Genomic DNA, 83,563 nt, shown 5'->3' with positions numbered 1-83,563 from the left:
CCTCCGGCTGTCAACCGGGGCTAGCCTATGTCCACCAACAAGGGGTCAGGTCCGTTGAATGTCGTCGTTGCCATCACCCCGGTGAAGGCAAGCGTCACGCTGGCCTTCGCATCTGAGTGGCGAATCCACTCGTTCACCAAGGCGAGTGTCTTCCATGCGTGATCTGGGTTTGGCTCAGGCGAGCTGACAGGCGTGGTTGCGCTGAGCGGATGGCCCTCGGTAGCCCATCGTCCACCGCGCCAGGACGGCATTCGAAACATAGCTCTAGAGTACTAAGGTTGACATGAATGCTTCAGGACCGTCCGATAGGCGCGTGTCTCAAGTGGGGGCCACCAGCTGGCAGTCACGGGGTAGAGCTTGAAGGCGGTTTGTGCTCCTGCCCCCGCAGCTGCAGAGCGACCGCAGCGGACGCGCCACCTGTCGATCCAGAGGTTGCTCTGGACTGGAACGTGGTGGAGTTCAAGTTCAACGTGTAACGGCTGGTTGTGACCTTGCGCGCCAATTGTGTGCAACTTGTACAAGTTGTACGATGGTGTCATGACTTCCGTGACTTTGTCCCAGTTCCGTCGCCAGCAGAGCGACTACATTGCCGCAGCTCAGCGCGAACCCGTTGAGATCACGTCGCGTGGCGCGGGCCGCCGCGCGGTTGTCGTGTCGCCGGAATTCTACGACCGTGCGGTACGCGCACTGGAGGATCAGGCTGATATCTGCGCCGCTGCTGAAGCGCGCAACGAGAAGGGGCGCGTCTCGCACGAAGAACTCGTGCGCGAGCTCGGTCTTTGAACCTGCTAGATGTCGTACACAATCACTTATGTCCCTTCAGCAGCGAAGGCGATCCGGAAGCTCGACAGGTCGACGGCACGCCGCTTGCTGGATGCAATCGAGTCGCTCGCAAGCGATCCCTGTCCTCCTGGGAGCATCCAGCTGAAGGGAGGTAGCGGTGAGTTCCGAATTCGCGTCGGAGACTACCGAGTCGTGTACGACATCCACCACGAAGAACTGGTGGTACTCGTGCTCAGGGTCGGGCACCGCCGAGAGGTTTACCGCTGAAAAGGGCTCACACTTACAGGACGCATCCAACGACGAGGCAACGGCTAGCGCGGGTTCAAAAGACCACGGCGACGTGGTCGGTGCGGTCGGCGCGGTTGTTCAGTGCGATGACGTTGCGGCACCCCTCGGGCAGGCCCTGCTGGACGTCCTCGAAGACGCGGACGGTCGATTCCCAGTCGTTGGTGGCGAACATGGGCACCCAGAAAAGGTCCGGCTGGTGAGAGTCGGATATGCGGGTGACGCGGGTCGTGCCGGGGTCGGGGGCGGCAGAGAGCATGCCGCGGCAGGCTGTATCGGAGTCGATGCCCAGCAGCTCCGCGACAGCGAGCGCGATGGCAACGTTTTCCTCGAACTGCTGGTAGTCGAATTTGTTGATAAGCGCGCGCGAGGTTTCGGACTCTTCAGCGACGATCAGCGTCGCGCCGCGCGCCTGACACTTTTCGCGCAGGATGTCGACGACTTTGGGGTTGCGCTCTCCCGTGATGACGGTGCCGTCAACCGGCACGGTGGAGCACAGTGACGCCGCGATGTCCTCCACCGTGTCGCCCATGTCCTCCTGGTGGTCGAGGCGGACGTTGGTGATGATGCAGATCGGGGAGCGCAGGATCACGTCCTGGCACAAAGCTTGGTATTTCGGCTTGACGGCCATGCATTCAAACACCGCGGCGTTCGCGCCCTTGGCTAGCCATTGTTTGAGGATGTCGTACTGCTCGTTGATGTTGGGCGGGCCGACGCGCTTGATCGCGTGCTCGGTGCCTTCGTGGTCGTTGACGCAGGCGTAGGTTCCCGTGGGTTTGGCGATGGTGATGAATCCTTGTGAGCGCAATACTCCGCCGATCATGCGGGCCACGGTGGATTTGCCGCGGATCCCGTTGACGTGAATATTGACATCGAGAGTGTCCAGGGTTGCGGTATAGCGGATTCCGCGGCGACGAAAACCCTCCATGGCGAGGGCGGCAGAGACGCCGGTGGCGGCCAAAAAGGTCAGCATGAAGTGAGCTCCGGGGTAGTAGAAAATGACAACTGTTAAAGTGCCTTCGAGCACGTGATCGAGACGCCCCCCGCGCGGATTTACACGGAGAAAGTGCGGTCTATTCGGCGGAAGGTGCGGGGCCTTGGGCAACGTTATGGGTCAAAGCGGGCGCAAACAATGCACGAAATTAGACAGCTTCCAATTTCACCGCATGAACGTTTTTGCCAATCTAGTAAGGTAGACAAAATGGAAAACGAGTTCGATTGACCCCACTAAGTAGACCGAGCGGTTTACAAAATGGAACCAACTGGTCTATTCTTGCGGCATGTTGTTTGGACAGTTCCCAGAACGCGTCAACGAGTACGCCGCCCGCACAACCGCGATGCTCGTCGTGGCCCTCGCCCTGGCCACGATCGCCGCCTCCTTCATTGCGCCGAGCTCCATTACAGTGGCGCTGAGCGCGTTGCTGGCGGCCGGCTTCGCCCTGCGCGTCTACGCGGGTCCGAAGTACTCGCTGTTCGGGCAATTTTCCGTGCGCTACCTCGCCGACGCCGTCTTCGGCACAACGCACGTCGTCTCGGGCGCGCCGAAGCAGTTCGCCCAGTGCATTGGGCTCGCCTTCTCCCTGACGGCGCTGGTTTTCGCTCTCTTCGGGGCCTTCAGCGGCCTGCAGGTCACTCTCGCGCTGCTGGTCATCGCGGCCTCCGCAGAAGCCTTCCTCGGTTTTTGCGCGGGCTGCTGGGCTTATCGACGCCTCCAGCGCGCCGGTGTGATCGGCGCGGACGCCTGCGAAACCTGCGCCATCTAGTCCAACGGAACCAGAACCAGCGGCTCGGAGGGGGCCGCGGCGGCGCCGCCTGCTTCGGCAGTGATCATGAACTCCGAGGCGTCCCGGAAGCCTGCCACCTCGACCTGGGTGTGGTCGGTGACGTCAGTGGGGTCCATGGAGCCCAGTGAGCGGGCGACATCGGAGGTGTTAACCCACATCTGGTAAACGGTGCCCTCTGGGGGAGGCGGCACGTTGTCGAGTTCGAGGCGGGCGACGTCTCCGCCTGGTTCAAGCGAGATTGTTAGCGTCCCATCGGCCACGTCAGCGGCGTACACTTCGGCCTGCTCCTGGGTCGGGTTGAACGCAACCCACGCACCCGCGCCAACCACTATTGCCGCGGCCGCGGCTGCGCCGAAGAACCACGGCGCGCGCGTGCTGCGCGGCTCATGGGAGCGTTGGGCCACTTCGCGGAGAAGCCGCTTGCGCAACCCAGCGGGTGCTGGGATGGCCTCTGGCGCGGACACGGCGGCCAGGGTATTGCGGTGGATCGCGAGCCAGCGGTCGAACTGCGGCGACCTCGTCGCCTCGGGCCAGCGCGAACGCGCCTCATCCTCGCTAAGCGCCGAGGTTGCCACCAGCGCGGCGATTCCCTCGACATCCGCGGGTGCGGAGTTAGAACTGTTCATTGCCCAGACACCTCCTCAGGCCGGCGAGAGCTTTGCGGATCCTGGATTTGACGGCACTTGTCTCAATCCCCAGCGTAGAGGCGGTCTCAGCCTGGGTAAAACCCTCGAAGTACGCCAGTGACAGCGCCTCTTTCTGACGCTCCGAGATGGCCTCCATGCAGTCGCGCACGGTGCGTCGGGCCTCGTTCAACGCGGCGATGTCCTCGCCGCTGGGGTGCGATTGCGCCGGGGTGCGTTGGGCGTCGAGACGCTCGCGCGCGTGCCGCCTCGATGCGGCGCACCGTGTCGACGGCTCGACGATGTGCGACGGACATGACCCAGCCGGCCGCGGAACCGCGGGCCGGGTCGAAAGACGCGGCGCGGTCCCACACACTGAGCCACGCGTCGTGGGCGACATCATCCGCCAGCGCCGGATCCCTGACCACACGCAACGCGATGCCGTACACGCGCGCGGAATACAGGTCGTAGAGCTCGGCGAACGCGGCGCGGTCGCCAGCGGCGCAGCGCGTGAGCATCTCGTCGGCAACGTCACGCGTCACGTGCAGCGGTGCCTCTGTCAATTCAAATTCCTCCTGCTCATCGTTCGAGCAAGCATAAAACTCCCCATCACCGTGCTGGCCCCGCATGGGGGGAAACTGCAACGCTCGGGTATCCGTTCTAGCGTTGGCGCCGAACACACACTGCAAGGCTCCCGTGGCATCACTTCGGCTTCGGGGCGAGACACCACTTGACCACAAGGATTTCATCAATGAACATCACGTCCTTTGCACGACGCGCATCCATCTCCCTCGCCGTTGCTGCCGGCGCGGCAGCACTCGGCATCAGCAGCGCGGCGGCAGCCCCCGCACCCTCCCCGCTGCCGCAACCCACCCTGGGCAACGTCCAGTTCGCCGGTGCACTTCTGGAGCAGATTGCAGCTAACGGCAACGCGGCCGCTACAGCGGCCAACGCGATTGCGTTGGGTGTGTCTGTCGACGGCGGCCACGCGGTCGCCAACGCCACGAACTTCTCCGGCCCCGCGGCCATCGCCGTCGGCCCGGGCTCTCACGCCGAGGCGTGGGGCGTGAACCCGGGCTTGGCGCTGGCGGTTGCCGGCCCGAACAGCACCGTCAAGGTTTCTGGCACCGAGCCGACCCACTGCGCGGGCGAGTGGGGCCTCGCCGGTGATTTCCAGACTCTGACCGGCTGCGTGGTCTACATGACCCCGAACGGCGCGGTCAACGTCCCGCTGGATTCCCGCCCGCTGCTGAGCTCCTCGCGCTAAGACTGCCCGCCCAGCTCGTGGGTGAGCCGGGCGTGGAACGCGTTCGTGAACTCGTTCATGCCCGTGATCTCCACCGTCTTGCCGTAGCGCTCGTACTTCGCTTCAATCGCATCGAGCGCCGCGACGGTGGAGGCGTCCCAGATGTGGGAGCCGGCGCGATCGATGACCACGTGCTCCGGGTCCGAAGAGTAGTCGAACGCGGTGGTCAAGTCGTTGCTCGAGGCGAAGAGCAACTGCCCGTCGACGTAGTAGCGGGCGGTTTCAGCGTCGGATTCACGGCGGACTGAAAAGAGGTGGGACACCCGCCGGACGAACATCACGGATGCTGTGAGAACGCCGACGATCACGCCGATGGCGAGGTTGTGCGTTGCCACGACAACCGCCACGGTGACGATCATCACGGCCGTCTCGCTGCGCGGCATCCGGCGCAGCGTTGCGGGTGAGACCGAGTGCCAGTCGAACGTGCCCACGGACACCATGATCATCACGGCGACGAGAGCCGCCATCGGAATTGTCGCGACCACATCGCTGAGCGCAACGATGAGGATGAGCAGGAAGACACCCGCGAGCAACGTCGAGATCCGCGTGCGCGCCCCGGAGACCTTCACGTTGATCATGGTCTGGCCGATCATGGCGCAACCGCCCATGCCGCCAAACAGGCCGGAGGCGATGTTGGCCACGCCCTGCCCCCACGACTCGCGGGTCTTGTCGGAATGCGTGTCGGTGATGTCGTCGACAAGCTTGGCCGTCATCAGCGATTCCATGAGTCCGACGAGCGCGAGGCCGAGGGCGTAAGGGGCGATGATCCGCAGTGTCTCTAGTGTCAGTGGTAAGGACGGGATGAACAGCTCCGGCAAGCTGCGCGGGAGCTCCCCCTGGTCTCCGACGGCGGGCACGGCAATGGAAAACACCAGCACAATCGCCGTGACGACGGCGATGGACACCAGCGGCGCGGGAATGGCCGTGGTCACGCGCGGCAACAGCACGAGGATGGCCAAGCCAAGGGCGACGAGCGGGTAGACGGCGAGGGGGACGTCGATAAGCTGCGGCAGCTGGGCGCTGAAGATCAAAATCGCCAGCGAGTTGACGAATCCGACCATCACACTGCGCGGAATGAAACGCATCAACTTAGCCACACCCAGCGCGGCAAGCACGATTTGGAAAAGGCCACCGAGCAAAACGGTGGCGACCAAGTAATCCATGCCGTACTCGCGCGCCACCGGCGCGACGACGAGCGCAACCGCCCCGGTCGCCGCCGAAATCATCGCGGGCCGCCCGCCGACAACCGCGATGGTGATGGCCATGATCACCGACGAATACAGGCCAACCTTCGGGTCCACTCCGGCGATGATGGAAAAGGAGATCGCTTCGGGAATCAGCGCGAGCGCGACTACCAGCCCGGCAAGCGCCTCGCGCAGCAGCGTGCGCGGATTGCGCACAGCTTCGCGTATCGACGCCTGCCCGCGGTAGCGGACGCGGTCATCGGTGGTCACCGTAGTAAGCGGGGGATTCGTCATCGGATGTCCTGGATCGGTCTGGCGGCTGCGGACCAGCCAACTCTAACTGCGGCCTCGCTGGTTTCGACAAACGACGGCGCTCCACGCCCGTGCAGCCACCTTGGGCCCGACGGAGATCCGTGTCGGCGAACATCCTCGTCGCGCCCGAGCGCTAGCGTTACTGCACCTCGATGGCGAGCGGTTCCCTGGCTCGGGGCGGGCCGATGGGCAGCGATGGATCGGATTGCCACCACATCGTCTCCGGGTCAACGGTGAGGGTCACCCGCTTGCCCACGAGCGGTCCCCACTGTGCGGAGTCATCTTGGTACTTGCTGTGCTCTCCGAGGGAGAGCTGATCTTTCGTTCGAGTATCCGTGTCCCCGCCAGGTTGCATCGCGGTGATCGGGGTGGGCGCGTCCAGCTGCAGGACGTAGTAGATGTTCGAAGCCGACTCGCCGTTCGGAGCTGGCTCGCCGTTCATGACTTCTGCAGTAGAAAGCGCGAGCACCGTTCCCGCGAACTGGGTACCCGCCGGGGTCGCGGGGGACACCGCGGCAGCGGGCGGCTGCGCCGGCGCGACACCGAGCGAGGCGAGGCCGGAGCGGTCGGTGGAGTCGATCCACTGGATCTCGTACTGATCTTCCCCAAGGCCCCGGGTCGTTATCTCCCTGCCCGTGGGGACGAGTGTTTTGCCCTCCGGGGCGTAGAGCTTCGAGGTGCTCATCGGCTGCACGGATTGGCCGACAGTCTCCCACAGGCCCTGGCCACTGTTTGAGGCGGAGACCCAGGAACGGGACCCGCCCACACCGGCCGCGCCGTGCACGAGGTAGGAGGTGCCCAGCACGGGTGTCTCACCGGCCGGCGCGGTAGCAAGGTACACGCGGCTGAACTCGGGGGCGTTGACCTTGACCGCCATGTCCGGCTCGTTGTCGCCGCTAGCTTCCACGATGGCGTAGGAGTACGTCCCGTCGGGCGCGAAGCGGGAGCTGGGGTCCGCAGAGTACGGCCCGAGAGAATCCAAGATCCCGGATAATGCTGTCCTTCGAGCGCTGAGGTTTCCGTCTCCGATGGGTTCCGGGGCCGGCGCGGCTGCGTTCGACTCACCGTCGGCGAGATCGTCGGGGTGAGGCACATAGGTGGTTATGGTCACCGTCTCTCGCTGCGATGTCGCGCCAGCGCAGCCGGTGAGAACAACGCAGAAAGCGGTGATGGCGGCGGCTGCAGCGGTGCGCCTCATGAGCCCTACGACCTTTCGCTGACCCAGACCTCAATGTCTGCGGTGACGGCTGTCGTGCCCGCGTCATCGACAAGCGTACAAGCGACGGTGACCAACTGCCCGCCACTGTCGCGGGTGATTGTGGAGAAGTCGGGCCACTGTGCCGCAGCCGTGACGGTCAGGCCCCCGGTGGACTTCGCCGGGTAATCCGCGTGCATGCCGCGGGGGATCCAGCGGTGCGTCGGCGGCACGGTGGCCTCCGCCAATAGACCCATCGCGGCCTCGGCACCGTTGAGCGCGGCAATCGCATGGAACGTGCCGATGTGGTTATTCACGCCCCACCACTTCGGAATGCGGACCGTGCAGTGGCTGCCCGGGACGAGCTCCTGGATACGGGGCAGCACCGTCCGGAAGTACGGTGCCTTGAGTGCGTAGAAGGCCGAAAACAACCCGCGTTTGACGGGAGAAGCCGAGACCTTTTCCCACATTTCAGCAATCTGGTTCGGTGCGGCGGCGCGCGCGGTGAAAGTCATGGGGGACATGCTAGCAGCCGGAAACCATCGGCAACGAGGAAAACAGAAGCAGAATTGCCAGGAAGCCCACATTTTTTCGCGATACGTTGGTGATGTCGATATCCGAAAAAAGCGATCCCACCGAGGTGTCACGGGTGTCGTGGATGTCGCCAGGATTCAACGAAAGGAATGGAAAATGTTTTCCGGGAAATGTGCTGTGACGGCCGCCATCGCTTCTGCTGCCGTACTCGGGTATGCGGCGGTGAAAGGGAACCGCGAGAAGGAGCAAGAAGTGAAGCAGGCGCGCAAGGAGGCGTCGGTGCCGTGAAGTGCGGCCGCAGCCGAGCTCGTGATCGACGAAAGTGCTGTGGGAACGGTGCTAGATTCCGCGGTTCTCGAGACAGAGAAGATCATCTCCGCGCCGAACGGATCCAAGACACTGCTCGTCACCTACGGCGCCCGCAACGCGCACGGCAGCCCGATCAAGGTAACCGGACTCGTGACATTCCCCGAGGGGGAGGCGCCGGAAGGAGGCTGGCCCGTGCTGAGCTACGCCCACGGCACCACGGGCATCACCAAGGAGGCGGCGTCCTCGACTGCGATCGGCACCCACCCCGACCACGAGGCGTTTACCCTGGTCGTCGATTCCTACCTGCAGGCGTGGCTGGACAAGGGCTTCGCCGTGATCCAGCCGGATTATGAGGGCCTGGGCACCTCCGGCAAGGGCACCTACATGGACCGCCACTCGCTGGCCTCGTCGGTCAACGAGATGGTTCGTGCCACCCGCGCAGAGTACGGCTTCGCCGACTCCTGGTACAACACCGGGTGGAGCCAGGGAGGGTTTGCAGCCGTCGCCGCTGCCTCGGCGGACGATGTCGCCACGGGCTTGGAAAAGACGCTGGCGATCGCGCCGGGCGACACTTTTGTACCCTCGACCAAGGTTCCCGGGGTTGCGGCGAAGGCGATGGTTGCCACGATCGACGAGAAGAACCTCGCCTACGCGTCCTACGCGATCAAGGGGGCGATGAACTTCAACAAGGGAATCAAAGCCGATGATTTCCTGAGCAAGAAGGGCAAAGAGGTCATGGACTACGCCTCACGCGTCTGCCTGACCACCTTCAAGGAAGAAAACAAGGTCACCGGCAAGGGGATTTTGAACGACGAGCCGAAGCTCACGGCTTTGCTGGAGCACTTCGCGTCCAATTCCATGGCGAACATGCACCCGACCACCTCGATCTACATCTTCAGCAGTGAGGACGACGAGATCATCACCTTTAGCCAGATCAGCGCCGCGGCGAAGAAGCTCCAGGCCAATGAGGGCACCGACGTCACCTTCGAGGTGCGCACCGGTGAAGGCCACCGCGACATGGTGCGTCGCGCTCTGGAGGATCAGACGCCGTTCGTTCCCGAGCTGCAGTAGTCAAACGTGCAGTCCACCTCGCCCGAGAACATCCTGCTGCGCCTTGCCCGCGAGCACGAGCAGCAGGTTGTGCAGATCTACGCGGAGTTAGCTCACCGGGGTTTCCCGCTGCAGCATCAACGCCCGCACGTGACGGTGACGTTTGCGCACATTATGCAGACCAGGGTCGTCGGGGAGGCGGCGGTAGCGCTGCCGCCGCTGTTGCCCGCGCGTCTTGAGCGGGCGGGGACCGTCATTTTCGGGACGAAGAGAAAGCAGACGGTTGCCTGGCTCCTCGAGGCGCCCGATGCGCTTGACGACGCCGCTCGGCGCCTCAGCGCAATGAACCCCGACGGGCGTGGCCCGCGCTGGATCCCGCACCTGACGATGGGTCTGCGCCTGCCGAAAGCGATGGTGCCCGCCTACGTTGAGGCGCTCGCGGAGGTGACGAATCCGCACCTGCGCTCGCTGACCGTCGAGGTAGCGGCGTTTTATCAGCCGCGGCTCGGGGCGGAACTCGTGCTCTAAAATGGGCCGCGTGACTTCCCGCTATCGCTTCGACCTGCCAAACGACGACTGGTTTATCGGCGAAACCCCCGACGGATACGACTTCATCGTCGCCCGCCGCGGGGCGTTCGACACCTTTCGCCCCAACATCGGCGCCACGACGATTCCTGTCGCGGCGGGCACCGCGTTGTCCACCGTGATGGAGCAGTCGGCGCACGCGACGCGCGAGAAATCCCACAACTTTCGCGTCACCGACGGTCCTGATGACGCTGGGCGCCAGACCCTGAGCTTCAGCGTCGCCGCCTCTTTCGGGGAGCTTGAGCTTACCCAGCACCAGGCGTTCTACGCCGTCGCAGGCGACGAGGGTGAGGATCGCGTCTTGTGCGTGGTCATGTCCGCGGCCTCGCGCGACGCGGGGGAGCTCGTCGGCGATTTCAACGCTTTTTTGGGTTCCCTGCGCTTCGACGATGCGTAAAGGCGAAAACTTCGGGGAGGTGGCTACCACAGTCGCCGTCATCGGCGCCGGCCAGGCGGGCCTGTCCGCTACCTTTCACCTGGCCCGCCGCGGCATCGACCACGTCACGGTCGACGCCTCGCCCAGCCCCGGTGGCGCGTGGCTGCAGCGCTGGGACACGCTCACGGTGAGCAGGCTCAACGGCATCTTCGGCTTGCCGCTTTTCGACGCCCCCACCCTCGACCCGAAGGAGAAAGCCTCGACAGCGGTGCCCGCGTACTTCGCTGACTTCGAGCGCAGCATGGGCCTGAACATCGCGCGGCCGGTGCGCGTGCTCACCGTGCGAAAAAGCGGCCAGGAGTTCCTCGTGGACACCACCGCAGGGCGCATCCGCGCGCGCGGCGTGATTAACGCCACCGGTACCTGGGAGAACCCGCTGCGCGCTGATTACCCTGGTCAGGGCGAATTTCAGGGGCGCCAGATCCACACCCGAGACTATGCCGGTCCGGAGGAGTTCGCCTCGAAGCGCGTTGCCGTGGTCGGTGCGGGAATTTCCGCCCTGCAGCACCTCGAGGAAATCTCGCGGGTCGTCGAAACCAGGTGGTATACCCGGCGCCAGCCCCAGTTCACGCGAGGTTTCGACGGCCGCGTCGTGGAGGCGCGCGTGGCCGAAAGCGTCGCCCGCGGCGAGCCGGGGCACTCCGTGGTGTCGTACACCGGCATAGCTAAGGATGCCCCTTACGTCATCGCCGCTCGCGAGCGCGGTGTGCTCACGCGCCGGGAGATGTTTCGCAGTGTCGCGCCGGACGGTGTGATCGAGGCGGATGGGTCAAAAACCGCGTGTGACGCGATTGTCTGGGCAACCGGTTTCCGGCCGTCGCTAAGCCATCTCGCTGGGCTCGGCGTCGTCAACGAGCGAGGGGGAGTGGCGGTCGACGGCACGCAGGTCGCTGCTGAGCCGATGCTGCACCTGATAGGTTTCGGGCCGTCGCAGTCGACGGTCGGGGCGAACCGCGCGGGGCGGGTGGCGGTGGTGAAAATGAAGCGCGCGCTTGGCGAGAAGTAACCAGACAGTAACGTGCAGTACATGAAAAGGTTACTAATGCGTGCTGTTATTGGCAGGTAGATTTCCGCCGACTTGAAGGTTGTTGATGATGCGCAAGACCCTGACCGCTGCTGCTGTCGCGCTGAGCCTGACCGTGACCCCCGTTGCCAACGCCCAGATGAGCTCGAGCCCCTCGGGCTCCTCCATAGCCCCGGGCTCCTCCGCCCCCGACACCGGCGCCGTGTCCGGCCCGATCTTCCGCGCCGTCACCGGCATCGGCGCGGACGAGAAAAGCGTCAACTTCTCCTGGCGCTCCACCTACACCGGTGATGAGGTTGTGCGCATCCACCCGGTGTCCAACCCGGATGCGGTCATCGAGGTGGCAGGGCGCGAAGCCGATTACGGCGCCATCGCGTACCTGTCCCGCTTCGCCGAGGTGTCCGACCTGACCCCGGGGGAGACGTACTCCTACCAGATCGGTTCCGACGCCGGCGGCTTCAGTGCGCCGGAGAGCTTCACCATCGACGACGGCGACGATTCCTGGAAGTTCGTCGCCGTGACCGACGCCCAGATCGGTGTCAATCTCAAGGTCGCCGAGCAGGGCGCGATGTGGCGCACGACTGCGGGCAACGCAGCAGCGGCCAACCCCGATGCATCGCTGTTTGTCAGCCTGGGCGACCAGGTGGAGGGCTGGGGCGACCTGATCGGCCGCTACGGCCAGTACAACGAGTTCTTCTCGGCCCCGCAGCTGCGCAACTACCGCTTCGCGGCGATTGAGGGCAACCACGAGACGTACCCGAGCGGTGCTAGCACCCGGCACTTCAAGGAGCACTGGAACCTGCCGAACGAGCTTGGGGAGACCTCGAACTACTTCTTCGAGCAGAACAACGCCCTGTTCATCGCGCTGAACTCCAACCGCAAGGACGACGCGGGCCTGGCCGAGCAGGCACAGTTCGTGCGCGACACGGTCGCGGCCCACGGCGGCGACAAGGACTGGGTTATCGTGCTCAACCACTTCGCCTTCCACTCCCACGGCGGGCGCTACACGGATCCGGACATCGTGCGCATGCGCGAGACCCTCAGCCCGGTCTTCAGCGAGGTCGGCGTGGATCTTGTCCTCAACGGCCACGACCACATGTACAACCGCTCGCACCTAATGAACGGGCTCACCCCCCGCGTCCCGGAGGCACTGGCGGCACCGGGCGACGTGTTGCAGAAGGAAGACGGCGAGGTGCTCTACCTCACCTTCAGCACCGCCGGCGGCGGCAAGTTCTACGACTTCGAGGGCAACGACGGAAACGAGTACCCCGGGATGACCCTCGAGCAGTCCCGCGCGGCCGGGTTGAACCAGCCGACGATCGCCCTGTGGAACCAAGATTACACCCCCGACTACGCAGCGGTCGAGGTCGAGGGGGACACGCTCCGCGTGCGCAGCATCAACTCGTTTGACGGCACGGTTGTCGACGACGTCACATTGACGCCCGCGAACTAGTCCCGTCGGGCCGCACCACCACGGGCGATCTCACGGGCCCGCCTTTCGCCGGGCAGCTCGGTGTCCGCGCCGGCCACGACGATGTTGCCGTACGCGCGCCCATAGAGCATGTCCGGGGTGGACACCACCCCGACGTGCGCGAACACCTCGGACATCCCGGCGAGCTCCGCGCTCGAGTGCGGCAGCCCCGGCAGGTCTCCGAGGTTGGCGACATAGAGGCCGCCGGGAGCGAGGGCGGCCCGGGCCGCCCGAAAGAACTCCACCGTGGTCAGCGGGCGAGGGGTTGCCGGGCCGGAGAAGACGTCTCGAACGATGACGTCCTGCGAACCCGGGGCTAGCGCGTGGGTATAGGCGCGGGCCTCGGCGACGACAATCGTGGCGCGGGGTTCGAAAGCCCAGCGCACCAGCTTGGCCAGGGCTGCGTCGACCTCCACGGCGGTATGGCTGCCTCCCCAGCGCTGCTGGAAGTGCGAGGCCAGGACGCAGGCGGCACCGCCGAGGTGGGTGCTGGTAAACGGGGCGTCGTAACGCATCAGCCCCGCGATCCACTCCATGTAGTCGTACTCGAGCACCTCGGCTGCGCCGAGCACGACGTAGGAGGAAGGAACGTCATTGACCTCGAGCGTGTAGCCGCCGTCACGCAGCGGATCCTCGCTGATGCGCGCTGTGCCCGTGTCGATGCGGTAGGTGCCCGCGATGCGCTTCTTCGGCGCGCGCGGCTTACGTGCCACAGCTCGATAGGCGCAGGTGCCGCGCAATTGTCGTGGCATCAACGGGCGCAGTGATCCTCATTGTGGGACATCCGCCTTTCTGAGCTGGTTGGCGTGGGGGCCGGGATGGTGACCAGGCTAGTGCGCCCTGAAGCTTGCTTGTTGGATCGGCGCAGGGGATCAGGGAAAGGCGGTTCGCTTTCTGGGAAATTGTTGTCAGCGCGCGCACGGGTGGCCCCATTATGCAAAGATCATGTTCATGACCGCGACCTACCCTTACATTTCCTTCCACGGCAACGCCGCGGAGATGTTCGCCTACTATCACTCCATCTTCGGCGGTGAGCTCGAGGTTCTCACCTACGGCGAGCAGCTCGACAACGGCGCCGAATTTCCCTTTCCGGCCCCGCGCGAAGCTGTCGCACACGGCAAGCTCACCGGAACGTTCAACCTCACCGGAGGCGATGACCTCTCCGACAACTCCGGAAAGCTCAACCGCGGGGACTGCTCCTTCGTCTACGAAGCAGACAGCGTCGAGGATGGCACCCGCATCATTGAGGCGCTGACGGGCAACGGCGGCCGCGTGACCATGCCCTTCGAGCGCGCCCCGTGGGGCGACTACTACGGGCAGTGCGAGGACGCCTACGGCATGGTCTGGCACATCTCCGCTACCGCTTAGGGGCGCGGTTCCGGGCCCGACCACGACTCGGTGCGGGCGAACGCAGTGCCGATGACCGCGCCGAGGAGAATGACGGCCGCGGGCAGCAGCAAAGAGGTGCCCATCGCTGCGGATAGGGAATCGTGGCGAGCGACCTGGGCGCCCATGAGCGCGGCGACGGCGGCAGACCCGATCACGGCCCCCACCTGGCGCATTGTGTTGTAGACCGAGGAACCGGCACCAGCGAGCTGCGGGTCAAGGTTGCGCGTTGCAATCATCGACAGCGGCCCCCACATCATCGCGTTGCCCAGGCCCGTCACTACCGAGATGGCGAGCATCCAACGCGGGTCGGTCTCTGTGGTGGTGAGCAGCGCCATGAGCACCACAGAAATTCCGATCAGGGCCATCCCGGATATGGCGAACGGCTTCGGCGGCAGCGTGTTGGTGAGCTTGCCGACGTACGGCGATAGCGCGCCGGAGATCACCCCTGCGGGCAGCACCAGGAGCGCGGCCTGGGTTGGGCTGTATCCGACACCCTGCTGGACGTGGATCATCCACGGGATGGCGTAGGTGGCCACGGTAGCGCCGACGGCAAAGATCGCGAGGATCGAAATCGCGTAGTTGCGGTCGTTGAAGAGCACCGGCGGGACGAGGGGGTCGCTTTTCGTGCGCTTTTGCCAGGCGGCGAAGCCTACAAGGAGGGCGAGCCCGACCGCGATGAGGAGCCACGACCAGGAGATGCGCTGGATTTCCTGAATGCCGAAGATGAGGCAGAACATGCCCACGGCGCTAATGATTACCCCGGTCCAGTCGAGGCTGCGGGCCGTGTTCTCGAGCACCGGGACAAAGCGCCACGCTAGGGCGAGTCCGACCACGCCCACGGGGACGTTGACGAAGAAGATCCACGGCCAACCGGCGGCGTCGACAAGCAAGCCGCCCACGAGCGGGCCGGTGATCGTGGCAACGCCGGCGGTCGCGCCCCACACGCCCATCGCGCCGCCGCGCTCGCGGGGGGAGAACGTGCGGATCATCACACTCATCGTCTGGGGGGTGGCGATAGCCCCACCGAGTCCCTGGAAAGCGCGCGCGACGATGAGCGCTTCAATGCTGCCCGCTAGGGCGCAGGCGAAGGATGAGATCGTGAATAGGGCGAGGCCCCCGATGTAGAGCCTGCGGGGGCCGAAACGATCACCGAGGCGGCCTGTGATCAACAGCGGTACCGCATACGCGAGAAGGTAGGCGCTGTTGACCCAGATGACCTGGTTGTAACCGGCGCCGAACGCGTCGGTGATCGCTGGGATCGCGACCGAGACGATGGTGGAGTCGACCAGGATCATGAAGAACCCGATCATCATGGTCCACAGCGCCGGCCAGGGAGAAGTCTTGTTGGGCACGGCGCTTACTCTACGCCCGGTGGATTACTGGGCCCTAGATCTGCAGCCCAGGCACTGCGTTGCGCAGCAGATCGAGGATCTGCGGCAGGAAGCCACCGACAACCGCCGCGATTCCGGCGATAATGGCGACAAACACGGCCAGCGCGCCGAAGGAGGAACCACCGTTTTGGGTCTCCGCAGCGGCCCCTTCAACGGTAACGGGCACAGTGACGTCAGTGCCGGCGTCGGTGGTGATGCGCAGGCTGTAATTGCCGGCAAATTCCTTCGGGATGCCGAAGGTCAGGCTCGCCTTACCGGCCTCGTTATAGTTGGCGGGGCCGAAGTCGTAGTCGATATCGGAGGTGTACTTCAGGTCCCCGAGCTCGATGGTGACCGTCTTGGCTGTCTCGCCCAAGGTGTAGACCAAAGAGGTCAGGTCGATCGTTGCGGCTTCGCCGGCGACAAGCGGAGCGTCGATGTGGACGCCGACGTTCGACTGACCGGTACGCGGGGCGGGTGCGTCGCCGTCACCGAGGTAGGAGTCCAAGTACTCAGTGAACGCCTGGATGTCCAAGTAGCCGAGCTGCGCCAACGGGGTTCCCTGGGCGAGTGCGGTGAAACCGTCACCGCCGGTGAGCAAGAAGGTGGAGCCTGCGACGACGTAATCCTTGTCGGGGTCGAGCGGCTGGCCATCGATAAGCACGCTCGTGATGCGCTCGCCCTGAGCACGGGTCGGGTCGTAGGTGTAGGAGACGTTGTCGGACACACCCAGGGAAAGCATGGGGCGGGATCCTTCAGCGGCCTCTTTCCACTGCTGCTCCAGGGCGGCCTTGAAATCTGCGCCCTTGAGGGTGGTGTAGGTGATCTCGTTGCCGAAGGGCTGGACAGCGAAGGCATCGGCGTAGGTCACCTCGCCGGCCTCGAGGTCGGCGCGCACGCCGCCTGCGTTCATCACAGCGATGTCGGGATTGACTTCGCTGTTGTTGGCGACTCCCCACTTGGCCACGTTGGCGAGCAGGTTGTTGAGCTGGGATTCGACGCCGCGGTTGGAACCGGAATCGGCTCCGGCGTTCGCACCGCGGTACAGGGGGCTATTCAGGGTGCCGATGACCTCGGCTCCTGCGGCATCGGCCGCGGCCTTCGCGGCGTCGATCACGGCCTGGATCTCTGCGTTCGGGGTGTCGCAGGCCACGATGTCCGCCGGACGCAGCAGCTCGGCCTTTTCCACCGTGAGGGTGTCGGTAGAGGGATCGTAGGTGAAGTTCACGTTAGCCAGGCCCTGGGAGTACTGCGCGGCCTGAATGATGAGGGGGGAATCGCCGGTCGGATCGACGTACTGGTGGGTGTGGCCCATGAACACAGCGTCGACGTTGTCCGACCACGCGCTGGGATCGATGTTGCCCTCGTGCGGCAGGGCGATGACGACATCGGCCTCGCCTGAGTCAGTCAGCGCCTTTGCGCGCATGTTGATGGCGCTGACCGGGTTCTCCCAGGTGATGCCTGCGATGCCGGCCGGGCTGACCAGGTTGGGCATGTCGTCGGTAACGGAGCCGATGAAGGCGACCTTGACGCCGTCGAGGTCCATGATCTCGTAGTCCTTCACGCCCGTCGACCGGTCGAGGCCGTCGGCGCCGGCGGCGAGGTAGGTCCAGTTAGCCTCAGGGACGACGCGCGTTGTAAAATCCTTCGCGCCCTTGTCGAACTCGTGGTTGCCCACTGCCGAGACGTCGAGACCCATGAGGTTCATGATGTCGATCGTCGGCTGGTCGTCCAAAATCATTGAGGCAAACGGGGAAGCACCGATGAGGTCGCCCGAGGACGTGAACGCGTGCGCGCGGCCCGCAGCAGCCTCGTCGACGGCGCACTTGAGCGCCACGGCGCCAGGGATCGACTTGTTCGGGTCCTTCGCGTCGAGCTTTTGCTCCCAGCGGCCGTGGAAGTCGGTGATATTGGAGACGGTGAACTCGCTGACGGTCTGTGCCGAGGCGAGCGGCAGGCCGGCCAGCGCGAGGGCGCTGACCGACACTGCGGCGAGGGAAGTGGTTACGGAGCGAAACCGCATGGGGACAGGTCCTTTCACAAAGCACATGCAGGAAGTTATGCGATGATCACCATAGGGTTCCAAGGTGGACCGCAGGTGCAGGCTTGTTGAACAATTGGTTAAGCTTCCCGCATCCGCATGCGGGTATCTTGGCAACCATGAGCTACCTTGATTCCGATTACCTCCGGGGCCTGTCGTCACTGACCGGAAGCGCGCCCGCTTTCGACACCGCCAACCTGCCCGACGACCCCTTCGAGCTTTTTGCCCAATGGTTCGAAGCAGCAGTCGTCGCGGGCTGTGACGACGTGCGCGCCGCGACGGTGGCGACGGTTGACGAAAACGGCGTGCCCGACGCGCGCGTGATGAACCTCATGGAGCTCAGCGACAACGGTTTCTGCTTCGGCACCGGCGCGGACTCCACGAAAGTGGAGCAACTTAGCGACAGCCCCGTCGCGGCGCTGAACTTCTGGTGGCAGCCGATGAACCGCGCGGTGCGCGTCCGCGGAGCCGCGCGTCTCGACGGCGCATCCGACGAGCACGTCAACATCCTGCGCGTCGAACCGGTGCGCTTGGAATTCTTCCAGGCAGTCGACGCTCGCAACGCCACCCGCGTCGAGTACAGCTACGAGGCCAGCGGGTGGGTCGCCACGGTGCTCGACCACTAAGTGCGGGTTGGCGTTGGTGGGGGCGTCGATAAGCGGCTAGTTCGTGGCTTGCTCGAGCAGAGCATCCTCGAGGACCTGCTCCTCGACGGCCGCGGCCGGCTGCTCCTCGACGCTCACGACCTCAGGGGCCTGAATCGCGGGCTTATCGACGCCAAAATACGTGTCCAGGCCCTTGACGTTGAACTGGGTGGAGTTGTAGCGGCTGTTGTTGAACGTGTTCCACTGCGAGATCACGATGTCCATGTTTGCCAGGGTTGAGCCCGGCACGATGTAGGCGCCATAGGGCTGGGAGAAGTTGAGCGGTGTTTGCTCGTTGGTCCAGCTGCCGTGGCGCGCGACCACCGCCACGGGCACCGAGTTCCAATTCTGGGCAAGCGTGTCGGAGACGCGGACCTCGATCTGCAGCGTCTGCTCGTTGAACATTGCCAGCACCCAGTGGCCGTCGATGAAGCGCAGGTTCATCTCACCGGCCTGGACCCCGCTCAAGATCGGCGCGCCGCTTGTCGACCACGAGCCCGTTGCGGGGTTGAATACCTCCCACGCCGAGCGGTCGGCGATGTTGTCGAGCATGAAACGCGACAGGTAGACGGGGTGGTCGCGCTTGAATGACGACGACACCACGTAGATGTAGCCGTCCTGGCCGCGCTCCCAGGAAATCAAGTCACCCATGCCGCTGAGGTAGGTCGTCGGCGTTGTGCCGAGGCTCGCCCACGTGCGCCCGTTGTCCGTTGACTTCCAAATTTCCGTGTGCAGCACGTTGCCGATGCCGCGGTTCCACATGCCCTGCATGTACAGCGTTCCGTCGATGTTAATCATGTCGGAGGGAATGAGCGTGAGGCCGTCGACGTGCGGGTAGTCCAGCAACTGCTCGACTTTATCGCCGGCGTTGAGCGGGCGGATGATCTCGATGATCCCGTTGACTAGCTGCGCGACCACACCCACCGGGCTCATCCACTCGCCGCGCAGGCCGGTCTCGCGGAAGGAATCGCCGAAGATGAGCGCGAAGGTGCCGTTGTCTAGCGGGGCCATGATGCCGAGGTCGCCGGAGCGGAATCCCACCAGGTCAGAGATGCCGGGCCAAGAATGTCACCCATGATCTGCACGATGAACTCTCCGGGCATGACCACAGGGGTGCCCGGCTCGGTGTGGTTGAGATCAGGCGCGGTCGGGCGCGTGCCACTTGAGCTCAGCGAACTTTGTGCAGTCGCCGGGAATGACGCGAGATTGAAAAGCGTCGTTGCGCTGAGAGCAGCGGTGGTGACGAGGGCTAGGGTGCGGGAGGTGATGCGCATGGGACTTCGGGGACTCGCTTCGGTAATTCGGTTCGGGAACGCTGGGGACTATACCGGTCTGGGGGGTGCGCTGGGGAGCTTGTTGGTGGTGCGGGTTTTCTTGAGGTCTAGCACCTATACCTCAGCGCGCCCGAACAAAACCCGAACTACCGACGGTGCCGCCCACCCTTGGAAGCGTCTTGCTGCTCGCGGCGGATGCGCATCTTCTCCACCTCCGTGAGGTAGGCGGCCGACGACGCCCGAAAGCTCGTCGTAGGCGTGAAGTCAATCGAAGCCGGACCCGCCACGGGGCGAGATCGACGAGCCGGCGCAGCGATATCTTCCGGGTCGATCGCAGCGTCACGTTCCACAACCACCGACCACGTTCCGTCGGGGAACGTGACCAAGTTCCAGTCGCGCTCGGGTTCCGGCGCCGGCACAGTTAACGCTGGTACGGGGGCCGGCTCCGTGGCCGGTTCGGAAACGTCGAGGCCAACCATCGCGTCGATGATGTGGGCGCGGGCGTAGGAGGTGGGGGCGTCGATAAGCGACGCTAATGCGGCGTTGTCGGCATCAGAGACGGTGCCCAGTACGCGCCCGTCGAGGGTGATCACGACGGCGTCGCCGACAATCGACAGACCAACCAGCCATTGGCCGGGGGAGCGCGCAGCCAGCTCGGCGGCGCTGAACTCGCCAGTCGCTGTGTTGACGACGACCATGTCACCGGGATCGAGCACGACGGCACCCGCGGGGGAGTTGTTTCGCGGAACGGACACCTCTGGCGGGGGCAGGTACACCTGCACATCGCACCGGCCTCGCTCAGAGTCAAAGCGGGCTCCTGCGATGGTTCTCGGCACGAAGCCAGACGCGTGGATGCGTTCGATGGCGGGGAAGCGGCTGCGCACAGCCGCAGCGATAGCACCGATCACGTGCTCGCCCGCGCGCACTCGCCAGCCGCGGGTCATCGGGTCCGGCTCAAGCTGAACCTCGAGGTAGGTCGTGCCGACCGTTCTCGCAATGTCGCTAAACAGCAACGCCTGGACGAGATGGTCGACGTCAATTTCGTCTGCGGCCCCCCACGCCGACGGCGCGAGGGGGTAGACAGTCGGGCCGCTCACGTAATTAGTGCTCAGCCGCGTCCGCGTCCGCCTTGGTGGCATGGAAGGTGCCCGGCTTGTGCTCCGGAGCCGCGTAAATAGAGTACAGCTTCGCGGGCTCGTCGCCCTCGTTGACGAAGTTGTGCCACTTGCCGGCCGGCACGAAGATGGCGAAGTCGTCGTGGACAACTTCATCGAGCTCAAGCTCGGCCTCGCTGGTGCCGATCATGGCGCGCAGGGAGCCAGCTTCGAGACGGAGAAACTGATCGTGGTCGTCGTGGATCTCGGCGCCGATCTCGCCACCCGCAGGAATGGTCATAACGGTGAGCTGCAGGTGCTCGCCGGTCCAGAGGGTGTCACGGAAGGCGTCGTTGTCCACCGTGGCCTTCTCAATGTCTACTGCGTAGGGCTTCGGGCCGTGATCTCCAGTGCCGTGAGACATACTAATCTCTCCTTACATACCGAGTACGTTTACACCTTCGACGATACCCCTTATTCGGCCTCGGATTTGGCTAGCTTGAGAACCTTCGCAGGTACACCCCGGTAAGCGAGTCGGGGTTCGCGGCGACAGCGCTCGGGGTGCCGTGGGCGACGATGCGGCCGCCAGCGGAGCCCGCGCCCGGGCCGAGGTCAATGATGTAGTCGGCGCGCGCAATCACGGCGGGGTTGTGCTCGATGACGATGACGGTCGCGCCGGCGTCGACAAGCCGGTCGAAGAGGTCAACCAGCGCGGCCGAGTCGGCGACGTGCAGCCCTGTGGTCGGCTCGTCGAGAACGAACATCGTCGCCTTGTCCGACAGATGGCTCGCGAGTTTCAGGCGCTGGCGCTCGCCGCCGGACAGGGTGGTCAGCGGCTGGCCGAGCGTGAGGTAGCCCAGGCCCACGTCGACGAGGTGGCCGGCGATGCGCGCGGCTGCCGGGACCTTGTTCTCGGTGAAGAACTCCGCGGCACGCACGGCGGGCATGTCCAGCACCTCGGCGATGTTGAGCCCGCCGAAGGTGTGCACGAGCACGGCGTCGTCGAAGCGCTTGCCCTCGCACACGTCGCACGTGATGTCGACGCCCTGCATCATGCCCAGGTCGACGTAGACGACGCCGGCCCCCTTGCAGTTGGAGCAGGCGCCTTCGGAATTCGGCGAAAATAGGGCGGGTTTCACCCCGTTGTGCTTGGCAAACGCCTTGCGGATCGGGTCCAGCGCGCCGGTGTAGGTCGCGGGATTCGATCGGCGCGAGCCGCTAATCGAAGCCTGGTCCACCCACACGGCGGAATCATCAAGCGGGATCGCGCGCACGAGCGAAGACTTCCCGGAGCCCGCCACGCCGGTGATCACGGTCAGCGCCCCGCGCGGGATGTTGGTGTCCACACCCACCAGGTTGTTCTCGCTCGCGCCGCGGATCTCGAGTGTGCCGTCGCCCGCCCGGCACTCCGCGTCCGGCTTGAGCCGGTAGCGCTTGTGCAGGTGGCGACCGGTGATGGTGTCAGAGCGCTTGAGCGTATCGACGCCCCCCTCAAACACCACCTCTCCACCCGCGGCACCCGCCCCGGGGCCCAGCTCGACGACGTGGTCGGCGATCTCGATAGTTTGCGGCTTGTGATCAACCACGAGCACTGTGTTGCCCTTGTCGCGCAGCTGCAGAAGCAAGGTGTTCATCCGCTCGATGTCGTCGGGGTGCAGCCCGGCGGTGGGCTCGTCGAAGACGTAGGTCACATCCGTTAGCGCGGAGCCGAGGTGGCGGATCATTTTTATGCGCTGCGCCTCGCCGCCGGACAGCGTCGGCGTCGGGCGGTCGAGGGTGATGTAGCCGAGCCCGATGGTGACGAAGTGGGCCAGCGTTTCGCGTATCGCGAAGGTAAGCGGAGCCGCGGAGGCGTCGTCAAGCTGAGCGAACCATGCGGCGAGGTCGGCGACTTCCATCGCGCACAGCTCGGCGATGTTCTTGCCGCGGATGCGCGACTCAAGTGCGTGGTCGGCAAGACGCGTGCCACCGCAGGCGGGGCACGGCGCGGTGGTGACGGCGCGCTCGACGAACTCGCGCATCGCCTTTTGCATTCCCTCCATTTCCTTGGTCAGCAGGGACTTGCTCAGCTTCGGTATCAACCCCTCGTAGGTGGTGTTGATGCCCAGGAAGTCCACCTTGCGCGGCTCGGCGTACAACAAAGTGTGCAGCTGCTCGTCGGTGAACTCGCCGACGGGCCGGTCGGTGGGGAAGAAGCCGGAGTCCGAGTAGTGACGCAGCTGCCACGACCCGGGCTTGTACCCGGGCACCGTCACCGCGCCCTCATCGAGCGATTTCTGCTTGTCGACGACCTCGTCAACGTCCAGGACCGAAGCACGCCCCGTGCCTTCGCAGTCGGGGCACATTCCGCCGGTGCGCTTGTAATCTTTGAGGACCTTTTTGTTGCCGCGGGCGTCGGTAAGCACGCCCCCGGCGCTGACGGAGGGGACGTTGAAGGAGTAGGCGCCGGGGCCGCCCGCGTTGGGTTGCGCGATGCGGGAGAACAGCACGCGCAGCATGGCGGTCGCGTCGGTCGCGGTTCCGACGGTGGAGCGCGCGTTCGTACCGAGCTGGTTTTGATCTACGATGATCGCCGTGGTCAGACCCTCGAGGCGGTCGACGTCGGGGCGCGCCATCGACGGCATGAAGCCTTGGATAAATGTGGAGTAGGTCTCGTTGATCAGCCGGCGCGATTCGGCGGCGATGGTGTCGAAGACCAGCGAGGACTTGCCGGAGCCGGATACGCCCGCGAACACGGTCAGGCGCCGTTTCGGAATGTCGAGGGAGACGTTTTTGAGGTTATTCTCGTACGCCCCGACGACGCGGATGAACTCGTAGTAGTCCGCCGCGCGCGTGTCACTCATCGGCTCGGCTTGGCAGGCAGCATCTTCTTCACCAGCGTGACGACGCCGACGACGAGAAGACCCGTGATCAGTCCGACGATGAGGGAGACGCCTGTGTCAACGAACCAGCCTGCGACGCCGCCACCGACGGCTTCCTGGCCGGAGACGATGATGTCGTGCAGCCAGTGCAGGCCGAACACCTCGTCGAGACCGCGGATAATGAGGTGGCCGCCGACCCACAGCATGGCGATCGTGCCGATTATGCCGATCGCGCTGAGCACGTACGGCATGGCCTTAACCAGCGCGCGGCCGAAGCCCACAGCATTGCCGCGGCGGATCATGCCGAGGCCGATGTCGTCGATCTTGACCAGCAGGGCCACCGCGCCGTAGACCGCGAGGGTAATAAAGATGCCCACTGAGGCGAGGACCGCCGCCTCCATCCAGATCGGCTCGTCCTTGACCTCGTCGAGGGCGATAATCATGATCTCGGCCGAGAGGATCAGGTCCGTGCGGATTGCACCCGAGACCAGGGCGTCTTCGTCCTTTTCGTCCTTCTCGGTGCCCTGGGCGTTCTCGTGGGTGTCGTGTGAGGAGAAGAACTTGTGCAGGATCTTCTCCGCGCCCTCGAAGCAGAGGTAGGCGCCGCCGATCATGAGGATCGGCACCAGCGCCCACGGGGCGATGGCGTTGAGCAGCAGTGCGATCGGGAGGATAAAGAGCAGCTTGTTGCGGAAGGAGCCCTTTGCAATGCGCCAGATCATCGGCAGCTCGCGCGCCGGGGTGACGTCGCGCACGTACTGCGGGGTCACTGCGGCGTCGTCGATCACCACTCCGGCGGCCTTGGCGGAGGTCTTGGCGGTCATTGCGGCGACATCGTCGGCGGATGAGGCGGCGGTGCGGGCGATCAGTGCGACGTCGTCAAGCAGCGCGAGTAGGCCACCGGCCATGGTGTGCCCCTTTCAGGTAAGGGTGAGAGCGTTAGACATGGAAATCTTAGTGCACCGCATAGCGCCGTGCGGTGGGTAAGGTGTGGTCATGTCTGATCTAGTGACAACCACGGCGCGTGTCGCCACGGAAAGGCCCGCACGCTACGCGAAACAACTGGCCAGCCACCTCGGCCGGAAAATCGAGACTGCCTTCGACCCGGATACCGGCCGCGGCCAGCTCATTTTCCCACCGCGCGACGGTGTCCCGGTGGGCACCTGCGACATGTTGTGCGGGGACAACGTGCTGGTGCTCGCCATGGAGGCGCCGTCTGAGAATATCGACCAGGCTGAGGAGATTGTCGGCAAGCACCTCGAGCGCTTTGAAGAAACTGATGGGCTTGTAGTGACGTGGGTGCGCACGGGGGAGGGGAAGCGGGGGTGAACGGGGGGTAAACTTCGTGGAGCGCGCCGCCTGTAACCAGCGAAAATGCAGAAACTTCGCAGAGAAAATCTAACTTTGTATTGAAAATCCAATTTTTGTGATGAAATATTCGCAATTCGCTTGCGGGTGATCTGGAGTACTTGGTGCACCTGGAGAACTCGGTGGAGCGAAGCGTTGTGCAGTCGGTCGAAGATAAAGGAGATTCGCTTTGCGATTTAAGAAAGTAACCTCCGTGGCAGCAGCCAGTGCACTTGCGCTGGGCCTCGCTGCCTGCGGTTCAGAATCGGGCTCCGGCTCAAACAACGCTCAGGGTGGCGGCGGTGACAACTACGTCCTCGCTAACGGCAGCGAGCCACAGAACCCGCTGATTCCGGGCAACACCAACGAGACCGGCGGCGGCCGCATCGTGGAAAACATCTTCTCCGGACTCGTGTACTACGACGGGGAGGGCAACGCGCATAACGAGCTCGCCGAATCCATCGATCTCGAGGGGGACAAGACCTACCGCGTAACGCTCAAGGACGACATCAAGTGGTCCGACGGCTCCCCGGTCACCGCCGAAGATTTTGTTAAGGCGTGGAACTACACCGTCGAGAACGCCCTTCTGAGCGCTTACTTCTTCGAGCCAATCCTGGGCTACGAAGAGGGCAAGGCCGAGATGGAGGGCCTCGAGGTCGTCGACGACAAGACGTTCACCATCGAGCTGAACCAGCCGGAAGCCGACTTCGTCTCCCGACTGGGCTACTCCGCCTACTACCCGATGCATCCGAGCGCGTACGATGATATCGACGCCTACGGTGAAAACCCGATTTCCAACGGCCCCTACAAGCTGGCCGAGTGGAACCACAACCAAGACGCCACGATCGTCCCGAACGAGGAGTACACCGGTGATCGCGCCGCGCAGAACGACGGTGTGAACTTTGTGTTTTACGCTCAGCAGGACGCGGCCTACGCCGACCTGCTCGCCGGCAACCTGGATGTGCTCGACGCCGTTCCGGACTCCGCCTTCTCCACCTTCCAGGACGAGCTCGGTGAGCGTGCTGTGAACCAGCCTGCCGCCGTGTTCCAATCCTTCACCATTCCAGAGGATCTCGAGCACTTCTCGGGTGAAGAGGGCGAGCTGCGTCGCGCCGCGCTGTCCCGCGCGATCAACCGTGAGGAGATCACCGACACTATTTTCCAGGGAACGCGCACCCCGGCGACCGACTTCACCTCCCCGGTGATCCCGGGCCACTCCGACAGCCTGGATGGCTCCGAGGTGCTCACCTACGACCCAGAGGAAGCGAAGCGCCTGTGGGCCGAGGCCGATGCCATCTCGCCGTTTGCCGGTCAGTTCACCATCTCTTACAACGCTGACGGCGGCCACCAGGCCTGGGTCGATGCCGTGGCCAACTCGATCCGCAACACGCTCGGCATCGACGCGGTGGGCAACGCCTACCCGGACTTCAAGTCCCTGCGTGACGACGTGACCAACCGCACGATCTCAGGCGCGTTCCGTACCGGTTGGCAGGCGGACTACCCGTCGCTGGGTAACTTCCTCGGCCCGCTGTACGGCACCGGCGCTGGCTCCAACGACGGTGACTACTCCAACCCGGAGTTTGACAAGCTGCTCGATGAGGCCGCGAACTCGGCGGACATCGAGGCCGCAACCCCGATCTACAACCAGGCGCAGGAGATTCTCCTTGCAGATCTCCCGGCGGTTCCGCTGTGGTACTCCAACGTCACCGGTGGTTCTTCCGAGAACGTCGACAACGTGACCTTCTCGTGGAAGTCCCAGCCGGTCTACCACGAGATCACCAAGCAGTAACACCCCAGTGTTTGCCCACCACCCCGTTTGCGCTCAGCTTACGGGGTGGTGGCATTTCGCTTCTCTATAGTATTCATTCACCCGCAAATTTAAACCAGAAGAATAGGAGGGTCCGCGAGAGATGCTGCGATACATTGGGCGACGCCTTCTCCAGATGATCCCGGTTTTCTTCGGCGCGACGCTGCTGCTGTACGCGCTGGTGTTTTTGATGCCCGGCGATCCAGTTCAGGCCCTCGGCGGCGACCGCGGCCTGACCGAGGCGGCGCGCGCACGCATTGAGGCCGAGTATAACCTCGACCAACCGTTCATTGTGCAGTACCTGCTCTACATCAAGGGCATTTTCACCGGCGACTTCGGCACGACCTTCTCGGGCCAGCCTGTGTCCTCGGTGATGGCCAACGCCTTTCCCGTCACCATCAAGCTCGCCCTGATGGCGCTCGTGTTCGAGGCTGTTTTCGGCATCCTCTTCGGCGTGATCGCGGGTGTGCGCCGCGGCGGAATTTTCGACTCGACGATCCTGCTCGTGTCGCTGTTCGTCATCGCTGTCCCGTCCTTCGTGATCGGCTTCGTCCTGCAGTACGTCGTGGGCGTGCAGTGGCAGCTGCTGCCGGTAACGGTGGGCCGCAACGAATCGTTTACCGCGCTGTTGATGCCGGCGGTGGTGCTTGGTGCCTTGTCGTTTGCCTACGTGATCAGGCTGACGCGCCAGTCAGTCAGCGAAAACCTGCGCGCGGATTATGTGCGCACCGCCCGGGCCAAAGGCTTGAGCAACGGCCAGGTGATGAACCGCCACGTGTTGCGCAACTCTCTCATTCCGGTGGTCACCTTCCTGGGTGCCGACCTCGGCGCGCTGATGGGTGGCGCGATTGTCACGGAGGGCATCTTCGGGATCAACGGCGTGGGTGGAACCATCTACCAGGCGATTATCAAGGGTGAGCCCGCGACCGTGGTGTCGTTTACCACGGTGCTGGTGATCGTCTACATCATTGCCAACCTCATTGTCGATCTCCTCTACGCCGTTTTAGACCCAAGGATCCGCTATGCATAAGCCAAAGCTTGCCGACGCCCGCCTGCGCCGCGGGCAGGAATACTTCATCGCGGACACCGATGAGACCGGGCTCGGTGCCGTCGATGCGGTGCGCGACGACTCCGCCCCGTCGAGCCAGTGGGGTGAAGCCTGGCGCTACCTGCGCCGCCGCCCGCTGTTTTGGGTATCCGCCCTCTTGATTCTTGTGGCGCTGGCCATGGCACTTGTCCCGAGCCTGTTCACCAGCGTCGACCCGCGCGAGTGCATGCTGTCGCGCTCGCTGGGCGGGCCCGAGTCGGGCCACCCGTTCGGTTTCGACCGCCAGGGTTGCGACATCTACTCCCGCACCATCTACGGAGCCCGCGCGTCGGTGACGGTGGGCGTGCTCACCACCCTGATTGTCACGCTCGTCGGTTCGCTGGTGGGCGCGATCGCCGGTTTCTACGGCGGCATCTGGGACACGATCCTTTCGCGCATCACCGACATCTTCTTCGCGGTTCCGCTCGTGCTCGCCGCGATCGTCGTGATGTCGATGTTCCAGAACCGTCGCTCCATCTGGATGGTTGTCTTTGCGCTCGCCATGTTCGGCTGGACGCAGATTGCCCGCATCACCCGCGGGGCGGTGATGGGCATCAAGAACGACGAGTTCGTCACCGCCGCGCGTGCCCTGGGAGCCTCGGACGCGAGGATCATCTCGTCGCACATCATGCCGAACGCGGCCGCGCCGATCATCGTTTATGCCACGGTGGCGCTGGGCACGTTCATCGTCGCGGAAGCCACGCTGTCGTTTCTGGGCATTGGCTTGCCCACGACCGTGGTGTCGTGGGGCGGTGACATTTCGGCGGCGCAGGCGTCGCTACGCACCCAGCCCATGGTGCTGTTCTACCCGGCTATTGCTCTGGCGCTGACAGTGCTGAGCTTCATCATGATGGGTGACGCCGTGCGCGACGCCCTTGACCCGAAGGCGAGGACCCGATGAGTTCCACGGTGACACCGACAGAGCAACCGCTGCTGGACATCAGTGATCTCAAGATCGCCTTCGAGTCCTCGACCGGCACCGTCGAGGCCGTCCGCGATTTCGATCTGACGGTCTACCCGGGTCAGTCCGTGGCGATTGTCGGCGAGTCGGGCTCCGGCAAGTCGACTGCGGCGATGTCGATCCTGGGCCTTTTGCCGGGAACCGGCGAGGTCAAGGCTGGCTCCATCACGTTCGACGGCAAGGAGCTCACCGGCCTCGACGAAAAGGGCTGGCAGGAGGTGCGCGGCCGCGAGATCGGTCTGGTGCCGCAGGACCCGATGAGCAACCTCAACCCGGTATGGCGCATCGGCACGCAGGTTGAGGAGTCCCTGCGCGCCAACAACGTCGTCGAGGGATCGAAGCGCCACGAGCGCGTCGCCGAGCTGCTGGGGGAAGCTGGCCTGCCGGATGCGGAGCGCCGTGCGAAGCAGTACCCGCACGAGTTCTCCGGCGGCATGCGCCAGCGCGCCCTGATCGCGATCGGTCTCGCGGCGCGTCCGAAGCTGCTCATCGCCGACGAACCGACTTCCGCTCTCGACGTGACCGTGCAGAAGAAGATTCTCGACCACCTCGAGGGTCTCACCCAGGAGCTGGGCACGGCACTGTTGTTCATCACGCACGATCTGGGCCTTGCGGCGGAGCGCGCCGATTTCCTCGTGGTGATGCACCGCGGCCGCATCGTGGAAAAGGGCCCGAGCCTGCAGATTCTGCGCAACCCGCAGCACGCCTACACGCAACGGCTGGTCAGGGCGGCGCCGTCCTTGGCGTCGGCACGCATCCAGTCCGCAAAGGCCAAGGGCCTGCGCACCTCGGAGGCGCTGACCAGCGGGAAGAGCAGCAACGAGGTCGTCGTCGCGGTGAAGAACCTGGTCAAGGAGTTTGACGTTCGTGGCGCGCGCGGGGACAAGAAGCTGCTGCGCGCCGTCGATGATGTCTCCTTTAATCTGCGCCGCGGTTCCACGCTGGCGCTGGTGGGCGAGTCTGGTTCGGGTAAATCCACTGTTGCCAACATGGTGCTCTCCCTGCTCGAGCCGACGAGCGGCTCGGTGGAGTTCGAGGGCCGCGACGTGTCGTCGCTGAAGGGCAAGGAGCTTTTCGCGATGCGACGCAAGATGCAGGTGGTGTTTCAAAACCCGTACGGTTCGCTCGACCCGATGTACTCCATTTACCGGTGCATTGAGGAGCCGCTCAAGCTGCACAAGGTGGGCAACCGCAAGCAGCGCGAGGAGCGCGTCGCCGAGCTGCTCGACATGGTTCATATGCCGCGCTCCGCGATGCGTCGCTACCCCAACGAGTTGTCGGGCGGTCAGCGCCAGCGCATCGCGATTGCGCGTGCGCTCGCGCTCGGGCCCGAGGTCATCGTGCTCGACGAGGCGGTCTCCGCGCTCGACGTGCTCGTCCAAAACCAGATCCTGCAACTGCTGACCGGCCTGCAGGACGAGCTGGGGTTGAGCTACCTGTTCATCACCCACGACCTGGCGGTGGTGCGCCAAACCGCCGACGATGTTGTGGTCATGCGCCAGGGTGCCGTGGTCGAGCAGGGCACCGCAGACGCGATCTTCGACCACCCGGTCGGCGACTACACCAAGAACCTCATCGATTCCGTGCCGGGTCTCGGTATCGAGCTGGGCACGGGGGAGAACCTGGGCATCGAGGTGAAGTAGGGCGCGGAAGACCTCAGCGCGTTCTTGACCTGGTTATGGCAGGTTTGGCACGCTGAGATCTTCGAAAACGGCCGGGGCTCCAAGCGCCGTGGGGGTCCCAGGGCGGCGCCCACACCCCCGCCGACCCAGTCTCCTGCCTCCGCGCGAGATCTAGTACAGTAACCCCCACAACCACATACACACGGGTGCTCCCTTCGTCACTGCGAGGGGGCTGAGACGCGGCGGCGCGATGACCGCTGCGAACCGTCGAACCTGATCCGGGTAATGCCGGCGGAAGGAAGAAGAGTTTTCCATGGTCAGTACTTCACGTGCATCCTCGCGCCTTCAGTGGCGCGTCATCGATATTGTTACCGCGGCCGTGCTCGGCGTGGCGTGCGGTCTCATTTTCTGGGTGTGGAACACCGTCGGCTACGCGGGTTTCACCGCGATGGACGCGCTCACCCCGGGCCTCGGCGGGTTGTTCAACGGCGTCTGGTTCCTCGGTGGCATCATTGGCGGGCTGGTGATTCGCAAGCCGGGGGCGGCGATTTTTGTGGAGGTGCTCGCCGCGTGCGTGTCGGCGGTGCTGGGCAGCCAGTGGGGCATTGAAACCATCTACTCAGGTCTCGCCCAGGGCATCGGTGCCGAGCTCGTCTTCGCCGCATTCGCTTACCGACGCTTTTCTCTGCCCACATCCGTCTTCGCAGGCGTTGGCGCCGGCATTGGTGCGTTCCTGCTGGAGCTGTTTACCGCCGCCAACCTCGCGATGAGCCTGTCGTTCAACCTGATCTACCTCCTGTGCACCGCCATTTCCGGTGCCCTGCTTGCCGGGGTGCTCGGGTGGATGCTGGTGCGCGCCCTCGCGCAGACCGGGGCGCTGGATCGCTTCGGCCCTGGCCGGGAACGTTTCGCGAAGCCGGCGTCGTAAAGCAATGGCCGCGATTCTCGCGCGCGGGCTGGGATACAAGCACGCGACACGCGCCGAGCCCGCGTTTGCGGGCGTGGACCTGACGGTCGAGCGAGGCGAGCGGATCCTGATCTCCGGCAATTCGGGCTCGGGCAAGTCAACGCTGCTGGCCGTGATCGCCGGTCTCGCTTCCGATGGCGATGACGGCCAGTCCATGGGGTCGGTCACGGTCGACGGGACCGTGGGCATGGTGATGCAGGATCCGGACTCGCAGACGATTTTGTCTCGCGTCGGTGACGACGTCGCCTTCGGCGCCGAAAACATCGCGGTGCCCGCCGCGCAAATCTGGCCCCGCGTGCGCTGGGCGCTTGATGCGGTGGGCCTCGACGTGGAGCTCGATCACAGCACGGCGCGGCTTTCGGGAGGGCAGAAGCAACGCCTCGCGCTGGCGGGGGTGCTGGCAATGGGCGCGGATATCATCATCCTCGATGAGCCGACCGCGAACCTGGACCCGAAGGGCCGCGACGAGATTATTCGCGCTGTCGATAAGGTCTGCGCGCAAACAGGCGCAACGCTGGTGGTCGTGGAGCATCGCCCGGCGCCGTGGAGTGCCGTGGTGGAGACCTACTACCGTCTTGATGAAGCGGGGCTGCACCGCATCGACGCGTCCGAGCTCGCCCCCACCCCGCAGCTACCGCCAGCGAAAACGATCCCTCAGCGATGTGCCACGGCGGTGCGCGCCAGCGGGCTGCGCACCCGGTTTGGCCCGCGGCACGACCTAGCGATTGCGCAGGGCTACTCCACGGTGATTACGGGTGAAAATGGCACAGGCAAGACCACGCTGGCGCTGGCCCTGGCGGGTTTGACGGCACCGCGTGCGGGGACAGTGGCCTACAGCGAGGACATCGCGCGGGGGCTGACAAAACCCTCCCACACGTGGTCGTCGACGCACTTGTCGCAGCGGATCGGCTACGTCTTCCAGGAACCTGAGCATCAGTTCATCACACCCACGGTGCGCCGTGAAATGGCGCTGACCGGCGCGCCGGCGCAGCGCGTCGATACGCTGCTTGCGCGCTTGCGCCTCGAGCACCTCGTCGACGCCAACCCGTTTACCCTATCGGGCGGCGAGAAGCGCCGGCTTTCGGTGGCGACGGCGCTGGTCAACGCACCGCGGCTGGTGTTTTTGGACGAGCCGACCTTCGGCCAGGACGACACGACATTCGCCGAGCTCGTCGCGCTTATCCGGGAACTGACCGAGGAGGGCATCACCGTAGTGTCGATCACCCACGATGAGGCGTTCATGGCTTCGCTGGGAGACGACGTGATCGCGCTCGAGGCGGTCGCGCAATGAACGTGCTCAAAACCATCAACCCGGTGACCCGCATCCTCGCACTGGCCCTTCTCACCACGCCGCTGATGCTCACCCTCGACGTCGTCTCCGCCGCGGTGACGGTCGCGCTCACGGTTGCCGCTGCGCCGTTTTGCGGGGTTCCCTGGCCCAGGCTGCTCCGCCGCGCCTGGCCGCTGCTTCTCATCGCGCCGATCGCCGGGATCCCCATGGCGCTGTACGGCCGCAGCGGGGGAGAGGTGTATTTCACCTGGGGGTTGATCAACGTCACGGAGCTGTCGCTGAGCTTGGCGCTCGCGGCGGGCGTGAGGGTGCTGGCGGTGGCGCTGCCCGTGGTCGTGCTGTCCGCCGAGGTAGACCCAACCGACCTCGGTGACGGCCTGGCGCAGGTGCTCAGACTCCCGGAGCGCTTCGTCATCGGCGCAGTCGCCGCGCTGCGCATGCTCACGCTGCTGCGCGAGGACCTCGACGCGATGCGGATGTCGCGCCGGGCGCGCGGCGTCGCCGACACCGGCCGCATCCGCCACCTGTTCTCGCTGGCCTTCGGCGTGCTCGTCATGTCACTGCGCCGCGCAGGCAAGCTCGCCACGGCGATGGAGGCTCGCGGCTTTGGCTCCGGTCCGCGCACGCACGCGCGCGTATCGACGCTTAACGCACGCGACGGCGTCGTCATGGTGGCCTGCCTCGGTGCAGCGCTGCTCAGCCTCGCCATCGCCTGGTACACGGGGCACCTTCGCCCCGTGTGGGCGGTGTCGATTTCGTGACACGCTACACGCTGCTTATCGACGGCCCTTCTGGCGCGGGGAAGACCACCCTCGCCGTACTGATCGGCGAGCGCCTCGGCATCAAGGTCGTCCACCTCGACGACTTTTACCCCGGCTGGGGCGGCCTGGCTGAGGGGGCGCGCATGGTCGCCGACGACGTGCTGCACCCAACCAGGCCGGGCTACAGGCGCTGGGACTGGTGGCGCCAGACGCGCGGCGAGTGGGTGCCGCTCGACCCGGGCGAGGACCTCATCGTCGAGGGTGTCGGTGCGGTGACGGGGGCGTCGATAAGCGCCGCGCGCAGGCTGGGGGATGTGGACACGCTGCGTGTCGTAGCCGACGGCGAGATAAGGAAGGCCCGCGCGCTGGCACGCGACGAGGATTTCGCCCGGTACTGGGACATGTGGGCTGCCCAGGAGGCAGTGCTGGAGCAACCTCCGGTCGACGTCACTGTGTGGGTGGACTAGAGCGCCGGTGCGAGCTCAACATCCTCGGCCCACGTCAGGTCAATGCCAAGGGTGCGCAGCCACTGCATGGCGTCGTCGTCGTGGCGCGTGATGCCTTCCACGGCGTTGAGGGTGATCTCGATGGCCTTCTCGGCTTCTTCGGCCGTGATCAGGCCCGCCGAGGTGGCGGTGGCGAGCTCGTCGATATCGAGCACGGCAATCGGGTTTCCGGTCAGGGAGACCAGGTCCACGTACAGGTCGCGGGTCCGCCACACCGCGCCGTCGACGGCGATGTGGGCGACGTCGAAGTAGAAGTCCTGATCGCGCTCCGCGCCCTCGCGAAAGTGGAAGATGTTGGCGCGCAGCCCAAGGTCGGGCAGAAGCCAGCTTTCCAGGTAGCCGAATTCGGGGTGGTTGGCACCCCGCGCCATGTAGAGGCCGAAGTCGGTGACCGTGAACGTGTCCACCTCGCGCAAAAACCCCTTCGGGTCCGTGTTCGTCTTGGACGCGGTGTCGAAGGTTTCTTGCTTTACCGGGTGGAGGTCAGCGCTCAAGATCTACCTCACATGGAAACTAGTTGCGGTCGGGGCGAAAGCGCAGACGTTGGTGGACGTGCGGACACTTCCTCCGACAACTGCGAGAACCCGGCCTGAACCTGTATCGGCGGTCCCGGACAGGGTGGCCGGTCCTAACGGGTTTATCCGATTGTTATCCAAGGGTGTTACGCCGGTGCGTAGGCTATCGAGGTTGATCCAGTAGGCGTTGAGCAGCCCTTGGTCCGCGGCGGCGGGAGGGGTGCCCAGGGCTGTGAACACAAACGTCGCCTGGCCCGCGGTAGCACCGGGGGCCGGGATCTGCGCGGGGCCGGGCACCGCGATCGCGGAGGCGGTGGAGTGCAGCCCCGGGCCGATGCAATCGAGCGAGACGGTCGGCCAGATGAACTGGGCAAACGCCGGCGCGTCAGAGGGCAGCGGCGGTCCGCCGATCTCGCCGGTGCCCGCGAAGAAGGACACGGCCGCGTGCAGGGCGTCCGCGGCCTCGGCGGGGACAAACGGCTGGCTGGCGAACTCGTTGACCTTCGCCACCGCGAGCGGGGTGGGGCGGCCGAGGTCGTCGATGTAGCGCGAGGCGTCGGGCAGCGCGGACATCTCGGACGCCTGGGCGGCGGGCGCGGCGAACGTGGCGGTCAGGGCCAGCAGCGCGGCGGCTGCGGCGGACGCGTGGCGGTGGCGGCGTCGAGAAGCGAAAGCGGGGGCAGGCACAGCGCGAGTCCTTTTGTGAGGGAAATTAATAAAAGAGAAATTTACTCTAGTCACATTAACCACATCATGGCCGTAGTCAAGTGGTAAGAATGCATTGTATAGGCGATGCGAGTATGGTTTGAGGGGTTATTTACCCCTATTTTTAAAGGAGCACCGGCTCAGTGTCGCATCCTGAATTCCGCAACGTCGCTATCGTCGCGCACGTTGACCACGGCAAGACCACGCTAGTCAACGCGATGTTGGAGCAGTCCGGCGTCTTCGCCGACCACGGTGAACACGGAGATCGGGTGATGGATTCCGGTGAGCTCGAGTCCGAGCGCGGAATCACGATTCTGGCCAAGAACACCTCCATTCGCCGGACGGGTGCGGGTAAGGACGGCCGCGACCTGGTCATCAACGTCATTGACACCCCGGGCCACGCCGACTTCGGCGGCGAGGTCGAGCGCGGCCTGTCCATGGTCGATGGTGTGGTGCTGCTCATCGACGCCTCCGAGGGGCCGCTTCCCCAGACCCGCTTCGTCCTGGGCAAGGCCCTGGAAGCGAAAAAGCCCGTTATCATCTGCGTAAACAAGACGGACCGCCCCGATGCGCGTATCGACGAGGTCGTCGATGAGGCCCAGGACCTCCTGCTCGAGCTCGGCGCCGGGCTGGAAGATCCCGACGCCGCCGACGCCGCCGAAAGCCTGCTTGAGCTGCCCGTGCTCTACACCTCGGGTCGCGCCGGCCGCGCCTCGCTGAACAACCCGGGCAACGGCGAGCTGCCCGACAACGAGGACCTGCAGCCGCTTTTCGACGTCATCTACGACACCTTGCCCGAGCCTTCTGCGGACATCGACGCCCCGTTCCAGGCGCAGGTGACCAACCTGGACTCTTCGTCGTTCCTCGGCCGTATCGCGCTGATCCGCGTCTACCGCGGCACGGTGAAGAAGGGCCAAACCGTGGCCTGGGTGCACTACGACGCCGACGGCAACCAGCACGTGAAAAACGTGAAGATCGCCGAGCTGCTCATCACCCAAGGTCTTGAGCGCATCCCCGCCACCGGCGAGGTTGTCGCGGGCGACATCGCCGCCGTGTCCGGCATCGACGAGATCATGATCGGCGACACCCTGACCGACCCCGACAACGTCGAGCCGCTGCCGCGCATCAAGGTCGACGACCCGGCGATCTCCATGACCATCGGTGTCAACACGTCGCCGTTGGCTGGCCGCGGCGGCGGCGACAAGCTCACCGCCCGCGTGGTCAAGGCGCGCCTGGATCAGGAGCTGATCGGTAACGTCTCGATCCGCGTGCTGCCCACCGAGCGCCCCGACGCGTGGGAGGTGCAGGGCCGCGGCGAGATGGCGCTGACCGTGCTCATCGAGACCATGCGTCGCGAGGGCTTCGAGCTGACCGTGGGCAAGCCGCAGGTGGTGACGAAGGAGATCGACGGCAAGGTCCACGAGCCCTTCGACCACGTGATCATCGACACTCCCACCGAGTACCAGGGCGCGGTGACCCAGCTTATGGCGAACCGCAAGGGCCAGATGACGGGCATGTCCAACACCGGTTCCGGCGACTGGGTCCGCATGGAGTTCGATATCCCGTCCCGCGGCCTGATCGGCTTCCGCACCACCTTCCTGACCGAAACCCGCGGTGCGGGAATCGCCAACTCCTACTCCATCGAGCACCGCCCGTGGGCCGGCGAGATCAAGGGCCGCCCGACCGGCTCGCTGGTCGCCGACCGCTCTGGCCAGGTCACCGCGTACGCGCTGATGCAGTTGGCCGACCGCGGCGACTTCTTCGTCGAGCCGGGTGCAGAGGCTTACGAGGGCATGGTCGTCGGCGCCAACTCGCGCGACGAGGATATGGACATCAACATCACCAAGGAAAAGAAGCTGACCAACATGCGCTCCGCCACCGCGGACGCGACGGTCACCTTGGCCAAGGCGCGTACCCTGTCGCTGGATGAGGCGATTGAGTTCTGTGACGATGACGAGTGCGTCGAGGTTGCCCCGAACGCGATGCGCGTGCGCAAGATCATCCTCAACGCCACCGAGCGTGGGCGCGCGCGCTCGCGCGCGAAGCAGATGAACAAGTAGGTCGCCTCGCTGAAGGGATTGGCGCGCGTGCAGTCTGTTCCGATGCCTCGTTTCACGGCCGTGGCCGGCGCGGCGCTGCTCACCCTGGCGCTACAGGCCTGCGCCGCGGACCCGGGTCCTCCGCCTTTGGTGCAGCAGGAAGAGCTGGACAGGCTCGACCCGACGACTACGTCGGCGGCCGAGGCAGCGCGCCCGGAGCGCAGCGAAATCCGGGTGGGAGCGCAACCTTTGCGCGGCGGGCTCAACCCGCACCTGCTTTCCGACGACACCTCAGTCGTGCAGTCCATCGCGGACCTGACGTTGCCCAGCGCCTACCTCAACGGCGAGCCCAATCGCGACGTGGTGCTCGGCGCGGCGGTGCGCCCGACCTCGCCGGCGGCGATGACGGTGCGCTACGTCATCAACCCGGAGGCGCAGTGGTCCGACGGCACGCCGCTGACCGGCGCCGATTTCACGTACTTGTGGCGAGGCATGTCCACCACCGCCGGTGCGATCGACCCGGCCGGCTACCTCGCGGTTTCCAACGTCCGCGTGTCCGGGCCCGCCGGCAAGACCGTTGACGTGGACTTTTCTACGCGCGTGGAGGACTGGCAGTCGCTGTTCAACTACCTTTTGCCCTCGCACCTGCTTGCCGCCGACGCGTCCGACTTCGCCACCGCGGCACACGACGGGTTGCCCGCGTCCGGCGGGCGGTTCATGCTGCAGTCGGTTGATCGGGGCCGCGGGACAATCACGCTCAACCGCAACGACAGGTTCTGGGGTGACAACCCCGCGCGCGTCGACGTGCTCACCATCAACGCCGTGCGCGACACGACCCAGATCGCCGACCAGCTGCGCTCCGGCCAGCTCGGCTTCGTGGACACAATCCCGCAGGAGACCACCCGCGAGGTTTTCGGGCTCATCCCCGGCACCGAAACCCGGCTTGTCGACGGCCCACGCACCCTCGGCCTGACCCTGTCCACCACCTCGCCGCTTCTGTCCAGCGAGGACGCGCGCAAAGAGCTGCGCTCGCTTGTCGACGTCCCCCTGCTGGCGCGCCTGGCCGCTGGGCGCTCGTCCGAACTTGCCGTCGCGGATCACCGCCCGCCGAGCGATCAAGCGCCGAGCGTGCTGCCGGCGCGGGTAACCGAGGACCGCCCGCTGCGTATCGCCGCCGATGCAGCCGACCCGGAAGCATCCGCCGCCGCCCGCTCCCTAGCGGACCTTCTGGTTCAACGCGGGGTTGCGGCCAGGGTCGTTTCCACCGACACCTTGAGCGTTGTCACAACCGGCCTGCCCTCGGGTTCCGTCGACGTGTTCGTCCACTGGGAACTGGCCCCCGCGAACCTCAACGACGCCGCCAGCCGCATCGCCTGCCCGCCGCAGGACTACCGCTCCGGCAACCTCGCAGGGCTGTGCAGCCCGGAAACGGATGACCTAGCCGGCGACATCCTCACGGGCGCCTACCCGCTGGGGGATGCGCGCAACCTCGTCGATGATGTCCTCAACAGCCAGGCCGTGTGGGTGCCTCTTTTGCACGAGCGGCGGGTCCTCGCGATTCGCAGCGGCATCGTGGGCCCGGACTCCGAGATGGTGATGCGGCAGTCGGGATTGTCCGGCGCGGGAAGCTGGCGCCTCAGCCCGAGTAGCTCGACCCTGATGACAGCCCCTGCGCCAGAGCCTGAGCAGCAACAGTAAGAGACTGCGGTAGCAACAGCCGCCTTTTCGCCGAACGCGGTGTTGATACAGTGTCGGCGCCCGCTCAAGGCATCCGGCCTGCGACCCCAGCGAAAAGATCGAGCGGGCACTATTACGCTGGTGTCGACGCTTGAAGCAACAACAAAGGAGTTCACCCATGCCGCAGCGTGACCTGGCAGGCTACAGGGTTGTGGCGGTGCACGCTCACCCGGACGACGAGGCGATTTCCACGGGAGGCGCTCTCGCTGACCTCGCCGCGCGTGGTGCCGACGTCCTTGTCGTCACCTGCACCCTCGGCGAGGAGGGCGAAGTCATCGGCGACACTTTCGCCGGCCTCGTGGCCGATCGAGCCGACCAGCTCGGTGGTTTCCGCATCGGCGAGCTCGCCCGGGCCTGCGAGATTCTTCGGGTGCGCCAGCGCTTCCTCGGCGGCGCGGGCCGCTACCGCGACAGCGGCATGGCGGGTTCGGCATCGAGCGCGCACCCACGGGCCTTCGTCAACTCTGGCGATGCCGCGGTGGCCGATCTCGCCGGCATCTTCACCGAGGAGCGGCCGCACCTCGTTCTCACCTACGGCCCCGACGGCGGTTACGGCCACCCGGATCACATCCGCGCCCACGAGATCACCCACGCAGCCGCGGAGCGCGTCGGCGGTGTGGGACGCATCCTGTGGGCCGTGCGGCTGCGCGAGGAACTCGAGGCGAACCTGCCCACGACGGTGTCGGAAGGGTGGACAGCGCCGGCGCCGGGCGAGCTGGACGCGGTTGACTCCTGCGACACCTGGGTGGACTTGGACGACCTCGCCTACAGCGCCAAGGTTGAGGCGATGCGGGCGCACGCCACCCAGATCTGGATCGGCGACGGCTTCGCTTCTGCGACCAACCCGCACTCCGCCGTGGCGGCCGGGCCGGTTGCTTCGTACGCGCTGTCCAACCTCATCGCCCAGGCCGTGCTGCGCCGCGAGCACTACCAGTTCGGCGCCTACACCCCGATTGGGCACGGGGCGGGCTTGCTCAGCGGGCTGGCGAAATGAGCGAGCCGGTTGTCCGCGACAACTTCAGTCGCGGCGAGGCGGTCTGGGGGATCATCTGGCTGTGCATTGGCGCGGCGGTGTCGGTCCTTCTCGAGGTGGTCTACCTCGGGGCGACGGTTTTCGGGCTGCCGTTTCCGCTGAGTATCGTCGCTGCGTTCTTCTTCAACGCGGTGCTGACGAAGACGGTGCTGCTGTGGTCGTCGATACGCGCGATTGCTTTTATTCCCCTGGCGGTGTGGGTGGGGGTCTTCCTCGTGCTGCTCGTGGTGCTGCCCGCGGGCGCAACGATGTTGGCGCCCAATAATATTCTCACTGTTGTCTTGATGTTTGCCGGACTGGCCGGAGGTGTGTGGCCCGTTTTGAAACGGGGGTGACATAATGACGGGCATGACTTACATCATTGCTCAGCCGTGTGTCGACGTGCTGGACCGCTCCTGCGTCGAGGAGTGCCCCGTCGACTGCATCTACGAAGGTAAGCGCATGCTCTACATCCACCCGGACGAGTGCGTCGACTGCGGCGCCTGCGAGCCTGCCTGCCCGGTGGAAGCCATCTTCTACGAGGACGACACCCCGGAGGAGTGGGCCGACTACTACGACGTCAACGTCGCCTTCTTCGACAACCTCGGCTCCCCGGGGGGCGCAATGAAGCTCGGCCCCCAGGACTTCGACCACCCGTTTGTCGCCGCTCTGCCGCCACAGAACCAGGAGTAGTATGCCGCGCACCCCGCTGGGCTCGAAGCTGCCCGACTTCCCCTGGGACACGATCGCCGACGTCAAGGAACGCGCCGCCGCGCATCCCGACGGCATCGTGGACCTCTCCGTGGGCACGCCCGTCGACCCGGTGAGCCCGTCGATCCAGCTCGCCCTCTCCGAAAACGCCGCCGAACCCGGTTACCCGCAGACAGTGGGGACCACGGAGCTGCGCCAGGCGATTGTCGACGCCCTGGCGCGCCGCTACAACGCAGTCGGGCTCGGAACCGAGTCGGTGCTGCCGGTGGTGGGCACCAAAGAAGCCATCGCGTGGCTACCCACGACACTGGGTTTGGCCGACTCAACGGTTGCGATCCCGAGTGTCGCCTACCCGACCTACGAGGTCGGGGCGCTCATCGCGGGCTGCCGAGTGGTGCGCGCCGATGCCCCCGAGGACGCCGAGGGTGCAGAGCTGGTCTTCATCAACTCCCCGTCGAACCCGTCCGGGCAGGTGCGCACCATTGACGAGCTGCGGGCGTGGGTGGCCTTTGCCCGCGACACGCAAGCGATCATCGCCTCCGACGAGTGCTACCTGGGCCTTGCCTGGTCCGCCGAGCCGGTTTCCCTGCTCGACCCGCGCGTCACCGACGGCGACAACACGAACCTGCTTGCAATCCACTCGCTGTCGAAGACGTCGAATATGGCCTCCTACCGCGCGGGCTTTGTCGCCGGCGACGAGGCACTCATCCAGGAGCTGCTGCTCGCGCGCAAGCACGCCGGCCTGATGGTGCCCGGCCCCATCCAGCACGCGATGATAGCCGCGCTTGTCGACGACGAGCACGAGCAGCTCCAGCGCCTCATCTACGCCAAGCGCCGCGAGGTGCTTAGCGACACCCTGACCAACGCCGGGTTCAGCATCGACCACTCCGAGGCCGGGCTCTACCTCTGGGCGCGGCGCGAAGGCGCGACCTCGCGCGACAGCCTCGACTGGCTAGCGCAGCGCGGTATTCTGGCCGCCCCCGGCGACTTCTACGGCCCGGCGGGGGCCAACCACGTGCGCGTCGCCCTGACCGCCACAGACGAGCGGATCGCCGCTGCCGCGTCGCGTTTGGTGTCCTAGATGCCCAGCACCGCGGTACGCCTGCGCGCGGGCATCAGGGAGTTTGTGAAGTTCGGGCTCGTCGGCGGCTCCGGCCTCGCCGTGAACCTGGTCGCGTTCTACGTGTTCAAGAAGGCGCTCGAGCTGGGTTTCGGCATTCACGAGGCCGACGCGTTTCTCAACCTCTTTGGCACGCGCTTTAACATCCGCTACTACCACGTGCTCTCCACGGCCGCGTTCGTGGTGGCCAACATTTGGAACTACCAGCTCAACCGTTCGTGGACGTTCAAGCACATCCCGAAGCGCAACTGGTTCGCCGGCTTCTTCCCATTTTTGGCCACCGGCGCGCTCGCGTTCGCCGTCTCTTTGACGTTTATGACGCTGTTGATGAACCCGACTTCGCCGATCGCGCTGCCGGATCACATTTTCGACGATTCCACCGGCCTGCGCACCAAGTCCTACTGGGCCCAGGCCATCTCGACGCTCATCGCGATGCCGGTGAACTTCCTGGTGAACAAGTACTGGGCGTTTCGCAAGCCGAAAATCGCCGGCATCTAAGAGCTGGGCTCTAGTTGTTGTCGTGGAGCTCGGTGTTGAGCTCGACACCCTTCGCCCGCAGCGCCTCGACGGCGCCGGTCAGGGAGTTGCGGCGGAACAGGATGCCGCTCTTGCCGGAAAGCTCAATCGCCTTGATCTCGGCGCCGTCGGTGTAGCCGTACGCCGACGCGACGTCGCCGGTGACCTTTACAAGGGTGCCCGCGGTGACGTAGAGGCCGGCTTCGACGATGCAGTCGTCGCCAAGCGAGATGCCCACGCCCGCGTTCGCGCCCAGCAGGCAACGCTGGCCGAGGGTGATGGTTTCCTTCCCGCCGCCGGACAGCGTGCCCATGATGGAGGCGCCGCCGCCGATGTCGGTGCCGTCGCCGACGGTCACGCCCGCGGAGATGCGGCCCTCGACCATGGAGGCGCCGAGCGTGCCGGCGTTGAAGTTGACGAAGCCCTCGTGCATGACGGTCGTGCCCTCGGCCAGGTGGGCGCCGAGGCGGACGCGGTCGGCGTCGCCGATGCGCACGCCGGAGGGAACCACGTAGTCGACCATGCGGGGGAACTTGTCCACGGACAGAACAACGACGGGGCCCTTCGCCGCGAGGCGGGAGCGGGTGAGCTGGAAGTCGGAGCCTTCGCAGGGGCCGTAGTTGGTCCACACGACGTTGGCCAGAAGGCCGAAAACGCCGTCCATGTTCGCGCCGTGGGGAGCGACGAGCCGGTGGGACAGCAGGTGCAGGCGCAGGTAGACGTCGTAGGCGTCGATGGCGGGCTCGGAGATGTCGGCGATCGAGGTCTCTACCTGGACGCGCGCCACGCCGCGGTCCTCGTCAGCGCCGACGAGGTGGGCAAAGCGAGCGTCCGGCTCGTCGATACGCACCGTGCCGGTGTTCTCCACCGGCTCGCCCAGCTTGGGGGCGGGGTACCAAACATCAAGAACGGTTCCGTTGTGGGTGACGGTGGCGATGCCGCGGGCGCGCGCAGACACAGTGGTGGAGTTAGTCATGCATGACACCTTAGATCATGGTGTGTGCCAAACCCGTCAGGCCCGTCGGGTGAGTGCGGAGATGCCAACGAGCACCGCGGAAAGGGCAAGCACGGCGAGAATCTGGTTGCGCGCGGAGGCGTCGAAAAGCATCAGTGCGACGATGCCGACGAGCGCGACGAGCGTCACGGGTGCGAGCCAGCTGGGCGCGCGGGTGATGTCGTCGCCACTGAGGCGGTCGCGCAGCCGCATGTAGCTCAGGGAGATCATGACCCAGATGACGATGAGGCAGCCGCCGACCGCGGTCATGAGGAACGTGAGCAGCCCCGGCGGGTTCCACCACTGCAGGCCGACGGAGAGGAAGGCGAAGAACACTGAGACCAGCACCGAGTTAATCGGCACGCCCTGGTCGTTGGTGCGGCGCAGCCATGCGGGAGCGTCGCCGTCTAGCGCCTGCTGGTATGCCATGCGCGAGGTGCCGTAGATCTGGGCGTTGAATGCGGAGAGCAGCGCCAGCACGATCACAGCCTCCATGAAACCGACGGCGCCGGGGATGTTCGCCAGGGCGAGGACCTGGGTGAAGGGGGAGTCGGCGGCGGACTGGGCGTCGTCGATACGCGAATACGGCAGCAGCAAGATGATGATGACGACCGAGCCGATGTAGAACAGGCCGATGCGCCAAATGATCGAGCTAACCGCCTTCTTCACGGCGGCCGCTGGGTCTTTCGACTCCGCCGCGGCGATGGTGACCACCTCGATGCCGCCGAACGCGAAGGCGACGGCGAGCAGGCCCGCGGCGATGCCGGCGATGCCATTCGGCGCGAACCCGGACTCGGCAATGTTGTCGAAGCCGACGAAGTTTGTGCCGGGCAACAGGCCGAGGAACAGTGCCGTGCCGATGATCAGGAAGCCGACGATGACGACGATTTTGATCATCGCGAACCAGTACTCGAACTCACCGAAGCCCTTGACCTGGGCGAGGTTGATCGCGGTGAAGAACAGCACCGTGATCAGGGCGGGGAGCCACTGCGGCACGCCGAACCACTGCGACATGATCGCCGCGGCGCCGGTGATCTCCGCGCCGCCGACCATGATCAGCAGGAACCAGTACAACCAGCCGAGCAGGAAACCGGCCCAGTTGCCAAACGCCAGCCTGCCGTAGGTGGCGAAGGAACCAGGGGAGGGATGCGTCGCCGCCATCTCTCCGAGCATGCGCATGACCGCCACGACGATCGCGCCGGCGACGATGTAGGCCACCAGGATGGCGGGGCCGGCCGCGCGGATGCCCGCGCCGACGCCGAGGAACAGTCCGGCGCCGACGGCCATGCCCAGGCCCATCAGCGTCAGGTGGCGGGGCTTCAACCCGGTGCCCAGCGCGGGGTTGCTGGTAGAGGCGGGGGTGTGTTTAGTGCTCAAGGTGGGTCCTCTCGGTGTGCAGCGCGGTGCGCTGTTTGAACGTGTCAGTGTGTGTCCAGACCAGCCCGGCGATGGTGACGACGCCGACGACGACCACCACCGCGAACATTTGGAAGCGGCCCTGCGCGGTACTGAGCATCAGTGCGACGATGCCGGCGGCAAGCGCAATGGTGGCCCACGGCAGCACGCGCGGCGCCCACATGCGCACGTGCGTAATCTCGCCGGATGCCACCAGGCGCGGGTGGAGGCGCAGGAAGGAAAACGCGATGGCGAACCACAAAACGATCAGGCACCCGCCGACCGCGTTGAGCAGAAATGGCAGCAACCGCGGCGGGTTCCAATACTGCAGCGCCACGGCGACGAAACCGAAGAACACCGACAGCACGACGGCGCGCATGGGCACGCCGCGCGAGTCTGTGGCCTGGAAGAACACGGGGGCGTCGCAGCGGTGTGCAAGGTTGTGCAGGAAACGCGAGGAGCCGTAGATCTGCGTGTTGCAGGCCGAGAGCAGCGCGACGACGATTACCGCCTCCATGATTCCGACGGCGCCGGGGATGTTCGCCAGCTGCAACACGGCGGTAAAGGGCGACTCGGCGGCGACGTCCGCGCCACCGATCTCGGAGTAGGGCAGCAGCAGGGTGATCAGGACGACGGAGCCAATGTAGAAGACACCGATGCGCCACATAATCGAGCGGATCGCGGAGTGGACGGCGACCTCCGGGTCCTCGGACTCCGCCGCGGCGATGGTGACCATCTCGATGCCGCCGAACGCAAACGCGACAGCGAGCAGGGCGGTGGCCACCCCGCCGAAGCCGTTGGGCATGAAGCCGACCTCGGCGATGTTGTCGAAGCCCACGAAATCACGTGCGGGCAACAGGCCTAGCCACAGCGCGACGCCGAGGGCGAGGAAGGCGATAATCACCGCGACCTTGATCAGGGCGAACCAGAACTCGAACTCGCCGAACTTGCGCACCGCCGCGAAGTTAATCACGGTGAAGAACACGATGGCGACCAAGGCGGGGATCCACGGGGAGACACCGAACCAGCCGGCGACGATCCGGGACGCGCCGGTGATTTCCACCGCCATGATCATGATCATCATGAACCAGTACAGCCAGCCGACGGCGAAGCCGGCCCACGCGCCGAAGGCCTGTTCGGCGTAGGTGGAAAACGTGCCCGACGACGGTCGCGCCGCGACCATTTCGGCGAGCATCTGCATGATGCACACGGTGATGGCACCGGCAATCATATAAGCAATGACTACGGCTGGTCCAGCGGCTTGAATACCGACACCGGTGCCCAAGAACAACCCGGCGCCGATCGCCGAACCGAGGCCCATCATGGTCAGATGACGGGTTTTCAACCCGCGACGCAACCCGGTGGAGGCACCTGGGTCGCGCGGGGCCGCCGGTTCGGGCGGCGAAATGGTGTGGGACATGCGCTTTAGAATAAACCGGGCGTCGGTGAATTGAGAGCGCAGGGGGTGGGTTTTTCGTGGTGTGGGTTTGGGGTGTCTTCTGCGGTGTGATGTCTGGGTCGTTGGGTTGCGGGGTGTGAAAGCCCTGGTCGGGGTTCGTTGGGTTGGCTTGACTGTGACATCTAACCCGGTGAAATGTCACGGTGAAGCGGCTGCGCGGTGTAAAACCCCAGGTCGGCAGTGCTGGGATCGGCTTGACCGTGACATCCCGGCCACCGAAATGTCTCGGTGAACCACCGGCAGAACCTAAAAACGCCAGGTCGGCCGCCCCGACAACCGCCTGACCGTGACTTCCCACCTACCGCAATGTCACGGTCAACCGACAAAACGCGAAACCCCACTACCGGGGCCGGAGTACCGGGCAGGCGGAGTTCGGTTCGTTGGTGATGCTGATGTCGCTTTGCCCCGCGATGGCCCCGGCGGAGATCATCGCCCCGGAGCGCGAATCGAGGATCGTGGTCGTCGGCTCGAGCATGACGTTGACGCCGATTTCGCAGCGATCGCCCAAATCGACGCCGATCACCCCGGCCGCGGGGCGCAGCACGCAGTCGCGCCCGAGGCGCAGCGGGCTGCGGTTGTGCTGCTGCGCTGACGCGGCGATCAGCGCCGAGGACAGCCCGACGTCGGTGCCTTCACCCACGACGACCGCGGAGGACAGCCTACCTTCAATCCGCGCGCGACCGAGCGAGCCCGAGTTGTAGGAGACGTAACCCTCGCGCATCACGGAGGTGCCGGGGGCGAGGTAGGCACCGAGGCGGACGCGCTCGGCCTCGGCAATGGACACCCCGGACGGCACGACGTAGTCCACCATCCGCGGGAGGCGCTCGATTCCGTAGACGTGGATCTGGCCGCGCGAGCGCAGAGAGGCGCGCACGTGCTCGAAGTTGTCGCTGAGACACGGACCCTTGTTCGTCCACACCACGGGCACGAGGTGCTCCAGGCAGTCGGTCATGTTCAGCTCCAGCGGCTTGACCAGCCGGTGGGACAGCAAGTGCAGGCGCAGGTAGACGTCGTGCGCGTCGATGGGTGGGGCAGAAAGGTCGGCGATGACGGTGCGCACCGGCACGAGTTCGACGAGCCGGTCGCGGTCCATGCCCACGATCGAGAGGAAGCGGTCGGACAGTTCTCGCGCCCCGACGCGGGTGGTGCCGGTGACGAGGGCGTCGACAAGCGGCTCGTCCTCGATCAGCTTCGGCGAGGGGTACCAGGTGTCCAGGGTCGTCCCGTCCATGGCGATGTTCGCGATTCCCGTCGCTTCGGCTCCCAGCGGCATGGGTCTCATCATAAACGTAGGATTGCCGTGTGGCTTTACTCAATCTCTTCGCCGATCCCGTTGACCTGACCGCGGCTTTGATCGATATCGAGTCGCCCTCGCACCACGAAGGCGAGATCGCTGACGCGATCGAGGCCGCGCTGCGCCAGCTCGAGGGGGTTGAGGTGATCCGCAGGGCCAACACCGTGGTCGCCAGGACCCACCACGGCTTGGCGCAGCGCGTCTTGCTCGCCGGCCACGTGGATACCGTTCCCCTGGCCAACAACACGCCGCACCGCCTTGACAACGGCGTGCTTCACGGCTGCGGCTCTGTGGACATGAAGTCGGGCCTGGCCTGCTACCTGGGAGCATTCGCCCGCTTGTCGACGCCTCAGGCCAGCGCATTCGATCTGACCCTCATTGCCTACGAGGGCGAGGAGGTCTCCAGCGAACATAACGGTCTCTACCACCTGGAGCGCGACCGCCCCGACCTGCTCGCTGGCGACCTCGCGCTGCTCGGTGAGCCCTCCGGAGCCATCATCGAGGCCGGCTGCCAGGGCACGATCCGCGTGTTCGTGAAGGCGCACGGCACCCGCGCCCACTCGGCGCGCAGTTGGCTCGGCGACAACGCGGCGCACAAGCTGGCGGGCGTGCTTTCGCGCGTCGCGGGTTACACGCCGCGCAGCGTCACCATCGCGGGCTGCGAGTACCGCGAGGGCCTCAACGTGGTGGGGCTCGAGGGTTTCGTGGCGACGAATACGATCCCGGACCTCGCCCAGCTGACCATCAACTTCCGCTACGCGCCCGATCGCAGCGTCGACGACGCCAAGGCCCACCTGGTCGAGGCGCTGAGTTTGGAGGAGGGTTTGGAGCTGGTGTGGGACGATATCGCGCCGGCGGCGTTGCCGGGCCTCGATGACCCCGTGGCGCGCGACCTCGTCGAGGCCGTCGGCGGGAATTTTCGCGCGAAGTTCGGATGGACGGATGTGGCGCGGTTCTCTACCCTTGGAATTCCGGCCGTGAACTTCGGGCCGGGCGATCCCGGCTTCGCCCACAAGGTGGATGAGCAGTGCCCGACCGAGCAGATTTACACTGTCGCCCGCACGCTCGAGGTCTACCTCGCGGCCACGCCGCGGTAACCCCCCCACGGCCAGGCCCGGCGGCGGCGACCTTGATACAGACCTACTTCACCGACCAACGAGAGGGAAACGTGGCGCCCCACATCACCCCGAAGCCCGAGCGCGACCGCAAGCTGCGCGGGCCGATCATGCTGCGCAGCGACCAGCAGCAGCAGTCCACCCACGACCAGCGTTTGCTGGAGTCCCAGGGCAGCAGTGACCACGACTGGAAGCACGCCGACCCGTGGCGCGTGATGCGCATCCAGTCGGAGTTCGTTGCCGGCTTTGACGCCCTTTCTGAACTGCCGAAGGCCGTGACCGTGTTCGGTTCGGCGCGCCTGGGCGAGGGCACGGCCGAGTACGAGCAGGCGCGCGAGGTGGGTCAAGCGCTGGTGGAGGCGGGCTACGCCGTGATCACCGGCGGCGGGCCGGGGCTGATGGAGGGCCCGAACCGCGGTGCGCACGAGGCGGGCGGGTTGTCCGTCGGGCTCGGCATTGAGCTGCCCTTCGAGCAGGGGCTCAACGACTGGGTCGATCTGGGCTTGAACTTTCGGTACTTCTTCGCCCGCAAGACCATGTTTTTGAAGTACTCGCAGGCGTTTATCACCCTGCCGGGCGGCTACGGCACGCTCGACGAGGTCTTCGAGGTGCTGTGCATGGTGCAAACCGGCAAGGTGACCAACTTCCCGATCGTGCTCATGGGCGTCGATTTCTGGAGCGGTCTGGTCGATTGGATTCGCGGCCAGCAGCTCGCCCGCGGCCTCATTTCCGAGGGCGATGACCAGCTTTTCTTGGTCACCGATTCTGTGGACGAGGCCGTGGCCTACATCGTCGAGGCGCACAAGGTGATGACGGACCAGCGTCTGAAAGGCGTCGAGTAGGACGTGACCGACAAGCTCGCGCGGGTGATGGCGATCATTAACCGCACCCCGGATTCCTTCTACGACCGCGGCGCCACCTTCGGCATGGACAGGGCGCTAGAGCGTGCCGACGCCGTCATCGCCGACGGTGCCTCCATCGTCGATGTCGGCGGGGTCAAGGCGGGGCCGGGTGAGCAGGTCTCGGTGGCGGAGGAGATCGACCGGGTCGTGCCGCTGATCGCCGCGGTGCGTGAGCGCCACCGCGAGGTGAGCATCTCGGTGGACACGTGGCGCGCCCCCGTCGCCGAGGCCGCGGCCGCCGCGGGCGCCGACCTGATCAACGACACGTGGGCGGGCTGGGACCCCGAGCTCATTGAGGCCGCCGGGGCCCTGCGCATCGGCTACGTCTGCTCGCATACGGGCGGGGCAACACCACGCACGAGGCCGCACCGGGTGCATTACGACGACGTTGTCCGCGACGTCATCGCGCAAACAGTTGCCCTGGCCGAGCGGGCGGCCGCCCTCGGAGTGCCGGAGGAGAAGGTCTTCATCGACCCGGCGCACGACTTTGGTAAGAACACCTTTCACGGCCTGGAGATCCTGCGCCGCGTCGACGAGCTCGTCGGCACCGGGTGGCCGGTACTCATGGCGCTGTCGAACAAGGACTTCGTCGGCGAAACCGTGGACCGCCCGGTCGGAGGGCGCGTCGCGGGCACGCTCGCGGCCACCGCCTGGGCCGCGGCGCGGGGAGTGGCGGCCTTTCGGGTTCACGAGGTGCGCGACACCGTCGACGTAATCCGCATGACCGCGGCGATTGACGGCACGGCCCGGCCGCTGAACACGGTGCGGGGCCTGGCGTGAAGGTCAGCGTCGTTATTCCCGCGCTCAACGAGCAAGACACCGTGGCGCACGTCGTTGCGTCGTGCCTTAGTTCACAGGCTCACGAGGTCATCGTCGTCGACTCCGATTCCACCGACGCCACCGCCCGCCGCGCCAGCGAGGCCGGGGCGCGGGTGGTGAACTGGGCTGATGTGCACCCGCAGCTGCCGCCGCGCCCGGGCAAGGGCGAGGCGCTGTGGCGCGGGGTCAACGCCGCCACCGGGGACGTGGTGGTTTTCATCGACGCGGACGTCACCACTGTCGCACCCGCGTGGGTCGACGCGCTCGCCGCGCCTTTCGCCGACGCCGGAGTCCACTTGGTCAAGGCATCGTACCGGCGCGACCTCGGCGAAGTGGCCGGCGGTGGCGGGAGGGTGACCGAACTGTGCGCGAAGCCGCTGCTGCGTACGTTGTTCCCCGAGCTCTCCGACATCGTCCAACCGCTGGCCGGCGAGTACGCGGTCCGCCGCGACACCGCGCTCAAGCTGCCGTTCGTCGACGGCTACGGGGTGGAGGCGGGCCTCCTAATCGACGTCGCCGCAACCTACGGCCGCGAGGCGATTGCCCAGGTGGAGCTCGGCGCGCGCCAACACCGCAACCGTCCGCTTTCCCAGCTCGGCCCCATGGCGGACGTGGTGGCCGCAACCATCCTCGACCGCGCCGGTGTCCTGCCCACGGGAGTGCGGCAGCGGCCGCCGTGGACGCACGTTAGGATGTGACCCATGCTGTCGTGGATCATGCTCATGCTCGTTGTCGCCATTGTCTGCGTAATCGGCGTGATGGCCAGCGTGTACCTCTTCGGGCGGGGCGAGGCGCTGCCGCCGCTGGCGGAGACCACGGACGTGATCGGGCACAACCGCCGCGCGGTCGAGCAGGGCGACATTGGGGCGGTGCAGCTTGAGGTCGTGCACCGCGGCTACAAGATGGACCAGGTGGATGCGCTCCTCGCCCAGCTCGCTGACCTGCACCGACTGACATCCGACAGCGAAGTTTACGGTGCCGCGGTCGAAAACGACGTAGCATTGGGTGAAACGCCTGCGTTAGAAGGAGCACAACCCAATGGCAGCAATGAAACCCCGCACCGGCAACGGCCCCATGGAAGCAGTGGTGGAAAGCCGTAAAATCGTCATGCGCATCCCGTCTGACGGCGGGGGCCGCCTCGTGGTGGAGTTGAACGCCGAAGAAGCCTCCGAGCTCGGCACCCTGTTGCTCCAGGCGGCGGGGGAGTAGGCGCAGTCAGCGCACTGACGCCTTTTCAGTCGGACGGGGGTAAGATCGGCCCATGCTCTCTGACATTGTCGACGTCCTCGCAGACCCCGTCGACGGCACCCGCCTTGCCGGCGCCGACGACTTCACCCGGCTCGTTTCCGAGTCGGGTCATTCTTACGATGTGGCCAAGCAAGGCTACGTCACGCTGAGCGCCGGTGCCGGGCTCAACCACGAGGGCGACAGCTTGGAGATGGTCATGGCCCGGGAGGTGTTCCTCTCCCAGGGCCACTTCGCCCCTTTCGTGGAGGCCGTCACCGATCGCGTGTCCCGCGCGCTGGAGGCCACCTCGGCCGCCGAGCCTGTTGTCGTCGAAGTTGGCGCGGGCACGGGCTACTACCTCGCGCACACGCTTGACAGCATCGCCGGTGTGCGCGGCGTCGGCCTCGACATCTCCGTACCTGCGGCGAAACGCTTGGCTAAGGCGCACCCGCGCGTCGGCGCGGTCGTCGCCGATGTCTGGGAGGGGCTGCCGCTTCTCGACGCCTCCATCAATGTGATCACCGTCGTCTTCGCGCCCCGCAACCCCGCCGAATTCGCCCGCGTGCTGGCCCCGCAGGGTGAGGTTGTCGTGATGATTCCGGGGCACGGCCACCTCGACGAGTTGCGCGCGCCGCTGGGCATCCTCGGGGTGGAGGAGGGCAAGCTGGAGCGCCTCGTGGAACAGGCCGCGGGCCACCTCGAGCTCATTGGCGAACCGGAGGTCCTGGAATTCCCGATGCGCCTCGACCGCGAATCAATCGCCGCGCAGGTGGGCATGAGCCCGTCGGCGCGCCACATTGAGCCGGCAACACTCGACGAGCGTTTGCGCGCGCTGCCTGATCACCTCGCCGTGACGGCGCGAGGCATCATCGTGCGGATGCGCAAGGCCTCAGAGCCCTTGGAGGGCTAGGCGCTGCGGTTCCACTCGTTGAGCACCTGCGCCGACCCGTCGGTGGAGATCCGGATGTCCGCGGCACCGCCGCTTGGCCAGAAGCGCGAGGACATCGCCACTGCGCCGCCGCCGGCGAAAACCTCGATGGTGGAGCTGTCGACCAAGATCGTAATGTTGTCTTCGTCGTCATCGCCGAGCGACGCCGACGCCGGCGCCCCGTCGAAGCGGTCGAGGCTGATCTCGTCGCCGGAGTGCGTGATCACGGCTGCGACGTTGCCGTCGCCGTCGATGATCTCGGCCTTGATCGAGCCGGTTTCGCCGACCGGGATCTCGCACAAGCCAGTCCAAAGGCGGGCGCGCTCGGTTGCGGCCACAGCGTCGGGAATCCCGCGTGGCGGGGTCTGGTACAGCGCCCCGCCCTGCAGGGTGAGCCGACGGGGGATGCTCAAGGTGGTGGCCCAGCCCTCGGCCTCCCAGTTTGGCTCGGTGGTCGGGTCGCCGCCGCGTCCGGAGTCCGTCATCACCCCGAAGATGTAGGCGTGGCTCAGCCGCTCGTCGTGGGTGATGCTGCCCGGGGTGTAGTTGGTGCTGCGCGGACGGGTGAAGTCATGGCCGAAGTCGATGTGGCGCGCTTCCTTGGCCACGGTAAACACCGCGCCCTGCAGGGTGCCCACGATGTAGCCGGTGGTGTCCTTGCCGCGGCGCTCGAGGGTAAACATCAGCACGTCGTAGATGTGCGCGTCGACCTCGTCGCGCAGCCGAATGATGCGCGGGGCGACGAGGCGCTCGGCCGCGGGGTCGAAGCCGGGGTCGCCGTCGAATTCGAGCGGGCCGATCATTCTCCAGGAGGTGCCGTTGTCCGAGCTGAGCACCACGGGCACGGGGGATTCGGGCTCGCCGGTCATCGCCAGCATCAGCCAGCCGGCCTGGCCCTTGTCGCGGTCGTCGGCGTGTTCCCAGTTGGGCACCACGCAGGGGGAGCGGAAGCGGGTGTAGCCGCCTTCGTCGGTCAAGACGCTGCCAAGGCGGCGAATGCCCGGGTCTACCTGGTAGTCCTCGTCGACGTTGTCACAGAGCTCACCCAGGTCGTCCGCGCGCGAAATCTGGATGGACATTCCGGCCTCGGTGACGGAGGTGAAGTACACGTCAGTTCCCTCGCTGTGCGCGACGACGGAGCCTGCGCGCACTCCTATTTCGCCGCCGAACGGCGCGACGGCGTCATTGCACTCCACCCAGTCGAAGGCGGAGCCCTCCGAGACGCTGTGGCCCCAGCGGCTCGGCGCGGATGGCTCCGTGCGGTACTGGAAGAACATGTGCCAGATGTCTTTGCCGTCGCGCAGAATGCCCGCGGAGGCATCGAGGATGCCGCGCTCGACGGTGACGTGTAGTTCAGGTCGGTAAACGCTCATAAAAGTCCCTTTTAGATCAAGCTCTCGTAGATGTTGACGGTCTGGCGGGCGATGGTGTCCCAGGTGAAATCGGTTCTCGCGCGCTCTAGGCCCGCTGCGCCCATGCGCTGCGCCGTGTCCGAGTCAGAGGCAATCGCGTTGACGGCTTCGGCGAGGCCACACTCGAAGGCCTCCGGATCGGCCTCGTTGTAGTCCACCAAGGTGCCGGTCTCGCCGTCGACCACGACCTCGGGGATGCCACCGACGCGCGAGGCCACCACCGCGGTGTGGCAGGCCATGGCCTCTAAGTTGACAATTCCCAACGGCTCGTAGATCGACGGGCAGACGAACACGTCTGCGGTGGCGTACACCTCGCGGATCTTCTCCGCCGGAAGCATGTCCTGGACCCAGAAGATGCCGTCGCGCTGCTGCTGCAGTTCGTCGACCAGCGCCTTGGTCTCCGCCGCGATCTCGGGGGTGTCGGGCGCGCCCGCGCACAGGATCAACTGGATGTCGGTGTCGAAGCGGGAAGCGGCCTTGAGCAGGTGCGGCACGCCCTTTTGCCGCGTAATGCGGCCGACGAAGGCGACGACGGGGCGGGAGGTGTCCACCCCGATCTCCTCGGTGATGGTGGCATCGCCGGGGTACCAGGTGGCAGTGTCGATGCCGTTGAGGACGACGTGGACCTTGGAGTCGTCGATACGCGGGTAGGCCTCAAGGATTGATTTCTTCATCCCGGAGGAGACGGCGATGACGGCGTCGGCGTTTTCGAAGGCGTTCTTCTCCGACCATGAGGAGACGTCGTAACCGCCGCCGAGCTGCTCGCGCTTCCAGGGGCGATCCGGTTCCAGCGAGTGCGCCGTGGCGACGTGGGGGATGTCGTAGAGCAGGCCGGTGAGGTGGCCACCCATGCCCGCGTACCAGGTGTGCGAGTGGGCGACCTGCAGGTTCGAGGCGGCATCGGCGATGCGCAGCCCCGTCGACAGCGTCTTGATCGCGCCGTTGGCGTCCGTTAGCTTCGGGTCAACGCCATGGACGTAGACGTTGTCGCCGTCGCGCGGCTCGCCCATGCAGTGCACGTCAACGTCCACGCCGTCAATCTCGCGCATGAACCGCGTTAGTTCGGTGACATGGACACCAGCCCCGCCGTAAACCTCCGGCGGGTACTCCCGAGTCATCATTCCCACTCTCATGCCCGCCGAGCTTAGTGACGAAAATTCCCGCCTGCAGAAACCTCTAACGAACCGACGCCGTATCGGCTGCAGGATGACTGGGGTTTTAATAGGCTAAGAAGGTGTGAAGACACAGCCCAGAGTTCTTGCCATCGTCCTTGCGGGAGGCGAGGGGAAGCGCTTGTTCCCCCTGACAGCCGACCGCGCCAAGCCCGCCGTCCCCTTCGCCGGAAATTACCGCCTGATCGATTTCGTCTTGTCGAACTTGGTCAACGCCGGTTACATGCGTATCGCGGTGCTGACGCAATACAAGTCGCACTCGCTGGATCGGCACGTCGCCACCGCGTGGAACGTCTCCGGTCCCACCCCGCAGTACATCGCGTCGGTGCCCGCGCAGCAGCGCCGCGGCAAGCGCTGGTTCTCCGGCTCGGCGGATGCGATTGTGCAGTCGCTGAACCTGATTTACGACGACAAGCCGGACTACGTGCTGGTCTTCGGCGCTGATCACGTCTACCGCATGGACCCCTCACAGATGGTGGAAAACCACATCGCCTCGGGCAAGGACGCCACCGTCGCGGGCATCCGCGTGCCGCGCCACGAGGCGACCGCCTTCGGCTGCATCCAGGCCGACGCGGACGGCACGATCACCGAGTTTCTGGAAAAGCCGGTGGACCCGCCGGGCACCCCGGACGACCCGGGGGTGACTTTCGCGTCCATGGGCAACTACGTGTTCTCCACCGAGCCGCTGATCAAGGCGCTGCTCGAGGACGAGCAGAACGACGACTCGGACCACGACATGGGCGGCGACATCATCCCGTACTTCGTGTCCAAGGGCCAGGCCAACGTCTACGACTTCTCCGGCAACGAGGTACCGGGCGCGACCGAGCGTGACAAGGGCTACTGGCGCGACGTAGGTACCATCGACTCCTTCTACGAGGCGCACATGGACCTGATCTCCTCGCACCCGATCTTCAACCTCTACAACAAGGCGTGGCCGATCCACTCCACGGAGGAGGGCAACCTGCCCCCGGCGAAGTTCGTCCTCGGCGGGATCTCGCAGGAGTCCATCGTGGCGTCGGGCTCGATCGTCTCGGGCGCGACGGTGCGCAACTCGGTCGTTTCCACCGACGTGCTCGTTGAAGAAGGCGCCACGGTGGAGGGCTCGGTGCTGCTGCCGGGGGTGCGCGTGGGCAAGGGCGCGGTGGTGCGCCGCGCGATTCTGGACAAGAACGTCTACGTCTCCGACGGCGAGATCATCGGTGTGGACCTCGAGCGCGACCGTGGCCGCTTCACCGTCTCCGACAGCGGAGTGGTTGTCGTGGGCAAGAACGAAGTGATCTAGCGCTTCGTCACGAGCGTCAGGCCGCCGTCGAGAGGCAGTCGCGTGACGACGGCTCCCTCCGACGCCGCGAGCCCGTCCACGTCGTCCTCGGCGGCGCGGGCGGCGTCCGTCACGCGGTCGCGGCGGGTGGCGTCGGTCAGGGTGCCGTCGAGAAGCGAGCCGGCGAGAACGAGCGTGCCGCCGGTGACGAGCAGCGGCCACGCGGCGTCGATGACGGCGCTGAGTTCGGTGGGCTCCACATCCGCGTAGACCAGCTGGTAGGAGGCGGGCGCGAGACGGCTCATCACCTCGAGCGGGCGCGCGGTGAGAAACCTCCCGCGCGAGGCAGCGAACCCACTTGCGCGGAATGCCTCCTTGGCACTCGCCTGGTGTGCGGCCTCCGGGTCGATGCAGGTCACAGTCGCCTTCTGCGGCAGTCCGCGCAGGATGTACAAGCCCACAACACCCGCCGCGGGCGTTACCGCGACCGCGCCGTGGGGCGAGGTGGTCGCTGCGGCCAGCGTGGACAGCAACGAGCCGACGGCGGGTGACGGCAGTGCGAGGTTGTTCTCCTGAGCCTCGGTGCGCGCAATGTCGAAACCCTGCGCAATCTGCTCGGCGGTAGCGGCCGCGCCCGCGACGGGGCGGGAGGCGATGTAGGTGTTCATGGTCGTAAACGCTGTGTCAGTCACGGTCTCAATCCTATGCAACCCTGTGCGACCTCGTGGGGTTGGTGAGCCGTTAGCCATTTGTTACCTACTTTCAGGTATTCCGCAGCCGCTTTGCTGGCATTCGGAATCAATGCGTGCGAACATATATCCATGGATCCGCTGCACGACGCTCCCGACACGCTCACCGGCACCGCCGCCTTCGACGCGGGTGCGGGAGAGATGCCGTCGTGGGCGGAGCTGGTGGCCGAGCACGCGAACAGCGTCTACCGTCTCGCGTTTCGCCTCTCCGGTAACCAGCACGACGCGGAGGACTTAACGCAGGAGACGTTCATGCGCGTCTTCCGCAGCCTCAAGAGCTACCAGCCGGGCACGTTTGAGGGCTGGCTGCACCGCATCACCACGAACCTGTTTTTGGACATGGTGCGCCACCGCGCGAAGATCCGCATGGAGGCCCTTCCGGAGGACTACGAGCGCGTCCCGGGCACGGATATGACGCCCGAGCAGGCGTACTCGGTGTCCAACCTTGACCCGGCGCTGCAGACTGCGCTCGATGAGCTCAGCCCCGACTTTCGCGTTGCGGTGGTGCTGTGCGACGTCGTCGGCATGACGTACGAGGAAATCGCAGCCACACTTGGCGTGAAGATGGGCACGGTGCGCTCGCGCATCCACCGCGGGCGATCGCAGCTGCGGCGCAGCCTGGAGACCCAGGCGGCCAGCGACGAGTCCGCGAAGGAGCTAATCCGCGTCCGCTAGACGGGCGCGAGCGGCGTGGCCACTGGCGAATTCTCGCATAAATGCGTTGAATGGGGGAAAAGGTACACACGCCACTTCAATGAACCGACGCGCGAAGGAGCAGCCCCATGGCGATTCACACGCCCGGCCCTGCGCCGCGGAAGAAAAAGGGGTTTTTCTCGACGGAACACCTCAGCCCCGAGGCCGTGGCCGCTTTCGCGGACCAAGAGCTTTCCGAAAGCGCGCTCCACCGAGCGCGGGTGCACGTTGTTCTGTGCGAGGAGTGCCGCGCCGAGGTCAACCACCAGCGCGCCGCGGCTGAGCACCTGCGCTGCTGCAACGCGGACGACTCCGTGCGGGCACCCCGATCGCTGGTGCAGAAGCTGGCCGAAATGCCCGAGAACAGCCTGCATGAGCAGCCCCGCAGTCTGCGGCCGGTGTCGGAGCTCGTCGAGGTTGCATACCGCGCGCTGTGGGGCCGCGATAGCGGAGGTAAGCTGTAAGCCGTGTTCTCCAGCATCGGATGGGGCGAGATATTTTTCATTCTCGTCATCGGATTAATCATCATCGGCCCTGAGCGGCTGCCCGGGCTGATCGAGGACGTGCGCGCCGCCATTTACGCGGCGAAGAAGGCGATCAACAACGCGAAAAAGGAACTCGACGGGGAGCTCGACGCGTTCGAGGAGTTCCGCGAGCCTTTAAACACCGTGACCCAGTACGCGGCGATGGGTCCGCGGCGAGCGATGGCGAAGGTGCTTTTCGACGGCGACGAGCGCTTCTTCGACGAATTTGACCCTCGCAAGCAGCTCGATGACACTCCCGCGGTGCCGGCCCAGCCAGCGAACCCGGGCCCGCGCCCGAAGCCGGCAGGATCGACCCGGGTGGACGCCACCGAGAAGCGCGGGGGCGACTTCTCCTGGGCTGACATCACTTAAAGCCCGGTTGCTTAGCGCGGGTTGACGCCCAGCCCCTTGCCCACGAGCGAGGTGCGGCGCGTCTTGAGCTTGGCGGCAATCTCAGCGATCGCGCGCGCGGCGGGGGAATCCGGGTTAGAGATGACCACCGGGTTGCCCTCGTCGCCGTGCTGTCGCAGCTGCGGGTCGAGCGGTACGGAGCCGAGCAGCGCGACGTTGTCGGTGTCCGTCAGCGCGCTGAGGCGCTCGGCGACCTGTTCGCCGCCGCCCTCGCCGAAGACGTTGAGCACGCTGCCGTCGGCAAGCACCATGCCCGACATATTCTCCACCACTCCCGCGATTTTCTGCCCTGTCTGCTGGGAGATCGTGCCGGCGCGCTCAGCGACCTCCGCGGCGGCGGCCTGCGGGGTGGTGACGATGAGCAGTTCGGCGTTGGGCACGAGCTGGGCCACCGTGATCGCCACGTCGCCGGTGCCCGGCGGCAGGTCCATGAACAACACGTCAAGATCGCCCCAGTAGACATCGCTGAGGAACTGTTGGATGGCGCGGGTGAGCATCGGCCCGCGCCACACGATCGGGGCATTGCCCTCGACGAACTGCCCCACGGAAATGTGGCGCACCTTGTGGGCAATCGGGGGCATGATCATCTCGTCGACGACCGTGGGCGACATGTCGGTCGAGCCCATCAACCGCGGCACGGAGTGGCCGTAGATGTCGGCGTCGAGGATTCCCACGGTCAGCCCCTGCGCGGCGAGGGAGGTTGCGAGGTTGACCGTGACGGAGGATTTGCCCACCCCGCCCTTGCCGGAGGCGACGGCGAAGACGCGGGTGAGCGATTCCGGCTCGGCGAAGGGGATCGTCGGCGTGGTCTGCTCGCCGCGCAGCTTGAGGCTTAAGGCGCGGCGCTGCTCGTCGCTCATCGTGTGCATGTGAACGTCCACGCTGCCCACGCCGTCGAGCTCCTCGAGCACGGCGCGGGTGTTGGAGGCGATGGTGTCGCGCATGGGGCACGCGGCGATGGTCAGGTAGATGCCGACGGAGACGTCCGCGCCGTCGATCGCGATGGATTCGACCATGTCGAGCTCGGTGATGGGTTTACCGATCTCGGGGTCGTCCACACGCGAGAGCGCTTCGCTGACCTGGTCGTGGGAAAGTGAGGTAGACATTTGCTAGCAAGTATAGGCAGTCGAGCGCCCGTGCTTATCGACGCCCTCCCCGCCCGCGCCGCGCCGTGGCGTAATGTAGTTCCTATGACAACTTCGCATTCTTCTACTTCGAACCGCAACCTTGCTACTGCCCGCCAGCGCCCCGCCGGTTGGCCGGTTGGCTCCTTCGATACCTACGAGCAGGCGCAGCGCGCTGTCGACGGCCTGTCCGACCGGAAGTTCCGCGTCGAGGACCTCTCGATTGTCGGCGTGGACCTGATGCAGGTCGAAAACGTCACCGGACGCTTGACGTGGCCGCGCGTTCTCGGTGCCGGCGCCCTGTCCGGCGCATGGCTGGGCATCTTCATCGGCCTCATCTTCGCGCTCTTCGCACTGCCGGGCACCGGGTGGATCATTTTCCTGTGGTCGATTCTCATCGGCGCGATCTTCGGGGTCATCTTCGCCGCCGTCGGTTACGCGCTCACGGGCGGCAAGCGCGACTTCTCCTCCATGACCACGATTGTCGCCGGGCGCTACGACATTTTGTGCGATCCCAACTCCGCGCCCCAGGCGCGCGACCTGATCGCCGAGATGAACATCGGCGCCGTCCCTACGGGGGAGGCCCAGTAGAACACCGGCGGCGGGTAGGATAACCCGCATGCCACGCTCTGCACGGACGTACACCACTTCAGCGGTGGCGGTAGCTTTAGGCACCGCCGCCGCTTTCGCTATGGCCGCGTGCTCGCCGTCTGCGGAGGGGCAACGCGGCGACGACTTCGTTATCGCCGTCGCCCCGGACTCGGTCGAGCAGGCCATCTTGGGGGAGATTTACCGGGTGCTGCTCGAATCCGTCGGGCACCCCGCCGCCGTGACAGTGGTCGACGAGGCCGCAACAGATCCCGCCGTCGACCTCGTGCGGTCCGGCCAGGCGGACATGGCCATCGCGTGCACCGGGACGTTGCTGTCCCAGATCAACCCCCAGCTCGCCGAGGAGGCGGCCGCGGACATCGCCCACGATGACGCCGCGGGCGACCTCAACGACGACACTGTCTCCGAGACTGTCTACGAGTACGCCGTGGGCTCCTTCCCGGGCGACGTGATGACAGTCGATCCTTCACCGGCCCAAGCGTGCGCCCCAGAGGGCGAGGAGCCGGGGGAAGGGCCGCTGCCAACCAACGTGATCCCCGTGTTCAACAAGGCCGAGCTCAACCGTGGCCAGCTCAACCGCCTGAACTTTGTCAACCGCGTGCTCGCCACGGAAGACCTCACCACGATGATCGATGAGGTCGAGGGGGGTGAAACGGTGCGCAAAGTCGTGGCCGAGTGGATGCTGCAGCGCACGAAGATCACCGTGGACACCCAATCGGAGGACGAGGGCGATACAGGCGAGTCCGACAACGTTATCGAGCAGCCACCGATGTAGGAATCACAATCGGGCCGCGCCCGGCGTTCTCCATGGCGCAGGAGAAGCGGGGCGCGGCCCGGTTGCGTGCGGGAGGTAGTCCGGCTTAGTCGGCGAAGGCTTCGTCGATAAGCTGCTGCTCCTCCTGCTGGTGCACCTTGGCCACGCCGGTGGCGGTGGTGGACTGGGAGCGGCGCGACACGCGCACCATCTCCGGCATGTTGTCCACGAAGTTGCGCAGGTGCTCGCTATAGAACGGCCACGGGCCCTGATTGGCGGGCTCGTCCTGCACGAAGCGGATCTGCTTCGCGTTGGGGTAGTTGGCAAACGCGTCGGACAGGCGGTTGAACGGAATCGGGTGGAGCATCTCGATGCGGATGATCGCGACATCATCGCGCTTGTCCTTCTGGCGGCGCTTGTCCAGCTCCCAGTAGATCTTGCCCGAGCACAGCAGGATAGTGGTCACCTTGGAGTGGTCGGCGCCGTCGACCTTCTTGTTGCCGCGGGCAACGAAGAAGGGGTCGTCGATGACGGATTGGAAGCGGTTGACCTCGATGAAGTCGGCCGGCTGGGACACGGCCGCCTTGTTGCGCAGCATGGACTTCGGGGTGAAGATGATCAGCGGGCGCTTCATGTCCCCGAGGGCCTGGCGGCGCAGCAGGTGGAAGTGGTTGGCCGGCGTCGACGGTTGGGCGATCGTCATGGAGCCCTCCGCGACGAGCTGCAGGAAGCGCTCGATGCGCGCGGAGGAGTGATCCGGGCCCTGGCCCTCGTAGCCGTGGGGCAGAAGCGAAATCAGGCTCGAGAGCTGACCCCACTTGGTCTCACCTGAGGAGATGTACTCGTCGATGATGGTCTGACCACCGTTGGCGAAGTCGCCGAACTGCGCCTCCCACGCCACCACGGCGTCGGTGTTGCCCACCGTGTAGCCGTATTCGAAGCCAAGGCCGGCAAACTCAGTGAGCGCCGAATTGTAAACGCCGAAGCGACCGCCGTTGTCCGCCTCCTGCGCGTTGTGGTCCAGCGGGTTGAAGCTCTCGCCCGTCTCCGGGTCGTAGAGCACCGCGTGGCGCTGGGTAAACGTGCCGCGCTGGGAATCCTCGCCGGCGAGGCGGACGAACTTGCCCTCCTCGGCGAGCGAGCCGAACGCGAGAAGTTCGCCCCAGCCCCAGTCGATGTCGCCCTCGGTGAGCGACGCACCGCGCTTCTTCAAAACGGAGTTCAGCCGCTTGTTCGGCGTGAAGTCCTCCGGCAGGTTGGCGTAAGCCTCGGCGAGCCGCGCGAAAGTCTCCTCGGTGATGTTGGTGTCCAGCCCGCGGGTCAGGCTCTGCGCCTCCGTGATGCCGGTCTGCTCGCTCGGCTTGCCCTCATTCGCCTTGACATCGGAGAAGACCGAGTCAAGCTGGTCGTGGAAGTCCTGGGCGGCGATCTCGGCCTCGTCGGCGGTGATGTCGCCGCGGCCGATGAGATCGTTGGTGTAGCGGGTGCGCACCGACGGGTGGGACTGGATCTGCTCGTACATGAGCGGCTGGGTTACCGTCGGGTCGTCGGCCTCGTTGTGGCCGCGCAGGCGGTAGCAGATCAGGTCGATGAAGACGTCCTTGCCAAACTCGCGGCGGTACTCCGTGGCCAGCTGGGCGACCCAGGCGGCAGCCTCGGGGTCGTCACCGTTGACGTGGAAGACCGGGCAGTCGAAGCCCTTGGCCAGGTCGGTGGCATAGTAGGTGGAGCGGCCCGAATCAGGGGTGGTGGTGAACCCGATCTGGTTGTTGACCACAATGTGGACGGTGCCGCCGACGGAGTAGCCGGGCAGGTTGGACAGGTTCAGCGTCTCCTGCACCACACCCAGGCCGGCGAAGGATGCGTCGCCGTGAAGCATCAGCGGCACGATCGGGTGGTCGGTGCGGCCCTGGCTGTGGCGCAAAAGGTCGTCCTTGGCGCGCGCGATGCCCACCATGACCGGGTCGACGGCCTCGAGGTGGGAAGGGTTGGCGGCCAGGGAGACCTTGATCTCGCCGTCGCCGAACATCTGGATGTGCTCGCCCTCGAACCCGAGGTGGTACTTCACATCGCCCGAGCCGCCCTGCTGCGCCGACTGCATGTTGCCCTCGAACTCGTTGAAGATCGTCGAGACCGGCTTGCCGACGATGTTGAACAGCACGTTGAGGCGGCCGCGGTGCGGCATGCCGATGACAACCTCTTCGAGGCCCTGGCCCGCGGCGGTGTCGATCACAGCGTCCATCAGCGGGATCAGCGTCTCCGCGCCCTCGAGCGAGAAGCGCTTCTGGCCCAGGTATTTGGTCTGCAAAAAGTTCTCGAAGGCCTCGGCGGCGTTGAGCTTCTGCAAGATGTACTTCTGCTCCGCGCTGGTCGGCTTGGGCATGCCCGCCTCGATGCGGTCGCGCAGCCATTCACGCTCGTCGCGGTCGAGGATGTGGGTGTACTCGGCGCCCACGTGCAGGGTGTAGGCGGCGCGCAGGCGCGAAAGCACCTCACGCAGCGTCATCGTCTCCTTGCCGCCGAAGCCGCCGACGTGGAAGGTGCGGTCTAGGTCCCACAGGGTCAGGCCGTGGGTTTCCATCTCCAGGTCGCGGGAGTCCGGCTTGGGCAGGCCGGGCTGCTCCCAGCGCAGCGGGTTGGTGTCCGCGATGAGGTGGCCGCGGGAGCGGTACGCCTCGATGAGCTGCATGACGCGGGTGTCCTTGTTGACGCCCGAGTTGGGCAGGTCCTGGGCCCAGCGCAGCGGCGAGTAGGGGATACCCATCGCGTGGAAGATGTCGTCCCAGAAAGCGTCGTCGATAAGCAGCTGCGAAATCGTGCGCAGGAATTCGCCCGACTCCGCGCCCTGAACCACCCGGTGGTCGTAGGTGGAGGTCAGGGTGACCAGCTTGCCCACGCCGAGCTCGGCGAGGCGGTCCTCGGAAGCGCCGGCGAACTCTGCCGGGTAGTCCATCGCGCCGACACCGACGATGGTGCCGATACCCGTGGTCAGGCGGGGAATGGAGTGGCGGGTGCCGATGCCGCCCGGGTTGGTCAGCTGGATGGTCACACCCGAGAAGTCGTCCATGGTGAGCTTGTTGTCTCGAGCGCGGTTGACGATGTCTTCGTAACCGTCGACGAACTTATCGAAGCTGAGTTTCTCGCACTCCTTGATGGCGGCGACGACGAGCGCGCGGCTGCCGTCTTTCTGCGGCAGGTCGATAGCCAGGCCCAAGTTGATGTGCTCCGGCTGGACCACGAAGGGCTTGTTGTCTTTGACCTTGTAGTTGACGTTCATGCCCGGGTGGAGCTGGGCGGCCTTCACAATGGCGTAGCCGATGATGTGGGTAAAGGAGATCTTGCCGCCGCGGGTGCGCTTGAGGTGGTCGTTGACCAGCGCGCGGTTTTCAAACATGAGCTTGACCGGCATGTCCCTCACGGACGTTGCCGTCGGCAGCGACAAGGACTCGTCCATGTTCTTGGCAATGGCCTTGTAAATGCCCTTGAGCTGGCGCTCGCCCGGCTCGACGCTAACGTCCGCGATCTTCTGCAGCGGGGACTGCTTCGGCTTCGGAAGAACCTTGGAGCGCTTCGAGGCAGCTTCGGCAGCGGCCTGATCCACCTTGGTTTGGCGGCCGTCCTGGCTCGGTGCGCCGGTGGTTCTGGCCACCTTCGGGTCCGTCTTTTCGCGAGACTCCTTCGCGTCGCCGGCCTTCGCGGGACTCGGCGCGGGGGAGACGTTTTTGTCACCAGTGGCGGTCTGCGGTGCCCCGTTACGCTCGAAGAGTTCCCGCCATTCCGGGTCCACGGAGCTGGGGTTCTCCCGATACTGCTGGTACATTTCGTCGACCAGCCAGTCATTTTGCCCGAAAGTACTGTCGCTGCTCACGGCAGGTTCTCGCCTCTCTTCATTGTTTGATTGCGGTAACTTTTATCGACTCTAATTAAAAGCCCCGGCGAGGGTTAACTCGCACCCCTTTAGCGGTGGATTGCCCACATGCGGGCATAGTGCCCACCGGTGCTAAGGAGTTCATCGTGGGTACCGTCTTCTATGATACGTCCTTCGTTGACAACGAGTATTCGGTCCGCTCGGCGCGCCGTCGCAAGGCGGTGCGCGACGATGACCGACGTGCGCCCCACGGTGGTGTGCTCGGCGGCGTCGAGCACGGCGCGTTCGGTGGCGGGGTCGAGGGTGGCGGTGGCTTCGTCGAGAAGAACGACGTCGGGGTGGAGCATTTCCGCGCGCGCCAGCGCGATGATCTGGCGCTGCCCGGAACTCAAGCCGCGGCCCCGCTCGCCAACGAGGTAGTTGAACCCACCGGGGATGGAAGCGATGATGTCGAGCGCGCCGATGCGCTCGACCGCGGCCTCGATCTCGGCTTCGGTGGCGTCGTTGACCCCGTAGGCGATGTTGTCGGCGACGGTGCCCGGAAACAGGTACGACTCCTGCGGAACCTGGGCCAGCGCTCGGCGCCATTCGCTCAGAGGAAAGCTCGCAATATCGCTTGACGACGCCCGCACCACGCCCCGGGTCGGGTCATAGAAACGGGCCAGGAGCTTGACCACCGTCGACTTGCCGGCCCCGGTAGGTCCGACGAGCGCAACGGTGCGACCCGGCTTAAGGGTGAGGTTGACACCGGAAAGCACCGTGGTGGGCTCGGGCGCCTGCGGGTTGTAGGAGAAGCTGACGTTGTCGAAGCTCAACGGCCCGCGGGCGGCGGAGGCGGCGCCTGCGCTCGTCCCGGTGTCGGGCACGGTGGTGCGCGTGTCCAGCAGATCGGTGATGCGGCTGAAGCTCACCGTGGCCTGCTGCCAGGCGTCGAAGGTCTGCCCGAGCTGCTGGATCGGACCGTAGAGCTGGCCGAGGTACATGGTGAACGCGACGAGCACGCCGACAGAGAGCTCCCCGCTTTCCACCCGGCCGGCGCCGTAGCCGACGATCACGGCCGTCATCACCTGGGAGATCGCCTGCATGCCCGGGAAGTACAGGGCCAGCAGGTTGACCGACCTCATGCGGTAGCGGCGGTAGGTTTCGGATTCTGCGGCGAAGTCGGCTTCCGCGCCCGTCTCGGCGAGGTGCATCTGGGAGATGCGGATTCCGCCGATGAGCTCGGCGAATTCGCCGTTGACCAGCGAGACCTGGGCGCGCGCGGCGTGGTAATAACGCTTGGACAGGATGCGAAAGACCACGGTGGCGGCAACGATGACGGGCACCGCGAGCAGCGCGATGAGTGTGAGCCGGCCGTCGGTGGCCACCAGCATCACGGTCACGCCGATCAGCGTGCCCACCGCAACGATTGCCTGGGCGAGCCCGGTCTGCAAAAACGACGACAGTGTGTCGATGTCGGTGGTCATGCGCGTCATGATCCGCCCCGAGAGATGACGTTCGAAGTAGCTCAAACCAAGCTGCTGCAGGTGCGCGTAGCTGCGCAACCGCAGGCCGTAAAGCAGGCGCTCACCCGAGCGCGAGCTCAGCACCGTCATCAGCACCTCGGCGGCCCAGGCGATGGCGACCACGCCGAGAGCCAGCGCGCCGACAGTCCACAGGGCGTCGGTGTCGCCCGGCGCGATGCCGCGGTCGATGGCCGCGCGGATCAGGGTGGGCAGGGCGAGGTCCGCCAGCACGCCGATGACGAGCAGGATCACGGTCGCCGCGATCAGCCAGCGCACGGCCTTGAACAGGTCCGCGACCTTGAAGGTGGACGTGGGTTCGCGCAGCTCCGCGACCTTGGTGTCGGCGAGGTTGGGCTGTTCGGTTGCGCGGGGCAGGGCGTCGACACGCGCGAGCAGCTCCTCGCTGGCGGCGATGGAGCTACCGGGGCCGCTGGTGTTGAAGTGCTCGCGGTACCCGTGGTCGACCTGCGGCCACAGTTCATCGTGAGACGGTTGCGTCCGTCTCGGCGCAGGGGCGTCTGGCGCGGGGTCCATCAGCGCGCGATAGGCGTCGAGGGCGACGATCTCCTCGCGGGGCCCGTCGGCGATGACGCGGCCGCGATCCATGATGACGACCCGGTCGGCATGGTCGACGGTGGACTGGCGGTGCGCCACCGCGATCATGGTCACCCCGCGCAGGTGCGTGCGCAGGTTGTTCAGGATGGCCGCCTCGTTGTCGGCGTCGATGGCGCTGGTGGCGTCGTCGAGCACCATCACGGCCGGGCGCGACAGCAGCGCGCGGGCCAGGGCGATGCGTTGGCGCTGGCCGCCGGATAGCGTCAGGCCACGCTCGCCAACGAGTGTGTCGTAGACCTCGGGCAGGTTGTCGATGAACTCGTCGGCGCGCGCGAGCCGCGCGGCTTCGCGGACCTCGGCGTCGGTGGCCCCGGTGCCCATCGCGATGTTGTCGCGGATCGACGAGGAGAACAAGAAAGCCTCGTCGAACACGCAGGTGACCTTCGAGCGGATTGCCTCCAGGGTCATGCTGTCGTAGTTGGTGGGCGTCAGGGAGGCGTCGAGAAGCGAGACGCTGCCGGCGTCAGGGGTGTAGAACCCGCCGGCGAGCTGTACCGCCATGGACTTGCCCGCGCCGGCGGGGCCGATGACCGCGATGGTTTCACCGGGGGCCGCGGTCAGCGTCAACCCATCCAGCACCTGGTGGCCGCCGGTGGCGAAGTGAACGTCGTCGAAGCGGATGCCGACGCTTCCGGGCGGAGCTGGCTGGGGGGCTGCGGGATCGTCGCGCTCGGTGCGCAGAGTCAGAACCTGGTTGAGGCGATCGACCGAGCTCAAGCCCATCTGCAGGCGCACGTACTGGTTGGTCAGCATCGACAGCAACGACGACATCGAGGTCAGGTACGCGCTGAAAGCCACGAAGGCGCCAATCGTGATCGCCCCACTGACCGCAATCAGGCCGCCGGCGACGATCGTGATCACCAGGGCAATCTTCGGCAACTGGGAGAGCAGCGGCTGGAAGCGCGCCGTGAGCTTCGCCGCCCGCATCTTCACCGCGTACAGGTAGCGGCCCAGCTCGTCGAGGCGATCGATTTCGCGGTCCTCGCGCCCGAAGGCCTTGACCACCCGCACGCCGGAGACGGTCTGCTCGACGTGGCTGGCCAGATCCGCCGCGGTTTGCTGGTTGACCCAGGTCGCGGCGTAGAGCGCCGTGCGCGAACGGTTGGCCTCCCACAGGATCAGCGGCATCAGCACCAACGACAGCAGCGTCAAGCGCACGTCCATGGTCAGCATGACAACGATCGTGGCCAGAAGCTGCAGAGCGCGGGTCACGAACATGGGCGCGGACCCGAGCACCATGTGGAACTGGTTGAGGTCCGTGATCGAGCGCGACACGATCTGACCGGTGACAATGTCATCTTGTCCCGGCCCGTCGAGGCGGTGCAGGGTTTTCAGCAGGCCGACGCGCACCCAGTGCTGGGAGTTCGTCGCCAAAAGCCCCGAGGACCAGCGGCGCATCCAGCTAAGGGCGTAGGTTAGCAGCGCGAGACCCACCATCGACCACGCGATCTCCCTGATCGAGCCCTGGGCCGCACCCGTGGCGACGTCGATCGCGCGACCCGTCAGCGCGGGCAGGGCGACCTGGGCGAAGGCAGCCAAAAACGCTGTGCCGAAGGCGAGGTAGGCGGCCGCCTTGTTTTCGCGGACGACGCGGCGCAGCAGCGACGCCTCGCGCGGCCTAGCCACGGTTGCGTCGAGCGCGGGTGCGCTTGTTATCGCCGGTGTCGCTCGTGTTGTCGGATTCGGACTTCTGGCCGCCGACCGCGCCCGCGATGAAGCTCAAGAAGGCGCGCGGGTTTTTCGCGCGCTTGACCATCTCTTGCTCCTCCGCGGACGCCTCGGCGGGCAGCTCCTGGGCAAACCGCGGCGGCAGCGGGCCGAGGGAGGCCGAGACGTTGTCGCTGACGACGGTGGCGAGCTTGCGGTTGGCGATAGTACCCGCCACCGCGCCGATGCCCAGCGGCAAGAACTTGCCCAGCCAGGTGCGTCGCAGCCGTTTCGTCACCGAGTGCAACGCGGTGCGGGTGAGGATGTTGTTGGCCTCCACCAGCGTCGGCCCGGAAAAGCGCGAGAGCATGTTGGTGCGGGTGAATTTGCCGCCGCTGCCGAGGACGGAATCGACCACGGCGAGGCCCTGGGTGCCGGTGAGGGTGACCAATACGACGGCGCGGCGGCGCTCCGGGTCGTCGATGTCGATGCCGCGCAAGTAGGCGCTGTCCACGGTGTAGAACGCGGCGATGTCCAAGAAGACGACCGACTCGCCGGCGATGGCGGCGGCGCCGGTGATCAGCCCGATGCCGGGAACAGCGGCGGCGAGTCCGGCGCCCGCGCCGGTGCCGGAGACAGTGGTGCGGAAGTGGCGGTCCATCTTCGCCTGCACTTCGGCGGGGGAGGCGTCCGGGTTTTGGCGGCGCAGCCAGTTGACGTGGGCCTTGATGCTGCCCGACTGCAGGTGAACGGTCTTGTCCACCGCGGCAATGAAGCTCTTGCCGATGCGGCCGGCCTCATCCTCCAAGGTCTTTGAGTCGGAGTTGAAAGCGTCGGTGATGACTTCCTTCACCTGGGCGTCGTCGACGGAGCCGGTGCTGTTATTGCGAGGGGAGTCCGAGCGCCCGAAAATCATTGTGTTCTCCGTGGTTAAGTCAATTAAACTCGCCCCAGTTTAAAAGATTGGGCGCACATGTACCGTCCAGCGCGCTGATACGCGCAATCATTCCCACGGTAACCCTTTTGTGAGAATCGCATGGAAGCATTGCTGTGCAGAAGTATCGGTTGAATGGCAAGGAGGCCCGAGTGTCACAACCCGAGGTACGCACCACATCAGGTGTGGTACGCGGCGTTGTCGACCCGATGACGGGGGCGCGAACGTGGCGGGGCGTGCCGTTCGGCGATTCCACCGCCGGCGCCCAGCGTTTCCGCGCCCCGCGGCCGGCGCCGGAGTGGGAGGGCGTGCGCGACGCGTCCGTGTTCGCGCCGCCTGCGATGCAGACCACGTTCAGCTTCAAAGACAGCGTGATCGGCTCCGAGGACTGCCTCTCTCTCGACATTGTGCGCCCTGATACCGACGACGTCTTGCCGGTGGTGGTGTACTTCCACGGCGGTACGTTCATCACCGGTTCGTCGCACGAAAAGGTGCTGCAGGGGCACTTCTTGAGCCAGGCGACGGATGTGGTGTACGTCTCGGTCAATTTCCGGCTCGGCGTTCTCGGGTACTTGGACATGCGCTCGGTGGGAGGCGATTGCGTCGCCAACCCGGCGATCCACGACCAAGTGCTGGCGCTTCGCTGGGTGCACGAGAACATCGCCGCGTTCGGCGGCGACCCGGACGCGGTGACGCTGATGGGGGAGTCGGCTGGCGGGGCTGCGGTGCTGCACCTGATGTGTGCCCCGGCGGCGCGCGGGCTGTTTCATCGGGCGATCGCGCAGTCGCCGCCGGCGGCAAGCGTGCACTCGCGCGTCCAGGCCGCGATGTGGGTGCGCAGGCTTATCGACGGCCTCTCCATGCCCCGGACCACAACCCTGTCCGACCTGCGCGACGTCGACGCCGCGGAGCTGGTGCGCGTGGGCCGCTCAATGATGCTCACCGGCAAGGAGGTCGTGCAGTTCAACACGGCGTTCATGCCCACGGTCGACAACGCGACGCTGCCGGCACACCCCATCGACATGTTCGAGGACGGCCAACAGGCCGCGGTTCCGCTGATCATCGGAACGAACTCGGACGAGGCGAGTTTCGCCAAAGCGATGTACCAGACGATGAAGTCGCGCCAGCGCGCCGCGCGCCGGGCATTGGAGGCGTTCGATGCGGACAACGCGCACCTCGTGATGGAGGCGTACGGGTACGCGGGCGGGCGCGCGGAGTTCGCGGACCTGATCGCTGACGCTGTGTTCTGGGCCCCGTCGGTGATGCTGGCCACGGCGCACCGGCGGCTGGCGTCGACGTGGATGTACCGCTTCGAATACGCCTCGGCGACGATGCGCAGGCTGGGTCTGGGTGCGATGCACTCGGCGGACCTGGTCGCTGTGTTCGGGGACCCGCACTCCACCCGCATGTCCAAGTTGGACCGATTCGGCTCCCGCGAGGCGTTCGCCGAGGTCAGCCGAACCATGCAACGGCATTGGGGGAGTTTCTTCCACACCGGCCGGCCGGGCGGGGAATGGCCGGAGTATGGATTTCGGCACGACGATATCCCCGGGCGTGCGACCGCGGTCTTCGGTGCCGAGAGATTCGTGGAATACGACCCGAAGAGCTCGAAGCGCCTGGCCTGGGAGGACTTCGATATGCGCGAGTGGGGCAACAACCGCGGGGAGCTGATGGAGTCGCTGGCAGAGTTCTTCGGGTTCGACTTGCCGGACACTGACGACGAGTAGAGCGCGAGGTGCGCGCGCCCGGCTATTCGGGGCTAGGCTGGGGCCGTCATGAGGACACTCTTCAGCCACCCACTTGGAAGGAATGGTTCGCCGTGAGCTTTTTCGAGGATATCGCCGCCGCCCTTGACCGTGACGGCATTGAATCCCGCGTGCACGATGAGACCATGTTCGTGCCCATTACTGCCGAAGTGGAGATCCAGTTCGTGGAGATCGACCCGCACCTGCCTGCGGCGAACGTCTACATTGCTGCGGCCGACGTCGACGAGGACGACGACGAGTTCGAGGCCGTTTTGGTCTCGGTCGTGTTCTCAGTCGAGGACGCGGTGGCAACGGTTGCGGAACACGTGGCGACGGACCAGGTAGTGACCGTGCTGCGAGACCTTCACGAGGCCACCGATGAGCGCATCAGTGATCTGGAGTTCTTCCCGGACCCGGTGAATACCCAGCTCATGCGCGCGGAGGTCGGGGACAGCGCTGAACTGCAGGTCCTCGTTGAGGTTGTCGACGGGGAGCCGTGCGCCACCGTGACGTTCGTGGCCCTGTCGGATAACTACGACGATTTGATGGACGACGCCATCGGTGAGCTGTGGGAGTCGGATGGGGATGCGGAGCTGACGGACGAGGATCGCTCGCGCTTGTTTGAAACCATCCACGCGGAGGCCGTTTCCGAGTCGGAGGTTCTCGCACTGGGCAAGTTCACCGATTTCGATCGCCTCTTTGACGTCCTCTCCCTCGCAGCCGACCAGGCGGAGGAGTGGGAGTCGCATTTACTGCCCGTGGAGGACGGGTTTGACGAGCCGGAGGTCTACGACATCTTCGGCCGCGATGGGCTCGACGAGGAAATCGACGGTGCCGACGACGGTGCCGACGACGTTGCTGGCTCCGATGACTTGGACGAGTTCGACGACGATGACGACGATGAAGACTTCGACGATGATATTGACGAAGATGAAGATGACGCGGTAGATGCGGATGACACGCGCATCCCGAACGCCACTGCCGCAGTGGCGCCCGATGCGTCGGACGCGGCCTCGGCGCGCCGCGTCCATAACACCGACATTGACCCGAACACGCAGGTTCCGGTCACCGACGAGGTATAGGGGGCGTCCTACGCGGCCGTCATCCCGTCGAACATCGACGGGGGTGAGGACACGGGCGTGAAGTGGGCGTCGACAAGCCAGACGTAAGTGACCGCCTTGGGCGAGGCGATCTCGTGCACCGCGGCTGCGTAGTCCTCGGTGACTAGTGAGCGGATCCACGCCTCTGCCAGGTGGGGATCAACAATCGCGCCTGAGGTGTCAGTGAAGCGGACCTCGATGAGGTAGGCGGGCACGTGTGGCTCGCCCCACCCTTGTATCCGGGCACGTGCACGTGGCCCAACGCGGCGACGTGTGACCGCCGCTGCAAGAAGCGGGCCGCCGCGGTGGGCGGGGAGGTTTTTCACCGGCGGGCGCCACGCCGCCGTCGGCCGGGCGAGCGAGCGCGGATGGTGGATGATGCTGTGCAGGTCGTCGATGGCGAGCGGGTGGCGCGACGAGATGTCTGATGCAATTTGGGACGGGGTGGATGCGATGTAATCAATGTGCTGTGTCATGGCACTGAAGTTAGAACAACGGTGCGACACGGCTTTCGTGCTATTAGAACATGTGGTCGAATCCTTGCCGGGGCCGGTTCGCTGAGGTCTAGCAGCTATACCTCAGCGCCCGAGATCCTTGCGCGATGGCCTCGGTCTCACCGCAATGAATCCGTCGACGCCCACTAGCCCGACCTCCATGAATTACACCGGAGACGGAAACGGGCTAGCCTGACACCGATATGTCTGAACATCTCACACCCGTGCCGAAGATCCCGCGCACAATCTGGGTTCTCACCGCAGCGGCGTTCATCATTGCCCTTGGCTACGGCTTCATCGCCCCGATCCTGCCGCAGTTCACGGCCAGTTTCGGTGTTTCGATGGTAGCCGCGGGCGCGGTGGTGTCGGTTTTCGCCGCCGCTCGGCTCATCGGCGCACCGGGCGCGGGCATCTTGGTGGACAAGGTGGGGTCGCGACCCGTCTACATCACCGGACTACTGATCGTCGCCGTCGCGACGTTCCTCGTCGCTTTCGCACAGGCGTACTGGCACGTTTTCGCGCTGCGGTTTATCGCCGGGTTCGGGTCGACCATGTTTACCCTCTCCGCGCAGGCGCTGATCGTGCGCGTCGCGCCACCGATGATCCGCGGCCGGGCCAGTGCCGTTTATGCCTCGGCGTTTCTGTTGGGCAACATCATTGGCCCAGTTATCGGGGCGCTTTTGGCGTCGTTAGGTTTCCGCATTCCCTTCGCCGTTTACGGCATCGGCGTGGGCGCGGCCGCCATCATGGTGTGGATCCTCACTTCGACACCCAGGGGGCGCGTCGTCCTGCCGCCGAAACTACCGCCGATGCGGTTGAGCGAAGCCATTAGTCTGCCCACGTACCAAAGCCTGCTTACCTCTGGTTTTGCCAACGGCTGGGCGAACTTCGGTGCCCGGGTGTCGGTGCTTCCCCTGTTCGCGGCCAGCGTGTTCGCCAACGGTTCGGCCGCGGCGGGTCTGGCGCTCACGGCCTTTGCCCTGGGCACCGCGGTCACCCTGCAGTTCTCGGGCAGGCTTGCCGACGCCGTCGGCCGCAAACCCCTCATCATCGCGGGCCTCGCCGCCACGACTGTGTTCACCGGCTCTCTCGGCCTGGCCACGCACGTGTGGTCGCTGCTGCTCCTGTCGGTCCTCGCGGGAGTGGGCGGCGGGTTAATGAACCCGGCGCAGCAGGCCACGCTGGCGGACCTGATCGGCAACGAGCGCTCCGGTGGCAAGGCGCTTTCCACGTTCCAGATGACGATGGATGCGGGCCAGATTTGCGCCCCTATTGTCGTCGGCATGCTCGCGGAGGTCTATGGTTTTGGCGTCGCCTTCGCCTCGTGCGGGGCGCTGACGCTGGCGTCGCTGATTGTGTGGCTGCTGCGTGGACAAGAGACCCGAAAGGAGCTGGCATGAAGCGCGTCGTGTTAGATTGCGACCCCGGCATCGACGACACTCTCGCGCTGATCTACCTGGCGGCCTTGCACCACGAGGGCAGTGTGGAGCTGGAGGCTGTGACCACCACGTCCGGCAACGTCGAGGCCACCCAATGCGCGGTCAACGCCGCGTGGGTGCTCGCCCAGTGCGGCTTGCGCACGATCTCGCTCGCGGCCGGCATGGCCAACCCGCTGGTTCTGCCGCTGACCACCACACCGGAGACCCACGGTGAGACCGGCCTGGGCTACGTGTCCGCGCCCGCGCGCCACGTCGAAAACGACTGGGACATGTTGTGGTGCGACGCCATCGAGCGCGGCACGGACGATTTGCACCTGGTGGTCACAGGCCCCTTGACCAACCTCGCCGCTTTCCGGCGCCTGCACCCCTCGCATTTCGCCCAGCTCAAGCACATCACCGTGATGGGCGGGGCGATTGACTACCCAGGCAACACCACCGACACCGCCGAGTGGAACTTCTGGGTGGATCCTCACGCCGCCAGCGAGGTGTTCGCGCTCACCGCGGTCCCCATCACCCTGTGTTCGCTGGGCGTAACGGAGCGCATGGTGCTCACTCCGGAGACGCTCGCCACCGCGATCGACGCGCTCGGCCCGGCCCCGATAGCGCGCGACCTCGGCGAGATCCTGCGCTTCTACTTCGAGTTCCACGAGCTGGAAAACCTGGGCTATGTCGCCCAGGTCCACGACCTGCTCACCACCATGGTCGCGCTCGGCACGGTGCTTTTCGACGCCCCTTCGACCACAATCTCGGTTCACAGCGACGACGATGACCATCGTGGAACGAGCGCGATTGTTAGCGGGAGAGCCAACGCGTGCGTCGTCGCACGCGCCGATGTCGACGCAGCTCATCGCGAGTTTGTGCGGGCCTGCGGAGTGCACGCGAGGTTCTTCGGCGGCAGCGCTGATCTCGACGCCACGCGCCATGCCCGCGCAGAGGACTAACCATCCCGGTCCGCCAGCCGTGTGGGCTTTTGCGGTAAGAATGGCAGTATGACTACTTACACAACTAACGTCGAGGTCGATGTCCGCAACGTGGACGAGGCGGCCGCAACCGTAAACACTTCTTCCGCCGCCGCTTTCGTCTTTGAGCAGCTTATTCAGCGCGCCGGAACCTTCGGGGCGATTAGCGCCGCCGGGGACGCCACCGGCGACACCTTCCCGGTGAAGGTGGAGGCGGCCAACGTCAACGATGCCGACGATCGGCTGAACGACACCTTCCGTCCCCGCCTGGTCGACGGGGTTGATTACGCGATTTCCTGGACCCTGCCGCGCACCGCCACCGGCGGGTTCTTCGACTAGTTCTTCTGCCGCTTAGGCCTGCACACCCGCCGCCGCGAGTGCTTCTCGGGCGGCGGGTTCTGCAGCTGCGCGGTCCGTGGCAACCAGCCCGATGCGGGTGCGTCGGACAAGGATGTCGTCCACGCTTATCGCGCCCTCGTGGGTGACCGCGTTCGAGAGTTCCGCCCTGGTGATGTCAAGACCCGCGATGCGCTCCGTGGCGTTGTCGAGGGCGCAGGCGGCGAGCACGTTGTACGCCTCTGCGCCGTAGCGTTCGACCAGCGAGCGGGGCGGCATAGTCGTTACTGCGCTTGCGGTGGCGATGTTGTCTGAGCTGCGCGGCGAGCGTTCGAGGGAGGCGCCGACGAGGGCGATGCTCTTCGTCGAGCATGGCGTCGGGTTGGCTGCCTGTCCATCGCCATGTTCGAGGGAACAAAAGAGCATGCCACGCGCCCGCACCAGGAGACGCGGGCGATCATGCTCACGCACGGTGCGACCTCCGTCGGCGAAGGCCCGGCCCGGCAGTGGGAAAAGGAGCGCTTCGGGGCGCCGGTGCTGCGCGATCCACTGATGGACGCCGGCGCAATGTGCGAAACGGTGGAGACCGCGACCGACTGGTCCAATGTGCCGCGCCTGAAGAAGGCCGTCGGCGAAGCCCTCGCCTCCAAGCTCGTCGGGGACTCCCCGGCGCTGATCATGTGCCACGTCAGCCATGTCTACGCCACCGGCTGCTCGCTGTTCTTCACCGTCGTCGCCGGCGGCGGGGACAATCCGGAGGCAGTCGAGCGCAAGTGGCGCGCCGTCAAGTCCGCCGCCACCCAGGCGATGACGGACAACGGCGGCACCGTCACCTACCACCACGCGGTGGGCACCGACCACCTGCCGTGGATGGACTCTGAGGTGGGCCAGCTCGGCATTGACATTCTCAAGGCGGTCAAAAGGGAGATCGACCCGGCTGGCATCCTCAACCCGGGCAAGACGTTCGACCGTCCCGAGGGCGCCCCGCGGACCTTGGAGCGCTAACGGTGGGAGAATCATTTCACGATCGCAATAACCCGTCCGGCTTATTTGAGGTGGGGACGAAAGAGATCAAACGCATTGCGATGATCACCAACCCCGCCGCGGGGAAGGGATCCGCCATGCGCATCGCACAAGATGCGCACGACCGCTTCTCGCACCATGGCATCGATGATGTGTCGCTGCAGGGGGCCACCGCGGAGCGCTCCCTCGAGCTCGCCGAGGCTGCGCTGGAGGAGTCCCGTCTCGACGCCCTGGTTGTGTGCGGCGGTGACGGCCTGATCAACCTCGCGCTGCAGTCTTTAGAGCACTATCCCGGCCTAGTTGGCCACGCCGATCGATTCCAACACCTTACGCAACGTCGCAGCGGAGGCGTCGAAGCGCTCGAATTCTTCCTCGTTCAGGCGTAGCTCGACAACGCTACGCACGCCCTGGCGATTGATGATGGTCGGGGTGCCAATGTAGACATCCTCGCGGGCGTACTCGCCCTGCAACAGTGCCGATACGGGCAGGGCCACATCCTCGTTGCGCAGGATCGCCCGGGTGATGCGCGCGAGCGCGGATCCGATGCCGTAGGAAGTGTTGCCCTTAGCGCGGATGATGTCGTAGGCGGCGTCGCGGGTTGCGCGGAACATCTCCTCAATGTCTTCGTGAATATGCGGGTTCTTTTCCGCCTCCTTGTCCACGATGCGCGGGATTTGTACTCCCGCAATGGTTCCGGAGGACAGCACCGGCAACTCGGAATCCCCGTGCTCGCCGATGACGTAGGCGTGCACAGCCGAGGCAGCAATGCCGAAGCGTTTGCCAAGGTTGTGGCGCCAGCGCGCGGTGTCGAGCACGGTGCCGGAGCCGATGACCTGGTTCGACGGAAGCCCCGTCTGTTTCCAGGTGACGTAGGTGAGGATGTCCACCGGGTTCGTGGCCACCAAGTAAATGCCGTTGAAACCGTTGTCCATCACCTGGCGGTTGATGGACTCGAAGATCTGGACGTTGCGCGCCACAAGGTCGAGGCGAGTCTCGCCCTCGCGCTGTGCCACACCCGCGCAGTTGACCACGATTGCGGCATCCCGGCAGTCGGCATAGGTGCCCACCGTGACCTGGATGTTATGGCCGGAGAAGGGGACGGAGTGGGAGAGATCCTCCACCTGCGCCCACGTCATATCCTCGTTGAGATCTATGATGGCGAGGTGGTCTGTCAGACCCTGGTTAAGCAGAGCGTAGGCGTAGGCGATACCGACGGCGCCAGCACCGATGAGGACGATTTTTGTTCCTTGGGTCACGGTCATGGTGTCCCGCCTTTTCGTGTGGGGGTTGGGCACTTCGGAGTTTATGAGGTGGTGTGGGGTACCGCTACCGATGCGACGGTTTTCGAGGCGGTGATGGCGTCGAAGATTTCCTGGGGAATTGGGTGGTGGAGTATGAGGTCCGTCGTCACCACGTCGAGGTAATCACCGTTGTTGCCCCTCATCGTCGTGTTTTGCGCATCGGTCGAATCGGCTTGGCCTAGATAGTGAAACTCAAGGCCGTCCGCATCTTCGCGTTTAACGAAAAGATGCAACTCAACCGAATTGGACAAAATTGGTTGGAGTTCCTTGCTTTCCAAAGTTCGCCCGTGCCGCGAAAACCAGTGCATGGTGGATCGATTTACGAGATGATCGCCGTACTGCAGGCGCGTATCGACGTCCGGATCTTTGTGGTAGGTGACAAAAATCGGACAGGTACCGGAATGCTTATCGACTTTGTAGCCCATGATTGTGCTCTCCGCATTCTGTTTCCAGTTGAGCAGCCGGCACGCATCTTTGCGCGAATACAGCTTGCCCGGGAGGAGGCGGTCGCCGCTGCCATAGTGCTTGCGATTGATCAGCAGACCCGTCGCGAGGATGTCGTCGACGTGGGCTCGGAAACTCATTTCGGGGTGCGGGTGCTCCGCGGCGTAGGACCCGTAGAGAGAGGCAAACTCGCGACCGAGTCGGTACTGATTGCCCACGCGTTCCACGATTGGTTTCGAGCCATATTTTTGAGCCGTGGCCTTTACAAACCATGACAGGTTCAAGATCCGCTCTACCGATTCGAGATGCTTCGCCGAGGCGTCTAGCCCCTGCCGTTGCAGTGAGTTTCTGAAACTATCGACACTGATCGGGCCGTTTTCGATCAGGGTTCGGAGGAGGAGTAATTCGTGGGGCCGTTTACCGTTCAGCAGCTCAGTAGACAGCATGGACAGTACTGCCGCCTCATGCGAAGAAGGTGGCGTTCCAACGAACTTGAGCGCGTTCAGGAGGGACCAATAGTTCGACGCATTGTTGTCCGTTGCGGCGAGAATGAATGGGTTCATCGACTCGTGGTTTTCGAAGTCAACAAGTGAAGGGATCCTCCCCAACCGGTACTGCAAGTTTAAAATTGCTTCCCGCTTCGCCTTCCGGTCAGCAATGCGGGCCTTTTGCAAAGATTCAACAATTCGCTGCATGGAGACCCGATCGAAGCTCACGGTCGAGGCACCGGCTAAAGGGTGCGTGCGTGTTCGATGCAGTCCCTCCTTGATCACGTCCTTGCTGCCGGATCGATCGCCCGTAAGCGCGACCGCAACGAGAAAATTCGTGGCGTAGTTACCAATCACGTCGATGACACGTAGCGAGCGCTTGCCCGCATATTTGCGCAGGCCGCGGCCAAGTTGCTGGGTGAACACGATCGATGATTGGGTGCTGCGCAACATAACCACCACGTTGACAGGAGGAATGTCGATGCCTTCGTTGAAAATGTCGACCGTGAGGATGTAGTCGATTTCGCCTTGAGCCAGCTTCTCCACGGTGTTCTCACGAGTTTCGATTGAGTCCCCGCCGGATAGCGCGATGGTACGTAGCGGACGGCCATGGACCGATTCTGTGTTTAGCCCCTTGCTTAAAGCGGCCGCTTCGGCGTTGCTGCTGCAGAAGATCAACCCCTTGGAACCTCGCGCAAAGGAGTAGTCTTGAATGATTTTCGCTAGATGATGCACCCTCTCAGGGGCTGCCAACTGTTGCAAGGTCGAGTTATCCGAGATCACCGACCCAAATGCGGATTCGTAGTCCGATACGCCGTAGTAGTCAAAGGGGACAAGCATGTGGTTTTCGAGCGCGTCCTCCAATCGAATCTCGTAGGGCACGTTGTAGTCGAAAAGCTCAAAAACATTGAACCCATCGGTGCGTTCCGGGGTCGCAGTAAGCCCTAGCGTAAAGTCCGCGCGGAAATGGTTGAGCACCTTCTGGTAAGACTCGGCTCCAGAGCGATGGACCTCGTCAACGATGACAAGGTCAAATTGCTTGGGGGAAATCTCGCTCAGCGTGTCGCCGCGGCCTAGGGATTGAATTGTTGCAAAGACCAGGCGTTGATTAGCTTCCTTACGTTGCCCGACGATAAAACCGATATCAGTTGGCGGGCAGGCGAGCACTCGTTGAAACTCTTCAGCGGCCTTGTTCAGAATTTGTTCTCGGTGGGCGACGAAGAGGACACGGCGTGGCTTAATCTGCCTCACTGCTAGTGCCGAAAGAATTGTTTTTCCAGTACCCGTTGCAGAAATGATGATCGCTCGGCGCTCGCCGGCGTCGATAACGCGCTGAAGGTTTTCCAGCGCCTCGGTCTGCATGAGATTGGGCAATATCTCTTCACCGTCATCGCTTAGTGAAATGGGTTGAGACACGTCGTCGAAAATTACTGTGCGCTGCTTCCGGCGCTTTTCGTACTGATCAATCCAGTCTTCGGTCAACACAACCGAATTTTCACGCTGCCATTTAACCGCCCTACTCAGCTGAATCGCGATGTCGCCGTCGTCGTGGCTCGAAAACTTTAGGTTCCACTCGTTGTTGCTGAGTAAAGCGTTCCTGGTCAGGTTGGAACTTCCAACCAGTGCGGTGAGGTGGTCGCTGTGGTGAAAAATGTACCCTTTCGCGTGGTGCGGCTTGCCGACAAGAATCCGTGCCTCAATGTGGTCGAACTTCAACAGTTCGCGTAACGCATCGGGCTCATTGAAGTCCTGGTAATCGGACGTGACAATCGTTCCTTTGCCCTTGAATTGGCTTAGCTGTTGGGTGATTGTCCCAATCCCGTCGGTGGTGACAAACGCTACGGAAAATTGGAATGAATCTGCGCGTTCAAGCTCGGTGCGGAGGACGCCGCCCATCGTCATTGCCGAATCGTTGAGAACTAGCGAGGGACCACGGTCGTGAAATTGGCTGGAATTAGCTTGGATGAAACCGTGGTCGACGGCAGGCCGCAACGTTGCTTTAGAGCTCTCCACGTTGACCCCTTTCAACGAGCAATTCAACAGCGGGAATATCGGCGGGCGCCCAATCCAGCGAAGGAAGGTCCTCAACAGCAACCCAGCGAGCTTCGGAATGCTCAGTCAACACAGGATCGCCGGATACTAATTCGCACAGGTAAGTGGAGAGACTGACGACCCCAAAGTCGTAAGCATGCGCCGTTGTTGTCAGGTGCGCATCCACGCGAGCGTCGATAAGTAGCTCTTCCCTAAGCTCGCGGACTAGCGCGTCCCGCGGGCTCTCACCGAGCTCGATCTTCCCGCCTGGAAATTCCCAGGCGCCGGGAATTGCCTTGTCGGGACCGCGCCGTGCCGCGAAAACGCTGCCGCGGCGAATGAATACGGCTCCGACGACGTCGATCTGGTTCGGCATGGTTGATAGCTTAGGTCAGTCACGCTGCAAGGGGTGCTGGTGACATGGCTCCCATGTCGCCACCGTCGAATAGTAATACCGGCGCGTCTCGCGTAAGGTGGGGAAACAATGAGCACTTCCGAAAACGCTACCGGCAGCGACTTTGAGCCGGACATGAAACTGTCGGAAAATCAGGACACCCCGCAGGTTGTCGTAGCATCTGAGAATGAGGCTGCAGCAGACACCAGGGATGCGGGAGATTCTGAGGACACCGGCGCTTCGGCCGCGGCCGAAGTCACCGTAACTGAGAACGCAGACGCCAAAGACGCGCCTGCACACGCCACTGAGACCGAGAAGGTCTCTGAGCCTGAGGCGGGGGATAAGCCACAGGCCGACGACACTCCCAAGGCTGATGAGCCTAAAGCCGAGGAGCCCAAGAATGGGTTCGAGAAGCTGGACCTGCCCGATTCCGTTATCGCAGCGGTAAAAATGGTCGGCTTCGAGCAGCCGTCGCCCATCCAGGCCGAGACCATCCCGCTGCTGATGGAGGGCCGCGACGTCGTCGGCCTCGCCCAGACCGGCACCGGTAAGACCGCCGCGTTCGCGCTCCCGGTCCTTAGCCAGATCGACCCGCAGCTGCGCCACCCGCAGGCCCTCGTTCTCGCCCCCACGCGCGAGCTCGCCCTGCAGGTCGCCGACTCCTTCCAGTCGTTTGCCGACCACTTAGGCAAGATTCAGGTTCTGCCGATCTACGGTGGCCAGGCATACGGCATCCAGCTCTCCGGTCTGCGCCGTGGCGCGCAGATCATCGTCGGCACGCCGGGCCGCGTCATTGATCACCTGGAAAAGGGCTCACTCGACATCTCCAACCTGCGCTTCCTCGTCCTCGATGAGGCCGATGAGATGCTCAACATGGGTTTCCAGGAAGACGTCGAGCGCATCCTCGAGGACACGCCGAACACCAAGCAGGTCGCACTGTTTTCCGCGACGATGCCTAATGGCATCCGCAAGATCTCCAAGCAGTACCTCAACGATCCGGCTGAGGTCACGGTGAAGTCCGAGACCCGCACCAACACCAACATCACTCAGCGCTACTTGTTCACGGCGCACCGTAACAAGCTCGACGCGATCACCCGCATCCTCGAGGTGACCGAGTTCGAGGCGATGATCGTGTTCGTGCGCACCAAGCACGAGACCGAGGAACTCGCTGAGAAACTGCGTGCCCGCGGGTTCTCCGCCGCCGCGATTAACGGCGACATCGCCCAGCAGCAGCGTGAGCGCACCGTCGATCAGCTTCGCGACGGCCGCCTCGACATCCTTGTCGCCACCGACGTCGCCGCCCGCGGCCTCGATGTCGAGCGCATCAGCCACGTGTTCAACTACGACATCCCGAACGACATCGAAAGCTACGTCCACCGAATCGGCCGCACGGGCCGCGCGGGCCGCACCGGTGAGGCGATCCTCTTCGTCACGCCCCGCGAGCGCCGCATGCTGCGTTCCATCGAGCGTGTGACCAACGCGACGATTGAGGAGATGGAGCTGCCGACCGTTGACGAAGTCAACGAGAGCCGCAAGTTGAAGTTCATGGACTCCATCACCGCCTCGCTCGAGTCCAAGGACCAGGACGTGTTCAAGGCGATGGTGCGCGAGTACTCCAACACGAACAACATCCCGATGGATGACATCGCGGCGGCACTGGCAGCACAGGCGAATGCCGCGGGCGAGTTCCTGATGAAGGAACCGCCGAAGGACAAGCGCGACCGCCGCGACCGCGACGGCTGGGACCGCGACGATCGACGCGACCGTGATCGCGGCGGGCGCCGGGATCGGTTTAACCGCGGCGATAGGGGTGACCGCGGTGACCGTGGTGGGCGCGGGCGCCAGAATGACAGTGAGAACTTCGATACGTACAGGTTGGATGTCGGCAAGCGCCAGCACGTCCGCCCGGGCGCCATCGTCGGTGCTCTTGCCAATGAGGGCGGGCTGAACTCGCGCGACTTCGGCCGCATCACCATCGGCGGCGACTTCACACTGGTGGAGCTGCCGAAGAATCTCGACTCGTCCGTGCTGGATCGCCTGTCGGACACCAGGATTTCCGGCCAGCTCATCAACATCCAGCGCGACAAGGGCGGCGCGGCGCGCAGCTTCGGCGGTGACCGAGGCGGCCGTGGCGGCTTCG

General features: G+C 65.1%; 81 protein-coding genes and 3 pseudogenes. 49 read left to right on the top strand and 35 right to left on the bottom strand.

Features of this window, described 5'->3' with window-relative positions; genetic code table 11:
- Nucleotides 1-20: 20 nt before the first annotated feature.
- The gene (locus tag HMPREF0298_RS12990) at nucleotides 21-251 is read right to left on the bottom strand and encodes a Pycsar system effector family protein (RefSeq protein WP_483459005.1); all 231 of its coding nucleotides are present in this window, start codon (nucleotides 249-251) and stop codon (nucleotides 21-23) included.
- A gap of 286 nt (nucleotides 252-537) precedes the next feature.
- Between HMPREF0298_RS12990 and HMPREF0298_RS08520 the strand changes: the two genes are divergently transcribed.
- Together HMPREF0298_RS08520 and HMPREF0298_RS08515 are read left to right on the top strand one after the other, a co-directional pair.
- A complete protein-coding gene (locus tag HMPREF0298_RS08520) occupies nucleotides 538-783 on the top strand; it encodes a type II toxin-antitoxin system Phd/YefM family antitoxin (RefSeq protein ID WP_040422990.1) in 246 nt (81 codons plus the stop codon).
- 9 nt (nucleotides 784-792) lie between these two features.
- The gene (locus HMPREF0298_RS08515) at nucleotides 793-1,050 is read left to right on the top strand and encodes a type II toxin-antitoxin system RelE family toxin (RefSeq protein WP_006840754.1); all 258 of its coding nucleotides are present in this window, start codon (nucleotides 793-795) and stop codon (nucleotides 1,048-1,050) included.
- 55 nt (nucleotides 1,051-1,105) lie between these two features.
- Here the strand turns inward: HMPREF0298_RS08515 and pgsB are convergent, their stop codons facing one another.
- Nucleotides 1,106-2,095 carry a poly-gamma-glutamate synthase PgsB gene (pgsB, locus tag HMPREF0298_RS08510; RefSeq protein ID WP_006840753.1) on the bottom strand — a complete coding sequence of 330 codons (990 nt, stop codon included), beginning with the start codon at nucleotides 2,093-2,095 and terminating at the stop codon, nucleotides 1,106-1,108.
- 253 nt (nucleotides 2,096-2,348) lie between these two features.
- Here pgsB and HMPREF0298_RS08505 point away from each other — a divergent pair, with 253 nt between their 5' ends.
- The gene (locus HMPREF0298_RS08505) at nucleotides 2,349-2,831 is read left to right on the top strand and encodes a DUF4395 domain-containing protein (RefSeq protein WP_006840752.1); all 483 of its coding nucleotides are present in this window, start codon (nucleotides 2,349-2,351) and stop codon (nucleotides 2,829-2,831) included.
- On the opposite strand, the gene HMPREF0298_RS08500 is transcribed toward HMPREF0298_RS08505, so the two are convergent.
- The 3 genes and pseudogenes from HMPREF0298_RS08500 to HMPREF0298_RS12965 form a co-directional block, all read right to left on the bottom strand.
- A complete protein-coding gene (locus HMPREF0298_RS08500; protein ID WP_006840751.1) occupies nucleotides 2,828-3,478 on the bottom strand; it encodes an anti-sigma factor in 651 nt (216 codons plus the stop codon). The genes HMPREF0298_RS08505 and HMPREF0298_RS08500 overlap by 4 nt on opposite strands.
- Nucleotides 3,465-3,875, bottom strand: coding sequence for an RNA polymerase sigma factor (locus HMPREF0298_RS12465; protein WP_425358144.1), 411 nt, complete (start codon nucleotides 3,873-3,875; stop codon nucleotides 3,465-3,467). The genes HMPREF0298_RS08500 and HMPREF0298_RS12465 overlap by 14 nt, the downstream gene beginning before the upstream one ends.
- A pseudogene (locus HMPREF0298_RS12965) lies at nucleotides 3,763-3,993 on the bottom strand (sigma factor); the annotation flags it as partial. The gene HMPREF0298_RS12465 and the pseudogene HMPREF0298_RS12965, both read right to left, overlap by 113 nt.
- A gap of 233 nt (nucleotides 3,994-4,226) precedes the next feature.
- Between HMPREF0298_RS12965 and HMPREF0298_RS11640 the strand changes: the two are divergent.
- Nucleotides 4,227-4,742, top strand: a complete 516-nt coding sequence (locus HMPREF0298_RS11640) for a hypothetical protein (RefSeq protein WP_006840749.1) — start codon at nucleotides 4,227-4,229, stop codon at nucleotides 4,740-4,742.
- On the opposite strand, the gene HMPREF0298_RS08485 is transcribed toward HMPREF0298_RS11640, so the two are convergent.
- From HMPREF0298_RS08485 to HMPREF0298_RS08475, 3 genes are all read right to left on the bottom strand, one after another.
- Nucleotides 4,739-6,259 (bottom strand): SulP family inorganic anion transporter, encoded by a 1,521-nt coding sequence (locus tag HMPREF0298_RS08485; protein ID WP_006840748.1) that lies wholly within the window; start codon nucleotides 6,257-6,259, stop codon nucleotides 4,739-4,741. The two genes, HMPREF0298_RS11640 and HMPREF0298_RS08485, sit on opposite strands and share 4 nt — an antisense overlap.
- Before the next feature lie 157 nt (nucleotides 6,260-6,416).
- Nucleotides 6,417-7,475 (bottom strand): hypothetical protein, encoded by a 1,059-nt coding sequence (locus HMPREF0298_RS08480; RefSeq protein WP_006840747.1) that lies wholly within the window; start codon nucleotides 7,473-7,475, stop codon nucleotides 6,417-6,419.
- A 5-nt stretch (nucleotides 7,476-7,480) separates the two neighbouring features.
- On the bottom strand, nucleotides 7,481-7,987 hold the full coding sequence (locus HMPREF0298_RS08475) for a hotdog fold domain-containing protein (RefSeq protein WP_006840746.1): 507 nt from the start codon (nucleotides 7,985-7,987) through the stop codon (nucleotides 7,481-7,483).
- Nucleotides 7,988-8,126: 139 nt separating this feature from the next.
- Here HMPREF0298_RS08475 and HMPREF0298_RS12255 point away from each other — a divergent pair, with 139 nt between their 5' ends.
- From HMPREF0298_RS12255 to HMPREF0298_RS08450, 6 genes are all read left to right on the top strand, one after another.
- Nucleotides 8,127-8,294 carry a hypothetical protein gene (locus HMPREF0298_RS12255; RefSeq protein ID WP_157464444.1) on the top strand — a complete coding sequence of 56 codons (168 nt, stop codon included), beginning with the start codon at nucleotides 8,127-8,129 and terminating at the stop codon, nucleotides 8,292-8,294.
- Between the two features lie 39 nt (nucleotides 8,295-8,333).
- Nucleotides 8,334-9,386 (top strand): lipase family protein, encoded by a 1,053-nt coding sequence (locus HMPREF0298_RS11635; protein ID WP_169304975.1) that lies wholly within the window; start codon nucleotides 8,334-8,336, stop codon nucleotides 9,384-9,386.
- 6 nt (nucleotides 9,387-9,392) lie between these two features.
- Nucleotides 9,393-9,893 (top strand): hypothetical protein, encoded by a 501-nt coding sequence (locus tag HMPREF0298_RS08465; protein WP_006840742.1) that lies wholly within the window; start codon nucleotides 9,393-9,395, stop codon nucleotides 9,891-9,893.
- Nucleotides 9,894-9,903: 10 nt separating this feature from the next.
- On the top strand, nucleotides 9,904-10,347 hold the full coding sequence (locus tag HMPREF0298_RS08460) for a hypothetical protein (RefSeq protein ID WP_144741848.1): 444 nt from the start codon (nucleotides 9,904-9,906) through the stop codon (nucleotides 10,345-10,347).
- A 19-nt stretch (nucleotides 10,348-10,366) separates the two neighbouring features.
- A complete protein-coding gene (locus HMPREF0298_RS08455; protein WP_040422985.1) occupies nucleotides 10,367-11,392 on the top strand; it encodes a flavin-containing monooxygenase in 1,026 nt (341 codons plus the stop codon).
- Nucleotides 11,393-11,480: 88 nt separating this feature from the next.
- Complete coding sequence (locus HMPREF0298_RS08450; RefSeq protein ID WP_186366119.1) at nucleotides 11,481-12,863, top strand: purple acid phosphatase family protein; 1,383 nt, start codon at nucleotides 11,481-11,483, stop codon at nucleotides 12,861-12,863.
- On the opposite strand, the gene HMPREF0298_RS08445 is transcribed toward HMPREF0298_RS08450, so the two are convergent.
- A complete protein-coding gene (locus HMPREF0298_RS08445; RefSeq protein WP_006840738.1) occupies nucleotides 12,860-13,594 on the bottom strand; it encodes a spermidine synthase in 735 nt (244 codons plus the stop codon). The two genes, HMPREF0298_RS08450 and HMPREF0298_RS08445, sit on opposite strands and share 4 nt — an antisense overlap.
- A gap of 238 nt (nucleotides 13,595-13,832) precedes the next feature.
- Here HMPREF0298_RS08445 and HMPREF0298_RS08440 point away from each other — a divergent pair, with 238 nt between their 5' ends.
- Nucleotides 13,833-14,249 carry a VOC family protein gene (locus HMPREF0298_RS08440; RefSeq protein WP_211205434.1) on the top strand — a complete coding sequence of 139 codons (417 nt, stop codon included), beginning with the start codon at nucleotides 13,833-13,835 and terminating at the stop codon, nucleotides 14,247-14,249.
- On the opposite strand, the gene HMPREF0298_RS08435 is transcribed toward HMPREF0298_RS08440, so the two are convergent.
- Together HMPREF0298_RS08435 and HMPREF0298_RS08430 are read right to left on the bottom strand one after the other, a co-directional pair.
- A complete protein-coding gene (locus HMPREF0298_RS08435; protein ID WP_006840736.1) occupies nucleotides 14,246-15,583 on the bottom strand; it encodes a DHA2 family efflux MFS transporter permease subunit in 1,338 nt (445 codons plus the stop codon). The genes HMPREF0298_RS08440 and HMPREF0298_RS08435 overlap by 4 nt on opposite strands.
- Nucleotides 15,584-15,656: 73 nt before the next feature.
- A complete protein-coding gene (locus tag HMPREF0298_RS08430; protein WP_006840735.1) occupies nucleotides 15,657-17,663 on the bottom strand; it encodes a bifunctional metallophosphatase/5'-nucleotidase in 2,007 nt (668 codons plus the stop codon).
- Between the two features lie 137 nt (nucleotides 17,664-17,800).
- On the opposite strand from HMPREF0298_RS08430, the gene HMPREF0298_RS08425 reads away from it, so the two are divergent.
- Nucleotides 17,801-18,307: a pyridoxamine 5'-phosphate oxidase family protein gene (locus HMPREF0298_RS08425; protein WP_040422958.1), complete on the top strand. Its 507-nt coding sequence runs from the start codon at nucleotides 17,801-17,803 to the stop codon at nucleotides 18,305-18,307.
- Nucleotides 18,308-18,343: 36 nt separating this feature from the next.
- Here the strand turns inward: HMPREF0298_RS08425 and HMPREF0298_RS08420 are convergent, their stop codons facing one another.
- The 6 genes from HMPREF0298_RS08420 to HMPREF0298_RS08400 all read right to left on the bottom strand — a co-directional run bounded on the left by HMPREF0298_RS08420 (nucleotide 18,344) and on the right by HMPREF0298_RS08400 (nucleotide 24,462).
- The gene (locus HMPREF0298_RS08420; RefSeq protein WP_245527477.1) at nucleotides 18,344-19,366 is read right to left on the bottom strand and encodes a DUF4185 domain-containing protein; all 1,023 of its coding nucleotides are present in this window, start codon (nucleotides 19,364-19,366) and stop codon (nucleotides 18,344-18,346) included.
- Nucleotides 19,324-19,599 (bottom strand): hypothetical protein, encoded by a 276-nt coding sequence (locus tag HMPREF0298_RS12730; protein ID WP_006840732.1) that lies wholly within the window; start codon nucleotides 19,597-19,599, stop codon nucleotides 19,324-19,326. The genes HMPREF0298_RS08420 and HMPREF0298_RS12730 overlap by 43 nt, the downstream gene beginning before the upstream one ends.
- A 146-nt stretch (nucleotides 19,600-19,745) precedes the next feature.
- Nucleotides 19,746-20,696, bottom strand: a complete 951-nt coding sequence (locus HMPREF0298_RS08415) for an arginine repressor (protein ID WP_006840731.1) — start codon at nucleotides 20,694-20,696, stop codon at nucleotides 19,746-19,748.
- 4 nt (nucleotides 20,697-20,700) lie between these two features.
- Nucleotides 20,701-21,117: a cupin domain-containing protein gene (locus HMPREF0298_RS08410; protein WP_006840730.1), complete on the bottom strand. Its 417-nt coding sequence runs from the start codon at nucleotides 21,115-21,117 to the stop codon at nucleotides 20,701-20,703.
- A gap of 70 nt (nucleotides 21,118-21,187) precedes the next feature.
- Entirely contained in the window at nucleotides 21,188-23,536 is a 2,349-nt protein-coding gene (locus HMPREF0298_RS08405; RefSeq protein WP_006840729.1) for an ATP-binding cassette domain-containing protein, read from the bottom strand.
- Complete coding sequence (locus tag HMPREF0298_RS08400; RefSeq protein ID WP_006840728.1) at nucleotides 23,533-24,462, bottom strand: DUF808 domain-containing protein; 930 nt, start codon at nucleotides 24,460-24,462, stop codon at nucleotides 23,533-23,535. Before HMPREF0298_RS08400 ends, HMPREF0298_RS08405 begins: the two co-directional genes overlap by 4 nt.
- Nucleotides 24,463-24,550: 88 nt before the next feature.
- Here HMPREF0298_RS08400 and HMPREF0298_RS08395 point away from each other — a divergent pair, with 88 nt between their 5' ends.
- The 9 genes from HMPREF0298_RS08395 to HMPREF0298_RS08355 all read left to right on the top strand — a co-directional run bounded on the left by HMPREF0298_RS08395 (nucleotide 24,551) and on the right by HMPREF0298_RS08355 (nucleotide 33,864).
- The gene (locus HMPREF0298_RS08395) at nucleotides 24,551-24,883 is read left to right on the top strand and encodes a DUF2218 domain-containing protein (RefSeq protein ID WP_006840727.1); all 333 of its coding nucleotides are present in this window, start codon (nucleotides 24,551-24,553) and stop codon (nucleotides 24,881-24,883) included.
- Nucleotides 24,884-25,115: 232 nt separating this feature from the next.
- A complete protein-coding gene (locus tag HMPREF0298_RS08390; protein ID WP_006840726.1) occupies nucleotides 25,116-26,690 on the top strand; it encodes a peptide ABC transporter substrate-binding protein in 1,575 nt (524 codons plus the stop codon).
- Nucleotides 26,691-26,811: 121 nt separating this feature from the next.
- Nucleotides 26,812-27,738: an ABC transporter permease gene (locus HMPREF0298_RS08385; protein WP_006840725.1), complete on the top strand. Its 927-nt coding sequence runs from the start codon at nucleotides 26,812-26,814 to the stop codon at nucleotides 27,736-27,738.
- Entirely contained in the window at nucleotides 27,731-28,696 is a 966-nt protein-coding gene (locus tag HMPREF0298_RS08380; protein ID WP_006840724.1) for an ABC transporter permease, read from the top strand. Before HMPREF0298_RS08385 ends, HMPREF0298_RS08380 begins: the two co-directional genes overlap by 8 nt.
- The gene (locus tag HMPREF0298_RS08375; RefSeq protein WP_006840723.1) at nucleotides 28,693-30,399 is read left to right on the top strand and encodes a dipeptide ABC transporter ATP-binding protein; all 1,707 of its coding nucleotides are present in this window, start codon (nucleotides 28,693-28,695) and stop codon (nucleotides 30,397-30,399) included. The genes HMPREF0298_RS08380 and HMPREF0298_RS08375 overlap by 4 nt, the downstream gene beginning before the upstream one ends.
- A 292-nt stretch (nucleotides 30,400-30,691) precedes the next feature.
- On the top strand, nucleotides 30,692-31,306 hold the full coding sequence (locus HMPREF0298_RS08370) for an ECF transporter S component (protein ID WP_006840722.1): 615 nt from the start codon (nucleotides 30,692-30,694) through the stop codon (nucleotides 31,304-31,306).
- A gap of 4 nt (nucleotides 31,307-31,310) precedes the next feature.
- Complete coding sequence (locus HMPREF0298_RS08365; protein ID WP_006840721.1) at nucleotides 31,311-32,636, top strand: ABC transporter ATP-binding protein; 1,326 nt, start codon at nucleotides 31,311-31,313, stop codon at nucleotides 32,634-32,636.
- Nucleotides 32,633-33,397 (top strand): energy-coupling factor transporter transmembrane component T family protein, encoded by a 765-nt coding sequence (locus HMPREF0298_RS08360; RefSeq protein ID WP_006840720.1) that lies wholly within the window; start codon nucleotides 32,633-32,635, stop codon nucleotides 33,395-33,397. Before HMPREF0298_RS08365 ends, HMPREF0298_RS08360 begins: the two co-directional genes overlap by 4 nt.
- Nucleotides 33,394-33,864 carry a nucleoside/nucleotide kinase family protein gene (locus HMPREF0298_RS08355; RefSeq protein WP_211205433.1) on the top strand — a complete coding sequence of 157 codons (471 nt, stop codon included), beginning with the start codon at nucleotides 33,394-33,396 and terminating at the stop codon, nucleotides 33,862-33,864. The genes HMPREF0298_RS08360 and HMPREF0298_RS08355 overlap by 4 nt, the downstream gene beginning before the upstream one ends.
- Here HMPREF0298_RS08355 and HMPREF0298_RS08350 read toward each other — a convergent pair.
- On the bottom strand, nucleotides 33,861-34,397 hold the full coding sequence (locus tag HMPREF0298_RS08350) for a ribonuclease FAU-1 family protein (RefSeq protein ID WP_006840718.1): 537 nt from the start codon (nucleotides 34,395-34,397) through the stop codon (nucleotides 33,861-33,863). The two genes, HMPREF0298_RS08355 and HMPREF0298_RS08350, sit on opposite strands and share 4 nt — an antisense overlap.
- 3 nt (nucleotides 34,398-34,400) lie before the next feature.
- Nucleotides 34,401-35,105, bottom strand: a complete 705-nt coding sequence (locus HMPREF0298_RS08345; RefSeq protein ID WP_006840717.1) for an Rv1157c family protein — start codon at nucleotides 35,103-35,105, stop codon at nucleotides 34,401-34,403.
- Nucleotides 35,106-35,266: 161 nt separating this feature from the next.
- Between HMPREF0298_RS08345 and typA the strand changes: the two genes are divergently transcribed.
- The 7 genes from typA to HMPREF0298_RS08310 all read left to right on the top strand — a co-directional run bounded on the left by typA (nucleotide 35,267) and on the right by HMPREF0298_RS08310 (nucleotide 42,240).
- Entirely contained in the window at nucleotides 35,267-37,183 is a 1,917-nt protein-coding gene (gene typA / locus HMPREF0298_RS08340; protein ID WP_006840716.1) for a translational GTPase TypA, read from the top strand.
- Between the two features lie 42 nt (nucleotides 37,184-37,225).
- Nucleotides 37,226-38,860 (top strand): ABC transporter family substrate-binding protein, encoded by a 1,635-nt coding sequence (locus HMPREF0298_RS08335; RefSeq protein ID WP_040422956.1) that lies wholly within the window; start codon nucleotides 37,226-37,228, stop codon nucleotides 38,858-38,860.
- Nucleotides 38,861-39,017: 157 nt separating this feature from the next.
- Entirely contained in the window at nucleotides 39,018-39,893 is an 876-nt protein-coding gene (gene mshB / locus HMPREF0298_RS08330) for an N-acetyl-1-D-myo-inositol-2-amino-2-deoxy-alpha-D-glucopyranoside deacetylase (protein ID WP_006840714.1), read from the top strand.
- Nucleotides 39,890-40,267 carry a hypothetical protein gene (locus HMPREF0298_RS08325; protein ID WP_006840713.1) on the top strand — a complete coding sequence of 126 codons (378 nt, stop codon included), beginning with the start codon at nucleotides 39,890-39,892 and terminating at the stop codon, nucleotides 40,265-40,267. Before mshB ends, HMPREF0298_RS08325 begins: the two co-directional genes overlap by 4 nt.
- A 13-nt stretch (nucleotides 40,268-40,280) precedes the next feature.
- Nucleotides 40,281-40,604: a ferredoxin gene (gene fdxA, locus HMPREF0298_RS08320; RefSeq protein ID WP_040422981.1), complete on the top strand. Its 324-nt coding sequence runs from the start codon at nucleotides 40,281-40,283 to the stop codon at nucleotides 40,602-40,604.
- Between the two features lies 1 nt (nucleotide 40,605).
- A complete protein-coding gene (dapC, locus tag HMPREF0298_RS08315) occupies nucleotides 40,606-41,703 on the top strand; it encodes a succinyldiaminopimelate transaminase (protein ID WP_006840711.1) in 1,098 nt (365 codons plus the stop codon).
- Entirely contained in the window at nucleotides 41,704-42,240 is a 537-nt protein-coding gene (locus HMPREF0298_RS08310; protein ID WP_006840710.1) for a GtrA family protein, read from the top strand.
- A gap of 10 nt (nucleotides 42,241-42,250) precedes the next feature.
- On the opposite strand, the gene dapD is transcribed toward HMPREF0298_RS08310, so the two are convergent.
- The 4 genes from dapD to HMPREF0298_RS08290 form a co-directional block, all read right to left on the bottom strand.
- On the bottom strand, nucleotides 42,251-43,234 hold the full coding sequence (gene dapD, locus HMPREF0298_RS08305; RefSeq protein WP_006840709.1) for a 2,3,4,5-tetrahydropyridine-2,6-dicarboxylate N-succinyltransferase: 984 nt from the start codon (nucleotides 43,232-43,234) through the stop codon (nucleotides 42,251-42,253).
- A 36-nt stretch (nucleotides 43,235-43,270) separates the two neighbouring features.
- Entirely contained in the window at nucleotides 43,271-44,629 is a 1,359-nt protein-coding gene (locus HMPREF0298_RS08300) for an amino acid permease (RefSeq protein ID WP_040422955.1), read from the bottom strand.
- The gene (locus HMPREF0298_RS08295) at nucleotides 44,619-46,067 is read right to left on the bottom strand and encodes an amino acid permease (protein WP_050758374.1); all 1,449 of its coding nucleotides are present in this window, start codon (nucleotides 46,065-46,067) and stop codon (nucleotides 44,619-44,621) included. Before HMPREF0298_RS08295 ends, HMPREF0298_RS08300 begins: the two co-directional genes overlap by 11 nt.
- A 379-nt stretch (nucleotides 46,068-46,446) precedes the next feature.
- Complete coding sequence (locus tag HMPREF0298_RS08290; RefSeq protein ID WP_157464442.1) at nucleotides 46,447-47,379, bottom strand: 2,3,4,5-tetrahydropyridine-2,6-dicarboxylate N-succinyltransferase; 933 nt, start codon at nucleotides 47,377-47,379, stop codon at nucleotides 46,447-46,449.
- 29 nt (nucleotides 47,380-47,408) lie between these two features.
- Between HMPREF0298_RS08290 and dapE the strand changes: the two genes are divergently transcribed.
- The 7 genes from dapE to HMPREF0298_RS08260 all read left to right on the top strand — a co-directional run bounded on the left by dapE (nucleotide 47,409) and on the right by HMPREF0298_RS08260 (nucleotide 52,373).
- Nucleotides 47,409-48,497, top strand: a complete 1,089-nt coding sequence (gene dapE / locus HMPREF0298_RS08285; RefSeq protein WP_006840705.1) for a succinyl-diaminopimelate desuccinylase — start codon at nucleotides 47,409-47,411, stop codon at nucleotides 48,495-48,497.
- A gap of 71 nt (nucleotides 48,498-48,568) precedes the next feature.
- On the top strand, nucleotides 48,569-49,357 hold the full coding sequence (locus tag HMPREF0298_RS08280) for an LOG family protein (protein WP_040422954.1): 789 nt from the start codon (nucleotides 48,569-48,571) through the stop codon (nucleotides 49,355-49,357).
- 27 nt (nucleotides 49,358-49,384) lie between these two features.
- Complete coding sequence (folP, locus tag HMPREF0298_RS08275) at nucleotides 49,385-50,197, top strand: dihydropteroate synthase (RefSeq protein WP_040422975.1); 813 nt, start codon at nucleotides 49,385-49,387, stop codon at nucleotides 50,195-50,197.
- Nucleotides 50,194-50,934: a glucosyl-3-phosphoglycerate synthase gene (locus HMPREF0298_RS08270; RefSeq protein ID WP_006840702.1), complete on the top strand. Its 741-nt coding sequence runs from the start codon at nucleotides 50,194-50,196 to the stop codon at nucleotides 50,932-50,934. The genes folP and HMPREF0298_RS08270 overlap by 4 nt, the downstream gene beginning before the upstream one ends.
- A gap of 3 nt (nucleotides 50,935-50,937) precedes the next feature.
- Nucleotides 50,938-51,336: a DivIVA domain-containing protein gene (locus HMPREF0298_RS12250; protein ID WP_157464441.1), complete on the top strand. Its 399-nt coding sequence runs from the start codon at nucleotides 50,938-50,940 to the stop codon at nucleotides 51,334-51,336.
- Nucleotides 51,275-51,445: a DUF3117 domain-containing protein gene (locus tag HMPREF0298_RS11855; RefSeq protein ID WP_006840701.1), complete on the top strand. Its 171-nt coding sequence runs from the start codon at nucleotides 51,275-51,277 to the stop codon at nucleotides 51,443-51,445. The genes HMPREF0298_RS12250 and HMPREF0298_RS11855 overlap by 62 nt, the downstream gene beginning before the upstream one ends.
- 52 nt (nucleotides 51,446-51,497) lie before the next feature.
- Entirely contained in the window at nucleotides 51,498-52,373 is an 876-nt protein-coding gene (locus HMPREF0298_RS08260; RefSeq protein WP_006840700.1) for a methyltransferase domain-containing protein, read from the top strand.
- Here the strand turns inward: HMPREF0298_RS08260 and HMPREF0298_RS08255 are convergent.
- Together HMPREF0298_RS08255 and glgA are read right to left on the bottom strand one after the other, a co-directional pair.
- Complete coding sequence (locus HMPREF0298_RS08255) at nucleotides 52,370-53,764, bottom strand: GH32 C-terminal domain-containing protein (RefSeq protein ID WP_006840699.1); 1,395 nt, start codon at nucleotides 53,762-53,764, stop codon at nucleotides 52,370-52,372. The genes HMPREF0298_RS08260 and HMPREF0298_RS08255 overlap by 4 nt on opposite strands.
- 11 nt (nucleotides 53,765-53,775) lie before the next feature.
- A complete protein-coding gene (gene glgA / locus HMPREF0298_RS08250) occupies nucleotides 53,776-54,936 on the bottom strand; it encodes a glycogen synthase (RefSeq protein WP_040422953.1) in 1,161 nt (386 codons plus the stop codon).
- Between the two features lie 103 nt (nucleotides 54,937-55,039).
- On the opposite strand from glgA, the gene glgC reads away from it, so the two are divergent.
- Entirely contained in the window at nucleotides 55,040-56,257 is a 1,218-nt protein-coding gene (glgC, locus tag HMPREF0298_RS08245; protein ID WP_006840697.1) for a glucose-1-phosphate adenylyltransferase, read from the top strand.
- On the opposite strand, the gene HMPREF0298_RS08240 is transcribed toward glgC, so the two are convergent.
- Nucleotides 56,254-56,928 carry an O-methyltransferase gene (locus HMPREF0298_RS08240; RefSeq protein ID WP_040422951.1) on the bottom strand — a complete coding sequence of 225 codons (675 nt, stop codon included), beginning with the start codon at nucleotides 56,926-56,928 and terminating at the stop codon, nucleotides 56,254-56,256. The two genes, glgC and HMPREF0298_RS08240, sit on opposite strands and share 4 nt — an antisense overlap.
- Nucleotides 56,929-57,057: 129 nt before the next feature.
- Between HMPREF0298_RS08240 and sigE the strand changes: the two genes are divergently transcribed.
- The 3 genes from sigE to tatB all read left to right on the top strand — a co-directional run bounded on the left by sigE (nucleotide 57,058) and on the right by tatB (nucleotide 58,574).
- Complete coding sequence (gene sigE / locus HMPREF0298_RS08235) at nucleotides 57,058-57,660, top strand: RNA polymerase sigma factor SigE (protein ID WP_006840695.1); 603 nt, start codon at nucleotides 57,058-57,060, stop codon at nucleotides 57,658-57,660.
- Between the two features lie 107 nt (nucleotides 57,661-57,767).
- Complete coding sequence (locus HMPREF0298_RS12880; protein ID WP_006840694.1) at nucleotides 57,768-58,142, top strand: hypothetical protein; 375 nt, start codon at nucleotides 57,768-57,770, stop codon at nucleotides 58,140-58,142.
- A 3-nt stretch (nucleotides 58,143-58,145) separates the two neighbouring features.
- Nucleotides 58,146-58,574: a Sec-independent protein translocase protein TatB gene (gene tatB, locus HMPREF0298_RS08225; protein WP_006840693.1), complete on the top strand. Its 429-nt coding sequence runs from the start codon at nucleotides 58,146-58,148 to the stop codon at nucleotides 58,572-58,574.
- Between the two features lie 11 nt (nucleotides 58,575-58,585).
- Here tatB and HMPREF0298_RS08220 read toward each other — a convergent pair whose 3' ends face one another.
- On the bottom strand, nucleotides 58,586-59,719 hold the full coding sequence (locus HMPREF0298_RS08220; protein WP_006840692.1) for an Mrp/NBP35 family ATP-binding protein: 1,134 nt from the start codon (nucleotides 59,717-59,719) through the stop codon (nucleotides 58,586-58,588).
- Nucleotides 59,720-59,803: 84 nt separating this feature from the next.
- Here HMPREF0298_RS08220 and HMPREF0298_RS08215 point away from each other — a divergent pair, with 84 nt between their 5' ends.
- Entirely contained in the window at nucleotides 59,804-60,328 is a 525-nt protein-coding gene (locus HMPREF0298_RS08215; RefSeq protein ID WP_040422949.1) for a YflT domain-containing protein, read from the top strand.
- A 28-nt stretch (nucleotides 60,329-60,356) separates the two neighbouring features.
- Nucleotides 60,357-61,121, top strand: a complete 765-nt coding sequence (locus tag HMPREF0298_RS08210) for a hypothetical protein (RefSeq protein ID WP_157464440.1) — start codon at nucleotides 60,357-60,359, stop codon at nucleotides 61,119-61,121.
- Between the two features lie 85 nt (nucleotides 61,122-61,206).
- On the opposite strand, the gene HMPREF0298_RS08205 is transcribed toward HMPREF0298_RS08210, so the two are convergent.
- From HMPREF0298_RS08205 to HMPREF0298_RS08195, 3 genes are all read right to left on the bottom strand, one after another.
- Nucleotides 61,207-64,968: a multifunctional oxoglutarate decarboxylase/oxoglutarate dehydrogenase thiamine pyrophosphate-binding subunit/dihydrolipoyllysine-residue succinyltransferase subunit gene (locus HMPREF0298_RS08205; protein ID WP_006840689.1), complete on the bottom strand. Its 3,762-nt coding sequence runs from the start codon at nucleotides 64,966-64,968 to the stop codon at nucleotides 61,207-61,209.
- A gap of 89 nt (nucleotides 64,969-65,057) precedes the next feature.
- Nucleotides 65,058-68,714, bottom strand: a complete 3,657-nt coding sequence (locus HMPREF0298_RS08200) for an ABC transporter ATP-binding protein (RefSeq protein ID WP_006840688.1) — start codon at nucleotides 68,712-68,714, stop codon at nucleotides 65,058-65,060.
- Nucleotides 68,707-69,651 (bottom strand): hypothetical protein, encoded by a 945-nt coding sequence (locus HMPREF0298_RS08195; RefSeq protein WP_006840687.1) that lies wholly within the window; start codon nucleotides 69,649-69,651, stop codon nucleotides 68,707-68,709. The genes HMPREF0298_RS08200 and HMPREF0298_RS08195 overlap by 8 nt, the downstream gene beginning before the upstream one ends.
- A gap of 170 nt (nucleotides 69,652-69,821) precedes the next feature.
- Here HMPREF0298_RS08195 and HMPREF0298_RS08190 point away from each other — a divergent pair, with 170 nt between their 5' ends.
- Complete coding sequence (locus tag HMPREF0298_RS08190; RefSeq protein WP_006840686.1) at nucleotides 69,822-71,396, top strand: carboxylesterase/lipase family protein; 1,575 nt, start codon at nucleotides 69,822-69,824, stop codon at nucleotides 71,394-71,396.
- 92 nt (nucleotides 71,397-71,488) lie between these two features.
- Nucleotides 71,489-72,373, top strand: a pseudogene (locus HMPREF0298_RS08185) (DNA primase); the annotation flags it as partial.
- Between the two features lie 131 nt (nucleotides 72,374-72,504).
- Here HMPREF0298_RS08185 and HMPREF0298_RS08180 read toward each other — a convergent pair.
- Nucleotides 72,505-72,990: a hypothetical protein gene (locus HMPREF0298_RS08180; protein ID WP_006840684.1), complete on the bottom strand. Its 486-nt coding sequence runs from the start codon at nucleotides 72,988-72,990 to the stop codon at nucleotides 72,505-72,507.
- Nucleotides 72,991-73,211: 221 nt separating this feature from the next.
- Here HMPREF0298_RS08180 and HMPREF0298_RS08175 point away from each other — a divergent pair, with 221 nt between their 5' ends.
- The 3 genes from HMPREF0298_RS08175 to HMPREF0298_RS08165 are packed head-to-tail and all read left to right on the top strand — an operon-like array spanning nucleotide 73,212 to nucleotide 75,745.
- Nucleotides 73,212-74,408, top strand: coding sequence for an MFS transporter (locus HMPREF0298_RS08175; protein ID WP_006840683.1), 1,197 nt, complete (start codon nucleotides 73,212-73,214; stop codon nucleotides 74,406-74,408).
- A complete protein-coding gene (locus tag HMPREF0298_RS08170; protein ID WP_006840682.1) occupies nucleotides 74,405-75,388 on the top strand; it encodes a nucleoside hydrolase in 984 nt (327 codons plus the stop codon). The genes HMPREF0298_RS08175 and HMPREF0298_RS08170 overlap by 4 nt, the downstream gene beginning before the upstream one ends.
- Nucleotides 75,389-75,436: 48 nt before the next feature.
- The gene (locus tag HMPREF0298_RS08165) at nucleotides 75,437-75,745 is read left to right on the top strand and encodes a hypothetical protein (protein WP_006840681.1); all 309 of its coding nucleotides are present in this window, start codon (nucleotides 75,437-75,439) and stop codon (nucleotides 75,743-75,745) included.
- A 12-nt stretch (nucleotides 75,746-75,757) separates the two neighbouring features.
- On the opposite strand, the gene HMPREF0298_RS11850 is transcribed toward HMPREF0298_RS08165, so the two are convergent.
- Nucleotides 75,758-76,168 (bottom strand): glycerol-3-phosphate dehydrogenase C-terminal domain-containing protein, encoded by a 411-nt coding sequence (locus tag HMPREF0298_RS11850; RefSeq protein ID WP_083789544.1) that lies wholly within the window; start codon nucleotides 76,166-76,168, stop codon nucleotides 75,758-75,760.
- On the opposite strand from HMPREF0298_RS11850, the pseudogene HMPREF0298_RS08150 reads away from it, so the two are divergent.
- Nucleotides 76,127-76,747, top strand: a pseudogene (locus HMPREF0298_RS08150) (FAD-linked oxidase C-terminal domain-containing protein); the annotation flags it as partial. The gene HMPREF0298_RS11850 and the pseudogene HMPREF0298_RS08150 sit on opposite strands and share 42 nt — an antisense overlap.
- 2 nt (nucleotides 76,748-76,749) lie before the next feature.
- On the top strand, nucleotides 76,750-77,151 hold the full coding sequence (locus tag HMPREF0298_RS11845; RefSeq protein ID WP_006840678.1) for a diacylglycerol kinase family protein: 402 nt from the start codon (nucleotides 76,750-76,752) through the stop codon (nucleotides 77,149-77,151).
- Here the strand turns inward: HMPREF0298_RS11845 and HMPREF0298_RS08145 are convergent.
- Genes HMPREF0298_RS08145 through HMPREF0298_RS08135 form a run of 3 tightly spaced genes read right to left on the bottom strand, consistent with a single transcriptional unit; the run spans nucleotide 77,062 to nucleotide 81,405 of the window.
- Nucleotides 77,062-78,027 carry an L-lactate dehydrogenase gene (locus HMPREF0298_RS08145; RefSeq protein ID WP_006840677.1) on the bottom strand — a complete coding sequence of 322 codons (966 nt, stop codon included), beginning with the start codon at nucleotides 78,025-78,027 and terminating at the stop codon, nucleotides 77,062-77,064. The genes HMPREF0298_RS11845 and HMPREF0298_RS08145 overlap by 90 nt on opposite strands.
- A 41-nt stretch (nucleotides 78,028-78,068) precedes the next feature.
- Nucleotides 78,069-81,011: a DEAD/DEAH box helicase gene (locus HMPREF0298_RS08140; protein ID WP_040422944.1), complete on the bottom strand. Its 2,943-nt coding sequence runs from the start codon at nucleotides 81,009-81,011 to the stop codon at nucleotides 78,069-78,071.
- A complete protein-coding gene (locus tag HMPREF0298_RS08135) occupies nucleotides 80,998-81,405 on the bottom strand; it encodes a (deoxy)nucleoside triphosphate pyrophosphohydrolase (protein ID WP_006840675.1) in 408 nt (135 codons plus the stop codon). Before HMPREF0298_RS08135 ends, HMPREF0298_RS08140 begins: the two co-directional genes overlap by 14 nt.
- A gap of 108 nt (nucleotides 81,406-81,513) precedes the next feature.
- Between HMPREF0298_RS08135 and HMPREF0298_RS08130 the strand changes: the two genes are divergently transcribed.
- Nucleotides 81,514-83,563, top strand: a 2,050-nt coding sequence (locus tag HMPREF0298_RS08130; RefSeq protein ID WP_006840674.1) for a DEAD/DEAH box helicase, incomplete at its 3' end; no start/stop codon positions are given.

This window comes from Corynebacterium lipophiloflavum DSM 44291 (genome assembly GCF_000159635.1).
Taxonomy (GTDB): Bacteria; Actinomycetota; Actinomycetes; order Mycobacteriales; family Mycobacteriaceae; genus Corynebacterium; species Corynebacterium lipophiloflavum.
Note: the sequence above shows the minus strand (reverse complement) of the source record. Positions and strands in the feature narration are given on the sequence as shown.

Coding starts and splice junctions, on each gene's coding strand:
- HMPREF0298_RS08255 (WP_006840699.1), bottom strand. CDS start 53,764: ATGAGCGTTTACCGACCTGAACTACACGTCACCGTCGAGCGCGGCATC.
- HMPREF0298_RS12250 (WP_157464441.1), top strand. CDS start 50,938: ATGCTGTCGTGGATCATGCTCATGCTCGTTGTCGCCATTGTCTGCGTA.
- folP (WP_040422975.1), top strand. CDS start 49,385: ATGGCGATCATTAACCGCACCCCGGATTCCTTCTACGACCGCGGCGCC.
- HMPREF0298_RS08505 (WP_006840752.1), top strand. CDS start 2,349: ATGTTGTTTGGACAGTTCCCAGAACGCGTCAACGAGTACGCCGCCCGC.
- HMPREF0298_RS08210 (WP_157464440.1), top strand. CDS start 60,357: ATGCCACGCTCTGCACGGACGTACACCACTTCAGCGGTGGCGGTAGCT.
- HMPREF0298_RS08360 (WP_006840720.1), top strand. CDS start 32,633: ATGAACGTGCTCAAAACCATCAACCCGGTGACCCGCATCCTCGCACTG.
- HMPREF0298_RS08435 (WP_006840736.1), bottom strand. CDS start 15,583: ATGATGATCGGGTTCTTCATGATCCTGGTCGACTCCACCATCGTCTCG.
- HMPREF0298_RS11640 (WP_006840749.1), top strand. CDS start 4,227: ATGAACATCACGTCCTTTGCACGACGCGCATCCATCTCCCTCGCCGTT.
- HMPREF0298_RS08515 (WP_006840754.1), top strand. CDS start 793: ATGTCGTACACAATCACTTATGTCCCTTCAGCAGCGAAGGCGATCCGG.
- HMPREF0298_RS08485 (WP_006840748.1), bottom strand. CDS start 6,259: ATGACGAATCCCCCGCTTACTACGGTGACCACCGATGACCGCGTCCGC.
- HMPREF0298_RS08290 (WP_157464442.1), bottom strand. CDS start 47,379: ATGCCGCTGGGAGCCGAAGCGACGGGAATCGCGAACATCGCCATGGAC.
- HMPREF0298_RS08325 (WP_006840713.1), top strand. CDS start 39,890: ATGAGCGAGCCGGTTGTCCGCGACAACTTCAGTCGCGGCGAGGCGGTC.
- HMPREF0298_RS08180 (WP_006840684.1), bottom strand. CDS start 72,990: ATGACACAGCACATTGATTACATCGCATCCACCCCGTCCCAAATTGCA.
- HMPREF0298_RS08500 (WP_006840751.1), bottom strand. CDS start 3,478: ATGAACAGTTCTAACTCCGCACCCGCGGATGTCGAGGGAATCGCCGCG.
- dapD (WP_006840709.1), bottom strand. CDS start 43,234: ATGACTAACTCCACCACTGTGTCTGCGCGCGCCCGCGGCATCGCCACC.
- HMPREF0298_RS08480 (WP_006840747.1), bottom strand. CDS start 7,475: ATGAGGCGCACCGCTGCAGCCGCCGCCATCACCGCTTTCTGCGTTGTT.
- HMPREF0298_RS08385 (WP_006840725.1), top strand. CDS start 26,812: ATGCTGCGATACATTGGGCGACGCCTTCTCCAGATGATCCCGGTTTTC.
- HMPREF0298_RS08215 (WP_040422949.1), top strand. CDS start 59,804: ATGACAACTTCGCATTCTTCTACTTCGAACCGCAACCTTGCTACTGCC.
- glgA (WP_040422953.1), bottom strand. CDS start 54,936: ATGAGAGTGGGAATGATGACTCGGGAGTACCCGCCGGAGGTTTACGGC.
- HMPREF0298_RS08135 (WP_006840675.1), bottom strand. CDS start 81,405: ATGCCGAACCAGATCGACGTCGTCGGAGCCGTATTCATTCGCCGCGGC.
- HMPREF0298_RS12880 (WP_006840694.1), top strand. CDS start 57,768: ATGGCGATTCACACGCCCGGCCCTGCGCCGCGGAAGAAAAAGGGGTTT.
- HMPREF0298_RS08380 (WP_006840724.1), top strand. CDS start 27,731: ATGCATAAGCCAAAGCTTGCCGACGCCCGCCTGCGCCGCGGGCAGGAA.
- HMPREF0298_RS08175 (WP_006840683.1), top strand. CDS start 73,212: ATGTCTGAACATCTCACACCCGTGCCGAAGATCCCGCGCACAATCTGG.
- dapC (WP_006840711.1), top strand. CDS start 40,606: ATGCCGCGCACCCCGCTGGGCTCGAAGCTGCCCGACTTCCCCTGGGAC.
- HMPREF0298_RS08295 (WP_050758374.1), bottom strand. CDS start 46,067: ATGTCCCACACCATTTCGCCGCCCGAACCGGCGGCCCCGCGCGACCCA.
- HMPREF0298_RS08165 (WP_006840681.1), top strand. CDS start 75,437: ATGACTACTTACACAACTAACGTCGAGGTCGATGTCCGCAACGTGGAC.
- HMPREF0298_RS08195 (WP_006840687.1), bottom strand. CDS start 69,651: ATGATTTTCGGGCGCTCGGACTCCCCTCGCAATAACAGCACCGGCTCC.
- HMPREF0298_RS08430 (WP_006840735.1), bottom strand. CDS start 17,663: ATGCGGTTTCGCTCCGTAACCACTTCCCTCGCCGCAGTGTCGGTCAGC.
- HMPREF0298_RS08375 (WP_006840723.1), top strand. CDS start 28,693: ATGAGTTCCACGGTGACACCGACAGAGCAACCGCTGCTGGACATCAGT.
- HMPREF0298_RS08450 (WP_186366119.1), top strand. CDS start 11,481: ATGCGCAAGACCCTGACCGCTGCTGCTGTCGCGCTGAGCCTGACCGTG.
- mshB (WP_006840714.1), top strand. CDS start 39,018: ATGCCGCAGCGTGACCTGGCAGGCTACAGGGTTGTGGCGGTGCACGCT.
- HMPREF0298_RS08425 (WP_040422958.1), top strand. CDS start 17,801: ATGAGCTACCTTGATTCCGATTACCTCCGGGGCCTGTCGTCACTGACC.
- HMPREF0298_RS08145 (WP_006840677.1), bottom strand. CDS start 78,027: ATGACCGTGACCCAAGGAACAAAAATCGTCCTCATCGGTGCTGGCGCC.
- sigE (WP_006840695.1), top strand. CDS start 57,058: ATGGATCCGCTGCACGACGCTCCCGACACGCTCACCGGCACCGCCGCC.
- HMPREF0298_RS08310 (WP_006840710.1), top strand. CDS start 41,704: ATGCCCAGCACCGCGGTACGCCTGCGCGCGGGCATCAGGGAGTTTGTG.
- HMPREF0298_RS12990 (WP_483459005.1), bottom strand. CDS start 251: ATGCCGTCCTGGCGCGGTGGACGATGGGCTACCGAGGGCCATCCGCTC.
- HMPREF0298_RS08405 (WP_006840729.1), bottom strand. CDS start 23,536: ATGAGTGACACGCGCGCGGCGGACTACTACGAGTTCATCCGCGTCGTC.
- HMPREF0298_RS08400 (WP_006840728.1), bottom strand. CDS start 24,462: ATGGCCGGTGGCCTACTCGCGCTGCTTGACGACGTCGCACTGATCGCC.
- HMPREF0298_RS08440 (WP_211205434.1), top strand. CDS start 13,833: ATGACCGCGACCTACCCTTACATTTCCTTCCACGGCAACGCCGCGGAG.
- HMPREF0298_RS08335 (WP_040422956.1), top strand. CDS start 37,226: ATGCCTCGTTTCACGGCCGTGGCCGGCGCGGCGCTGCTCACCCTGGCG.
- HMPREF0298_RS08520 (WP_040422990.1), top strand. CDS start 538: ATGACTTCCGTGACTTTGTCCCAGTTCCGTCGCCAGCAGAGCGACTAC.
- fdxA (WP_040422981.1), top strand. CDS start 40,281: ATGACTTACATCATTGCTCAGCCGTGTGTCGACGTGCTGGACCGCTCC.
- HMPREF0298_RS08260 (WP_006840700.1), top strand. CDS start 51,498: ATGCTCTCTGACATTGTCGACGTCCTCGCAGACCCCGTCGACGGCACC.
- HMPREF0298_RS08220 (WP_006840692.1), bottom strand. CDS start 59,719: ATGTCTACCTCACTTTCCCACGACCAGGTCAGCGAAGCGCTCTCGCGT.
- HMPREF0298_RS08370 (WP_006840722.1), top strand. CDS start 30,692: ATGGTCAGTACTTCACGTGCATCCTCGCGCCTTCAGTGGCGCGTCATC.
- HMPREF0298_RS08365 (WP_006840721.1), top strand. CDS start 31,311: ATGGCCGCGATTCTCGCGCGCGGGCTGGGATACAAGCACGCGACACGC.
- HMPREF0298_RS08170 (WP_006840682.1), top strand. CDS start 74,405: ATGAAGCGCGTCGTGTTAGATTGCGACCCCGGCATCGACGACACTCTC.
- HMPREF0298_RS08475 (WP_006840746.1), bottom strand. CDS start 7,987: ATGACTTTCACCGCGCGCGCCGCCGCACCGAACCAGATTGCTGAAATG.
- HMPREF0298_RS11855 (WP_006840701.1), top strand. CDS start 51,275: ATGGCAGCAATGAAACCCCGCACCGGCAACGGCCCCATGGAAGCAGTG.
- HMPREF0298_RS08395 (WP_006840727.1), top strand. CDS start 24,551: ATGTCTGATCTAGTGACAACCACGGCGCGTGTCGCCACGGAAAGGCCC.
- HMPREF0298_RS12730 (WP_006840732.1), bottom strand. CDS start 19,599: ATGCGCATCACCTCCCGCACCCTAGCCCTCGTCACCACCGCTGCTCTC.
- HMPREF0298_RS11850 (WP_083789544.1), bottom strand. CDS start 76,168: ATGCTCTTTTGTTCCCTCGAACATGGCGATGGACAGGCAGCCAACCCG.
- HMPREF0298_RS08410 (WP_006840730.1), bottom strand. CDS start 21,117: ATGTCTCACGGCACTGGAGATCACGGCCCGAAGCCCTACGCAGTAGAC.
- HMPREF0298_RS12465 (WP_425358144.1), bottom strand. CDS start 3,875: ATGTCGCCCACGACGCGTGGCTCAGTGTGTGGGACCGCGCCGCGTCTT.